The 110,434-nt window shown below is 65.3% G+C and carries 106 protein-coding genes, 1 tRNA gene and 9 pseudogenes (1 of these 116 only partly in view); 64 read left to right on the forward strand and 52 right to left on the reverse strand.

Features of this window, described 5'->3' with window-relative positions; genetic code table 11:
* From tilS to ACVWW1_RS36340, 3 genes are all read left to right on the forward strand, one after another.
* Positions 1-265: the final stretch of a tRNA lysidine(34) synthetase TilS gene (tilS, locus tag ACVWW1_RS36330; RefSeq protein WP_456659203.1), read on the forward strand. It extends 770 nt beyond the left edge of the window; the window shows 265 of its 1,035 coding nt (coding positions 771-1,035); the start codon falls outside the window, past its left edge; it ends in the stop codon at positions 263-265.
* A gap of 259 nt (positions 266-524) precedes the next feature.
* Positions 525-2,447, forward strand: a complete 1,923-nt coding sequence (gene ftsH / locus ACVWW1_RS36335; RefSeq protein ID WP_092123466.1) for an ATP-dependent zinc metalloprotease FtsH — start codon at positions 525-527, stop codon at positions 2,445-2,447.
* Between the two features lie 12 nt (positions 2,448-2,459).
* The gene (locus ACVWW1_RS36340; protein ID WP_456659204.1) at positions 2,460-2,945 is read left to right on the forward strand and encodes a DUF3052 domain-containing protein; all 486 of its coding nucleotides are present in this window, start codon (positions 2,460-2,462) and stop codon (positions 2,943-2,945) included.
* A gap of 405 nt (positions 2,946-3,350) precedes the next feature.
* On the opposite strand, the gene ACVWW1_RS36345 is transcribed toward ACVWW1_RS36340, so the two are convergent.
* On the reverse strand, positions 3,351-4,853 hold the full coding sequence (locus ACVWW1_RS36345) for a hypothetical protein (RefSeq protein WP_456659205.1): 1,503 nt from the start codon (positions 4,851-4,853) through the stop codon (positions 3,351-3,353).
* A 405-nt stretch (positions 4,854-5,258) separates the two neighbouring features.
* On the opposite strand from ACVWW1_RS36345, the gene ACVWW1_RS36350 reads away from it, so the two are divergent.
* The gene (locus ACVWW1_RS36350) at positions 5,259-5,933 is read left to right on the forward strand and encodes a TetR/AcrR family transcriptional regulator (RefSeq protein WP_176533690.1); all 675 of its coding nucleotides are present in this window, start codon (positions 5,259-5,261) and stop codon (positions 5,931-5,933) included.
* Positions 5,934-6,015: 82 nt separating this feature from the next.
* Entirely contained in the window at positions 6,016-6,444 is a 429-nt protein-coding gene (locus ACVWW1_RS36355; protein WP_176533689.1) for an OsmC family protein, read from the forward strand.
* Positions 6,445-6,560: 116 nt separating this feature from the next.
* On the opposite strand, the gene pyk is transcribed toward ACVWW1_RS36355, so the two are convergent.
* Together pyk and ACVWW1_RS36365 are read right to left on the reverse strand one after the other, a co-directional pair.
* Positions 6,561-7,997 (reverse strand): pyruvate kinase, encoded by a 1,437-nt coding sequence (pyk, locus tag ACVWW1_RS36360; RefSeq protein WP_176533688.1) that lies wholly within the window; start codon positions 7,995-7,997, stop codon positions 6,561-6,563.
* Positions 7,994-8,599 carry a DUF1036 domain-containing protein gene (locus ACVWW1_RS36365; RefSeq protein WP_456659206.1) on the reverse strand — a complete coding sequence of 202 codons (606 nt, stop codon included), beginning with the start codon at positions 8,597-8,599 and terminating at the stop codon, positions 7,994-7,996. The genes pyk and ACVWW1_RS36365 overlap by 4 nt, the downstream gene beginning before the upstream one ends.
* Before the next feature lie 188 nt (positions 8,600-8,787).
* On the opposite strand from ACVWW1_RS36365, the gene ACVWW1_RS36370 reads away from it, so the two are divergent.
* The 3 genes from ACVWW1_RS36370 (at position 8,788) to ACVWW1_RS36380 (ending at position 11,426) form a co-directional block, all read left to right on the forward strand.
* Positions 8,788-9,090 carry a DUF1244 domain-containing protein gene (locus ACVWW1_RS36370; protein ID WP_176533687.1) on the forward strand — a complete coding sequence of 101 codons (303 nt, stop codon included), beginning with the start codon at positions 8,788-8,790 and terminating at the stop codon, positions 9,088-9,090.
* Between the two features lie 174 nt (positions 9,091-9,264).
* Positions 9,265-9,537 carry a DUF2312 domain-containing protein gene (locus tag ACVWW1_RS36375; RefSeq protein ID WP_029085502.1) on the forward strand — a complete coding sequence of 91 codons (273 nt, stop codon included), beginning with the start codon at positions 9,265-9,267 and terminating at the stop codon, positions 9,535-9,537.
* A 125-nt stretch (positions 9,538-9,662) separates the two neighbouring features.
* Positions 9,663-11,426 carry an adenylate/guanylate cyclase domain-containing protein gene (locus ACVWW1_RS36380; RefSeq protein WP_420966869.1) on the forward strand — a complete coding sequence of 588 codons (1,764 nt, stop codon included), beginning with the start codon at positions 9,663-9,665 and terminating at the stop codon, positions 11,424-11,426.
* 26 nt (positions 11,427-11,452) lie between these two features.
* Here the strand turns inward: ACVWW1_RS36380 and ACVWW1_RS36385 are convergent, their stop codons facing one another.
* The 3 genes and pseudogenes from ACVWW1_RS36385 to ACVWW1_RS36395 all read right to left on the reverse strand — a co-directional run bounded on the left by ACVWW1_RS36385 (position 11,453) and on the right by ACVWW1_RS36395 (position 17,378).
* Complete coding sequence (locus ACVWW1_RS36385) at positions 11,453-13,051, reverse strand: DUF882 domain-containing protein (protein ID WP_456659207.1); 1,599 nt, start codon at positions 13,049-13,051, stop codon at positions 11,453-11,455.
* Positions 13,052-13,315: 264 nt separating this feature from the next.
* Positions 13,316-15,581, reverse strand: a pseudogene (locus tag ACVWW1_RS36390) (L,D-transpeptidase scaffold domain-containing protein).
* A 306-nt stretch (positions 15,582-15,887) separates the two neighbouring features.
* The gene (locus tag ACVWW1_RS36395) at positions 15,888-17,378 is read right to left on the reverse strand and encodes a sigma-54-dependent transcriptional regulator (RefSeq protein ID WP_456659208.1); all 1,491 of its coding nucleotides are present in this window, start codon (positions 17,376-17,378) and stop codon (positions 15,888-15,890) included.
* 161 nt (positions 17,379-17,539) lie between these two features.
* Here ACVWW1_RS36395 and ACVWW1_RS36400 point away from each other — a divergent pair, with 161 nt between their 5' ends.
* The 10 genes and pseudogenes from ACVWW1_RS36400 to ACVWW1_RS36445 all read left to right on the forward strand — a co-directional run bounded on the left by ACVWW1_RS36400 (position 17,540) and on the right by ACVWW1_RS36445 (position 26,506).
* Complete coding sequence (locus ACVWW1_RS36400) at positions 17,540-19,438, forward strand: M3 family oligoendopeptidase (protein WP_456660764.1); 1,899 nt, start codon at positions 17,540-17,542, stop codon at positions 19,436-19,438.
* Between the two features lie 250 nt (positions 19,439-19,688).
* Positions 19,689-19,841, forward strand: a complete 153-nt coding sequence (locus tag ACVWW1_RS36405) for an aa3-type cytochrome c oxidase subunit IV (protein ID WP_097676083.1) — start codon at positions 19,689-19,691, stop codon at positions 19,839-19,841.
* 142 nt (positions 19,842-19,983) lie between these two features.
* Positions 19,984-21,108 (forward strand): Re/Si-specific NAD(P)(+) transhydrogenase subunit alpha, encoded by a 1,125-nt coding sequence (locus ACVWW1_RS36410; protein WP_456659209.1) that lies wholly within the window; start codon positions 19,984-19,986, stop codon positions 21,106-21,108.
* A gap of 11 nt (positions 21,109-21,119) precedes the next feature.
* Entirely contained in the window at positions 21,120-21,437 is a 318-nt protein-coding gene (locus ACVWW1_RS36415) for a proton-translocating transhydrogenase family protein (protein ID WP_456656966.1), read from the forward strand.
* 43 nt (positions 21,438-21,480) lie between these two features.
* Positions 21,481-22,879, forward strand: a pseudogene (locus ACVWW1_RS36420) (NAD(P)(+) transhydrogenase (Re/Si-specific) subunit beta).
* Positions 22,880-22,927: 48 nt separating this feature from the next.
* A complete protein-coding gene (locus tag ACVWW1_RS36425) occupies positions 22,928-23,062 on the forward strand; it encodes a hypothetical protein (RefSeq protein WP_456659210.1) in 135 nt (44 codons plus the stop codon).
* A 16-nt stretch (positions 23,063-23,078) separates the two neighbouring features.
* On the forward strand, positions 23,079-23,897 hold the full coding sequence (locus ACVWW1_RS36430) for an alpha/beta hydrolase (RefSeq protein ID WP_176533680.1): 819 nt from the start codon (positions 23,079-23,081) through the stop codon (positions 23,895-23,897).
* A gap of 54 nt (positions 23,898-23,951) precedes the next feature.
* Positions 23,952-25,049: a calcium:proton antiporter gene (locus tag ACVWW1_RS36435; RefSeq protein ID WP_456659211.1), complete on the forward strand. Its 1,098-nt coding sequence runs from the start codon at positions 23,952-23,954 to the stop codon at positions 25,047-25,049.
* Between the two features lie 14 nt (positions 25,050-25,063).
* Positions 25,064-25,348 (forward strand): cupin domain-containing protein, encoded by a 285-nt coding sequence (locus tag ACVWW1_RS36440; protein ID WP_092123500.1) that lies wholly within the window; start codon positions 25,064-25,066, stop codon positions 25,346-25,348.
* A gap of 264 nt (positions 25,349-25,612) precedes the next feature.
* Positions 25,613-26,506, forward strand: a complete 894-nt coding sequence (locus ACVWW1_RS36445) for a hypothetical protein (RefSeq protein ID WP_456659212.1) — start codon at positions 25,613-25,615, stop codon at positions 26,504-26,506.
* Positions 26,507-26,595: 89 nt separating this feature from the next.
* Here the strand turns inward: ACVWW1_RS36445 and ACVWW1_RS36450 are convergent.
* The 5 genes and pseudogenes from ACVWW1_RS36450 to rpsU all read right to left on the reverse strand — a co-directional run bounded on the left by ACVWW1_RS36450 (position 26,596) and on the right by rpsU (position 31,270).
* Positions 26,596-27,540: pseudogene (locus ACVWW1_RS36450) on the reverse strand (IS630 family transposase).
* A 417-nt stretch (positions 27,541-27,957) separates the two neighbouring features.
* The gene (locus tag ACVWW1_RS36455) at positions 27,958-29,184 is read right to left on the reverse strand and encodes an IS91 family transposase (RefSeq protein ID WP_176396397.1); all 1,227 of its coding nucleotides are present in this window, start codon (positions 29,182-29,184) and stop codon (positions 27,958-27,960) included.
* A 20-nt stretch (positions 29,185-29,204) separates the two neighbouring features.
* Positions 29,205-30,066: pseudogene (locus tag ACVWW1_RS36460) on the reverse strand (tyrosine-type recombinase/integrase).
* A 134-nt stretch (positions 30,067-30,200) separates the two neighbouring features.
* Positions 30,201-30,860, reverse strand: coding sequence for a tetratricopeptide repeat protein (locus ACVWW1_RS36465; protein WP_456659213.1), 660 nt, complete (start codon positions 30,858-30,860; stop codon positions 30,201-30,203).
* A 113-nt stretch (positions 30,861-30,973) separates the two neighbouring features.
* Positions 30,974-31,270, reverse strand: a complete 297-nt coding sequence (gene rpsU, locus ACVWW1_RS36470) for a 30S ribosomal protein S21 (RefSeq protein WP_021078544.1) — start codon at positions 31,268-31,270, stop codon at positions 30,974-30,976.
* 264 nt (positions 31,271-31,534) lie between these two features.
* Between rpsU and aqpZ the strand changes: the two genes are divergently transcribed.
* The gene (gene aqpZ / locus ACVWW1_RS36475) at positions 31,535-32,257 is read left to right on the forward strand and encodes an aquaporin Z (protein WP_092123506.1); all 723 of its coding nucleotides are present in this window, start codon (positions 31,535-31,537) and stop codon (positions 32,255-32,257) included.
* Between the two features lie 78 nt (positions 32,258-32,335).
* Here the strand turns inward: aqpZ and ACVWW1_RS36480 are convergent, their stop codons facing one another.
* The 3 genes from ACVWW1_RS36480 to ACVWW1_RS36490 form a co-directional block, all read right to left on the reverse strand.
* On the reverse strand, positions 32,336-33,439 hold the full coding sequence (locus ACVWW1_RS36480) for a 5-(carboxyamino)imidazole ribonucleotide synthase (RefSeq protein WP_456659214.1): 1,104 nt from the start codon (positions 33,437-33,439) through the stop codon (positions 32,336-32,338).
* A complete protein-coding gene (purE, locus tag ACVWW1_RS36485) occupies positions 33,436-33,924 on the reverse strand; it encodes a 5-(carboxyamino)imidazole ribonucleotide mutase (protein ID WP_176533674.1) in 489 nt (162 codons plus the stop codon). Before purE ends, ACVWW1_RS36480 begins: the two co-directional genes overlap by 4 nt.
* A 123-nt stretch (positions 33,925-34,047) precedes the next feature.
* Entirely contained in the window at positions 34,048-34,212 is a 165-nt protein-coding gene (locus tag ACVWW1_RS36490; RefSeq protein WP_456659215.1) for a hypothetical protein, read from the reverse strand.
* Here ACVWW1_RS36490 and ACVWW1_RS36495 point away from each other — a divergent pair.
* On the forward strand, positions 34,211-34,786 hold the full coding sequence (locus tag ACVWW1_RS36495; protein WP_456659216.1) for a GGDEF domain-containing protein: 576 nt from the start codon (positions 34,211-34,213) through the stop codon (positions 34,784-34,786). The two genes, ACVWW1_RS36490 and ACVWW1_RS36495, sit on opposite strands and share 2 nt — an antisense overlap.
* A gap of 3 nt (positions 34,787-34,789) precedes the next feature.
* Here the strand turns inward: ACVWW1_RS36495 and ACVWW1_RS36500 are convergent, their stop codons facing one another.
* The 3 genes from ACVWW1_RS36500 to ACVWW1_RS36510 form a co-directional block, all read right to left on the reverse strand.
* Positions 34,790-35,041 (reverse strand): hypothetical protein, encoded by a 252-nt coding sequence (locus tag ACVWW1_RS36500; RefSeq protein ID WP_050422668.1) that lies wholly within the window; start codon positions 35,039-35,041, stop codon positions 34,790-34,792.
* Positions 35,042-35,059: 18 nt separating this feature from the next.
* A complete protein-coding gene (locus ACVWW1_RS36505; RefSeq protein ID WP_092123514.1) occupies positions 35,060-35,269 on the reverse strand; it encodes a hypothetical protein in 210 nt (69 codons plus the stop codon).
* A gap of 185 nt (positions 35,270-35,454) precedes the next feature.
* Complete coding sequence (locus ACVWW1_RS36510) at positions 35,455-35,661, reverse strand: YdcH family protein (protein ID WP_024583705.1); 207 nt, start codon at positions 35,659-35,661, stop codon at positions 35,455-35,457.
* 240 nt (positions 35,662-35,901) lie between these two features.
* Here ACVWW1_RS36510 and ACVWW1_RS36515 point away from each other — a divergent pair, with 240 nt between their 5' ends.
* Positions 35,902-36,087, forward strand: a complete 186-nt coding sequence (locus ACVWW1_RS36515; RefSeq protein WP_050422666.1) for a YdcH family protein — start codon at positions 35,902-35,904, stop codon at positions 36,085-36,087.
* Positions 36,088-36,181: 94 nt separating this feature from the next.
* Here ACVWW1_RS36515 and ACVWW1_RS36520 read toward each other — a convergent pair whose 3' ends face one another.
* Complete coding sequence (locus ACVWW1_RS36520; RefSeq protein WP_456659217.1) at positions 36,182-37,285, reverse strand: NAD(P)/FAD-dependent oxidoreductase; 1,104 nt, start codon at positions 37,283-37,285, stop codon at positions 36,182-36,184.
* 274 nt (positions 37,286-37,559) lie between these two features.
* On the opposite strand from ACVWW1_RS36520, the gene ACVWW1_RS36525 reads away from it, so the two are divergent.
* The 3 genes from ACVWW1_RS36525 (at position 37,560) to ACVWW1_RS36535 (ending at position 43,880) form a co-directional block, all read left to right on the forward strand.
* Positions 37,560-40,247 (forward strand): sensor domain-containing protein, encoded by a 2,688-nt coding sequence (locus ACVWW1_RS36525; protein WP_456659218.1) that lies wholly within the window; start codon positions 37,560-37,562, stop codon positions 40,245-40,247.
* A gap of 357 nt (positions 40,248-40,604) precedes the next feature.
* Entirely contained in the window at positions 40,605-42,128 is a 1,524-nt protein-coding gene (locus tag ACVWW1_RS36530) for an ABC-F family ATP-binding cassette domain-containing protein (RefSeq protein WP_456659219.1), read from the forward strand.
* Positions 42,129-42,413: 285 nt separating this feature from the next.
* The gene (locus ACVWW1_RS36535; RefSeq protein WP_456659220.1) at positions 42,414-43,880 is read left to right on the forward strand and encodes a glycerol-3-phosphate dehydrogenase; all 1,467 of its coding nucleotides are present in this window, start codon (positions 42,414-42,416) and stop codon (positions 43,878-43,880) included.
* Between the two features lie 7 nt (positions 43,881-43,887).
* On the opposite strand, the gene ACVWW1_RS36540 is transcribed toward ACVWW1_RS36535, so the two are convergent.
* Positions 43,888-45,117 (reverse strand): tetratricopeptide repeat protein, encoded by a 1,230-nt coding sequence (locus tag ACVWW1_RS36540; protein WP_456660765.1) that lies wholly within the window; start codon positions 45,115-45,117, stop codon positions 43,888-43,890.
* A 296-nt stretch (positions 45,118-45,413) separates the two neighbouring features.
* Here ACVWW1_RS36540 and ACVWW1_RS36545 point away from each other — a divergent pair, with 296 nt between their 5' ends.
* From ACVWW1_RS36545 to ACVWW1_RS36555, 3 genes and pseudogenes are all read left to right on the forward strand, one after another.
* Positions 45,414-46,514 (forward strand): ABC transporter ATP-binding protein, encoded by a 1,101-nt coding sequence (locus ACVWW1_RS36545; protein ID WP_456660766.1) that lies wholly within the window; start codon positions 45,414-45,416, stop codon positions 46,512-46,514.
* Positions 46,511-47,427, forward strand: a pseudogene (locus ACVWW1_RS36550) (ABC transporter permease). Before ACVWW1_RS36545 ends, ACVWW1_RS36550 begins: the two are co-directional and overlap by 4 nt.
* A complete protein-coding gene (locus tag ACVWW1_RS36555; protein WP_456659221.1) occupies positions 47,427-48,242 on the forward strand; it encodes an ABC transporter permease in 816 nt (271 codons plus the stop codon). Before ACVWW1_RS36550 ends, ACVWW1_RS36555 begins: the two are co-directional and overlap by 1 nt.
* A gap of 64 nt (positions 48,243-48,306) precedes the next feature.
* Here the strand turns inward: ACVWW1_RS36555 and ACVWW1_RS36560 are convergent, their stop codons facing one another.
* The 4 genes from ACVWW1_RS36560 to ACVWW1_RS36575 all read right to left on the reverse strand — a co-directional run bounded on the left by ACVWW1_RS36560 (position 48,307) and on the right by ACVWW1_RS36575 (position 53,776).
* Positions 48,307-49,158 carry a carbohydrate ABC transporter permease gene (locus ACVWW1_RS36560; RefSeq protein ID WP_176533664.1) on the reverse strand — a complete coding sequence of 284 codons (852 nt, stop codon included), beginning with the start codon at positions 49,156-49,158 and terminating at the stop codon, positions 48,307-48,309.
* Complete coding sequence (locus tag ACVWW1_RS36565; RefSeq protein ID WP_092123532.1) at positions 49,155-50,024, reverse strand: carbohydrate ABC transporter permease; 870 nt, start codon at positions 50,022-50,024, stop codon at positions 49,155-49,157. Before ACVWW1_RS36565 ends, ACVWW1_RS36560 begins: the two co-directional genes overlap by 4 nt.
* Before the next feature lie 197 nt (positions 50,025-50,221).
* A complete protein-coding gene (locus ACVWW1_RS36570) occupies positions 50,222-51,607 on the reverse strand; it encodes an ABC transporter substrate-binding protein (RefSeq protein ID WP_456659222.1) in 1,386 nt (461 codons plus the stop codon).
* A gap of 192 nt (positions 51,608-51,799) precedes the next feature.
* Positions 51,800-53,776 (reverse strand): AsmA family protein, encoded by a 1,977-nt coding sequence (locus tag ACVWW1_RS36575; protein ID WP_456659223.1) that lies wholly within the window; start codon positions 53,774-53,776, stop codon positions 51,800-51,802.
* Between the two features lie 231 nt (positions 53,777-54,007).
* Between ACVWW1_RS36575 and ACVWW1_RS36580 the strand changes: the two genes are divergently transcribed.
* The 8 genes and pseudogenes from ACVWW1_RS36580 (at position 54,008) to ACVWW1_RS36615 (ending at position 61,762) form a co-directional block, all read left to right on the forward strand.
* The gene (locus ACVWW1_RS36580) at positions 54,008-54,715 is read left to right on the forward strand and encodes a CoA transferase subunit A (protein WP_092123538.1); all 708 of its coding nucleotides are present in this window, start codon (positions 54,008-54,010) and stop codon (positions 54,713-54,715) included.
* Between the two features lie 24 nt (positions 54,716-54,739).
* Positions 54,740-55,391: pseudogene (locus ACVWW1_RS36585) on the forward strand (3-oxoacid CoA-transferase subunit B).
* A gap of 1 nt (position 55,392) precedes the next feature.
* Positions 55,393-56,037, forward strand: coding sequence for a GNAT family N-acetyltransferase (locus ACVWW1_RS36590; RefSeq protein WP_456659224.1), 645 nt, complete (start codon positions 55,393-55,395; stop codon positions 56,035-56,037).
* A gap of 277 nt (positions 56,038-56,314) precedes the next feature.
* Complete coding sequence (locus tag ACVWW1_RS36595) at positions 56,315-57,334, forward strand: GlxA family transcriptional regulator (RefSeq protein ID WP_456659225.1); 1,020 nt, start codon at positions 56,315-56,317, stop codon at positions 57,332-57,334.
* 102 nt (positions 57,335-57,436) lie between these two features.
* Positions 57,437-57,964, forward strand: a complete 528-nt coding sequence (locus ACVWW1_RS36600) for a tautomerase family protein (protein ID WP_456659226.1) — start codon at positions 57,437-57,439, stop codon at positions 57,962-57,964.
* A 14-nt stretch (positions 57,965-57,978) separates the two neighbouring features.
* Positions 57,979-58,962, forward strand: coding sequence for a carbon-nitrogen hydrolase family protein (locus ACVWW1_RS36605; protein WP_456659227.1), 984 nt, complete (start codon positions 57,979-57,981; stop codon positions 58,960-58,962).
* A gap of 354 nt (positions 58,963-59,316) precedes the next feature.
* Positions 59,317-61,017, forward strand: a complete 1,701-nt coding sequence (locus ACVWW1_RS36610; protein WP_456659228.1) for a vWA domain-containing protein — start codon at positions 59,317-59,319, stop codon at positions 61,015-61,017.
* 259 nt (positions 61,018-61,276) lie between these two features.
* The gene (locus ACVWW1_RS36615) at positions 61,277-61,762 is read left to right on the forward strand and encodes a cyclic nucleotide-binding domain-containing protein (protein ID WP_456659229.1); all 486 of its coding nucleotides are present in this window, start codon (positions 61,277-61,279) and stop codon (positions 61,760-61,762) included.
* Here the strand turns inward: ACVWW1_RS36615 and ACVWW1_RS36620 are convergent.
* Entirely contained in the window at positions 61,701-62,528 is an 828-nt protein-coding gene (locus tag ACVWW1_RS36620) for a metallophosphoesterase family protein (protein WP_456659230.1), read from the reverse strand. The two genes, ACVWW1_RS36615 and ACVWW1_RS36620, sit on opposite strands and share 62 nt — an antisense overlap.
* 128 nt (positions 62,529-62,656) lie before the next feature.
* A pseudogene (locus tag ACVWW1_RS36625) lies at positions 62,657-66,560 on the reverse strand (histidine kinase dimerization/phospho-acceptor domain-containing protein).
* A 360-nt stretch (positions 66,561-66,920) separates the two neighbouring features.
* On the opposite strand from ACVWW1_RS36625, the gene ACVWW1_RS36630 reads away from it, so the two are divergent.
* From ACVWW1_RS36630 to ACVWW1_RS36655, 6 genes are all read left to right on the forward strand, one after another.
* Positions 66,921-67,319 carry a phasin family protein gene (locus tag ACVWW1_RS36630; protein WP_456659231.1) on the forward strand — a complete coding sequence of 133 codons (399 nt, stop codon included), beginning with the start codon at positions 66,921-66,923 and terminating at the stop codon, positions 67,317-67,319.
* 258 nt (positions 67,320-67,577) lie between these two features.
* Positions 67,578-68,015 (forward strand): phasin, encoded by a 438-nt coding sequence (locus ACVWW1_RS36635; RefSeq protein ID WP_176533651.1) that lies wholly within the window; start codon positions 67,578-67,580, stop codon positions 68,013-68,015.
* 187 nt (positions 68,016-68,202) lie between these two features.
* A tRNA-His gene (locus ACVWW1_RS36640) sits at positions 68,203-68,279 on the forward strand.
* A 211-nt stretch (positions 68,280-68,490) separates the two neighbouring features.
* The gene (locus tag ACVWW1_RS36645; RefSeq protein WP_224924250.1) at positions 68,491-68,775 is read left to right on the forward strand and encodes a hypothetical protein; all 285 of its coding nucleotides are present in this window, start codon (positions 68,491-68,493) and stop codon (positions 68,773-68,775) included.
* Between the two features lie 206 nt (positions 68,776-68,981).
* Positions 68,982-69,308 carry a hypothetical protein gene (locus ACVWW1_RS36650; protein WP_456659232.1) on the forward strand — a complete coding sequence of 109 codons (327 nt, stop codon included), beginning with the start codon at positions 68,982-68,984 and terminating at the stop codon, positions 69,306-69,308.
* 181 nt (positions 69,309-69,489) lie between these two features.
* A complete protein-coding gene (locus tag ACVWW1_RS36655; protein WP_021081815.1) occupies positions 69,490-70,170 on the forward strand; it encodes a ParA family protein in 681 nt (226 codons plus the stop codon).
* A 121-nt stretch (positions 70,171-70,291) separates the two neighbouring features.
* Here the strand turns inward: ACVWW1_RS36655 and ACVWW1_RS36660 are convergent, their stop codons facing one another.
* Together ACVWW1_RS36660 and ACVWW1_RS36665 are read right to left on the reverse strand one after the other, a co-directional pair.
* Positions 70,292-70,435, reverse strand: a complete 144-nt coding sequence (locus ACVWW1_RS36660; RefSeq protein ID WP_173640864.1) for a hypothetical protein — start codon at positions 70,433-70,435, stop codon at positions 70,292-70,294.
* Positions 70,436-70,590: 155 nt separating this feature from the next.
* Positions 70,591-70,887: a DUF4282 domain-containing protein gene (locus tag ACVWW1_RS36665; protein ID WP_092126096.1), complete on the reverse strand. Its 297-nt coding sequence runs from the start codon at positions 70,885-70,887 to the stop codon at positions 70,591-70,593.
* A 322-nt stretch (positions 70,888-71,209) separates the two neighbouring features.
* On the opposite strand from ACVWW1_RS36665, the gene ACVWW1_RS36670 reads away from it, so the two are divergent.
* The 3 genes from ACVWW1_RS36670 to ACVWW1_RS36680 all read left to right on the forward strand — a co-directional run bounded on the left by ACVWW1_RS36670 (position 71,210) and on the right by ACVWW1_RS36680 (position 72,486).
* Positions 71,210-71,668, forward strand: coding sequence for a MaoC family dehydratase (locus ACVWW1_RS36670; RefSeq protein WP_456659233.1), 459 nt, complete (start codon positions 71,210-71,212; stop codon positions 71,666-71,668).
* Positions 71,669-71,676: 8 nt separating this feature from the next.
* Positions 71,677-72,159, forward strand: a complete 483-nt coding sequence (locus tag ACVWW1_RS36675; RefSeq protein WP_176533509.1) for a MaoC family dehydratase — start codon at positions 71,677-71,679, stop codon at positions 72,157-72,159.
* 183 nt (positions 72,160-72,342) lie between these two features.
* Positions 72,343-72,486, forward strand: coding sequence for a hypothetical protein (locus ACVWW1_RS36680; protein ID WP_016841369.1), 144 nt, complete (start codon positions 72,343-72,345; stop codon positions 72,484-72,486).
* A 107-nt stretch (positions 72,487-72,593) separates the two neighbouring features.
* On the opposite strand, the gene ACVWW1_RS36685 is transcribed toward ACVWW1_RS36680, so the two are convergent.
* The 6 genes and pseudogenes from ACVWW1_RS36685 to ACVWW1_RS36710 all read right to left on the reverse strand — a co-directional run bounded on the left by ACVWW1_RS36685 (position 72,594) and on the right by ACVWW1_RS36710 (position 76,318).
* Positions 72,594-72,734, reverse strand: coding sequence for a hypothetical protein (locus tag ACVWW1_RS36685; protein WP_171947762.1), 141 nt, complete (start codon positions 72,732-72,734; stop codon positions 72,594-72,596).
* A 228-nt stretch (positions 72,735-72,962) separates the two neighbouring features.
* Positions 72,963-73,382: a hypothetical protein gene (locus tag ACVWW1_RS36690; RefSeq protein WP_092117486.1), complete on the reverse strand. Its 420-nt coding sequence runs from the start codon at positions 73,380-73,382 to the stop codon at positions 72,963-72,965.
* 154 nt (positions 73,383-73,536) lie between these two features.
* A pseudogene (locus tag ACVWW1_RS36695) lies at positions 73,537-74,515 on the reverse strand (hypothetical protein).
* 244 nt (positions 74,516-74,759) lie between these two features.
* Positions 74,760-75,194, reverse strand: a complete 435-nt coding sequence (locus ACVWW1_RS36700) for a nuclear transport factor 2 family protein (RefSeq protein WP_456659234.1) — start codon at positions 75,192-75,194, stop codon at positions 74,760-74,762.
* A gap of 293 nt (positions 75,195-75,487) precedes the next feature.
* Positions 75,488-75,748 (reverse strand): hypothetical protein, encoded by a 261-nt coding sequence (locus ACVWW1_RS36705; RefSeq protein ID WP_456659235.1) that lies wholly within the window; start codon positions 75,746-75,748, stop codon positions 75,488-75,490.
* Positions 75,749-75,874: 126 nt separating this feature from the next.
* Positions 75,875-76,318: a nuclear transport factor 2 family protein gene (locus ACVWW1_RS36710; protein ID WP_456659236.1), complete on the reverse strand. Its 444-nt coding sequence runs from the start codon at positions 76,316-76,318 to the stop codon at positions 75,875-75,877.
* A gap of 351 nt (positions 76,319-76,669) precedes the next feature.
* Between ACVWW1_RS36710 and ACVWW1_RS36715 the strand changes: the two genes are divergently transcribed.
* The 5 genes from ACVWW1_RS36715 to ACVWW1_RS36735 all read left to right on the forward strand — a co-directional run bounded on the left by ACVWW1_RS36715 (position 76,670) and on the right by ACVWW1_RS36735 (position 78,562).
* A complete protein-coding gene (locus ACVWW1_RS36715) occupies positions 76,670-76,909 on the forward strand; it encodes a hypothetical protein (protein ID WP_456659237.1) in 240 nt (79 codons plus the stop codon).
* Positions 76,910-76,990: 81 nt separating this feature from the next.
* Complete coding sequence (locus ACVWW1_RS36720; protein ID WP_456659238.1) at positions 76,991-77,182, forward strand: hypothetical protein; 192 nt, start codon at positions 76,991-76,993, stop codon at positions 77,180-77,182.
* 144 nt (positions 77,183-77,326) lie between these two features.
* The gene (locus ACVWW1_RS36725; RefSeq protein WP_456659239.1) at positions 77,327-77,713 is read left to right on the forward strand and encodes a hypothetical protein; all 387 of its coding nucleotides are present in this window, start codon (positions 77,327-77,329) and stop codon (positions 77,711-77,713) included.
* 45 nt (positions 77,714-77,758) lie between these two features.
* On the forward strand, positions 77,759-78,259 hold the full coding sequence (locus tag ACVWW1_RS36730) for a GNAT family N-acetyltransferase (RefSeq protein WP_456659240.1): 501 nt from the start codon (positions 77,759-77,761) through the stop codon (positions 78,257-78,259).
* Positions 78,260-78,367: 108 nt separating this feature from the next.
* A complete protein-coding gene (locus ACVWW1_RS36735; RefSeq protein WP_456659241.1) occupies positions 78,368-78,562 on the forward strand; it encodes a hypothetical protein in 195 nt (64 codons plus the stop codon).
* A gap of 26 nt (positions 78,563-78,588) precedes the next feature.
* Here ACVWW1_RS36735 and ACVWW1_RS36740 read toward each other — a convergent pair whose 3' ends face one another.
* The 7 genes from ACVWW1_RS36740 to ACVWW1_RS36770 form a co-directional block, all read right to left on the reverse strand.
* On the reverse strand, positions 78,589-79,005 hold the full coding sequence (locus ACVWW1_RS36740; protein WP_456659242.1) for a pyridoxamine 5'-phosphate oxidase family protein: 417 nt from the start codon (positions 79,003-79,005) through the stop codon (positions 78,589-78,591).
* 3 nt (positions 79,006-79,008) lie between these two features.
* Positions 79,009-81,921: an excinuclease ABC subunit UvrB gene (uvrB, locus tag ACVWW1_RS36745; RefSeq protein WP_456659243.1), complete on the reverse strand. Its 2,913-nt coding sequence runs from the start codon at positions 81,919-81,921 to the stop codon at positions 79,009-79,011.
* A 112-nt stretch (positions 81,922-82,033) separates the two neighbouring features.
* A complete protein-coding gene (locus ACVWW1_RS36750; protein WP_456659244.1) occupies positions 82,034-82,240 on the reverse strand; it encodes a hypothetical protein in 207 nt (68 codons plus the stop codon).
* Positions 82,237-82,509 carry a hypothetical protein gene (locus tag ACVWW1_RS36755; RefSeq protein ID WP_456659245.1) on the reverse strand — a complete coding sequence of 91 codons (273 nt, stop codon included), beginning with the start codon at positions 82,507-82,509 and terminating at the stop codon, positions 82,237-82,239. Before ACVWW1_RS36755 ends, ACVWW1_RS36750 begins: the two co-directional genes overlap by 4 nt.
* A gap of 319 nt (positions 82,510-82,828) precedes the next feature.
* On the reverse strand, positions 82,829-83,044 hold the full coding sequence (locus ACVWW1_RS36760; protein WP_456659246.1) for a hypothetical protein: 216 nt from the start codon (positions 83,042-83,044) through the stop codon (positions 82,829-82,831).
* Positions 83,045-83,057: 13 nt separating this feature from the next.
* Complete coding sequence (locus ACVWW1_RS36765) at positions 83,058-84,050, reverse strand: NAD(P)-binding domain-containing protein (RefSeq protein WP_456659247.1); 993 nt, start codon at positions 84,048-84,050, stop codon at positions 83,058-83,060.
* On the reverse strand, positions 84,043-84,945 hold the full coding sequence (locus ACVWW1_RS36770; protein WP_456659248.1) for a LysR substrate-binding domain-containing protein: 903 nt from the start codon (positions 84,943-84,945) through the stop codon (positions 84,043-84,045). Before ACVWW1_RS36770 ends, ACVWW1_RS36765 begins: the two co-directional genes overlap by 8 nt.
* A 115-nt stretch (positions 84,946-85,060) precedes the next feature.
* Here ACVWW1_RS36770 and ACVWW1_RS36775 point away from each other — a divergent pair, with 115 nt between their 5' ends.
* A complete protein-coding gene (locus ACVWW1_RS36775; protein ID WP_456659249.1) occupies positions 85,061-85,294 on the forward strand; it encodes a hypothetical protein in 234 nt (77 codons plus the stop codon).
* A gap of 27 nt (positions 85,295-85,321) precedes the next feature.
* Here ACVWW1_RS36775 and ACVWW1_RS36780 read toward each other — a convergent pair whose 3' ends face one another.
* Together ACVWW1_RS36780 and ACVWW1_RS36785 are read right to left on the reverse strand one after the other, a co-directional pair.
* Positions 85,322-85,975, reverse strand: coding sequence for an SCO family protein (locus ACVWW1_RS36780; protein ID WP_456659250.1), 654 nt, complete (start codon positions 85,973-85,975; stop codon positions 85,322-85,324).
* Positions 85,972-87,087, reverse strand: coding sequence for an MBL fold metallo-hydrolase (locus ACVWW1_RS36785; RefSeq protein WP_456659251.1), 1,116 nt, complete (start codon positions 87,085-87,087; stop codon positions 85,972-85,974). The genes ACVWW1_RS36780 and ACVWW1_RS36785 overlap by 4 nt, the downstream gene beginning before the upstream one ends.
* Before the next feature lie 220 nt (positions 87,088-87,307).
* Here ACVWW1_RS36785 and ACVWW1_RS36790 point away from each other — a divergent pair, with 220 nt between their 5' ends.
* Positions 87,308-88,015, forward strand: coding sequence for a glutathione S-transferase N-terminal domain-containing protein (locus tag ACVWW1_RS36790; protein WP_207835148.1), 708 nt, complete (start codon positions 87,308-87,310; stop codon positions 88,013-88,015).
* Between the two features lie 114 nt (positions 88,016-88,129).
* Here ACVWW1_RS36790 and ACVWW1_RS36795 read toward each other — a convergent pair whose 3' ends face one another.
* Positions 88,130-88,921: a crotonase/enoyl-CoA hydratase family protein gene (locus tag ACVWW1_RS36795; RefSeq protein ID WP_456659252.1), complete on the reverse strand. Its 792-nt coding sequence runs from the start codon at positions 88,919-88,921 to the stop codon at positions 88,130-88,132.
* An 89-nt stretch (positions 88,922-89,010) separates the two neighbouring features.
* Between ACVWW1_RS36795 and ACVWW1_RS36800 the strand changes: the two genes are divergently transcribed.
* Positions 89,011-89,607 carry a TetR/AcrR family transcriptional regulator gene (locus ACVWW1_RS36800; RefSeq protein WP_456659253.1) on the forward strand — a complete coding sequence of 199 codons (597 nt, stop codon included), beginning with the start codon at positions 89,011-89,013 and terminating at the stop codon, positions 89,605-89,607.
* Positions 89,608-89,705: 98 nt separating this feature from the next.
* On the opposite strand, the gene ACVWW1_RS36805 is transcribed toward ACVWW1_RS36800, so the two are convergent.
* Positions 89,706-90,380, reverse strand: a complete 675-nt coding sequence (locus ACVWW1_RS36805; protein WP_456659254.1) for an HAD family hydrolase — start codon at positions 90,378-90,380, stop codon at positions 89,706-89,708.
* Positions 90,381-90,695: 315 nt separating this feature from the next.
* On the opposite strand from ACVWW1_RS36805, the gene ACVWW1_RS36810 reads away from it, so the two are divergent.
* A complete protein-coding gene (locus ACVWW1_RS36810; protein ID WP_456659255.1) occupies positions 90,696-92,276 on the forward strand; it encodes a DUF1800 family protein in 1,581 nt (526 codons plus the stop codon).
* Complete coding sequence (locus tag ACVWW1_RS36815; protein WP_456659256.1) at positions 92,273-93,502, forward strand: DUF1501 domain-containing protein; 1,230 nt, start codon at positions 92,273-92,275, stop codon at positions 93,500-93,502. Before ACVWW1_RS36810 ends, ACVWW1_RS36815 begins: the two co-directional genes overlap by 4 nt.
* Positions 93,503-93,805: 303 nt before the next feature.
* On the opposite strand, the gene ACVWW1_RS36820 is transcribed toward ACVWW1_RS36815, so the two are convergent.
* The 4 genes from ACVWW1_RS36820 to ACVWW1_RS36835 all read right to left on the reverse strand — a co-directional run bounded on the left by ACVWW1_RS36820 (position 93,806) and on the right by ACVWW1_RS36835 (position 97,618).
* Positions 93,806-94,846: an IS110 family RNA-guided transposase gene (locus ACVWW1_RS36820; protein ID WP_456659257.1), complete on the reverse strand. Its 1,041-nt coding sequence runs from the start codon at positions 94,844-94,846 to the stop codon at positions 93,806-93,808.
* A 175-nt stretch (positions 94,847-95,021) separates the two neighbouring features.
* Complete coding sequence (locus ACVWW1_RS36825) at positions 95,022-95,963, reverse strand: aldo/keto reductase (RefSeq protein ID WP_456659258.1); 942 nt, start codon at positions 95,961-95,963, stop codon at positions 95,022-95,024.
* 275 nt (positions 95,964-96,238) lie between these two features.
* Entirely contained in the window at positions 96,239-96,700 is a 462-nt protein-coding gene (locus tag ACVWW1_RS36830; RefSeq protein WP_176533488.1) for a GNAT family N-acetyltransferase, read from the reverse strand.
* 102 nt (positions 96,701-96,802) lie between these two features.
* Positions 96,803-97,618, reverse strand: coding sequence for a PAS domain-containing protein (locus ACVWW1_RS36835; RefSeq protein ID WP_456659259.1), 816 nt, complete (start codon positions 97,616-97,618; stop codon positions 96,803-96,805).
* 211 nt (positions 97,619-97,829) lie between these two features.
* On the opposite strand from ACVWW1_RS36835, the gene ACVWW1_RS36840 reads away from it, so the two are divergent.
* Positions 97,830-98,183 carry a DMT family protein gene (locus ACVWW1_RS36840; RefSeq protein ID WP_207835159.1) on the forward strand — a complete coding sequence of 118 codons (354 nt, stop codon included), beginning with the start codon at positions 97,830-97,832 and terminating at the stop codon, positions 98,181-98,183.
* Between the two features lie 15 nt (positions 98,184-98,198).
* On the opposite strand, the gene ACVWW1_RS36845 is transcribed toward ACVWW1_RS36840, so the two are convergent.
* The 3 genes from ACVWW1_RS36845 to ACVWW1_RS36855 all read right to left on the reverse strand — a co-directional run bounded on the left by ACVWW1_RS36845 (position 98,199) and on the right by ACVWW1_RS36855 (position 99,426).
* The gene (locus ACVWW1_RS36845) at positions 98,199-98,354 is read right to left on the reverse strand and encodes a hypothetical protein (RefSeq protein ID WP_176533486.1); all 156 of its coding nucleotides are present in this window, start codon (positions 98,352-98,354) and stop codon (positions 98,199-98,201) included.
* 61 nt (positions 98,355-98,415) lie between these two features.
* Complete coding sequence (locus ACVWW1_RS36850) at positions 98,416-98,592, reverse strand: hypothetical protein (protein WP_173640895.1); 177 nt, start codon at positions 98,590-98,592, stop codon at positions 98,416-98,418.
* Positions 98,593-98,772: 180 nt separating this feature from the next.
* Entirely contained in the window at positions 98,773-99,426 is a 654-nt protein-coding gene (locus ACVWW1_RS36855; RefSeq protein ID WP_207835163.1) for a glutathione S-transferase family protein, read from the reverse strand.
* A gap of 645 nt (positions 99,427-100,071) precedes the next feature.
* Between ACVWW1_RS36855 and ACVWW1_RS36860 the strand changes: the two genes are divergently transcribed.
* From ACVWW1_RS36860 to ACVWW1_RS36870, 3 genes and pseudogenes are all read left to right on the forward strand, one after another.
* A complete protein-coding gene (locus ACVWW1_RS36860; protein ID WP_207835164.1) occupies positions 100,072-101,274 on the forward strand; it encodes a pyridoxal phosphate-dependent aminotransferase in 1,203 nt (400 codons plus the stop codon).
* A gap of 253 nt (positions 101,275-101,527) precedes the next feature.
* Positions 101,528-102,052 carry a DUF992 domain-containing protein gene (locus tag ACVWW1_RS36865; protein ID WP_176533482.1) on the forward strand — a complete coding sequence of 175 codons (525 nt, stop codon included), beginning with the start codon at positions 101,528-101,530 and terminating at the stop codon, positions 102,050-102,052.
* A gap of 260 nt (positions 102,053-102,312) precedes the next feature.
* A pseudogene (locus ACVWW1_RS36870) lies at positions 102,313-102,796 on the forward strand (DUF992 domain-containing protein).
* Here the strand turns inward: ACVWW1_RS36870 and ACVWW1_RS36875 are convergent.
* Positions 102,793-103,725 (reverse strand): alpha/beta fold hydrolase, encoded by a 933-nt coding sequence (locus tag ACVWW1_RS36875; RefSeq protein WP_456659260.1) that lies wholly within the window; start codon positions 103,723-103,725, stop codon positions 102,793-102,795. The pseudogene ACVWW1_RS36870 and the gene ACVWW1_RS36875 overlap by 4 nt on opposite strands.
* A gap of 124 nt (positions 103,726-103,849) precedes the next feature.
* On the opposite strand from ACVWW1_RS36875, the gene ACVWW1_RS36880 reads away from it, so the two are divergent.
* The 6 genes from ACVWW1_RS36880 (at position 103,850) to ACVWW1_RS36905 (ending at position 110,274) form a co-directional block, all read left to right on the forward strand.
* Complete coding sequence (locus ACVWW1_RS36880) at positions 103,850-104,728, forward strand: LysR substrate-binding domain-containing protein (RefSeq protein ID WP_456659261.1); 879 nt, start codon at positions 103,850-103,852, stop codon at positions 104,726-104,728.
* Between the two features lie 197 nt (positions 104,729-104,925).
* Positions 104,926-106,974 (forward strand): elongation factor G, encoded by a 2,049-nt coding sequence (locus tag ACVWW1_RS36885; protein ID WP_456659262.1) that lies wholly within the window; start codon positions 104,926-104,928, stop codon positions 106,972-106,974.
* Positions 106,975-107,069: 95 nt separating this feature from the next.
* The gene (locus ACVWW1_RS36890; protein ID WP_456659263.1) at positions 107,070-107,711 is read left to right on the forward strand and encodes a YoaK family protein; all 642 of its coding nucleotides are present in this window, start codon (positions 107,070-107,072) and stop codon (positions 107,709-107,711) included.
* A 31-nt stretch (positions 107,712-107,742) separates the two neighbouring features.
* The gene (locus ACVWW1_RS36895) at positions 107,743-108,609 is read left to right on the forward strand and encodes a shikimate dehydrogenase (protein ID WP_456659264.1); all 867 of its coding nucleotides are present in this window, start codon (positions 107,743-107,745) and stop codon (positions 108,607-108,609) included.
* Between the two features lie 117 nt (positions 108,610-108,726).
* Complete coding sequence (locus tag ACVWW1_RS36900) at positions 108,727-109,305, forward strand: hypothetical protein (protein WP_456660767.1); 579 nt, start codon at positions 108,727-108,729, stop codon at positions 109,303-109,305.
* Between the two features lie 360 nt (positions 109,306-109,665).
* Complete coding sequence (locus ACVWW1_RS36905; protein ID WP_176533474.1) at positions 109,666-110,274, forward strand: single stranded DNA-binding domain-containing protein; 609 nt, start codon at positions 109,666-109,668, stop codon at positions 110,272-110,274.
* Positions 110,275-110,434 lie beyond the last annotated feature (160 nt).

Below are 110,434 nucleotides of genomic sequence, written 5' to 3' on the forward strand. Positions count from 1 at the left end.
CTTCGATGCGGCACAGTTCGCGGTGATGCCGGACGAAATCCGCCTCCGCCTGCTCAAGCGCGCCATCGATCGCACCGGACACGAGGGGCCAGCCGAACTCGGCAAGGTCGAAACCCTGCTCGCCGCGGTCGATGAGGCCGTCAATCAGCCCTTGCGACAACGCGAATCCAAGCTGAAACAGACGCTTGCCGGAGCGGTCATCAGTGTCGCCTCCGGCCGTATCAGGATCAGCCCGGCGCCGCCTCGCCGGGCCCGTTCCCGCTGAGCCGGGTTCGATTGTTTCAACCGCTGTCATAATCCGGCAAGGAGGCTTAACCACCCCGGAAAAACACCGGATTCCGCGTCATTTTTTGACCGGGAATCGGGCTAGGATGCGGTAAATAGTCGTGCGTGGTTCCCTTGGCATCGACCCCAGCGGCACCTAGATTGTAGGGCATCGACGGGATGGATTCCCTGGGGATTCCCACAGAGCCTGCCCAAGGATTAGAGAGAGGCCGCGATCCGCGCGACCACGAAGGAAGACCATGAACGCCAATCTGCGGAATTTCGCCCTCTGGGTCATCATTGTCCTGCTGTTGCTGGCGTTGTTCACGCTTTTCCAGAATCCCGGCCAGCGCTCGTCGTCCTCGGACATCTCGTTCTCGCAGCTTCTCACTGAGGTCGATCAGGGCCATGTCCGCGACGTCGTGATTCAGGGGCCCGAGATTCACGGCACCTTCAACAACGGCACCAGCTTCCAGACCTACGCGCCGAGCGATCCGTCGCTCGTGAAGCGCCTCTATGACGCCAAGGTGCAGATCACCGCGAAGGCGCCCGGCGACAACGTACCGTGGTTCGTCTCGCTGCTCGTCTCCTGGTTGCCGTTCATCGCGCTGATCGGCGTCTGGATATTCCTGTCGCGGCAGATGCAGGGCGGCGCCGGCAAGGCGATGGGCTTTGGCAAGTCGCGCGCCAAGATGCTGACCGAGGCGCATGGCCGCGTCACCTTCGAGGACGTCGCGGGCGTCGACGAGGCAAAGCAGGATCTGCAGGAGATCGTCGAATTCCTCCGCGACCCCGGCAAGTTCCAGCGGCTGGGCGGACGCATTCCGCGCGGCGTGCTGCTGGTCGGCCCTCCCGGCACCGGCAAGACGCTGATCGCGCGCGCGGTGGCGGGTGAAGCCAACGTGCCGTTCTTCACGATCTCCGGTTCTGACTTCGTCGAAATGTTCGTCGGCGTCGGCGCGAGTCGTGTCCGCGACATGTTCGAGCAGGCCAAGAAGAACGCGCCCTGCATCATCTTCATCGACGAAATCGACGCGGTCGGCCGTCATCGCGGCGCCGGCCTCGGCGGCGGCAATGACGAGCGCGAGCAGACCCTGAACCAGCTGCTGGTCGAGATGGACGGCTTCGAGGCCAATGAAGGCGTGATCCTGATCGCGGCGACCAACCGTCCCGACGTGCTCGATCCCGCGCTGCTGCGTCCGGGCCGCTTCGACCGTCAGGTCGTCGTGCCGAATCCGGATGTCGTCGGCCGCGAGCAGATCCTCAAGGTTCACGTCCGCAAGGTGCCGCTGGCGCCGGATATCAACCTCAAGACCATCGCGCGCGGCACCCCGGGCTTCTCGGGCGCCGACCTGATGAACCTCGTCAACGAGGCTGCGCTGACCGCCGCCCGCCGCAACAAGCGGATGGTGACGCAGGCCGAGTTCGAAGAGGCCAAGGACAAGGTGATGATGGGCGCCGAGCGCAAGTCGCTCGTCATGACCGAGGAAGAGAAGTTGCTGACGGCCTATCACGAGGGCGGCCACGCCATCGTCGGCCTCAATGTCGTCGCGACCGATCCGATCCACAAGGCGACCATCATTCCGCGCGGCCGTGCGCTGGGCATGGTGATGCAGTTGCCGGAGCGCGACAAGCTGTCGATGTCGCTGGAGCAGATGACCTCGCGCCTCGCCATCATGATGGGTGGCCGTGTCGCGGAAGAGCTGATCTTCGGCCGCGAGAAGGTGACCTCGGGTGCCGCCTCCGACATCGAGCAGGCGACCCGCCTGGCCCGCATGATGGTGACGCGCTGGGGCCTCTCGGAAGAGCTCGGCACCGTGTCCTATGGCGAGAACCAGGACGAGGTGTTCCTGGGAATGTCGGTCTCGCGCACCCAGAATGCGTCCGAGGCGACGGTCCAGAAGATCGACTCCGAGATCCGGCGTCTGGTCGAGGAAGGCTACAACGAGGCGACCAAGATCCTCACCGAGAAGCGCCAAGACCTCGAGGCGCTCGCCAAGGGCCTGCTCGAGTTCGAGACGCTGACCGGCGACGAGATCATCGACCTGCTGAAGGGCAAGAAGCCCAACCGCGAGTCGGTGCTGGAGCCGTCGACGCCGCGCGCCTCCGCCGTGCCGCCGGCCGGCAAGCCCCGCCCGCGTCCCGATCCGGACACCGGCATGGAGCCGCAGCCGCAGGCGTAAGCCTCGCCCGCCATGGCCGGCCCTTCCGGCAAACCGATTGTGCAAAAGCTCGGCCTCAAGCCGGGCTTTTGTATTTTTGTCGACGGATTGTCCGTTCCCTATGGCGACATCGTCGGCGGGCTGCCTGCCGATGTACGGATCGCGAAGACCGCACGGGCGCCACTCGATGCCGTGCATCTGTTCGCCGCGGAGGCCAGGGGGCTCGCCGCCAAGCTGCAGCGTTACCGGGAGGCGATCGCGCCCGACGGCATGATCTGGGTGTCGTGGCCGAAGAAGAGCTCAGGCGTCGCGACCGACCTTGATGACAGGGCGGTGCGCGAGATCGGGCTCGCGTCCGGCCTGGTCGACATCAAGGTCTGCGCCGTCGATGCGGGTGTGGTCGGGTCTGAAATTCGTGATCCCGGTCAAAGAGCGCGGCAAGCGCTAAGATCGCCCCGGCGTCGGCCTCCGAGGGCAAAGCGGACGTCGCTCGGCTCGGCCGCTATATGCCGGCTTTGACCCATTGCGGACCTATGAAAGGTTTGCTCCTGTGACTCTCTGTTGCTTTCGGAGATCAGCATGGCGGGTGAGCGAGACAAGTATGGCGATCTGGTCGATCCAGCCGAACGATACCAAGATTTCATGCTCCAGGTTTATGACCTTTGGTCCCAAGCCGAAGAATACGGCTATTCGAAAGAAGCTCGGGGTATCCTCAACCAAGCTCGCCTCATGTTTATGGACGAGTTTCAGGCTCGACATCCGGGTTTCGGGAGGGGCCGCGCGACATGGAGGTAAGGCCGCCGCAGTTGGCGGCTTTCTTCGTTCTTATGTCGCCTGTTGGGCCCAAAGCTGGCTTGAATCTATGTCGCCTCCGACGGCGGCCCTCAAGGCAAAAGCGGGCGTAACGCATTTAGGAGTACGCGCCTAATTCGAACCTTCTGCCGCCGCCGGCACGCCGGCCTTCGTCTCGTCCGACCGCACGTGGATGACGGCGATGTCGTCCTTGTAGAGCCGCTTCCAGCCCTTGAGATGGTCCAGCGCGTTTCCGGCCGGAGAGTCCGAGCTCAACAGTGTGGCGTCGATCCGGTATTTGTCGAGCAGGTCCAGCAGCTGGCCGACGTCGCGGGCATCGAGCGCGGCGTAATAATCGAGCACGAATTGCTCGCCATAAAGCTCGGCGCGGCCGTCGATGAACACCTTCATGTCGTGGCTTACCATGTAGCCGCCGAACGGCGCGGTGCTGAACACGCGCTGCGCCTTGTGTTGCTGGAGGACGTCGACGGCGGCAATGGGCGAGAACACCGGCAGGAACTTGAACTCGTGCTGTGCGACGAACATCGTCGTCGTCACCCACGCTCCGATCACCATCGCGATAGTAGCCAGGATCGTGACGACGGGGACGGCGTGTCCTTCCTCGAAGCGGGTGGCGCGGACGCCTGCCATTCCCCATTGTTCGGCGATCGGCTTGGCGAGCACCAGCGGCGCGATGAACGCGAACATCTCGATGTTGCGGATATGGCTCAGCGCCATCCAGATCAGCCCGAGCAGCAACAGGATCCGCGGCACCGACAGGGTCAGCCCGCGATAGCAGATGACGCCGATCAGGCCGAGCAGCGTGGCTTCGAAGAAGCTGGGCTTGCTGAAATCCGCGGGAAGCCATTCGCCGATCAGCGACAGCAGCTTGCCGAGGCTGAGGATCTTGGTCGCACCCAGCAGGCTATTCCAGCCATAGGGCGTCACGCAGCTCGCGGCCAGCGCGGCGACGCCGAACAATCCCCATCGCACGATGAGTTGACGGCGGCGGCTAGGCTCCGCGCTCCACACCGCCTCCAGTCCGATCGGCCCGATCAGCGCCAGGCCGAGCACGAAGCCGCCATGCAGATTGGCCCACAACGCCATCAGCGGCAGCAGCCACCATGACGGATGGGTGCGGCGATCCGCGGCTGACATCAGGCCGCCGATGAACGCCAGCAGCACCGGCAGTGCCAGCACATGCGGCCGCGCGAAGAAGTGGATCGTAGACAGCAGCAGCGCCAGCGCCGCGATCAGGAGTGCACGCGCCGGATCGAAATACGGACTCAACAGCTGCAGAAAGATCGCGACCGACGCGCCGATCGCGACCGACGTCAGGATCACCGGTCCGGCCCAATCGCCGCCGTACACGAGAGCGTACGCCACCTGCGACAGCCACGAGCTCGAGATCCAGGGCTCGCCGAAACGGGTGAACGAGAACACGTCTGATGTCGGCATCGCGCCGTGTTCGAGGATCCACTGTCCGACCTTGATCTGCCACTCCGTGTCGGAATCGCGCAGCAGGATTTCTCCGGCGGAGAGATAGAACAGATAGGCGCCCACGGCGGCGCACAGCGGCAGCAGTCCTCGCACCGCGCTACGGCTGCCCACGCTGCTGGTGATGGAGAGTGACATGCGCTTTCTTGGTCCGGCCGGGAACATCGAGGCAACGCCACACGTGGCGTTGGGCGCACTCGACCACGGCTTCCGATAAATTCGGGTAAATGCGACCGCGATGTCGTGGGTCCGCGCGAGATCGGATGTCTCGATTTCGAGCAATTATCTTGGCGCGCGATTTACCATCGGAAGCCCAATCCGGACCTGAGTGCTGTTGGCACCTTCCGTCGACCGGAGGGCCGCCGGTTCAATCGGAGGTGGCGTGCGGCCGTCGCAAAATCCTTACAATTCCAGCTTGTCATTCAGTCTGAATAGTTGTTCACTTCTTCAAACGGTTGCGGGATCAATCGTTCAAAACATTGAAGACGCGTGTGTTCTGCCGGTGGGCGCCGGCCGGGGCACACGGTGGGGGGACGGAATGCCATGGTCTACCGGCGAACTCATCAGGTTGTGAAACGGCTGGCTGCCCGGCGCAGCGCCATCCTGTCGGCTGCGCGCGACGCGGCGGCGGCGGGCGGCATGGCCGCGGTCCAGATCGCACCCGTCGCAGTGCGGGCCAATGTCGCGGCCGGCACCGTCTATCGCTATTTCCCGTCGAAGGCCGAGCTGATCTCGGAATTGATCACGGAGGTCTCGCGCGACGAGTTGTCCGCGATCCGGCGCGCCGCAGAGGCCGCGCCCGGACCGTCATCGGCGCTGGCGGCCGCGGTGACGACGATTGCGGTCCACGTGCTGTCGCAGCGCAAGCTGGCCTGGGGCATCCTGGCCGAGCCGGTCGATGTCGACGTCACCGCCTCGCGCCTCGCCAGCCGCCGCGATATTTCCGGCGAGCTGGCCATGCGCATCGACGCCGCCGTACGCGCCGGACATCTGCCGGCACAGGACACGGCGCTTGCCGCCACGGCGTTGCTCGGCGCGCTGCACGAAGCGCTGGTCGGCCCGCTGGCGCCGGCCAATCTCGACGATCCGATCAAGCTGCGCGATGCGGTGCAGACCGTGACGCTGCTCGCGCTGCGCGCGGTCGGCGTGATGGACGCGCGCGCCCGTGGCCTTGTGGTGCAGGCGACGACCCCGGCAAAGGCGCTGGTCGGGGCCTGAGATCGCGGCTGCGCGGCGAACACTTCCGTCGCATTGGCGTTGTAGGTTGAGGCTGGGTTCAACCAATCTCACGGAGCAACGCATGACGACGACCCATGGTTCGGCCAAATGGCAGGGTGGCATCAAGGACGGCAAGGGCGCGATCTCGACCAAGAGTGGCGCGCTCTCGGATTACCCCTATGGCTTCGCCAGTCGCTTCGAGGGCAAGCCCGGCTCGAACCCCGAAGAGCTGATCGGCGCGGCGCATGCCGCCTGCTTCACGATGGCGCTGTCGTTGATCCTGGGCGAGGCCAAGCTCACGGCCGAGCACATGGAGACCAAGGCCGACGTGACCCTGGAGAAGGTCGCCGACGGCTTTGCCATCACTGCCGTGCACCTGACGCTATCGGCGAAGATCCCGGGCGCCGATAACTCAACGTTCCAGGACTTGGCGGGCAAGGCCAAGGCCGGATGTCCGGTGTCGAAGCTGCTCAACACCAAGATCACGCTCGACGCGGCGTTGCAGGGCTGACGGTCTGGAGCGCAGCCTTGGGGCGGCGCTGATGCGTGGCCCGGCGCGGCGGGTTAGAGCGCTTTCGAGCGAAGCGGGCACCGGTTCGCGTGAAGAAAACGCGTCAAAACGAGAATCTACAGCTGCGCGTCGCCGTTCGGTCCGACCGAGGCGATGCGCAGCATGTTGGTGGTGCCGGGCGCGCGGAGCGGCACGCCGGCGACGATGATGACGCGCTGGCCGGCCTTGGCAAAGCCGTCCCGGAATGCAATCGAGCCGGCGCGTTCAACCATGTCGTCGAGATCATGCGCGTCCTCGGCGACCACGCAATGCACGCCCCACACCACCGACAGCTTGCGCCCGGTGGCGAGGTTCGGCGTGATCGCGACCACCGGCACCTTGGGCCGCTCGCGCGCCACGCGGATCGCGGTCGAGCCGGATGACGTCCAGCAGATGATCGCCGACAGATCGAGCGTCTCGGCGATCTGCCGCGCGGCGTCGGCAATGGCATCGCCCACCGTCGCCTCGGGATCGACGCGCTGTGCGTTGATCACGCTGCGATAGGTCGGATCGCGCTCCACCTCCTCGCCGATGCGGTTCATGGTCGAAACCGCTTCGACCGGGAATTTGCCGGCGGCGGATTCCGCCGACAGCATGATGGCGTCGGCGCCCTCATAGACGGCGGTGGCGACGTCGGAGACCTCGGCGCGCGTCGGCACCGGCGCCTGGATCATCGATTCCAGCATCTGGGTTGCGACCACCACCGGCCTGCCGGCGCCGCGCGCCATCCGGATCATCTGCTTCTGCAGGCTCGGCACCCGCTCCAGCGGCAGCTCGACGCCGAGATCGCCGCGCGCCACCATCAGTGCGTCCGCCACCTCGATGATGTCGGCGAGTCGGTCGATCGCCTGCGGCTTCTCGATCTTGGCCATCACCGCGGCGCGGCCGCGGATCATCTTCTTGGCCTCGATCACGTCCTCGGCACGCTGCACGAAGGACAGCGCGACCCAGTCGATCCCCTCCGGCAGCGCGGCTTCGAGGTCGGCGCGGTCCTTTGGGGTCATCGCGGAGACCGGCAGGTCGGTGTCGGGCAGGCTGACGCCCTTGCGGTCCGACATCTTGCCGCCGATCACGACGCGCGTAACCGCGCGGTCGGGCGAGGTTTCCTCGGCGATCAGCCGCACCTTGCCGTCGTCGAGCAACAGCGCGTGGCCGGGCCGGAGCGCGGCGAGGATCTCCGGATGCGGAAGCTGGACGCGGCTGTTGTCGCCGGGCGTCTTGTCAGAATCCAGAATGAAGCTCTGGCCGTTCTTGAGCTGGGTCGACCCTTCCGCAAAGGCGCCGACCCGCAGCTTCGGCCCCTGCAGGTCGACCAGGATGCCGATCGGCCGGCCGTAGCTCGATTCGACGTTGCGGATGGTCTTGACCAGCTCCCGCATCTTGTCGTGCGGGGTATGGCTCATGTTGATGCGGAACACGTCGGCGCCGGCCTCGAACAGCCTGCGGATCATCGCGCTGTCTGAGGAGGCCGGGCCGAGCGTTGCGAGGATCTTGATTCGGCGCAGTCGTCTCATTGTTTGTTTCCGGGTGGTGCGGCTGGCGGCAGACCCGACGCGCCCGGAGGCGCTGCGCCCGGCGGCGAGCTGGGCAGGCCCGGCATCGCCCCGGGGCTTCCCGGGGCCACGCCGCCCGGCATTCCCGGTACTTTCTGCGGCTGTTGTTCGTTGGCTTCGGTCAGCTGGACGGTCCATGCACGCTGCTCGCCGGTGTCGACCTCGAAGAAGCCGGTGCGGTCAAAGCCCCGCGCCAGGCAATTCTCGGTGCCCTTGATGGTGAATTCCTTGTCGCGCGAGCACATGAAGGCCTGACCGGACCATTCGCCGCCGCGATCGTAGTCGAGAGCGTAGATGTAGTAGTAGCGCGCCACAAGGTTGCCGCGCAGCAAGGTCTCGCAGGTTCGCGACGACACATTCCACCAGCCTTCGGTGGTCCAGCCCTCGGCGTCCTTGTAGCCGAGCGCGATCCCGACCCGGCTCGAGGTGTTGTTGCAGAGCCGGAAATCGGCGGCCGCAGGGCTCGTCCACAGGCAAGCCGCGACAAGCGCCAGCACCGGGATGCCGGCCGGGATCAGGCGGATGGTGCGGGGAGCTGAGGCGAGAGAATCTGTTGGGCTCATGCGGCGAAGCTATATCAAATCATTGTCGATTTCGCGTGCCCGGCAGGCACTGTCAACGGGCGGGCGCCCGTCTGCCATGCTGCGGCACCGTGGCCGGACAGCTCCGTATTGCGCGACGATATGGCAAAATCTGTGACAATTCCCACCTGATATCAATATGGTGAGCACATCACACCGGGATCACGATCATGAGCATTGACGACAAAACCAGAACAGAACTTGAGGCCGCGGTGTTCCGGCGCCTCGTCGATCATCTGCGCAACCGGACCGATGTGCAGAACATCGACCTGATGAACCTTGCCGGCTTCTGCCGCAATTGCCTGTCCAACTGGATGAAGGAAGAGGCCGACGCCAAGGGCCTTGCCGTGAGCAAAGACGAGAGCCGCGAGGCGGTCTACGGCATGCCCTATGAGGAGTGGAAGGCGAAGTATCAGGGTGGCGCGACGCCGGAGCAGCTCGCGGCGATGAAGAAGGCCCAAAGCGGGCACTAATTCCCGATTGATGTGACCCCAGTTCCGTGGCCGCCCGCATCTCCTGTGGGCGCGCTGTGGATGAGCGCGATGTTTCCTTGACGGGACGTGCTCCAAAATCGAGGGTCGCCCGCAACAAGCGGTGCGCGTGGCGCGTATTCGCGCGACATTTCATTGCCATTTCAGGAGTACGCGATGGCCACCACGTCTGCCGCCGTTCAGGATGAACCCGCAACGCGATTTGCCAAGGACCAGCTCAAATCCATCATCGAGCGCATCGAGCGGCTGGAAGAGGAAAAGAAGACCATCTCGGACGATATCCGCGACGTCTATGCCGAGGCCAAGGGCAACGGCTTCGACGTCAAGGCGCTGCGCACCATCGTGCGCCTGCGCAAGCAGGACGCCAACGAGCGCCAGGAGCAGGAAACCATCCTGGAGACCTATATGCAGGCGCTCGGGATGCTCTGAGGCGGCAGGCAGGGCCGTCGTCAAGGCGCCCACCCGAGGTAACTCGCCCAATCCTCTTGGCGAGGCTTGGGTGAAATCCCGGGATTTGCTACACTGCCGGTGAGGTAACCGGGCAGAGCGTTCAGATGGACGTGCCAGGACCAGAGCGTCGGCTCGCTGCGGTCCTCGCCGCCGACATGGTCGGCTTTAGCCGCCTGATGGAGGCTGACGAGACGGGGACCCTTGCGCGTCTCAAGACCCATCGGATCGAACTGATCGATCCGGCCATCACCAAAAATCGCGGCCGCATCATCAAGACCACCGGCGACGGCCTGCTGGTCGAATTCCACAGCGTCGTCGATGCGGTGTTGTGCGCGGCCGAGGTCCAGCGCCGGATGGCCAAGCGCAACACCGACGTCGCGCCGGCGCGGTGGATGCAGTTTCGCATAGGCATCAATCTCGGCGATGTGATCGTCGACGGTGCCGACATCTTCGGCGACGGCGTCAATGTCGCCTCGCGCCTCGAGGTGCTGGCCGAACCCGGTGGCATCTGCATTTCCGGCGCGGTCCGCGATCAGGTCGGCGATCGCCTGGAAGATCTGAGTTTCGAGGATCTCGGCGACCAGACCGTCAAGAACATTGCGCGCCCGATCCGGGTTTTCCGCGTCCATCTCGAATCGGGCGCCAGATCCGCAACCGACCATCCAAGCGCGGCGGCCGCCCCTGTCGTCGCCAAAAAGCCCTCCATCGCCGTGCTGCCGCTCGTCAATATGAGCGGCGATCCCGAGCAGGAATTCTTCGCCGACGGCCTGACCGAGGACATCATCACCGAGCTGTCGCGCTTCCACGATCTGCTCGTGATCTCGCGCAACTCGACCTTCGTGTACAAGGGCAAGGCGGTGAAGGTGCAGGACGTCGCGAAGGAATTCGCGGTCGACTATGTGCTGGAAGGCAGCGTGCGCAAGGCGGGCGGCCGGATTCGCGTCACCGTGCAGCTGATCGATGCCGAGGCCGACCGGCACGTCTGGGCCGAACGCTACGACCGCGAGCTCGCCGACATCTTCGCGATCCAGGACGAGATGACGCGCGCGATCGTGTCGACCTTGCCGGGCCGCGTCGAGGCCGCCGCCCATGACCGCGTCAAGCGCAAGCCGACCGACAACATGGCGGCCTATGAGTGCGTGCTGGCCGCCAAGGTGCTGCATCATCGCTCGGCCCGCGACGACAATGCGGAGGCGCAGCGTCTGCTCGAGCGGGCCATCGTGCTCGACCCCAATTACGCCCATGCGCACGCCTGGCGGGCCTGCGTGCTCGGCCAGACCTGGGTCTACAATTGGTGCGACGACCGCGACGCGACCTTCGCGCAGGTAGCGGCCGAACTCGAGATCGCGCTCAAGCTCGACGACAATGACAGCGACGTGCACCGGATCCTCGCGGCGCTGAACCTCAACCGCGACGACCACGACAAGGCGGCCTTCCACCAGGAGCGCGCGCTGGCGCTCAATCCCAACTACGATCTGGTCGTCGTGCAGCAGGGCGAGCTCCTGACCTGGCTTGGGCGGCCGGAGGAGGGCATCGACTGGATCAAGCGGGCGATGCGCCTCAATCCGTTCCATCCGGAACGATTCTGGAGTCATCTCGGCCGGGCCTGCTATTGCGCCGAGAAATACGCCGACGCGGCCGAGGCGTTCTCGCGGATCACGCGGCCCGACCACACCCATCACGCCTTCCTCGCCGCGACATTGGCGCAGATGGGCAACGCGGTGGCGGCCGCAGCCCATGCGACCGAGGTGCTGAAGCGTGAGCCGACCTTCTCGGTCGCCGCTCACCTGGCAACCCAGCACTACAAGCGCGCGCCCGACCGGGCGCGCTACGAGGCCGGCCTGCTCAAGGCAGGGCTGCCGGCTTGACCTGCTGGTAAATTGACTCGCGAGGCTCAGCGCAGTGAGGCGGTGCGCAGCACGAACGACTGGGTCGTCAGGAGGGCGGTCGCCGAGCCCGAGAAGCGATCGCAGGTCATGCCCATCATCGGATCTTCCGAGAAGGTCATGGCGACGGCGGCCTGCGGCTTCACGAAATGCTGCCGCATCATGTTCATGTCGGTGTCGCCGAGCACGGTGGTCAGCATGCCGCTGCTCGCGCTCGGCGCCAGCATCACGACGCGCATCCAGATATCGTTGCCCTTGGCGGCCGAGATCCGCGCCGATGTCGTGATGACGCCTTGGCTAGGCGCGCCCTTCGCAACGACGGTGTTGATCTCGGTGGCCGGCGCCGCCGCATTGCGCGCCGGGCGCACATTGCGCGGGATCGGCGCGGTCGCCGCGACGATGTTGGCGCGATCGACCGGCGAGGACGCAGCCGGCGCATAAGCGAGCGCCTTGTTGAAGTTCTCGGTCGTGCTGGCGGTGGTCTGCGGATCGGAGCCGCCGACCGCCTCACGCGCCTTCAGCGCGGCGATCTGCGCGGCCGATGCCTGCTTCGGCGCCGCGGACTCGTCACCCCAGAAACCGCGGGCATTGATGATATCGGCGGGCGATTGCGGCGCGGTGTTCTCGGCCGTCTGCACCACCTGCACCGCCGGCTTGGCCTTCGGCATCGGGACGAGCTGCGCGTCGGCGGCGGCGAGCTGGATCGCGGCGGCGAACTGCTGCGGCTTGGCGCGCGGCAGCGGAACGGGGTCGGCGGATCTTGCAGGGGCCGCGGTCGCAACCACGGTGGGGGCCGCGGGCTTGTCGTTCACGGCGGCCGCGCCTTCGTCTTCGTCGTCGCCCGACTTGCCGGTCCCGAACAGCTTCGCAAACAGGGTCGGCTTGCTGATGGTCGCAGCATCATCGCCATTGCCGCGGCGTTCGATGTCGGCCTTGGCGAGTTCATAGCCCTTCAGCGGTGTGCCGTCGGTCGGGACATGGACGGTGCGGCCGTCCGGGAACACCCGGACCAGCTGCTCACGGGTCATCCGCGGCCAGTGGCGAATGCCGCCGGTGTCGAGATGCACGAAGGGCGAGCCCGAGGTCGGATAGAAGCCGACGCCGCCGCGCTGCAGGCGCAGGCCGGCGAAGCGGATCTGCTCCAGCGGCACGCCCGGGATGAAGAAGTCCATCGCATGGCCCAGCATGTGCTGGCTGTGGCGCGCAACGCCCGAGGAGCGGCGGCGGAGCATGGCGTTGGTGGCAGGGGCGCGATAGGCGGAGATGATTTGGATCGGCTGCTTGCCGCCGACGTCGTTATAGACTTCCCACAGGATGTCGAAGAGGTGACGGTCCATCACCGTCTCATCCTGGGAGCGCCAGTCGCGCAGGAAGTGATTGAGCTGCTTCAGCGCGGCTTCGTCGTAGCGGCCATCGCGTTTGAAGGTGATGTTGAGGTCTTCGCCGGAATGGGTGTGGTGGAAGGTGAGGGTGCGGGTCTGGTTCAGCGCAGTCGCATCGTGCACCGAGCCGGCGCCCGCCAACAGCAATAGCGCAGTCAGGCCGACTTGGTATCCGGCCTTAGGCAGCGACAGCGGATTGTAGCGGCGTGCGAAAACAGCCAGCACTATGAGCCCACCCAGTCGACGAGCGTTCGGTCGGCATCCTCGCAGACCCCCTGCGGAAGACGGTGAACGCTTTCTTAAAGCGGGAGGGTTAACCGAGGTTTACCGACCCGCCCCCAAGTTGGGCTTAACTAACTGGGGGAGTGTGGCAAAAGATAGCCCTGTTCCCCGGACCCCATGGGAAATGGTTAACGTAAACGATCTCGCTTTTCGAGCGAGATCGTTGATTTTACTTCAAAATTTATCCCAATCGGGCGGAGGGGCAGATTAGCGGGTGATCACCCGGCGCTGCTGCTGGGCCTGGCCGCGGCGGACCGGCTGCGGCTCCGGCTGGCCGAATCCCCCGAACAGGCGCTCGAAGAAGTTCGGTCCGGAGGAGCCAAAGCCGCTGTTGTCGCCGGCGACGTTCACGCCAGGCGGCAGGCTGCTGCTCGGCGGCCGCGCGTAGCTCGGCTGGGCGTGCGCAACGACCGTTTCGAGGTCCTTGCCGCGGCTGTTCTTGAGCAGCGACAGCATGGCGGCGTCGCGGCCGTAGATGTCCCTGCGGATTTGCAGCTTGCCGGCGTCGTCCACGAACGCGGTCTGGTAGGTGATGTTGACCGGGATCGGCGTCGGGAATTTCAGATCGACTTCGCTCGAGCCGTACATGCTGCGGATCCGTTCCGGCGTGTAGTGCTGGTTCGGCTCGGTGATGTTGAGCAGCACGGACGCGTACTGATCCGGATTCTGCACGCGCATGCAGCCGTGGCTGAAGGCGCGCTCATCCTTCGCGAACAAATACTTGTCCGGCGTGTCGTGCTGATAGACCAGGAACTTGTTCGGGAAATTGAAGCGGATGCGGCCGAGCGCGTTGGCTTCACCGGGCGGCTGCGAGACGTGGATCGAGCCGTCGCGGTTGCGCTCAAGCTTGAGGCCCATGCGCTGCAGCACCGTCGGATCCTGCTGCAGGGCCGGCAGATACTCGTTGTAGATGATCGACGGCGGCACGTTCCAGGTCGGATTGACCGTGATGTACTTCATCGTCTCGGTCAGCAGCGGCGTGGCGTGCTGGCCGGGCTTGCCGGTGACGACGCGCGTGGTCCAGACCTGCGCGCCGTTCTGCATCACCTTCAGCGTATAGTCGGGGATGTTGAGGATCACATAGGCATTGCCGACATTGGCAGCGCCGAGCTGGCGCGGCAGCCAGCGCCAGCGCTCCATGTTGACGAGCACGGTGTCGATCTGACGGTCGCGCTTCGGATTGTTCAGCGCCTTCACCGTGCGCTCGTCGAGCACGCCGGTCGCCTTGAGGTCGACGCTGCTCTGGAATTTCTCCACGGCCCGCGCGACGGTCGCGTCATACTTGGTGCTGTCGGCATCCTCGGTGATGCCGAGCTTGTTGCGCAGGTCCGGCACGCGCGGATCGTCCATCTCGACCGCGGCCTGCTTCTTGCGCGCGGGGACGTATTTCAGCGCAGGGCCGTCGGCGATCGTGATCACCGGGCCGTCGCCCTGGCCACGCAGCTCGGCGAGCTTCTTCTTGAGCTCCTTGTAGAGCTTCTGCGGCGGGTTATAGCCGTCGAGCGCGGCGGGAGGCGTCCTTGGCCGAGGTCACATTCGCGAACACTTCGGCCGGATCGATCGGATGCTCCGGATAGAGGATGTCCGCCGACACCTGCGACCAGTGCATGCGGCCGCTCTGGGCCTGGCGCGCATAGTCCAGCATGCTGGCCGCGAGCTTCAGCTCGGCGTCGGCCAGCGTATCGGGCGTCGTTGCCGCAGTGAAATCCGGCACCGGATAGTCGGCGGCATCGAGGCCGTCGGCGGCCGCATCCTTCAGGCGGGCGATGACGCCCTTGCCGGCATCGGTCAGCTTGCCGGCCTTGGTGAAGACGGGTGCGTATTCGCGGGCCGAATAGAACTTCTCGGCCGCGGCGCGCTCGTTCTTGCGATCGAAGGTGCGCAGCGACTTGCCGGCGAGCAGCTCGCGCAGCTTGTCGGCGACCGGCTGATCCTCGGCGGCAACGTTGTTCGCGGCCTTCGCGGGTTCGGTCGCCGGAGCTGCCGCCGTCGCGGGAGCCGGAACTGCGGCAGGAGCCGTTGCGGTTGCAGGGGCGGGTGCGGCCGCAGCCGGCGCGACCGCGGTATCGGTCTTCGGTGCATCGGCGGGCTTCGGCGCCGGCGCGGTGACGACATCGGCGGGCTTCGGCTCGACGGCCTTGGCGGTTGCGCTCGGTTCTGCCGGCTTTGCATCGACAGGCTTTGCATCGACGGGCTTGGCTTCGGTGGCCTGCATCTCGGCGGGCTTCACGTCCGCCGGCTTGGCGGCGTCGGGCAGCGCGGCGGTGGTGTCGGCCTTGAAATCGCTTGCGGTGGGCGGCGGCACATTGGCCGGTTCGGGGCGCGGGATCGCGGCGTCGATCGCCAGTTCCGAGGCGCTGGAGCGAGGCGTGTCCTGCGCGAAGGCCGAGCTCGCGGACACCGTGAGGAAGGTCGCCGCGACGGCCATCAATACGCGGTCAAATCCTCGACGGTTGTTCGAACAGTCACGCATTTTCGCACCCCCTGGGTGGAACTGCCCCCCAGATTCTGGAACAGTTCAAATCGGTATTCGGTTTCATAGCTTGCGCGAAAGCGCCCGGCTTCTCAGACGACTCGTATGCCTGCACGCAATTAACGCAGACGATACATTTGCCCCTCTTATGCAGCCAGCGCCTTGCGGGGCAACTCACGACAAACTGACCTCGAAGCGGCTGATTTCGCTCGGGCCGTGCGTTTTTGCCACGCGGCACAGCCTTTGTCTGTCACCGACGGGACACGGTTCAAAAGGTTCCCTGGTATGGCCCTGTCGGCCTCAGGTTTAGGTAGCGTCGCTTGTGGGCGTGCCGGCCGCGGCTTCGTCGAGCTTGCGGTAGAGGGTCGAGCGGCCGATCTTGAGGCGACGCGCGACCTCCGACATCTGTCCGCGATAATGCGAAATCGCGAACCGGATGATCTCGTTCTCGAGATCTTCTAGCGGGCGCACCTCGCCCGCGGCATTGAGTATCGAGAGGCCGCCCGCTGTCGGCAGGGCAGTGGTTACCGGTATTTCGTTACCAGAGATCATGGCGGGCGCTGTGGACGGTGACACCACCAGCGGCTCGCCCTGGAGCATTTTGCCTTCCGGCACCGGATGCGCCGCTCCTTGCGGGAAGTCGGCGAGCCCGAGCTGGTCGCCATCGCTCATCACCACGGCGCGATACACCGTGTTCTCGAGCTGGCGGATGTTGCCCGGCCAATCGAGCTGCGCCAGATGCGCCATCGCATCGCCGCTGATGCCGGTGATGTTGCGGTTCTCCTCGGCGCAGAACCGCGCCAGGAAATGCCGCAGCAGATGCGGGATGTCTTCGCGCCGCTGCCGCAGCGCCGGAATGGTCAGCGGCAGCACGTGCAGGCGGTAGAACAGGTCCTCGCGGAACTGGCCGGCCTTCACGAGATCGAGCAGCTTGCGGTTGGTCGCCGAGATGATGCGGACATCGACCTTGACCGGCTTGCGGCCGCCGACCGCCTCGACGGTGCCTTCCTGCAGCGCGCGCAGCAGTTTCACCTGCGTGGCCAGCGGCAATTCGCCGACCTCGTCGAGGAACAGCGTGCCGCCATGGGCCTCGACGAACTTGCCCTGATGACGCTCGGTGGCGCCGGTGAAGGCGCCCTTCTCGTGGCCGAACAGGATCGATTCGACGAGATTGTCCGGGATCGCGCCGCAGTTCACCGCGACGAACGGCTTGGCCTTGCGCTCGCTGCTGCCGTGGATGGCGCGCGCGAACAGTTCCTTGCCGACGCCGGACTCGCCCTCGATCAGCACCGGGATGGTCGAGGATGCCGCTTTCTGCGCCGTGCGCAGCACGCCGGCCATCGCCTCGCTGCGGGTGATGATGTCGGAGAAGGTCAGCCGGCCCTCGCGGCTGTGGCGGATGCGCTGCAATTCGCCCTTGAGCGCCGATGCGTTGAGCGCGTTGCGCAGGCAGACCTGCAGCCGCTCGAAGCCGACCGGCTTGACGACGAAATCCTGGGCACCGGCCCGCATCGCCGACACCACATTTTCGATGCCGCCATGCGCGGTCTGCACGATGACCGGGACGTTCAAACCAGCTTCACGAATTTTTGCGAGGACTCCGAGACCGTCGAGGCCCGGCATCACAAGGTCGAGCACGACGGCATCGATCGCCTGCGTCTCGGATGCGGTCAGGGCCGCTATCGCCGCGTCGCCACTGTCCACGACGAGGGGCTCATAGCCGCACTTCTGCACCATGTTTTCAACCAAACGACGCTGTACGGCGTCATCATCGGCGATCAAAATGGTGGCAGCCATGGTTTTCCCCGCACGCTACGTTTATCTGTCTCGAATCGGGGCACTGTCGCCGATGCCGATTAACGCACTCTTAAACCTTGCAAACCCGCTTTCATTCCGCCGCCGCCGACATCTTTCCGACTGAAGTAAGGTTACGAACAAGATGACCTCGCGCTCCAAAACTGCTTCCAACAAGTCTGCTCTCAGCAAGGCCGCTCTCCGCAAGGAAGCCGCGCTGCGCAAGACGGCCGCGCAACGCAACACCGGCCGCAGCCAGCCCGGCGGCGAAACAGGCAGCCGGCAAGACCGGCAAGCTTCCGGAATGGAATCTGGCAGATCTCTACTCCGGTATCGACGCGCCGGAAGTCGCACTCGATTTGCAGAAAATGGATGCAGATTGCGTCGCGTTTGAGACCGACTACAAGGGCAAGCTTGCCGAAAATACCGGCAAGGAAGGTGGCGGAAAGTGGCTGGCCGGGGCGATCCGCCGCTATGAGGCGATCGACGATCTGGCTGGCCGTCTCGGCTCTTATGCCGGCCTGGTCCATGCCGGCGACAGCGTCGATCCCGCGATCTCGAAATTCTACGGCGACGTCTCCGAACGGCTCACGGCCGCATCGGTGCATCTCCTGTTCTTCTCGCTCGAGCTCAATCGGGTTGACGATGATGTGATCGAGCGCGCGATGGCCGAACCCACGCTCGGGCATTACCGGCCGTGGATCGAGGATCTGCGCAAGGACAAGCCGTACCAGCTCGAGGATCGCGTCGAGCAGCTCTTCCACGAAAAGGCGCAGAGCGGCTACGCGGCCTGGAACCGGTTGTTCGACCAGACCATCTCCGGCCTGCGCTTCAAGGTCGCGGGCAAGGAGCTCGCGATCGAGCCGACGCTGAACCTGTTGCAGGACAAGGCCGGCGACAAGCGCAGGTCGGCGGCGCAGGCGCTCGCCAAGACCTTCAAGGACAATGAGCGCACCTTCGCGCTGATCACCAACACGCTTGCCAAGGACAAGGAAATCTCCGACCGCTGGAGGGACTTCCAGGATATCGCGGATTCCCGGCATCTCAACAACCGGGTCGAGCGCGAGGTGGTCGATGCGCTGGTCGCCTCGGTGCGCGCGGCCTATCCGAAGCTGTCGCACCGCTACTACGCGTTGAAGGCCGGCTGGTTCAAAAAGAAGAAGCTGCCGCACTGGGACCGCAACGCGCCGCTGCCGTTCGCGGCGACCGGCACCATCGCCTGGCCCGAGGCGCGCAACATGGTGCTGTCGGCCTATAATGGCTTCTCGCCCAAGATGGCCGAGATCGCGGAGCGCTTCTTCAGCGATCGCTGGATCGATGCGCCGGTGCGTCCCGGCAAGGCGCCCGGTGCGTTCTCGCATCCGACCACGCCGTCGGCGCATCCCTATGTGCTGATGAACTATCAGGGCAAGCCGCGCGACGTGATGACGCTGGCGCATGAGCTCGGCCACGGCGTCCATCAGGTGCTGGCGGCGAAGAACGGCGCGCTGATGGCGCCGACGCCTTTGACGCTGGCGGAAACCGCGAGCGTGTTCGGTGAGATGCTGACCTTCAAGCGGCTGTTGTCCCAGACCAAGAACGCCAAGCAGCGCCAGGCGCTGCTCGCGGGCAAGGTCGAGGACATGATCAACACCGTGGTGCGGCAGATCGCGTTCTATTCATTCGAGCGTGCGGTTCATACCGAGCGCAAGAATGGCGAGCTCACCGCCGCGCGGATCGGCGAGCTGTGGCTCAGCGTGCAGGGCGAGAGCCTCGGGCCCGCGATCGAGATCAAGCCGGGCTACGAGACGTTCTGGATGTACATCCCGCACTTCATCCACTCGCCGTTCTACGTCTACGCCTATGCGTTCGGCGATTGCCTGGTGAACTCGCTCTATGCGGTCTACGAGCACGCATCCGAAGGTTTCGCCGAGCGCTATCTCGACATGCTCGCCGCCGGCGGCACCAAGCATTACTCCGAGCTGCTGCGGCCGTTCGGGCTCGACGCCAAGGACCCGAAATTCTGGGATGGCGGCCTGTCAGTTATCGCCGGCATGATCGACGAACTGGAGACGATGGGCTGACGACCATCGGCCTGCCGGCTGGCTCGGGTCAGATTCGCGCAGCGTTTTTTGCGCCTCACGACATGATCGTCCCGTGACGCCCGCGTTTGGGAGATCAATCCTGCTCCCGGGGCGGCCACAGGGCCGTCGCTCGAGGGGTGAATCGGGGACGATTTGCGGTTCAAATCGCCCGATCGGGACCACGCCGTTGCCCTGCCAACCTGTTTGCGGTAATGGCTCGCAGAACGCGAATTTTTGACTGGGGACAGCGATGGCAGACCATAGCGAAGTGGCCTATACGACCGCCGACGGCAACGATTACGTGGCGCATGAGCAGACCTATGAAGGGTTTCTCGTGCTGGTCAAATACGGCACCATCAGCGTCGCCATCCTCCTCGCTCTGATGGCCTATTTCCTGGTCTGATCCCTGATCGGCTAGCGGCATCGCCGTCCCGCGGCGGTGCCGGAATTCCTGTCGAAACCCGGATGGAAAAACCGGGTATCCAATCTGGCGAAAATAACGCTAGTTTGAAGACGCGTGCGCCGCTCGCGCCGCCGGAGGGCCCATGAAGATCGCCGTTGCCAAGGAAATCGATGCGTCCGAGCCGCGGGTTGCGGTTTCGCCCGATACCATCAAGAAGTTCAAGGCGCTGGGCGCCGAGGTCGCGGTCGAGCCGGGCGCGGGCGTCAAGTCGGGGCTGCCCGATTCGGAGCTTGTCGCGGCCGGCGCCACCGTCAGCGCCGACGCGCTCAAGGACGCCGACATCATCATCAAAGTGAAGCGGCCGGAGGCCTCCGAGCTGTCGAAGTACAAGCGCGGCGCGCTGGTCATCGCGATCATGGATCCCTATGGCAACGAGGCCGCGTTGAAGGCGATGGCCGATGCCGGCGTGTCCGCGTTTGCGATGGAGCTGATGCCGCGCATCACCCGCGCCCAGGTGATGGACGTGCTGTCCTCGCAGGCCAACCTCGCCGGCTACCGGGCGGTGATCGAGGGCGCCGAGGCCTTCGGCCGCGCCTTCCCGATGATGATGACCGCCGCCGGCACCATTCCGGCCGCCAAAGTGTTCGTGATGGGCGTCGGCGTCGCCGGCCTGCAGGCGATCGCGACCGCGCGGCGGCTCGGGGCCGTCGTCACCGCGACCGACGTGCGGCCCGCCACCAAGGAGCAGGTGGAGAGCTTGGGCGCAAAATTCCTCGCCGTCGAGGACGAGGAGTTCAAGAACGCGCAGACCGCCGGCGGCTACGCCAAGGAGATGTCGAAAGAGTATCAGGCCAAGCAGGCCGCGCTGACCGCCGAGCACATCAAGAAGCAGGACATCGTGATCACCACCGCGCTGATCCCCGGCCGTCCGGCGCCGAAGCTCGTCAGCGGCGAGATGGTCAAATCGATGAAGCCGGGCTCGGTGCTGGTCGATCTCGCGGTCGAGCGTGGCGGCAATGTCGAGGGCGCGAGGCCTGGCGAGGTGGTCGAGACCGACGGCATCAAGATCGTCGGCTACACCAATGTCGCCGGCCGGGTCGCCGCCTCGGCCTCGAGCCTGTATGCGCGCAACCTGTTCTCGTTCATCGAGACGATGGTCGACAAGGCCAGCAAGGCGCTCGCGGTCAATTGGGACGACGAGCTGGTGAAGGCCACCGCGCTGACCAAAGACGGCGCCGTCATCCATCCCAACTTCCAGCCGAAGTAAGGAGAGAAGCCATGGAGCATCTCGCGCAGGCCGTCGATCCGTTCGTGTTCCGGCTGTCGATCTTCGTTCTTGCCGTGTTCGTCGGCTACTTCGTGGTGTGGTCGGTGACCCCCGCGCTGCATACCCCGCTGATGAGCGTGACCAACGCGATCTCCTCGGTGATCGTGGTCGGCGCGCTGCTCGCGGTCGGCGTCGGCATGGTGTCGAGCGGCTCGCCCTGGGCCCGCGGCTTCGGCTTCGTGGCGCTGATCTTCGCCTGCGTGAACATCTTCGGCGGCTTCCTGGTCACCCAGCGCATGCTGGCGATGTACAAGAAGAAAGCCAAGTGAGCGGCGTGCACCTCGGGGTGACGAAGACAAAGGGGGACCTGAGATGAACGCCAATTTGGCTGCTGTTCTGTACCTCGTGGCGGGGGTGCTGTTCATCCTGTCGCTGCGCGGCCTGTCGAGCCCGGCATCGTCGCGCCAGGGCAATTTCTTCGGCATGATCGGCATGGCGATCGCGGTCGCCACCACGCTGGCGAGCCATCCGCCGGCCGACGGCGTGGCCTGGCTCCTGGTGATCGTCGCGATCGCGATCGGCGGCAGCATCGGCGCTGTCATCGCGCGCCGGGTGCCGATGACCTCGATGCCGGAGCTGGTCGCCGCGTTCCATTCGCTGGTCGGCATGGCCGCGGTGCTGGTCGCGGCCGGCGCGTTCTACGCGCCCGAGGCGTTCGACATCGGCACGCCCGGCAACATCCATCCGCAGAGCCTGGTCGAGATGTCGCTCGGCGTCGCGATCGGCGCCCTGACCTTCACCGGCTCGGTGATCGCGTTCCTGAAGCTGTCGGCCCGGATGAGCGGCGCGCCGATCATCCTGCCGTTCCGCCACGTCATCAACATCGTGCTCGCCTTGGCGCTGGTGTTCTTCATCGTCGGCCTGGTGATGTCGGGCAGCGCGCTCGACTTCTGGCTGATCACCATCATCGCGCTGGCGCTCGGCGTCTTGATGATCATCCCGATCGGCGGCCGCCGACATGCCGGTCGTGATCTCGATGCTGAACTCGTACTCGGGCTGGGCCGCGGCCGGCATCGGCTTCACGCTCGGCAACTCGGCGCTGATCATCACCGGCGCGCTGGTTGGCTCGTCGGGCGCGATCCTGTCCTACATCATGTGCCACGCGATGAACCGCTCGTTCATCTCGGTGATCCTCGGCGGCTTCGGCGGCGAGACCGCGGCGGCCGGCGGCGGCTCGGGCGAGCAGAAGCCGGCCAAGCTCGGCTCGGCGGATGATGCCGCCTTCATCATGAAGAACGCCTCCAAGGTCATCATCGTGCCCGGCTACGGCATGGCGGTGGCGCAGGCCCAGCACGCGCTGCGCGAGATGGCCGACCTCCTGAAGAAGGAAGGCGTCGAGGTGAAATACGCCATTCACCCGGTGGCGGGCCGCATGCCCGGCCACATGAACGTGCTGCTGGCCGAGGCCAACGTGCCCTATGACGAGGTGTTCGAGCTCGAGGACATCAACTCGGAGTTCGCCCAGGCCGACATCGCCTTTGTGATCGGCGCCAACGACGTCACCAACCCGGCCGCCGAAGAGGACAAGACCTCGCCGATCTACGGCATGCCGGTGCTGCAGGTCTGGAAGGCCGGCACCGTGATGTTCATCAAGCGTTCGCTGGCCTCAGGCTATGCCGGCATCGACAATCCGCTGTTCTACCGCGACAACACCATGATGCTGCTCGGCGACGCCAAGAAGGTTACCGAGAACATCGTCAAGGCGATGTAAGGCACGCGGCGAATGGCGCTGAACCGGGAGTGGCATCGAGACCATCGCATGCCGCCCCGGGCTACGCGCGAGCAGCGCATCGATTGGCATGTGACGCATGCGGTGGCGTGCGCGTGCCGGCTGATCCCCGACAGCATCAAGGTTGACGTCGAGAAGCTGCTCAAGCTCCGCGGCAAGACATAGCTGCGGCACCGGTGATATGGCGCTGGCACTCGCAATCCTGAAATGGCTCATGATCGCCGCGGCCGTCGTCTATCTCGGCGGACTCGCGGTGCTGTACGTCAAGCAGCGCGAATTGCTGTTTCCGATCCCGCCGGTCGGGCGGACGGCGCCCGCAGCCGCCGGCCTTCCCGAAGCGGAGGAGAATGTCCTGACCACGGCCGACGGCGAGAAGGTCATCGTCTGGCACGTGCCGGCGAAGCCCGGCCGGCCCGTCGTGCTGTTCTTTCCCGGCAATGGCGATTTCCTTGCCGGGCGGGTGGCGCGCTTCAGGGCCATCGCGGCCGACGGCACCGGGCTGGTGGCGCTGTCCTACCGCGGCTATGCCGGTTCGAGCGGCTCTCCGAGCGAGCAGGGCCTGTTGCAGGACGCAGCAGTGGCTTACGCGTTCACGACAGCGCGCTACCGTCCGGCGCAGATCGTGGTCTGGGGATTCTCGCTCGGCACCGGCGTTGCGGTCGCGCTCGCCGCCGAACATCCGGTCGGCAGACTGATCCTGGAGGCGCCCTATACCTCGACGGTTGACGTCGCCGGCGCGCACTTCTGGTATGTGCCGGTCAGCCTGCTGATGCGGGATCAATTCCATTCCGACCGGCGAATCAGCGACGTCACGGCGCCGCTCCTGATCATGCATGGGACCGACGATCCGGTGATCCCGATCCGTTTCGGCGAGCGCCTGTTCAGCCTCGCCCATGAGCCCAAGCAGTTTGTGCGACTGCCCGGTGGCGCGCACGACAATCTCGACGATTTCGGTGCGATGGGGACGGCGCGGCCGTTTATCGACGCCGCAAGAGGCTGACGGGGGCAATTGTCTATCGCATAATCGCATCACCGGAAGCGAGGGGATCCCACGATGAGCGCACACGGACCGATGCCACGGTCGGCCTGGCTGTATCCTGTTCTGGCGGTGCTGTTGTTTGCGGCGGTCACGGCCACCGGTTACAGCTTCGCGCCGTCGGCCCCCGGCTGGATCTTCGCAATTGTGCTGCTGGTGATCCTGTTCGGCACCGTGTTTGCAGCCGTCCACCATGCCGAGATGATTGCCGAGCGGATCGGCGAGCCGTTCGGCACGCTGCTCCTGACGCTTGCGGTGACCGTCATCGAGGTGGCGCTGATCTCGACCATCATGCTGGGCGACACGCCGGCGCCGACCCTGGCGCGCGATACCGTGTTTGCGGTGGTGATGATCGTCTGCAACGGCCTGGTCGGGCTCTGCATCTTCATCGGCGGCATCCGCTACCGCGAGCAGGATTTCCAGATCACTGGCGCCAATCTCTATCTCAGCGTGCTGTTCGTGCTCGCGACCATCACCCTGGACATGCCGAATTTCACCCTCACCGCGCCGGGCCCGATCTACTCTACGGCCCAGCTCGCTGTGATCAGCGTCGTGACCCTGCTGCTTTATGCGGTGTTCCTCTACACCCAGACCATCCGCCACCGCGATTATTTCGTCAGCGGCGCCAATGAGGCGGCGGCGCATGGCGAGGTGATGTCGGACCGCATGACGGCGATCAGCGTTGCCCTGCTGCTGGTTTCGCTGCTGGCGGTGGTGCTGCTGGCCAAGAAATTCTCGCTGGTGGTCGATGTCGTCACCGTCAAGATCGGCGCGCCGCCGGCCTTTGCAGGTCTGGTGGTGGCGGCCCTGATCCTGCTGCCGGAGAGCGTTGCCGCGGTGTCGGCGGCGCGCAAGAACGACCTGCAGAAGAGCATCAACCTCGCGCTCGGCTCCTCGATCGCAACCATCGGGCTCACGGTTCCCGCGGTGGCGGTTGCCGCCTATGCGCTGGACAAGCAGCTGGTGCTCGGGCTCAGCAACCAGGATATGCTGATCCTGCTGCTCACCTTTATGGTCAGCATGCTCACCTTCGGAACCGGCCGCACCAACATCCTGTTCGGGCTCGTTCACATGGTGGTGTTCGCCGTGTTCGTGTTCATGGTTTTCGTGCCCTAATTGGAGAAGTGACGATGCTCAGCGCCAAATCGGATGTTCAGGTGGACACGGCGGAGGTCCGCGTGACCGAATGGCGGCTCGCGCCGGGCAGCGCCACCGGCCATCACACCCATGAGATGGACTACGTCATCGTTCCGATCACGGCAGGCGAGATGACGATCGTGGCGCCGAACGGCGAGCGCTCGAAGGCGCAGCTCGGGGCCGGCAGGTCCTATTTCCGCAAGGCCGGGGTCCAGCACGACGTGCTTAACGAGACGGCCAGCGAGATCGTATTCCTCGAGGTCGAACTCAAGCCCTGACGCGGTGCAAAAAGCCCTGCAAGGAACCCTGCGCGGGCCGAATGGCAGGTCCGAGTCCGCGGGGCTGTGGAAATTCATAACCCGTTAACGGCTGCACGATGATCTAGAAGGCGGACGCGGCCTACGCAGGGGGCGCCTCCGCTGAAACCAAAGTGACACCAAAGGTGACGTCGGAACGGGGGTTTGCCACCGATCCGTCGCAGTTGATCCCTGAATGTGCCTCAAAGTTCCAGCATGAAATAACGGGGTGGGGAGTGGCAGGTCATGCTGAGTTACCTGAAGAAATTCGTGATGGACATCTTACCCTCGGTGGCAGCGACCATCATCGGGGCGTACATCGTCAATCATTACATCGTGGCCAAGCCGCAAGCGCCGGATGCCGCAGCCGTGACCGCCGCCGTGGATCCCAAGGCGGATCCGAAAGCCGCTGCCAAGCCCGCCGAAAAGTCCACCGTGGTCAGCAGCCTCCCGGAAGCCGGCGTGAAGGCCAAGGGCATGTCCGAGCGCACCCTGATCGAGCGGTCGGCGTCGGAGAAGGCCACCGTCACCGAGAAGCCCGCCGATCCCAAATCGGCTGATACCAAATCTGCCGACACGAAAGCTGATGCGCCGGCCGAGACGGCCAGCATCCCGGCCGACGCGCGCCATCATCCGGCAGCGCCGAAGGCGGTCGCGAAGGCTGCGCCCGCCGCGGCACCGGTCGAGTCCGCCGTCACGCCGGAGGAAGCCCGCGATGCCAACGATCTTGCGCGTGCCGCCATCGAGCGGCTGCGCAAGGAGCGTCCGCAGGACGCTGCGCGTTCCCAGGACGCCGTGCGCTCCCAGGACGCTCGCAGCACTGATCTCGCCCGCCTGCCTGACCAGCAGCGTCCGGCGGCAGCCCCGGCGATCCGGCCGTTGCCGCCGCCGATCATGGTGTCGAACCCGTCCAGCGACAATGCCGATCAAGCCGCGCAGCCGCGTCCGCCCTACGCCGCCAATGCCCAAGATGCGAATCGGCTGACGCCGCCGGCCGACATTCCGGTCCCGGTGCTGCAGGCTCCGCTCGACCTGCGCGCCGACGCTGCGATGCCGGCGCCGAAGAACGAGCGCACGTCGGTGACCGACGACATGTTCTCCGGCATGAAGTCGATGTTCCACGCCGTCCTGCCGAAGTAACCCGCAGCACGGATCTGTCGTTCTCGACGCATCCTGTTCGAACGAAGCGGTATCCGCTTCGTTCGAAAGCGCGCTAGAGCATGATGTGTTTATACGGAAACGTACCCTGAATTTTTTTGAGATAGTTGGCGCACTCCTCCTTGGAGAAGACGTCGAGGAGTTCGCCGACCTTGCGCCAAGTCGCTTCGACATCACGCGGCTGCGCGGCTCGCATCAGGTGTTTGAGCTTGGCGAAGACCTGCTCGATCGGATTGAGGTCGGGGCTATAGGGCGGCAGGAAGAGCAGATGGGCTCCTGTGGCGCGGATGGCGTTGCGCGCCGCCTTGCCCTTGTGACTGCCGAGATTGTCGAGAATGACGAGTTCACCCTTTGCGAGGGTCGGCGCCAGCACCTGCTCGACATAGAGGGTGAAGAGCTCGCCATTGATGGGGCCGTCGATGACCCATGGCGCGCTGATCCGGTCGTGGCGCAGCGCCGCGATGAAGGTCATGGTCTTCCAATGGCCGAAAGGCGCAGACGCCTGGAGACGTTGCCCACTCGGTCCCCAGCCTCGCAGCGGCGCCATGTTGGTTTTGATCCAGGTCTCGTCGATAAAGACCAGGCGCGAGGCGTCGATCCTGCCCTGATGGGTCTTCCAGCGCGTCCGTTTACGCGCGATATCGGGACGATCTTGTTCGGCCGGCAGGATCGTTTTTTTTGAAGCTCAGCCCTTCGGCATGGACGAACGTCCACACTGCCCGCACGTCGGTCTTGATCCCGCGCGCAGCCAGTTCCTGCGTCAGCTTCCGCAAAGTGAATGGGCCGGAGCGAATGCGTTTGCGCAGCCAGTCGGCATTGGTGCCGGACAGAACCGGCTTCTTGTGACCGCCGATCTTGCCGGGAGAAACGCCTCCGGTCTCCCGCCGCAGATTCTTCCACTTTGTCACACAGGAAGGACTGATCTGAAGCGCTTCTGCAATCGAACGCACGGTCTCGCCCGCGTCAGCCCGCGCCAGAGCGAGTTCACGAAGATCTTCCGAATAGGGTCGCGTCATCCATGCTGGCCCCCGTTCCAGCATGGAGTTTGAATCAGAAATTGTCCCTTCTGGGAATCTGGAGGGTTCTGTGAGGTCGCGCTCACGCGAGGGCGCGGCAGGCGCTTATGACGCGACCTCATTGAAGCCGGATTGAACGAAGGCGCGGGAGGCTATTCGCGGTTTTGCAGCTATGGGGATTGTTCGAGATCGCCATGCCCGATCTGCTGGCTCGGCGCGTGAGGCAGAGACACAGGAGTGCGCATCCTGGAAGAGTTGAGATCAGACGCGCTTCGCCTGAGATCGCGATAGGCCTTTTGCTGCATCGGACGGTTGTTGTCGCGCAGTGTGACAGCACGGATTCGACATCGTCCGCGATGATCGAGACGCTGGGAGCGAAATGACGAATGATGATCGTCGTGCACGACATGACTTGGCTCACGATGTGTCGCATCGGAACGGTGATGTTCGAGGGCTGGGGCGTCTGAAGCTATGTCGAAAGCGCTCAATGATGCGCATGACGCCACCACAATCGGGACAGGCAGGAACCTCGGCCCAGGTTTGAGCCTCCGAATCCACAGGCGACGGCTGGCCATCGTTTGGGGCTGTTCGCTCATGATCGAGAAGTTCGCGGCAAAGGGCGAGCTTGGCAGCGCGATGGCGGTTGGCCATGAAGCCGAAGTGGCGGATGCGGTGGAAGCCGTCAGGCAGCGTATGAAGCAGGAAACGGCGAATGAACTCATCGGGCTTGAGATTCATGATCTTTGTCGCGCTGTTTTGGCGATAGTCCTTCCATGAGAAGGCGACATGATCGTCGTCGAGTGCGACGAGCCGGCTGTTGGCGATCGCGACGCGATGGGTGTAGCGGCCGAGATAGGCCAGGACCTGTGCGGGTCCGCCGAAGGGCCGCTTGGCGTAAACAACCCAGTTGATGCGTCGCATGGCGTCGAGGTGGGCCGCAAAGGCAGCCGGCTCGGCCAGAGCTCCGAGATCGCCGAAGAAACGCAAGGCACCGGAGTTGAAGGCTGCCGACAGACGTTTGAGAAAAAGTGTGCGAAATAGTCTGGACAACGGTTTGACGGCCAGGAAGAAGTTCGGTCGGCAAGCGGTCCAGCGCGCGCCATCGGGCGAGAGGCCGCCACCCGGAACGACGCAATGGACGTGGGGATGATGCATCAGCGTCTGTCCCCAGGTGTGGAGGACGGCGACGCCGCCGATCGCACCGCCGAGCCGGCGTGGATTGGCGGCGAGCGTCGTCATCGCCTCGGCGGCAGCCTTGAACAGGATGGCATAGACGACGGCCTTGTTCTGGAAAGCGATCGCGGCGATCGGTGCGGGAAGTGTAAAGACGACGTGGAAATAGGGAACCGGAAGCAGGTCGGCTTGACGCGCGGCGAGCCACGCGGCTCGGGCTCTCCCCTGACACTTCGGACAGTGCCGATTGCGGCAGGAATTATAGGCAACGCGTGTCGTGCCGCAGTCGTCGCAAGCCTGCATGTGGCCGCCGAGCGCCTCGGTCCGGCACGCAACGATCGCGCTCATCACGCGCCGCTCGACCCGCCCCAGATGACCGGCATGTACACGGCGATAGGCGTCGCCATGCCGGCGCAGAATATCGGCAATCTCGATGGCGGGCCTGTTGGAGCGGATGTCGGAGCGGGTCATGACCCGCATCCCGCTGCGGGTCATCCAGGTGGCGTCACCTCCAGCGACAGGCGATCGAGCGGGCTCTGCGTCGCTCGGATCGTATCGGTGGCGACCTGCGTGTAGCGCGCTGTCGACGACAAATTATTGTGCCCGAGCAAGACCTGGATGATCCGGATATCGGTTCCGTTCTCGAGAAGATGTGTCGCGAAGCTGTGGCGCAGCGTGTGCAGCGTGACGCGCTTGGTCAGGCCCGCAGCCTTCACCGCCGACCGGCAGGCGGCATGCAGCACGGTCTGATCGATCGGATGATCTTCGTCACGACCAGGGAACAGATAAAGCCGCGGCCGGGCGAGCCGCCAGTAGGTGCGCAGGATGCCCAGCAGCTGGGGCGACAGCATCACGTTGCGATCCTTCGCGCCCTTGCCGTGGCGCACCTGGATGACGCCGCGGGCGCCTGTCGATGTCTTCGATCCGCAGTCCCGCAACCTCCGAGGCCCTGAGCCCGGCCGCATAGGCGGTGGTGAGCGCGGCGCGGCTCTTCAGGCTCGATACCGCTTCAAGAAACTGAACCACTTCGTCGGCGCTGAGAACGACCGGCAGCTTGCGCGGTTCTCGCGCATAGGGAATGCGCTCTGGGATGAGCGCCTCGCCGAGCGTGACGCCGTAGAAAAACCGTAGCGCACAGACGATCTGGTTCAGCGCCGGCCATGAGATGCCGGTCGAGACCAAATGCACCTGGAAGGCGCGGACGTCTTCCAGCTCTAACCGGTCAGGCGATCGGCCAAAATAGCGGCTGAACTTCGAAACCGCGCTGATGTAGGATCTTTGCGTCGCCGGCGACAGATTGCGGACGGTCATGTCTTCGATCATGCGGCGGCGAAGAGGGCTCAAATCGGCCATCTCGATACTCCTGTCTGAGGGGGTGGGCTCCAACACCCACATCCTCTCAGCCAGGAGGCGATCTATGCCACCTTGCCCCCTACGCCGCGGCAGCGGCTTCGTTCAATCCCGATTCCGGCAAAAAACAACATGCTCTAGCCGCCGGTGCGCGCCAGCCCGCTGCGCGCGCTTCCGTCATTTGGCCGCAGCGCGAGCGCGCGATTGTAGGACGCCGCTGCCTTGGCCCTATCGCCGAGCCGTTCATAGGCCTGGCCGCGCGCGCTCCACGCTGCAACATTGCTGGGATCGGCCTGCACGGCCTCGTCGAGGTCGGAGACGGCCTGCTTGGCCTTGTCGAGCGCGAGGTAGCTGGTGGCGCGGCCGACCAGCGGCTCGGCCTTCTGCGGCGACAGCCCGCTCGCCGCCGTGAAATCGTCGATCGCCTGCTGATGTTGGCCGCGGCCCTGATAGATCAGGCCACGGCCGTACAGCGCCTGGATGTTGTAAGGGTCGGCGGTCAGCGCCTGCTCGAATTCCGCCTGCGCCTCATCGACCTTGCCGGAATGCGCCAGCATCTGGCCGCGCGTGGCGTGATCCTTGGCGCTGTTGATGTCCTGTGGGGTGATGGTGTCAGCAGCAGGCTTGTCGGCAGCGGCAGCCTGTTTCGGCTTGTCGTCCGAGCCCCATGATCCCAGGTCGAAGGAACAGCCCCCGAGCGGCAGGCCGAGAACCACGGCCATGATGACGAGGTGCGCGGCACGACGGCGGTGCGCAGCTTCTGGGAGCGGGGAGCGGAGCGCCGGAACGGCCATCATGCAAAGTGCTCTTGCCGGTCGTTTTGCATGGGTACCCCGGAACACGGCTGGCTTCAAAACAACAGCGCGGGCCCGTGGCCCGCGCTGTTAGACTTCCATATCGGCAAAACGGTTCAGCGCGGTCCGCGACCGGCGCCTGCACCACCGGGACGGCCGCCACGGTCGCCACCGGGACCAGCGCCGAACACCGGCTTCGGCTTCATCGGCAGCAGGCCTTCGCGCTGCAGCTTCTTGCGCGCCAGCTTGCGTGCGCGGCGCACGGCTTCGGCCTTTTCGCGAGCCTTCTTCTCAGAGGGCTTTTCGTAGTGACCGCGGAGCTTCATCTCGCGGAAAATGCCCTCGCGCTGCATCTTCTTCTTCAGCGCCTTCAGGGCTTGGTCGACATTGTTATCGCGGACGAGAACCTGCACGCGGCATCCTCTTTTGAATTGATCGGTTCGGAATTCTGGCAAGGTAAAGGGGCGGCAAAAGGCCTGCCTCTTAACCCTAGGCGCGCGCATGTATCAGACAAACGCGCAGATGTCCACCGGTCGAGTGACTTTAGGGCCTAGTAAAGCCACGAAATGGGGCGAAAATGCCTTCGTGCGGCCCTGATTTGGGTGGTTTGGCGCCAAGACCGGGGCCGCTCCCGGAGTTTCAGATAACCCGGACATTGGAAATAGGGGAGATGCCACATGGACATGAAGAAATACGCGGCCGAGCTGATCGGTACGTTCTGGCTCACATTCGCTGGCTGCGGCAGCGCGGTGATCGCGGCCGGCTTTCCGCAAGTCGGGATCGGCCTGGTCGGCGTGTCATTGGCCTTCGGGCTCAGTGTGGTGACCATGGCCTATGCGATCGGCCATATCTCGGGTTGCCACCTCAACCCGGCCGTGACGGTCGGGCTCGCCGCGGGCGGCCGTTTCCCTGGCGGCCAGGTGCTGCCCTACATCATCGCGCAGGTCGCCGGCGCGATCATCGCGGCCTGGCTGCTCTATGTGATCGCCAGCGGCGCCCCCGGCTTCGACGTGACCAAGGGCTTCGCCTCCAACGGCTATGACGCGCACTCACCGGGCCACTACAGCATGGTGGTGTGCTTCATCACCGAAGTGGTGATGACCATGATGTTCCTGTTCATCATCATGGGATCGACCCACGGCAAGGCGCCCGCCGGCTTCGCGCCGCTCGCCATCGGCCTCGCGCTGGTGATGATCCATCTGGTCAGCATTCCCGTCACCAACACCTCGGTGAACCCGGCGCGCAGCACCGGGCCGGCTCTGTTCGTCGGCGGCTGGGCGCTGGGGCAGCTCTGGATGTTCTGGGTCGCGCCGCTGATCGGCGGCGCGCTCGGCGGCGTGATCTATCGCTGGCTCAGCGACGAGCCGACCGGCATCGTCGCCGGCGTCAAGACCGCGTGATCGGCTAATGGGATCGTGGTTGCCGCGATCCCATTTCCATCGATGGCGCGAAGGCGGCCAGCGGCTGCCGGTGTGGAATTACGGCTTGCGGGCCGGCGTCACTTCGGTGACGTGTCCCATCTTGCGGCCAGGGCGCGGCGTGCCCTTGCCGTACAGATGCACAGTGGCGCCGGGAACGGTGAGCCACTGCTCGTAGCTCAGGATGTCGTCGCCGATCAGGTTGGTCATGGTGACATCGCCGTGGCGCACCGGCTTGCCCAGCGGCCAGCCGGCGATCGCACGGATGTGCTGCTCGAACTGTGAGATCGAGGCACCGTCGAGCGTCCAGTGGCCGGAATTGTGCACGCGCGGCGCGATCTCGTTGACCAGCACCGTCGGTGTGTCCGTGCCTGTTACCACGAACATCTCCACCGCGAGCACGCCGACATAGTCGAGCGCCGCGGCGATCTTTTCGGCGATCGCCCGCGCCTGCGCCGCAAGCTCGTCGGGGATCGCGGCCGGCGCGCGGGAAGTTTTCAAGATGTGGTCGCGGTGCTCGTTCTCGGTGACGTCGAAGCACTCGACCTCGCCGGAAGCTGAGCGGGCCGCGATCACCGAGATCTCGCGCTCGAACGGCACGAAGGCCTCGAGGATGGCTGACTTGGTGCCGAGGTCCTGCCAGACCTGCTCGAGGTCGTCGCCGGCGCGGATGATGGCCTGGCCCTTGCCGTCATAGCCGAAGCGGCGGGTCTTGATCACGGCGGGCAGGCCGATCCGTTCGATCGCTGCGCGTAGCGTGGCGACCGAGGAGACGTCGGCGTAATCGGCGGTGCCGATCCCGAGCTTGCTGACGAAATCCTTCTCGATCAGCCGGTCCTGCGTGGTCTCAAGGATCTTCTGTGCGGGCAGCACCGGACGGCGCGCGGCGAGCACCATCGCGGTCGCAGCCGGGACATTCTCGAACTCATAGGTGACGACGTCGACGTCGTTGGCGAACAGTTCGAGCGCCTCGACGTCGGCATATTCCGCGCAGGTCGCGTTCTGCACCACGTCGAAGGCCGGCGAGTCCGGATCCGGCGAAAACACCTGGCAGCGGAGCCCGAGGCGCGCGGCGGCAAGCACCAGCATCCGGCCCAATTGTCCGCCGCCGAGGATTCCAATGGTGTCGCCCGGCTTCAGCTTCACGAGGTTCGAAGCCGTCACGCCGAGCCCTCCGGATGCTCCTTGACCGCATCGGTCTGCTGCGTGCGCCAGGCCGCAAGGCGGGCCGACAATGCAGGATCGTTGAGCGCGAGCACACTCGCCGCGAGCAACGCGGCATTGATCGCTCCGGCCTTGCCGATCGCCAGCGTCCCGACCGGGATGCCGGCCGGCATCTGCACGATCGAGTACAGCGAATCGACGCCGGACAGCGCCTTCGACTCGACGGGAACCCCGAACACCGGAAGCTCCGTCAGCGCGGCCGTCATGCCCGGCAAATGGGCGGCACCGCCGGCGCCGGCAATGATCACCTTGTGCCCGGCCGCCTTGGCGCCCTTGGCAAAGGCATAGAGCCGGTCGGGGGTGCGGTGCGCCGAAACGATGCGCGTTTCGCAGGCAACGCCCAGCGCGGCCAGGGTCTCGGCGGCATGGCGCATGGTCTCCCAGTCGGACTGGCTTCCCATGATGATGGCGATCGGAGCGGTCATCTCTTCAATTCTGTGCAGGAATCCAAAAGCATAGGCCGATTATAGGGGCGGCCCGGGCGTCATCCAAGGCGTGGCAAGGGAGTTAGAATGGACTATCCTGTCTTGGTGAATCCCGGCAAGCCTTCATAAGCAGGCCTCAACAAGGATGCGCATGAAGAAGAAGACGACGGCGGCGGCCTCCGGGGCGGCAAAACGACGAAAAGGCGCGCCCGCCGCGCGCAAATCCGCACCCGGCAGGACGGCAACAACGGGGACTGGAACCAAAGCGGCTGGAACCGAAGCTTCCATGCGAGGCGCGGTCGCGTCCGGCGACAAATCTACGATCCGCAGGTTGCGGGCGCAGCTGGCGCGGGCCCAGGCCCGGATCGAGGAGCTGCAGGCCTCCGCCGAGACCGACTTCCTGCTCGACATCCTGAACCGGCGCGGCTTCGAGCGCGAGCTCGTCCGTTCGCTCTCCTTCATCAAGCGCTATCAGGCCTCCGGCGCGCTGATCGTGCTCGACGTCGATCGCCTCAAGCCGATCAACGATGCGTTCGGGCACGCGGCAGGCGACGAGGTGCTGAAGACGATCGTCGCTGCGATATCGGACCAGGTGCGCGCCTCCGACGTGATCGGCCGTCTCGGTGGCGACGAGTTCGCGGTGCTGCTGTGGAATCTCAGCGAGACCGATGCCCGCGCCAAGGCGGCTGCGCTGGAAGAGGCGATCGACCGCCTGACCTTCGTGTTCCGCGGCAGCCGCGTCTCCGCGGGCGCTTCCGCTGGTGTTGCGATCCTCACCGCACATTCGGATGCCGATCGCGTGCTCGATGAGGCTGATCGTGCGATGTATGTGCGCAAGGCGCAGCGGCGCCACGAATCCTGAAAATTACAGCGCGCTCAGATCCTCCGGCACATTGCCGTAGGCCCGCAGCAGCTTGGCATCGCCGAATTCGCCGATCGCGGGATCGCCGGTGCGGCTGAACGCGACGGCGCCGATGCTGCCGGGCATCCGCGACATCGTCTCCGCCCGGCGCAGTGCGATCGCCGAGCTCTGGCATTCCTCGGCACTGCCGGCAACCGGCGTGCCGTCGTCGTCCTGCATGAAAGGCAGCGCCACGTAGTAGGTCACGTCAGCCATTGCTGTGCTCCCTGAAGATCAGGCGGCATCACTCGCCGCATGGGTTCGCGCCGGCACGCAGCCGGCCGCGATCGCGGCCTGCAATTCCTCGAGCTCGGCTTCCAGATATTCGTTGGCCATGATCAGCGCCTTGATGGTGCTGCGCAGGTTGCCGTCGCACATCGCGATCGCCTGATCGCACGCCTGCTCGTAGCGGCTGTTGTCGGGCAGGGAAGGCGGTGCGGACATGGTCAAACTCCCTCTGATGGCTGGCGGCTGGATCGGTATGTTCTTATTTTGTTCTTTTGGAGTCAAGCGCCGAAAGGCACGCCCGCGTCCGTTGCCGCGAACGTGAAGCCAATGAGGCGCTGTGGATGACGGGGAAAACCGCCGCTGGATCTGAACCAACGGGCCGCCGAACCGCAGAGACGGCGTCAGGCGATGATGTCGGGCGTGATCTGATCTTCGATGAAGGCGATGCGGTCGCGCAATTGCAGCTTCCGCTTCTTCAAGCGTTGCAGCATCAAGAGATCCGGCGCCGGCGATTGATGCAGCGCGTCGATCGCGGCATCGAGGTCGCGGTGCTCTTGTTGCAGACGCGCAAGCTCGGCGAGGAGTTCGCGCTCATCCTGATCGTTCATGGTTGTGTATTGACTGGTAAGCACGACGAGGTTGTTGCGGCCGAAGCAGCCGCTCGCCGGAATATCCTCCCTGAGCGCGCGCGGCGCAAGCCGAACCGGTTCCATAGTCACGATTAGTTACAGATAAACCGAAATGAGTGCGTGCGGCATTTCGCGTCCCCTATCGACAGCACCGCCCACTCGTGTAGACTTATTGGTCCGGATCGAACCTGAGGTTTAACGCACCGAGGAGTGTTCGCAATGGCAATACAGGCCCATCTCGTTGAGCTGGAGCGTAAGCACAAAATACTTGAGAACGAACTGCACGAAGCGCTCGTTCATCCCTCCGTAGACGATCTCCACATTTGCGAGCTCAAGCGCCGCAAGTTGATGGTCAAGGACCAAATCGAGCGGTTGAGACTTTCCGCCGATGACACGGTCCACTAAGCCGGTTCCTCCGCAAATTAGCAAATAATCTGGGCCTTTCACCGAGGGATGAACGCCGCGGCGCGCATCCCCCGGGAGGTCATGCTGCATTTGCTCAGAGCTCCGCCAGCTCGCCGACATGGTCGGCGACCGCGAGCGATGATGTCAGTCCGGGCGATTCGATCCCGAACAGGTTGATCAGACCCGCGACGCCGTGATCAGCCGGTCCCTGGATCAGGAAATCCTGGGTCGCGACCGCCGGCGGCACGATCTTGGGCCGGATTCCGGAATAGCTCGGCATCAGCGCCCCGTCCGGCAGGGTCGGCCAGTATTTCCGGATCGCCGGATAGAACCGCTTGGCCCGATCAGGGTCGACGGCATAATCGATGTGATCGATCCATTCGACGTCGGGGCCGAACCTCGCCTGTCCGGCCATGTCGAGCGTCAGGTGCACGCCGAGCCCGCCGGGCTCCGGCACCGGATAGATCAGGTGCGAGAACGGCGCCCTGGCGCTGCAGCTGAAGTAATTGCCCTTGGCCAGATAGGCCGTTGGAATCAACTCGATCGGCATGCCCTCGACGTTGCGCGCGACGGCCGTTGCGCCGAGGCCGGCGGCATTGACCAGGAGATCGCAGGCCAGCGTCATGGGCGCCGCGCCGCCGGCCTCGATCTCGAACCCGTTGGCCGTGGCCCTGGCGTGGAGCAGCGGCGTATGGAAGGCGAATGCCGCTCCGGCCGCCTCGGCGTCGCCGCGCAGCGCCAGCATGTAGGCATGGCTGTCGATGATCCCGGTGGAGGGCGACAGCAGCGCCGCGTCGCAGTTCAGCGCCGGCTCCAGTGCGCGTGCCGCCTCGCCGGATAATTGCTGCATGTCGTCGACGCCGTTGGCCTCGGCATGGGCCTGGATCGACCGCAGTTTTTCGGTCTCTTTGGCCGTGGTGGCAACGATCAGCTTGCCGCAATTCCTGTGTGCGATGCCGTGCTCGGCGCAGTAACGGTAAAGTGCCCGCTTGCCGCTGACGCACATCCGCGCCATCAGACTGCCGGCCCGGTAGTAGATGCCGGCGTGGATCACCTCGCTGTTCCGCGACGAGGTCACCGTGCCGATCCCTTCGGCCTCCTCGATCACAATCACTTCGCGGCCGGCCTGTGCCAGCCGGCGCGCCACCGCGAGGCCGATCACCCCCGCACCGACGACCACACAATCAACCCTGTCCATCTCGTCCTTCAGATCCGACCATTCCCGCGCGGCGATGCTCCCGCTGTTGCCGCTAACAATCGTTCAGCCGATCCGATCGTTTTGGGCAAGTGCTTATTAGGCAAGTGCTTGGGCTATCTCAAATAGTTGGGGAGCCATGCTCAGTTAGTGGCGCATTAATCATGTCAGGGCAATTGCCGTACATTAAGTGGCATTTTCCAGTTGCATCCCTACGCGTTTACCCGATCCAAACCGCCCGAGCCGGACACTCGCCCCGGAAATCCGCGGGTGATTGATGGCTGGCAGGAAGTGGCAGGCGGGCGGGAAGAATTCTATTCCGGCAAGGGCCGTCCTTTGCCTGATCGCGGCCGTCGTGCCGGTCGGTGCAGCCCGGGCCGCCTCCGCCGCCTTCGCCCCGTCGATCTATCTTGGTGACCTCGATCCCGGTGTGGTCTGGGAGCTGCTGATCGGCAGCGTGGTGGTTGCCTCCTTCCTCGGCGCGGTCGGGCTGTGGATCCTTTCGGCCCTGCGCAAGGCCAAGCGCGCGCAACTGCGGCGCAACGCCTTCGTGTCGTCCGCCCTCAACCATCTGAACCAGGGCGTGGTGATGACTGATGCGCGTGAGCGCATCGTGTTCTGCAACGACCGCTATCTCGACATCTACGGCCTGTCGCGCGCCGACATCAAGCGCAACATGACCGGCACCGAGCTGTTGGAGCTGCGCCGCGACCGCGGCGTGCTCGACATCAGCGCCGAGGATTTCTTCGCCAGGGCCGCAGCGCCCGATGGGCTGGTCACCGAACTGCCCGGCGGCCGATCGGTGCTGGTGAAATATTTTCCGCTGCCGAACGGCGGCTCGGTCGCGACCCATCTCGATTGCACCGACCAGCGCAAGCTGTCGCGCAAGCTCGCCTCGACCACGCAATTCCTCGAATCCGTGCTCGACAACGTCCCGGTCTGCGTCGCGGCCAAGAACATCGAGGACGGCCGCTACATCTTCGCCAATCGCGCGTTCGAGCGCTTCTCGCGCTTCTCGCGCGATCACATCGTGGGCAAGCGCGCCGACGAGATCTTCCGTCCCGAGACCGCCGTCAGTATCGACACCGCCGACCGCGCCGCGCTGGACGCGCCGGAAGGCTATCACCGCAGCGAATTCTTCGTCGAACGCGGCTCGGAGAGGCGCATCCTGGCATCGAACCGCGTGATCGCCCGCAACGAGGCCGGCGATCCGGAATTCCTGATCGCGCTGTTCGAGGACGTCACCGACCGCCGTTCGCTGTCGCGCGAGCTCGAGAACAACAAGAAATTCCTCGAGCTCGTGGTCGACAACATCCCGGTCTCGCTGATCGTGCAGCGCGTCAGCGACGGCCGCTATCTCCTGGCCAACCGCAGCGCCGAGACGATCCTCAACCGCCGCCGCGAAGACGCCGCCGGGCTCACCGCTTCCGACATCTTCAATGCGCGCGAAGCCAAGCTGATCGTCGCCCGCGACGAGGCTGCGATCAGGAAGCGCAGCATGATCGCCGAGGAGCACCCGATCTCGACCAAGGACGGCCTGCGGCTGTTCCTGACCCGCCGCATGACCGTGCTCGACGACCATGGCGAGCCGCAATATCTGATCAAGACCCATGAGGACGTCACCGACCGGCGCCAGACCGAGTCGCGCATGGCGCACATGGCCTATCACGACGGCCTGACCGATCTGCCGAATCGCGCCGCCTTCCTGCAGGCGCTGACCCAGATGATCGAGGCCTGCGACGGCACCGACGAGGAGTTCGCCGTACTCTGCGTCGATCTCGACGGGCTGAAGGAGATCAACGACGTCTACGGCCACGCGATGGGCGACAAGGTGCTGATCGAAGTCGCGCAGCGCTTGCAGACCGTGGCGCGCGGCGGCGTGGTTGCGCGGCTGTCCGGCGACGAATTCGGCCTCATCATCGACGGCCAGCAGCCGGCCGCGGGCATTGCGCTGGCCGAGCAGGCCGCCGAGGCGTTGGGTGAGGATTTCGCGATCGACGGCAAATCGGTGCGCACCGGCCTCACCACCGGCATTGCGGTGTTCCCGCACAACGGATCCGACGCCGCCTCGCTGCTGGCCAATTCGGGCGCGGCGCTGTTCCGCGCCAAGGCCAAGTCGCGCGGCACGATCTCCATCTTCGAGCCGGAGATGGACCAGCAGATCCGCGATCGCCGCGTGCTGCATCAGGAGCTGTCGGTCGCGATCAAGAACGGCGAATTGTCGCTCTACTATCAGCCGCAGGCGGCCACCGGCGCGAGCGTTGCGGGCAGCCAGATCATCGGTTTCGAGGCGCTGGCGCGCTGGCACCATCCGGTACGCGGCTTCGTGCCGCCCAGTGACTTCATTCCGCTCGCGGAAGAAAGCGGCCTGATCGTCGAAATGGGCGAATGGATTTTGCGCGAAGCCTGCCGTGAGGCCGCCTCCTGGGCGGTGCCGATGCAGGTCGCCGTGAACCTGTCGCCGGCGCAGTTCACCCATGGCGACCTCGTCGGGCTCGTGCATTCGATCCTGCTCGAGACCGGGCTGACGCCCGATCGCCTCGAGCTTGAAATCACCGAGGGCGTGCTGATCGAGGATTTCGACCGCGGCCTGTCGCTGCTGCGGCGGCTGAAGGCGCTCGGCGTGCGCATCTCGATGGATGATTTCGGCAGCGGCTATTCCTCGCTGAGCTATCTGCAGGCGTTTCCGTTCGACAAGATCAAGATCGACCGCGCTTTCGTCATCAATCTCGGCCGCAATCCGCAATCGGCCGCGATCGTCCGCGCGGTCATCGATCTCGGTCACGGCCTCGAAATGTCGATCGTCGCCGAAGGCGTCGAGACCGAAGCGCAGCTCAGCTTCCTCTCCGAGGAAGGTTGCGACGCGGTGCAGGGGTATCTGATCGGCCGGCCCGCCCCGATCGGTCAATTTGCCGCGCTGATCGGCGGCGACCGGCTCGCCGAAACCGTGCGCAGGGCCGGGTAAATTGGCCCGGTCCGCCGGACTCGCCCGGTCGGCGGCGCTTGCCATCCGTGGCGCGTCCGGCTAAATCTCGGCCCACCACAACATTCTTGCCGAGAAAGGAGGGCTGCGTCGTGGCGAGATTCACCGATCCCCACCTCAAGCGTGGCCCCGTCAACGCCCTGCAAATGCGTTTGCAGGGCTGACCGGAAACTCGGACAAAATCTCTTCCTGGTCTGCCCTTCGTGGCCGTGCGGCGTCGAACGTTTGAGCGTTCGCGCCTGCATTTGAATCCCTCGCCGCGCACCGACACGCACATCCGATGATGGCTGGACGCCTCTGGATGACGTCGTGATCGCCGGCAAGACCAGAGAATTGATCGTGACCCTCATCAATGTACGCAATCTCGGTGTGACGCTGAACGCGCCGCTGTTTTCCGAACTGAATTTTGTCGTCAATGCCGGCGACCGGATCGGGCTCGTCGCCGCCAACGGCCGGGGCAAATCCACGCTGCTGCGCTGTATCGCAGGCAGCATGGAGCCCAATGAAGGCGACATCACCCGTTCGCGTGGCCTGACCGTCGGCCATGTCGAGCAGGATGCGCCGCCGAGGCTGCTCGATACCCCGTTCCATGCCGCCGTGCTCGAGGCACTACCCGGCGAGCAGCGCGCTAGCGAGGGTTGGCGGGTTGACGTCGCCTTGCAATCGCTGGAGGTGCCGGAGGAGTTGTGGGCACGATCGCTCAAGCAATTGAGCGGCGGTTGGCTGCGGCTTGCGCTGCTCGCCCGCGTGCTGGTGACCGAGCCCGACGTGCTGCTGCTCGACGAGCCGACCAACCATCTCGACCTCGCCAAGATCGGCCGGCTTGAGGCCTGGCTGAATACGCTGCCGCGCGAGATGCCGGTGGTGATCGCAAGCCACGATCGCGCCTTCCTCGATGCGACCACCAACCGGACGCTGTTCCTGCGCCCGGAGCGGTCGCAGCTGTTCGCGTTGCACTACACCGCGGCGCGCGCGGCGCTCGACGAATTCGATGCCTCGGACGAGCGGCGCTTTCAGCGCGACATGAAGACCGTCCGGCAGCTCCGGCAGCAGGCCGCCAAGCTCAACAACCTCGGCATCAACTCCGGCAGCGACCTTCTGCTGTCGAAGACCAAGCAGCTGAAGCAACGTGCCGAGAGACTGGAGGAGACGGCGAAACCGGCGCATGTGGAACGCTCGGCCGGCACGATCCGCCTCGCGAATCGCGACACCCATGCCAAGGTTCTGATCAGGCTGAACAACGCCGCGATCGCGACCCCCGACGGCAGGCCGTTGTTCAGGACCGGCCAGCAGTTCATCTGCAAGGGCGACCGGATCGCGCTGCTCGGACCGAACGGCGCGGGCAAGACCCGGTTCGTCGCGGCGCTGCGGCTCGCGATCGAGGACGCGGAGGCCGCACCCGCCGAGATCAGGGCCACCGAGTCGCTGGTGCTTGGCTATTGCGATCAGGCGCTGGCCGATCTGGTGGACAGCGACACGCCGATGCGCATGCTGACGCGGCGTTTCGAGGTCGGCGATCAGCGAGCGCGCGGCCTGCTCGCCGGCGCCGGGCTCTCGATCGAGATGCAGGGCCGTCCGATCGGGCGGCTGTCGGGCGGGCAGAAGGCCCGGCTCGGCATGCTGGTGCTACGGCTTACCCAGCCGAACTTCTATCTGCTCGACGAGCCGACCAACCACCTCGACATCGAGGGCCAGGAGGCGCTGGAGGAGGAACTGATGGAGCAGCAGGCCAGCTGCCTCCTGGTGTCGCACGACCGCCAGCTCGTACGCACGGTGGCCAACCGGTTCTGGGTGATCGAAGGCAAGAGGCTGATCGAGGCCGACGGCCCCGAACACTTCTTTGCCTCGGTCACAGCAGTATGATGAAGGCAGGTTGAATCAGTCTTGCGGCACACTGGCTGCACCTCTCCCGCTTGCGGGGGAGGTCGCATCGCGTCGAAGATGCGATGCGGGTGGGGGCTCTCTCCACAATATGACTTGCGGAGAGAGCCCCCACCCCAGCCCTCCCCCGCAAGCGGGAGAGGGGGCGCACTGCCTTCGCGATTGCCATTCAATCTAATCTCGTCGTGCTTTAGAGCCGCGCCCTTGACGCACTTCTTTTCCGCGAACACGTATTTCGTTCGCATTGAAATGCGATAGGCGTTGGGCATGGCGGACTGTGACGTCGCGATCATCGGCGGTGGCCTGAACGGCACGAGCGTTGCGCGTGATGCGGCCGGCCGCGGCCTGCGCGTGATCCTGCTGGAGCAGGGCGATCTCGGCTCCGGCGCGTCGCAGGCCTCGCCGCGGCTGGTCCATGGCGATCTGGCCGGGCTGGAGCGGCGGGAGTTCTTCCGCGTCCGTCGGGCCCTCAGGGAACGCGATGTGTTGCTGCGCATCGCGCCGCATCTGCTGCGGCCGATGCGCTTTGCGATCCCGGCGCATGCCGAGGAGCGGCCGCCGTGGCAATTGCGGTCGTTGCTGCTGCTCTACGAGCGGTTGGCGTCGCGCAGCGGCCTGCCGCGCTCGACGACGCTGGATGTCACCCACCATCCGGTCGGCAATGCGTTGAAGCGGCCGTTCGGAACCGCGTTCGAATATTCCGACTGCGTTGTCGACGATTCGCGGCTCGTCGTGCTCAACGCGGTCGATGCCGCGGCGCGCGGCGCCGATATTCGCACCGGCGCGCGCGTGACCCGGGCCGAGCGCGGCGAGACCTGGCGGCTGGTCGCGATCGACCGCGGCTATCGGCGGGTGATCACGGCGCGGTCGCTGGTCAACGCGACCGGCGCGTGGACCGCCTCCGTCGCCGACACCGTGTTGCGCGTGCCGGCGCCACCGCTTGCGACCGTGCAGATCAGCCAGATCGTGGTGCGCCGCCTGTTCGACTGCGACAACGTCTATGCGTTCCAGAACTCCGACGGACAATTGATCTTCGCCAGCCCCTATGAGCGCGACTTCACCCTGATCGGCAGCATCAGTCATGCCTTCAAGGGCGATCCCGCCATTGTCGCGATGGGTGTGCGCGAAGTGGCCTATCTCTGCGACGCGGCCAATCGCTATTTTCGCGAGCAGATCACCCCGGCCGATGTGCTGCGAACGATTTCCGGCGCCAATTCCGTCGTCGCTCCCGCGCGCCGGCGCAGCAGCGATGGTGCCGCATCGCTCGACTTCAGGCGCGGCAAGGCGCCGCTGCTCACCATCTTCGGTGGCGACGTCACCACCTCGCGGCGCCGTGCCGAGCGGGCGGTCTCGGAGTTCACGCGGTTCTATCCGATGACGCCGCGCTGGACCGCAACCGTGCCGCTGCCGGGCGGCGAATTCGCGTGGCAGCGCTTCGAGACCGAGGTCGACATCGCGCGCGACCGCTGGCGCTTCCTCGGCGAGGACGAGGCGCGGCGGCTGGTGGCCGCCTACGGGCTGAACGTGAAGGATATCCTGGGCGAGGCGAAGCAGAAGGTCGATCTCGGCCCAGCCTTCGGCCCGGAACTGACTGGAGCTGAGGTGCGCTACCTCATGCACAAGGAATGGGCGCGCTTTCCCGACGATATCCTGTGGCGCCGCTCCAAGCTCGGCCTGACCATGCCGCAAGCCGATCAGGATGCGCTCGCGGCGTTCATGGCGAAGCTGGATTGAGTTTCGGCTATTGCCTTGCCGCCTCCTGTGACCAGGCGAGGTCACGCTTGGATGGACGGCGATGCAGCCGCTCCGAGATCAGGCCCGTTGCTTGCCGGCCTTGACCCGCGCGGAGGCACGCGACGATGAAGGTGTCCTCCCACAATTCGCGTTGCGCATGGCTGCCGCCGATCCGCACCAGTTCGGGCATCAGCGGCGCCAGGATGCGCACGGCGCGCTCATGGTCGCCGGCAGCGAAGGCGGCAACGCCCCGGCCGAGCCCGATCGCGGCAGGGCCGGGCGCCAGCTTGCCGTCGGCATCGCGCGCCGCCATCTCGGCCAATCGCGTCTCCAGCGCATCGTTGTTCGTCGTGGCTGCGACCAGCGCGTGGTGCACGTCGGCGAAATGCGCGCCGGCCTTCGGGAAGTAGCCGTCGCCATAGGCGGCGACATCCTTCCAGTGCGACTCGAGGCCGGTCTTGCCGGCGACCGACAGCCGCCACAGCAGCGAGGCCGTATCGGTATAGATATTGAGCGGCGGATAGGGCCGGTTCGCCGGCTTGATGTGCTGCTCGTAAATGCCGAGCGCGCCGTCGGCGTCGCCTTCCTCGATCGCGATCAAGGCGAGGTGCCAGGCGAGATGGCCCTGCAGGAAGCTGGTGCGATCATTCGCCGGCAGCCAAGCGGAGAGGAAGCTGCGGCCTTCCGCCGCGTCGCCTTGCTCGAACAGCGCATGCGCCACCGCGTGCGCGGCGCCGGCGTTCTCCGGCTTCAACGCATAGCCGCGCTCGGTGATGGCGCGGCCCGAGACGAGGTCGCCGGCTTCGGTCTTGGACCAGCCGAGGTAGGTGAGGAACCACCAATCGTCGCCATAGTCGCTGGCGTAACGTTCGGAGATCGCGAGCCGCGCGGTGTCATGGTCGGGCCGGCCGGAGAAGGCGTAGAGGCCGAAGGCGCCGAGCAACAGCGACAGCACCTGCGCATCGCGCGGATATTCGGCGAGATGCTGCTCGGCCGCGGTCATCGCCTTCTTGCCCTGGCCCTCGATCACGGACGCGATGATCTCGATGTGCTGGCGCTCGCGCGGACTCGCGGCCGCCGCCAGCCGCCGCGCATCGTTTGCCTTGGCGCGCGCCTTGGCGCCCTCCATGTTGAGCTGATGCACGCGGGCACGGCCGAGATGGGCCAACGCGAAATCGGGGTCCTCGGCGATCGCCGCCTCGAACGCTGAGTCAGCGCCGTGCAGCGCCGCGAGCATGCGATCGACGCCGTCGACATAGTACGCGGCGGCGCGGTCCGAGGTGGTGGTCAGTGGCAGGCCGTAGCGGTCGTGAATCATCGGTTGTCCTCCCGAATTTGGCTGCGAAGTCTAGCAGAGGCGCGAAAGCCGACAATATTGCGGGAGATGTCCGTGAGGCGGTTGAGCCGGTGGCGATCCGCCGCTAGCTTGCCGCCAGGATTCGACCTTGCGGGGAATCGGGGCTTGCGGACGTGACATCGGGCGAAGCGAGTGGGGAGGCGGCAAAGCCGTTGCCTGAACCGGCCGTCTCGGACATGCCGCTGCTGCGGATCGAGGGCGTCGCCAAGTCGTTCGGCAATTTCCGCGCGGTCGACCGGCTCTCGCTCGACGTCCGCGCCGGCGAGTTCTTCGCGCTGCTCGGCCCGAGCGGCTGCGGCAAGACCACGCTGCTCCGTATGCTCGCAGGCTTCGAGACCCCGGACGAGGGCCGCATCCTGCTCGGCGGCAGCGACATCGCCCAGGTGCTGCCGCATGAGCGGCCCGTCAACATGATGTTCCAGAACTATGCGCTGTTCCCGCATCTGTCGGTGCGCGACAACATCGCCTTCGGCCTCAGGCGCGCCGGCATGGCGCGTCGCGATATTGCGACCCGCGTTGCCGAGATGGTGGCGCTCGTCAAGCTCGAGGGGCTCGAGAAGCGCAAGCCCGATCAGCTCTCCGGCGGGCAGCGACAGCGCGTCGCGCTGGCGCGCTCGCTGGCGCGCCGCCCGCAGGTGTTGCTGCTCGACGAGCCGCTCGCCGCGCTCGACAAGAAACTGCGCGAGAGCACGCAAGGCGAGCTGATGGAGCTGCAACGCCGGCTCGGGATGACCTTCATCATCGTCACTCACGATCAGGAAGAGGCGATGACGATGGCCGGCCGGATCGGGGTGATGGATGCCGGCCGTCTGGTCCAGGTCGCCACCCCGCGCAATCTCTACGAGGCACCGGCCTCGCGCTGGATCGCCGAGTTCGTCGGCGATATCAATCTGTTCAACGGCCAGGTCGCGGCCCGTGAGAATGGACGGTTGACGGTCTCGACCGCAGAAGCAGGCACGCTCGCGGTCAGCGAGCTGTGGCCGCCGGTGACCAAGGAGGTGGTCAGTGTCGCGATCCGGCCCGAGAAGGTGAAGCTGTCGCGCCGCGCGCCGGCCTCGGACGCGGGTGCATCGCAGACGATCAACCGGCTGGAGGGCGTCGTCACTGATGTCAACTACCTCGGCGGCGTGACGAGCTACCGGGTGAAGCTGGAATCCGGCGCGGTGGTGCGCTCGTCGATGGCCAATACCGCGCGGCTCGATGTCGACGCCTATCTCGCCGGCCAGCGCGTGGTGGCGTGGTTCACCGCCGACGACTGCCTGGTACTCGAGCAATGAGCGCGCGCCGCATCTTCGCCCGGCCGGCGCGGCTCGCCGCGATCGCGCCCTACCTCTGGATGGTGCTGTTCTTCCTGGTGCCGTTCGGCTTCGTGCTGAAGATCAGAGCCTGTCGCAGACCGCGATCGCGCAGCCGCCCTATACGCCGGTGTTCGATATCACCGAGGGGGGCGCAGCGCTGGCCGCGGCGTTCGCGCAATTGTCGTTCGACAATTTCCGCCTGCTGCTGCAGGACAATCTCTACATCCTGTCCTATCTGCGCAGCCTCGTCGTCGCCGTGGCCTCGACGCTGATCCTGCTGCTGATCGGTTACCCGATCGCGTACGGCATGGCGCGGCTGCCGCAGCGCTGGCAGGGCGTGGCGATGATGCTGGTCATCGTGCCGTTCTGGACTTCATTTCTGATCCGCATCTATGCCTGGATCAACATCCTGCAGCATGACGGCCTGCTCAACCAGATCCTGCTGGCGCTGCACATCGTGTCCGCGCCGGTGGTCTGGCTGTCGACCGATAGCGCAATGTATCTCGGCATCGTCTACTCCTATCTGCCGTTCATGATCCTGCCGCTCTATGCGACGCTCTCGAAGATGGATGCGTCGCTCCTGGAAGCGGCGGGCGATCTCGGCGCCTCGCCGCTGCAGGCGTTCTGGCTGGTGACGTTCCCGCTGTCGCTGCCGGGCGTCGGCGCCGGCGCGCTGCTCTGTTTCATTCCGATCGTCGGCGAGTTCGTGATTCCCGATCTGCTCGCCGGTTCCAATTCGCTGATGATCGGGCAGACGCTGTGGCTCGAGTTCTTCACCAACAAGGACTGGCCGGTGGCGTCAGCCGCGGCGGTCGCGTTGTTGCTGCTGCTGGTGCCGCCGCTCGTGCTTTACGACCGCCTGCAACGCCGCCAACTCGAGAGTAATCGCTGATGGCTGGCACCGTCACCAGGTTGACGCGCTTCAACATGACGTCGCTGGCGCTGGGGCTGGCGTTCCTTTATCTGCCGATCGTCATCCTGGTGATCTATTCCTTCAACGCCTCGCGGCTGGTGACGGTGTGGGGCGGCTGGTCGCTGCGCTGGTACCACGAGTTCTTCAGCGATCGCGCCATGCTGGAGGCGGCGTGGATGAGCCTGTCGGTCGCCGCGGTGTCGGCGACGCTGGCGACATTGCTGGGCACGCTGGCGGCGGTCGGGCTGGCGCGCGGGGAGCGGTTCCGGGGGCGGGCGCTGTTCTCCGGCATGCTGTATTCGCCGCTGGTGATGCCCGAGGTGATCTCCGGCCTGTCGCTGCTGCTGCTGTTCGTGGCGCTGAATGCCGAACGCGGCTTCTGGACGGTGACGATCGCCCACACCACGCTGACGATGTGCTTCGTCACCGTCGTGGTGCAGTCGCGCCTCGCCACGCTCGACCGCAGCCTGGAGGAGGCCGCGATGGACCTCGGCTGCGATCCGGTGCGCGCGTTCCTCTTGGTGACGCTGCCGCTGATCGTGCCGGCGATCATAGCCGGCTGGATGCTCGCCTTCACGCTGTCGCTCGACGACGTCGTGATCGCGAGCTTCACCACCGGTCCCGGCTCGGCGACGCTGCCGATCCGGATCTATTCCGAGGTCCGGCTCGGCGTGAAGCCCGAGATCAACGCGATCTGCACGTTGGTGATCGCGCTGATCGCCGTGATCATCGTGGTCGCCTCGTTCGCCTCGAAACTGTCGAGCTCGCAGGGCGAGAGCGCCGCGCCGCTGTAGATTCTTGTTTGACGCGTTTTCTTCACGCGAACCGGTGTCCACTTCGCTCGAAAACGCTCTGGCCTCACGACTTGACGGCGCCGGCGGTCAGCCCGCCGACCATGTAACGCTTGAAGGCGTAGTACACCGCGGCCGGCGGCAGCGCGTAGATGAAGCCGGTGGTCATCAAGAGCTCCCACGGCGAGTCGTCGGCGGCGAGGAAGTTGCCGAGCGCGACCGGCAGCGTGATGTCGGTGTCCTTCGACAGCAGCAGGAACGCATAGAGATACTCGTTCCAGGCGAGCAGGATCGCGTAGGTGCCGACCGCGACCAGCGAGGGCATCATCAGCGGCACATAGACCAGGCGGAACAGCTGCAGCGTGGTGGCGCCGTCCATCGTCGCGGCCTCGTCGAGCTCGACCGGCAGCTTGTCGGAAGCCTGCTTCAGCACCCAGATCGCGTAGGGCGCGGCGATCGTCACCATCGCCAGGATCAGCGACCAGTGATTGTTGAGCAGGCCGTAGGTGCCCATGGTGCGGTACATCGGCACGGCGAGGAATGCCGCCGGGATGAAGTAGGTGAACAGCGCCAGGTTCATCACAGCCCGGCCGCCCGGCACGCGCAGCCGCGAGATCGAGAATGCCGCGGCGGTGGCGACGAACAGCGTCAGCGCGCCGACGGCGAGCGCGATCACGGCCGAATTCCAGAACTGGATCCAGAAGTCGCGCAGGAAGTAATGCTGCTGGTGGAACACGATCGAGAAATTATGCAGCGTCGGATGCGTCGGCCACAGCTTGCCGGTGAACGCGTCCTCCTTCGGCGAGATCGCGAATACGAACATGTGGTAGATCGGGATCATGGTCCAGATGAAGACCGGGATGCCGATCAGCAGCAGCTTGGCTTCGGTGCCGACTTCGCGGAGGGTGGGCAGCTTCATCGCGACAACCGTTTCATCATGTAATAGACCAGCGGCAGCACGAACGGCATCGCGCAGACGATCGAGGCCATCGCCAGCGACAGCTGGTCGAGCCTGAGATAGCGGATGCCGAGGGTCGACAGCACGTGGGTGAGGTCGGCGGGCCCGCCGCCGGTGAGCAGATAGACGCTGTTGAAATCGCCCAGCGTCCAGATCATCGAGAGCAGCGTGCAGGTGATGTAGAGCGTCTGCATCGACGGCCAGGTGATATAGCGGAATTTCTGCCACCAATTGGCGCCGTCGACGTCGGATGCCTCGTACAGATCGTGCGGGATGGCGAGCCGCCCGGTCAGCAGGATCAGCGTCCAGAACGGCAGCGACTTCCAGATGTGCACGCCGATCGCCATCGCGAGCGCGACCGCCGGATCGTTCAGCCAGTTCGGGCCGTCGTCGCCGGTGAACTTGAAGATCAGCTGGTTGACCACGCCCCATTCGGGATTGAGCATGAAGCGCACCGACAGGATGGTCGGGATCGACGGCACCGCCCAGGGCAGGATGAAGATGACAGACAGCCACCTGATCCAGGGTCGCTGCTGGGCGAAGAAGCCGGACAGGAACAGCGCGATCAGCATCTTGATGTTGATGCCGATGACCAGGAAGATCAGCGTGTTGACCGCCGCGCGCGCGAAGATCGGGTCATTATAGAGTGCGACATAGCTTGACGGATGGCGCGCCAGCCACAGGCCGTAGCCGACCGGATAGACCACGAAGGCGAGGAAGACGAGCAGATAGGGCACGAGCAGCACGATGCCCCAGACCTGCGGCGGCGACAGCCGCGCAGACAGTGGCGGCGAGGGGACATCGGATGCGGAGAGCGTGATCGCCATTCGTGAACTCTTTGAGCAAGCTGCCGCTTGCGCCTACGCCGTCGTCCCTGCGAAAGCAGGGACCCATAACCACCGGCCTGCGTTGTTGCACGAAAGCCGATGACCAGCATCATTCAAAACGACCGCCGCGGCGTATGGGTCCCTGCTTTCGCAGGGACGACAGATACGTATGTCCGCGGCGGTCAGCATCCTTTACGTTACCCCGCGACCTGCTTGATGCGGGCGATCAGTTCGTCGACGGCCTTGTCCACCGGCACCTTCTCGCTGACGACGCGGTTCATGGCCTTGGCCCAGACGTTCTCGTTGTTCAGGATGGTGAACTTCCAGTTCTTGGTGAAGTCGAACGGTGCGGTGCCGCCGGTGAACTGATTCCAGACCGCCTTGCGATGCCGGTCGGCCTGCCAGAACGGGCTCGCCTGGCTCGCCTTGGTCACCGGGAACCAGCGGCCGAGCGCACCTTCGATATAGGGCCGGACGTTGTCTTCCTGCAACAGGAAGCTGATGAACTGCTTGCCTTCCGCCTTGTTCTTGGCGTTGGCGAAGATCAGCCCGGTCTTGACGTCGGACCGGTACCGGATCGTCGAGCCGTCCGGTGCCTTCGGGAACGACGCCGTGATGATGTCGTGCTCGTAGGCCTGCTTGCCGGCGGCGCGCTGCGCGTCGGTCAGCGCCGGGTTGGTCGAATCCTCGAACCACTTCGCCGCGATCGAGATCGTGAAATTGTGGGTCATCACGATCGTCTTGTTGTGGAAGGCGACGTTGTTGTCCGGGTCCTTCCAGGTCGTCGAGGACGGCGGCGTGCAGCCCTTGATATAGGTGTCGGTATAGTCCTTCAGCGCGTGGATCAGGCCGTCGCGCACCTTGGGATCGTCGACCAGCAGCTTGCCGTCGTCGTCGACCAGCTTGACATGATAGGCGTCCATGAAGGTGTAGAACGACTGGAACGAGTCGGTGGATTCCACGCCCATCGGCTGGCCGACGCCGTAGGTGCGCTGGCCGGTCGCCTTGCGGATCCCCGGCTGTACCTTGTCGCACCAGAACGTCCAGTAATCCTCCCACTTGGTCGGGATGTCGGCGGCCTTGAAGCCGGCCTTCTCCAGCATGTCGCCCCAGATCTGGACGTGCATGCTCTGCTGCTTGAGCGGGAAGCCGTAATAGGACTTCTTCTTGGTGACGTCATTGTAGAGCAGGGCCGCTTCCAGCGTGTTCGGCGCGAAGGCGTCCTTCATCGGCAGCATGATGTCGGACAGGTCTTCGAGCTTGCCCTCGAAGGCCCACTTGCCCTGCGCCTGCACATCGTAGGTGTCGGAATAGGCGACGTCGGGTACGGTGCCGGAATCGAGCGCGGCAACCGTCTTCGGAATCATGTCCTGGATCGCGTATTGCGACAGTTCGACCTTGATGCCGGTCTTGGCTTCGAATTTCTTGATCGTATCGAGCAGCGCGTCGTCTTCGGACTTGTAGAATCCCTTGCCCCACCAGACGGTGATCGTCTTGCCCTGGGCCAGAGCGGGTGCAGTTGCGGCGAACAGGCCGACCGCAGCGACCGCAATTGATAGCGCACCGATAACCTTGGATCTCACGTTCTTCTCCCCTCATGAGGCCGGCTTTTTTAACCGGTTAGGGAAAACACTAGCGCATGCCCGTGACCCGATAAAGATGCCGCGTCGACGACTTCTGTAGGGGGCTCGCGGGAGAGTGTGGATCAGTCCCGCTGCATTGATGCGGAAAGTGAATGGATCGATCAGTTCGACCCTTGGTCAGTTCGACTTTGGTCAGTTCGATTTGGCATTCTCGACCGCTGTCGCCGGTGCGTTGGCGGGTGCGCCAGCCGCGGCATCGGGCGCGGCCGCGGGCCGCGCGGCTCCGCCGGTGATGCGCTCGATCACCGAGCGCACCGCGTCGCGGGTCTTGCGATCCTTCACCGCGTCGAGCAACGGGGCGGATGCCGGCGAGCGGCGGATCAGGCTCTCCGGATCGGGGAAGATCAACGGATCGTCCCACGGGCCTTGGATCACGAAGGGCAGATCGAACGCGGTGCCGCCGGCAGCCGCCGAGGTTAGGCTGGCGACGCCCTTGAGATCGTACTCGCGCGATGGCACCGAGGCGGTGCCGGTCAGCGTGATCTTCGCCGCGGGGCTCTCGACATGGATGTCGTCGGCGGTCGCGACGCCGTCGGCGAATTTCACCGAGACGCTGAGATTGTCATAGGGCGTCGAGCCGGAGCGGAAATTGCCGCCGCCGGACAGCGGCCGCTTCTCCAGCCGCCGCAGCAATTGCTCGACATTGAAGCCGGCGATCGCGCCGTCATGCCCGTTCAGCGTCGCGGTACCGTCCAGCGACGACGCGAGCCCGAACGGGCTCGAGCCGGAGGCCGTCAGCGAGACGTTGAGGTTGCCGCGGCCGGACAGCTTGTTGATGCCGAACAGTTCGCTGGCACAGGCCTGCAGATCGACATCGGTGAACTGGAATTGCGCCCTGACGTCGGCGACCGCATCGGAGCGCGCGATCGCGAACGAGCCTTTGGCGATGCCGCCATACATCTGCGCCTCGCCGACACTGAGCGCGAGCGCGCCGCCGCGCAGATTGGCGCCGAACGCGGTGCGGCCGAGCTTGGACGGGCCGACCGTCACCTTGGCTGCCGACAGGCGCATGTCGAGATCGGTCGACGACAGCGAGGAGAGGTCGAACAGCTGCCTGTTCCAGTCGCGCTGGCCGCTGGCCAGCAGGCGGAACGTCGAGATGTAGGGCGTGAAATCGAGATTGCCGGCGGCAAGCGTCGCCTGCAGCGTCTGCCGGCCGTTATTGGCGTAGGTCATCACGCCCTCGGCGACATTGCCGTCGAGCTCGACATTGACATTGGTCAGCGCGACCGAGCCGCCGACCACATTGGCGCGAGCCTTCAGTGCGAAGCGGCCGAAGCCGCCACCGCCGCCGGGCGGCGCCTGGCCCATCCAGCGCAACGCGTTGCGTAGCGACGGTGAGTCCATGGTGGCGGTGCCTTCCATCATCAGGCTGGTGCGGTTGGCGACGGTTCCGTCGAACGCAATCTTCAGCGGCGCGCTGGCAAGCCGCGCCTTGAGGCCGGAGCGGTCGCCGGACAGCAGCGCGACGAAATCGCTGGCGCTGATCGAGCCGTCGACGCGCTCGCCGCGCCAGTCGAACTGGCCGGTTGCGGCAAAGGAACGCGAGATGGAGGGCCAGGCCAGTGAAAGGTCGATATCGCCGAGCTGTTCGGAGATGTGGTTGGTGCCGTCCTCGTAATTCAGCTCGCCGTCCTGAATCCGGATTTCCGAGAATGACACCTGGTTCTCGGCGCCGGGCGTCATCGTCTTGGCGATGGTCTCGACGAACGGGGTCCAGTTGCTCTCGCCGGCGCTGTCGCGAACCACATGGATATGCGGACGGAGCATCATGACGTCGGCAATCTCGAACCGCCGCAGCAAGAGCGGCAGCAGGCGCAGGTTCGCGGTCAGCACGTCGACCTGCAAGGCCGGATCGGTGGTATCGGCGCCCTTCAGCCCGACATTGTGAAAGGAGACATAGCTGCCGGGAAACACCGAAACGTCGATCGGCCCGTTGACGACGAGCTCGAGCCCGGTCACGGCGCGAATCTGCGCTTCCACCGCGCTCCGCAGCGCGTCCCGGTTGAGGAACCAGGACGTTGCGACCAGCCCCACGAGCGCCAGGCCGAAAAGCGCCGCGATCGGCATCCCCAGGCGCTTAATTCCTTGGGCAATCGTCAATGACATATCCGGTCGGGTTGAGTTTTGTCGGGTCGTCGTCGAACACTGCCGGCTGCGCAATGGAAGCCGGTGCCAACCCACGCAACTTGAAGGGTTTTCTTGTCGCTTTCAAGGCCATGTTGATGTCGCAGGCCGCCGCCCGTCGCCGGACGGGGCCGTGATTGACGCATCGCGAAGATTTCGCCTAATAATCCGCTGGACAGAGCCGTTCCGCGCCCTCCATCAGGTATTCATTGCATGAACAAGGTTTATCCCGACGCCAAATCGGCACTCGATGGTCTCCTCAAGGACGGCATGATGATCATGTCGGGCGGCTTCGGCCTCTGCGGCATCGCCGAGACCCTGTCGGATGCGATCCGCGATTCCGGCGTCAAGGGCCTGACGGTCGTCTCCAACAATGCCGGCGTCGACGGCATCGGCCTCAGCCGGCTGCTGGAGACGCGCCAGATCAAGAAGATGATCTCGTCCTATGTCGGCGAGAACAAGCTGTTCGCCCAGCAATATCTCGCCGGCGAGCTCGAACTCGAGTTCAACCCGCAGGGCACGCTGGCCGAGCGCATCCGCGCCGGCGGCGCCGGAATCCCGGCCTTCTACACCAAGACCGGCGTCGGCACGCTGATCGCAGAAGGCAAGGAAGTGAAGGAATTCGACGGCGAGAAGTACATCATGGAACGCGGCTTGTTCGCCGACGTCGCCATCGTGCATGCCTGGAAGGGCGACACCGCCGGCAACCTGGTCTACCGCAAGACTGCGCGCAACTTTAACCCGATGATGGCGACCGCCGCGAAGGTCACCGTCGCCGAGGTCGAGCATCTGGTGCCGGCCGGCGAGATCGACCCGGACCACATCCACACCCCTGGCATTTTCGTCAAACGCATCATCGAGGTCGGGACCGGCAAGAAGCGGATCGAGTTCCGCAACACCCGCCCGCGGCCCGCCGCTTAAAACCCAGTTCTTCAGGAGAGCCTCATGGCCTGGACCCGTGAACAGATGGCCGCCCGCGCCGCCAAGGAGTTGCGCGACGGCTATTACGTCAATCTCGGCATCGGCATCCCGACGCTGGTCTCGAACTACATCCCCGACGGCGTCGACGTGAACCTGCAGAGCGAGAACGGCATGCTCGGCATGGGACCGTTCCCTTATGAGGACGAGGTGGACGCCGACCTCATCAATGCCGGCAAGCAGACCGTGAGCGAATTGCCGTCGACCAGCTATTTCTCGTCGGCCGATTCCTTCGGCATGGTGCGCGGCGGTCATATCGATCTGTCGATCCTCGGCGCCATGCAGGTGGCGCAGAATGGCGACCTCGCCAACTGGATGATCCCCGGCAAGATGGTGAAGGGCATGGGGCGGCGCCATGGACCTCGTCGCCGGCGTCAAGCGCGTCGTGGTCGTGATGGAGCATTCCGCCAAGGACGGCGCGAAGCTGCTCAAGCAATGCAACCTGCCGCTGACCGGCGAGCGCGTGGTCGACATGGTCGTGACCGACCTTGCGGTGTTCACCATCGACAAGCACGGTAAGGACGGCATGGCGCTGATCGAGCTCGCCGACGGCGTCACGCTCGACGAGGTCAAGGCCAAGACCGAGGCGGAATTCCGCGTCGCGCTGACGAACACCTGAGATGACCGGCGCGGGACGATCCACGATCCGTCCCGCACGATCCGACGACGCCGACTTCACTGCTCGCATCGTGCTGGCCGCGCAGCGCGGCCCGTTGCCGCGCGGCTGGTTCGACATCGCGCTCGACCGGCCGGAGGGGGAATGCCTCGCTTTCGTGGCGCGGCTCGCCGTGGCGCGGGTGCGGTCATGGTACCATGTCGCCCATTTCCTGATCGCTGAGGTCGACGGTGTGCCGGCTGCCGCGCTGTGCGCCATGCCTGCATCCGGAACGGTCGTCGCCGCACGCGCGGCGATCGAGGAGGTCGCGGCGGAGACCGGCACCGATGCCGACGCCATCGTTGCGCGCGGCGGCTATGCCCGCAATTGCTGGGTCCAGGGCGGCGAGGGCGACTGGCTGATCGAGCACGTCGCAGCCGCAGCGTCGCATCGCGGCGGCGGTCTGGCGCAGGCCCTGATCGCCCGCGCGCTCGCCGACGGCAAGGCCGCCGGCTATTCGCGGGCATCGATCTCGTTCGTGATCGGCAACGAGGCGGCCGAGCGCTGCTACACCATGGCCGGCTTTGCCTTCGCCGAGGAGAAGCGCGACGCGGCGTTCGAAGCCCTGACCGGCGCGCCGGGCTTTCGCCGATTTGCGCGGGGGATCTGAGGGGGTCCCGGCGAACGGTGCCGCATATGCACCTGTCGTCCCGGCGAAAGCCGGGACCCATACGCCGCGGCGGATGTTAAAGGGCGGGACTCGTCGTTGCGATCGCGCATAACAATTCGCATCGGTGGTCATGGGTCCCGGCCTTCGCCGGGACGACACCCAGTGTGTTGCTTGGCCGATGAGTCATACATCCGCGTCAAGGCGCGGCGCCCGTCGCTTGCCGGCTCGCGCGCACGATGGCAGAATTGCCTCATCTTGTGCAAGATCGGCCACAGCCATGCCACTCATCCGGATTTGGGTCTATGACGGAATCCTCGCTTCGGGCGTCGCGGGTATTGTCGACGTGTTCACTGCCGCCAATTCGGTCGCGGCGAAGCGGCCGCAGCGCCGTAACGGCAAGCCGTCCCAGTTGCGGTGGCGCGTCGAGTCACTCAATGGCCGGCCGGTGCAGACCGCGTCCGGCCAAATCATCGGCGTCGATGGACCGATCAGCGCGCGGTCTGCGGCGGACGCGGTGGTGATCCCCGGGCCGTTCGTCGGCGATATCGAGCGCTTCTTCGCCCGGCTCGAGACGGTCGAGCCGTTGCTCGCCGCGCTGCGGCGGCAACATGAGCGCGGCACCCTGCTCGCATCCTATTGCACCGGCAGCTTCATCCTCGCCGAAGCCGGCCTGCTCGACGGCCGGGTCGCGACCACCCATTGGGCGAAGGGGCGGACCTTCGCGATGCGTTACCCGGCGGTGGATCTGCGCGTCGCCGAGATTCTCACCGAGCAGAACCGTATCGTCTGCTCGGGCGCGGTGACGACCTCGCTCAATCTTGCACTGCGGCTGGTCGAGAAGTTCGCCGGCGCCGATCTGGCCGCCGAGACCGGCAAGCTGATGCTGATCGACGGCAATCGCGTCTCGCAGGCGTCCTATACCAGCCGCACGCACGACACCCAGCATTCCGACGCGCTGGTGGCGCAGGCGCAAAGCCTGATGGAGAAGTCGCTGCAGCGGGGCTTCAGCCTCGTCAGGCTGGCCCGCGACCTTTCGGTCAGCGAGCGCACCCTGAACCGCCGCTTCAAGCTCGCGGTCGGCGAGGCCCCGCTGCAATATCTGCAGGCGCTGCGCGTCGATGTGGCCAAGCGCCTGATCGAATCCAGGCGGCTGAAGCTCGACGCGGTCAGTGCGCGTGTCGGCTACAACGATCTGTCGACCTTTCGCCACCTGTTCAAGCGCGAAACCGGGCTTTCGCCGCGCGAATACCAGCGCCGGTTTGCGCGTGTCACCGCGCGCATGGCGCCTGCCGGCTGACGACGCCGTGTCCGAATTTGCCCTGAGAATGGCGATACTGCCACTGCTGCCGTAAGCACCTCGCGCATAGACCTCATGCTGCCAACAACAGGAGGTCTCTCAATGCCGATGATCGACGTCACAATTCCCGAAGGAGCCCTGAAGCCGGCAGCGGAAGCGCGGCTCATCAAGGAGCTCGGCGATATCCTGATCGGTCACGAGGGATTCGACCCGGCCAACAAGGTCGCGCAAAGCGTCACCGTCGTGTTCCTGCATCGGCCGGCCGCAGTCTACGTGGCGGGCGAGCCATCGCCGTCGCCACGCTATCGCATCGTGCCGACGGTGCCCGAGGGGCAGTACACCGAAGCCTCGCGCGCGGCTTTGGTGAAGGACGTGACCGCAGCCGTGGTGCGCGCCGACGGCGGTTCGTACGAGGATGTGGCGCCGCAAGTCTGGGTGTTTCCGACCGAGATACCGGATGGCCAGTGGGGCAGCCGCGGCGTCATTCGTCTGCTGCCGGACATCCAGGCCTTCATCGCCGGCGAGCATGAACGCAAGGTCGGCGAGGAACGTCTTGCACGGCGACGGCGCGCCAAGGCGCTCGAACTGCTTGCGGGCGCGCTCGATGCTGCCCGCAAGGGCGTCGCGTGATGCGGCACCCGCCGATGGCAATCGATACGCATTTCAGGCTCGCGGCGATCCAGGCCGCCGCGGTGCCATTCGATCGCGAGGCGTCGGTTGAGAAGGCCTGTCGCCTGATCCGCGAGGCCGGCGCCATGGGAGCCACGATCGCCGCGTTCGGCGAGACCTGGCTGCCGGGCTATCCGTTCTTCTGTCATGCACCGACCGGGCCGAGCACCTTTCGCGCCATGGCCGAATACCTCGATAGCGCCGTCGAGATTCCATCGCCGGCGACCGACCGGCTCTGCGATGCCGCAGAGGGCGCCGGGATCGATGTCGTGATCGGCGTTGCCGAACGCGACGCGACAACGAAGGGCACGGTCTACTGTACGCTTCTGTTCATTGGCCGCGAGGGGCGGATTCTCGGCCGTCACCGCAAGCTCAAGCCGACCTTCAACGAGCGTTCGGTGTGGGCCGATGGCGACGCGGTCGGCCTGCGCGTTCATGAGCGGCCCTATGGCAGGATCAGCGGGCTCAATTGCTGGGAGCACAATACCATGTTGCCCGGCTATGCGCTGGCCGCGCAGGGAACGCAGATCCATGTCGCCGCGTGGCCGGGACGAGAGCCCGCCGTGGCGCCGCCTTCACCCACGCCGCTGTGGCGGCGACAGCTTTTGCTGTCACGCGCGTTCGCGTCCCAGGCGGGTTGCTACGTCATCGCCGTGGGCGGCATGCGGTCGCATGAGGCGACGCCCGAACGCTATCGCGAGCTGGCGACGATCGAGTACAGCGGCGACAGCGTGATCATCGATCCACGCGGTGAGATCATCGCGGGGCCCGCGCAAGGTGAGACCATCCTGATCGCTGACGGATCGCGGGAGGTTGTTCTCGCCGCCAAGGCGCTATGCGATATCGGCGGCCACTACTCGCGCCCGGACTTGCTGCGACTGATCGTCGAACGTGATCGACAGGATCGGGTCATCGATTGCGCCTTCGCCGGACGCGTCGCGCCGGACATGTGGAAGTAGTGCGATCTAGTGCACGGCAGCGTGCAAGGCAGCGTCAACTGTGATGACGCTCACGCCGACGAGCGCGATGCGCGCAACTCTGGAAGCAATTTAGTCGTCATCCGCATGTCGCATCAGTCCAAATGCCTGTCGCAATAGTCCAAATGTTCGGACGCAAGTGACGCCAATCAAAGACATTTTGGCGTTTCGTTGCGCGCACGCCGTAAGTGTATCGCATCAGCAATCCGGCCAACAAAAAACAAAATCCGGATCGAAGGAGGGCGCGGCTGTGGCAAGGTGCGGGTGATCTCACGACATGCCCGCCGCCGCAGCCGTCTTTGCCCTCCGATTGTCTCCATCATCGAGGATCGATCCGTGATTAAGGTTTTTCGCCGCTCGTTCGTTGCCGGCCTGCTGTCGCTTGGCCTGGCGTTGCTGTCACTTCATGGCGCCCAGGCGCAGGCGCAAGCGCAGGGGACCGACACCATTCTCGTGCTCGATGCATCCGGCTCGATGTGGGGTCTGGTCGATGGGCAGAGCAAGATCTCCGCTGCACGACAGGCGGTCGATGCGATCCTGTCGAAATGGAATCCCGCTGATCGTCTCGGCGTGATGGTCTATGGCCACCGCTCGAAGGGTGACTGCAAGGACATCGAGCTGATGGTGCCGGTCAGCAAGTTCGATCCGGCGCGGATCAAGGCCGCGATCGACGGCATCAACCCGAAGGGCAAGACGCCGATCTCGGATTCGCTCCGTGCCGCCGCCGAGGCCCTGCACTCGACCGAGAACAAGGCCAATGTGATCCTGGTCTCTGACGGGATCGAGACCTGCGCGCCGGATCCGTGCGCGGCTGCGGCCGAGCTGAAGAAGGCCGGCATCGGCTTCACCGCCCATGTCATCGGCCTCGACGTCGCTGACCCCGCGGCGAAGAGCCAGCTGCAATGCATCGCGCGCGCGACCGGCGGCGTCTATCTCGATGCCGGCAACGCCGCGAGCCTGACCGGCGCACTGACCAAGGCGGTGGCGGCGACGCAAGGCACCAAGGTCGCAAGCGAGGCGCCGGCAAAGCCGGCGGCCGCCGATCCGTATCTCGGCAAGAACCTTCGCGGCGTGGCACGGCTCGCCGAAGGGCTCGATCCGATCAGCGACGAGGACGTCAACTGGGGCATCTACAAGCGCGCCGGAGGCGAGAAGGGCGAGCACGTCAACACCTTCTACGGTGCGCCGTTCGCCGACAACATCGCGCCCGGCGATTACATCGTGGAGGTGAGCTACCGGCAGCTCAAGCGCGAGTTTCCGCTCAAGGTCGAGAACGGCAAGCCCGCGATGCTCGACGTCATCCTCAATGCCGGCTACGTCACCAGCGAGGGCTCGGTGGCGGGCGGCGCGGGCAAGGTCGACGACGTGGTCTGGCAGGTCTCCGACAAGGGCGGCAGACTGATCGCGCAGGAATACGACGCGGTGCCGCGCTTCGTGCTCGCCGCGGGCACTTATACGCTGACCCTGACCAAGGGGCAGTCGAAGACCAGCAAGCCGTTCGTGGTCGCCGCGGGTGACTCCAGCAACGTCCAGCTTACCCTCGATGTCGGCAAGCTGATCGTCACCACCACCTATGCCGAGGGCGGCCCCAAGGTCGAGAAGGACCTCGTGGTTGCCGTGCACCAGCCGGCCAAGGCCGACGGTGACGAGGGCGAAAAGGTCGCGCAGGAATACGACGCCGAATCGAAGTTCGATCTGCCCGGCGGTAGCTACGAGGTGATGGTGACGGTCGGCGAGGCCAAGGGCACGGCGCGCGCGGAGGTGAAGTCCGGCGCGCCGACCCGGATCAATGTCAACCTCAACGCCGGCGTGGTCGGGATCAAGGCCGACGGCGCCCAGGAGATCGACATCTACGGCGCCGAGCGCGACATCAATGACGAGCGCAAGCGCGTCTCGGTGAGCTATGAGGCGACCACCAACGTCGCGCTCAGCGCCGGCGACTACGTCGCGGTCGCCACCTATGCCGACGGCCAGAAGGCGGAAAAGCCGTTCTCGATCGCCGCCGGCAAGCGCCAGACGCTGGAGATCAGGCAGTAGTCAGGACAACCTGGCCACGGACGACTGCACCTCTCCCGCTTGCGGGGGAGGTCGGCGCGTAGCGGCGGGTGGGGGCTCTCTCCACGATATGATTCGCGGAGAGAGCCCCACCCCAGCCCCCGCAAGCGGGAGAGTGAGCTTTTCGGCCGCTGCGTCCCTAACGCACGGCCTGCCGACAATTTGGGCAAACCGCCCGGCTAATCCCGTTCACCTTGACGACATCTCCGCCTAGTCTGACAGGAGACGGAGGCGAAACAGCATGCGAGCGATCCTTGATCACTGCACCGGCGGGAGCAGGCGCAACCTGCCGGCCGGCACGGATTTCATCGAGGAGGGCGGCCAGACAGGTCATCTGTTCGTGCTGCTCGAGGGCAAGGTCGAGGTCGTGAAGGGCGACAGTCTGGTCGCGGTGATCGACGAGCCCGGCGCGGTGTTCGGTGAGATGAGTGTTCTGCTCGACAGGCCGCACAGCGCAAAGGTGCGCACGGCGTCCGACTGCGTCCTGTACGAGTTCGACGATGCGGCGTCGTTCCTGCGGGAGCAGCCTGCGCTGGCGCTGCTGATCGCGCAGCTCCTGGCACAACGGCTGCATGTCGCCACGACCTATCTTGCCGATCTGATGCATCAATATGCCGATCACGGCACCCATCTGGCGATGGTCAGCGAAGTGCTGCAGAGCATGATCAACCTGCCGCCGATGCAGGTCGCGCCAGGCTCGGATCGGCAATCCGATCCAAGGATGTGAGCCAGTCGGGCGCCTCGCCGAGCGGCGTTGCCGGCCGATGCATGGGGGCGTTGAGATCGACGATCTGCGCGTCGCCGGCGGCGAGCCAGAAAACCTTCTCCTGGGTGAGATCGAGCACGATGTAGACCGGCGGCCGGCCGGGCTGCAGGCCGGTATTGAACACCCAGGTCGTCCCGATCCGGTCGAACCACGAGCCGTTCGGGATGAACGGCGATTGATGCACATGGCCCGAGATCACCATCGCCGGGTGGTGGCGTTCGATCCAGCCCAGCAGCTCGACGTCGCCGAAGAAGCGCTTGCCACCCCAGCTGATCGGGGAATCCGCCGGCGGGGCGTGATGCACCCAGACCCAGCGGCGGTGCGGGATGGCGGCTGCCTCGCGCAGCTGCTCGTCGATCCGCGCCTTGACCATCGGGCCGTCCCACCACGGGCACACCGTGAACAGCGTGTCGCCGATGGTCAGATTGTCGCCGTCGCAGGCCACGCCGAATTCCCTGACGGCGGCGACCCATCGCGCAACCTTCTCGCCCTCCGCGTTGCGCTCGTCGAGGTCATGATTGCCCGAGCAGAAGATCACGCGCGTGAGGCCGGCGAGCCGCGCGAGGTATTTCGTGACGACGACGATCTGGGCGCGGAAATCGACCGCCGAGCCGAGGTTGAGCGCATCGCCGGCGAAGATCACCAGATCGAATTGCGGCGCGGCCGCCAGCAGCCAGTCAAACTGCGGCAATGAATAATGCAGGTCGGCGACGACGAGACAGCGCATTGGTGTAAACCCGAATGCCCGGAAAACGGGCGGGACCGCACGGCAATGAATTCAAACAAGCTGAATTGCAGCAAGATTTATGCCGCGTCGCGCCGATCCGCCGCGACAGATTCCCGCACCGCGCCCGCTTACACCCTTGCTGCGGCGTGGGCGAATGTCACTTCGATCAGCGTGCCGGTGCGGCCGCCGGTGCGGATCTGGAATTTGGCGCGGTTGGCTTCGACCAGCGCCTTGGTCAGCGACAGGCTGACGCCGCCGGAGCCGGCCTGATCGGACGGCGTCGGTGCGCGGAACGGCTCCAGCGCGGCGGCGACCTCGTTGTCGTTGAGGCTCTGGCCGGTGTCGCGCACGCGCAGCATCACCTCGCCGAAATCCGACAGCGCGGTCGAGACGATCACCTGGCCGCCGGCATTGGCGAGATGGATCGAGTTGCCGATCAGGTTCAGCGTGATCTGGCGCAGCGCGCGGGCGTCGGCGACCACCGGCGGCAGCGTGTGCGCGAGCGAGGTGCGGATGATGATGCGCTCGCGATTGGCCTGCGGCTGCATCACCGCGACGCAGCTCTCCACCATCTCGTTGAGATTCTGGCTGGTGAAGGCGAGGTCGAGCTTGCCGGTCTCGATCCGCGACAGATCGAGCAGGTCATTGACGATCGCGATCACCCGCTCGCCGGAGGCGCGGATGTCCTTCATGTATTCGACATAGCGCTCGTTGCCGAGCGCGCCGAAGCGCTCGCCGATCATCACCTCGGCAAAGCCGATGATGGCGTTGAGCGGCGTGCGCAGCTCGTGGCTGATCCGCGCCAGCATGTCGGATTTGGCGTTCGCGGCGCGTTCGGCGAGCCGCCGCGCCTCGCGCAATTCGCCCTCACTCTTTTTGGTCTGCGAGAGATCGCGGAACACGGCGAAGAAATTCGGCCCGTCGGCGCGGGTGCGACCCATCGTCACCGACAGCGGGATGATGCCGCCCTGGCGCACGCGGCCGAGCGTCTCGCGGCCGTGGTCGAGCAGGCTGGCGACGCCGGCCGATTTCACGCTCGTGAGATAGTCGAAGATGCCGTGCTGGCTTTCCGGCGCGAACAGGTCGGCGAGATTATGCGTGACGAACTCGTCGCCGTCATAGCCGAACAGCGCCTCCGCGCTGCGGTTGCAGGAATGGATGTTGCCCTCGGCATCGAACATGATGATGCCTTCGGCCGCCGTGTCGAGGATCGCGCCGAGCTCCTCGGCGTCGGCGTGGCCGGCCTGCGGCGGTAGTGGCGCAAGCATCGGCTCGGCGGCAGCCACGGGCTCGGGATCGGGCTCCGGATCGGACAGAGCGGCCGCGATCGCGGCGTCTTCGTCCAGTGTGCGCGAGAAGATCAGCGCCAGCGCGGAATCGTCGTCCCAGGTGATGGTGTGCAGCCGTGCCTCTGCGGACACCGACCCAGCCGGGTTGTCGTCATTCTGGTTCGCGGAGATCGTCACCGGCGTGCCGGTGCCGGAGCTGCTGCTTGCCCGCGAGACGCCGGGCTCGACATAGAGCGCGTCGAGCCCGCCGCCGGCTTCCAGCGCGTGCAGGCTGTCATAGCCCATGCGGGCGAGGAAGGCGTGGGTTGGCATAGAGCAGGCGGTCAAGCCGGTAGATCAGGATGCCGACCGGCAGGAGATCGAGCAGCGCGCGGTCGCGGCGGGACTCTCCGCGCGGTGCAGGTTCCGTCGCGGCGAGCCAACCGGCCTTCGGCAGGTCGGCCGGCGCCTCCAGTTGCGCGACCGTCTCCTGCGGCCGCGGCGTATCCGCCTGCTGCGGCGGTTCGCTGGCGGGCGGCTCTTCGGCAACCGCCTCCGTGGTGGCGCGCTCGTTCGTCGTCGCGGTGAGGCCGGCCTCGCTCTCGAGCCGCGCCGACAATTGGCGGGCGAGCTCGTTGAAGGCGTTGTTCTCGACCGGCGTCAGCGACGGCGGCCGGTTGTCGCCGGCGGGGCGGAACTGCACCACGTTCTGCGGCGGGTCGTGACGCACGTCGTGCGTTCCTCCGTTCGCTTCTCCGGTCGTTTCTTGGGGCGTTTCCACGGCGTGATCCGGATCGGCTTGGTGTGAAGTCTCTGCTGCTGTCGGCTCCGTCAATTCCTCGGGCGGTGTTGCGGTCGGGTCGGGCGGCGGAGAAACATCATGCGGCGCGGTTGGCCCAGGCGGCGCGGCGGTGCGCGGCGCCGGCGCTACATCGGCCGACAGCGATCGCGGCGCGATCGAGCCGCTGAAGAACTCATAGCGGCGCAATGCGGCGAGTCGCGCAAGCCCGTCGAGGTCGCGACACACACCAAAGCCGCGGTAGCCGGCGAAATTCCTGGAACGATCGAACACCGGCAGGCCGGACAGTTCGACCGGCAGCCGGCCGCCGCCGTCGACCGGCCAGTGCAGCGTGATGCCGCTCCAGGTGTCGCGGCTGGCGACCGCCTTGAGGACGCGGCCCTCGGGATCGAGGCCAAAGCTCTCGGCGATGTCGCTCCAGAGACGGCCGAAGCCTGCCGCAGTGTGCAGGCCGATCAGGCGGGTGAATTCGTCGGAGCCGAGCGAGAAGCGGGCCTCATGGTCCATCTGCCACATGAAGCGCAGCGGATGCCGCCGCACCGGCGGCGGCTCGTCGAGCCAGGATGGCGACGTCATCGGCGCCAGCGTCGCAGGCGCCGGTTCGGCGGCAGGCGGAGGAAGTGGCGCATCCGCGATCACATAGGGCGAGGGCACGGGCTCGGCCGGTGGCGCCGATATTTCCGGAGTCGGTGCGTGTGCGGTCTCTTCGAGATCGAGCGTGGGCTCCGGCTTGGGCGCTTCGATCGGTGCCGCAGCGGGCACCTCGATCAGCGCTTCCGATAACGGCTCCTCGACGGCGGCAGTTCCGTTTGGCGTGGTGTCGAGAGGCGTGGTCTCGACCGGTGCTTGCTCTGCATGCGTCAGCTCTGCCGACGCGAGCGGTGGAACAGGCTGCGCAGGCACTTCGACCTGCGGCCAAGCGGGCACCTCGATCAGCGCTTCCGATAATGGCTCCTCGACGGCGGGAGTTTCGTCCGGCGTGGTGTCGAATGCCACGGTCGCGACGGGCGCGGTCTCGACGTGCATCTCTTCCGACGCGGGAGATGGAGCAATGCCCGCGGGTTCGGATTCAGTCACGCTGACGATCGGCTCGATCGCGACGCGCTCTTCCAACTGCGGGTCGAGCGCATCGAACAGCGTGAAGCTGGCCGGCGCTTCGCTTGTGGGCGCGGGGGCTTCTTCATGCGCTGTTGGCGGTTCGACGGCGGCAGGCGCTGGCGGCGGCTCCATGGCTGCGGCCTCTTGTGGCGCTGCTGCCGCTACCGGCGCGACCGGCTCGGGCACGATCGGTGCCGCCGGTTTGGCGGCGAGATGCGCCGCCGGCTTGATCAGCGCGATCAGCGCGCGATCGGCGCCGCGGCCGATCCGCTGCAGCACGACGCGGCCGATCGCAACGCTCGCCGCCGCGCGGCCCTGCGCCAGCGCTTCGTCGCGCGCGGCATCGAGGCCGGCTTCGGTGAGATCGTGCAGGCCGGGCAGCGAACGCGCCGCCTCGTTGGTTGCGACCAAAAGTCCGTCGCCGTTGAAGGCGGCCGCCGGACACGCCAGCCCCTGCACCAGCCGCAGCAAGCGCTCGGCGAGCGGCATGTTGCGACCAGAGGCATCGAGCGCGCTCATCAGGATGCCGTGGCTGCCGTCGGGCAGGTCGATCCGCTTGCAGCCGCAGGTCGCGAGCATGCCGGGCGCCGCGCCAAAGCCGCGCAGCCGCTCCAGCCGCACCGCGCCGCCTGCGTCGAGGCTGGGGCCGAGCCGCGCGACCTGGCGGCGATGCGGATCGGCCGGACCGAAGGCGCGCTTCGCCAGCTCGGCGCCATTGGCGGCACCGAATGCCTGCGCGCCGACCGCATTGGCCCACAGAATCCGTGCGCCGTCGGCCGACCACAGCCATGCCGGCAGGGCGCCGGACGCATGGTCCGCCAGCCTCACATCGCCGAGCGCCTGGATCTGGAATTCCGCGTCACTCATCACGCAAGATTTGACCGCATGGTTTGGCTTCTTCCTTAGCTTTGCCCGGGGGGCCGACGGCCGCAGGACGACAGCCTTAACAGAAGGTTAGTATCGCAATTGGGGGGCGGCAGGTCCATGTCCGCGGCCAGGGTGCCCCGGCTTAAGCCGGATAACGTTAACTTGGCTGAACGATCCACTGCCGTTTGGCGTTGTCGGGCAGAGAGAGGCGGCTGCGACAGCGTGTTGCGGAGCCAGGGCGCCGCGTCATACCTGCGATTGCAGTGCCGCGATATGTTCTGCCGTCCATTCTACCTTGTATTCTGCCTTGGGCCCGCAAGGCCAACCGGCGGGCCGACCATCAAGCGAGGGAGAGCGACCATGAGCGACAACGGGCGTGACCATTTCGAGATCCCCAAGTTCGAGATTCCGAAGGACATGCGGTCGATGGCGGAGGCGAGCTTCGATCAGGCGCGCAAGGCGTTCGAGCAGTTCGTGACCAACGCGCGGGACACCGCCGGCAAGATCGAGGAGCGTAACGCCACGATGCGCGCCGGCGCCAAGGATCTTTCCGCCAAGGCGCTCGGCTACGCGGAGAAGAACGTGCAGTCGTCGCTGGACTACGCCCAGTCGCTGCTCAAGGCCAAGGACCTCACCGAGGTGATGCGGCTGCACAGCGAATATGTGCAGGGCCAGATGCGCTCGCTCGCCGAGCAGGCCAGCGAAATGGGCCAGGCGGTCAGCCGCGCCGCGATGGATGCGGTCAAGCCCAAGAACTAAGAGCTAACGGACTGTGGCAGGCCCAACCCTGGTCGGGCGCGGTAACCCCATATTCCACCGCATAAAAAATGTGGCGTTGCACGCGATCATACGTTGCGTTGCACAAAATTGACATGATATGGGTGTTTATTAGGCGCGCCCGACGAAGGGCAATCCCGTGAATCAAGGCAGCGTGATCCATTTCAACGTTCCGGCCTTTGTGTCTCCGGGACGTCCGCAATGGTCACATCTACTCACCCGTTGCGAAGGATTACACGTATGACCAACCCGTCCGATCCGTTTTCCGCCTCGATCATCCCGTTCGAGGTTCCCGAGCAGATGCGCGCGTTCGCCGAAAAGGGCGTGCTGCAGGCCCGCGACAGCTACGCCAAGTTCAAGGACGCTGCCGAGACTCACAACTCGACGGTCGAGGCCGTGTTCACCTCGGTGAACAAGGGCGCCACCGCGTATTCGGCCAAGCTGATCGAGTTCTTCAAGGCCAACACCACCTCCTCGCTCGATTTCGCCCAGGAGCTGTTCAGCGTGAAGTCGCCGACCGAAGCGGTCGAGCTGTGGACCTCGCACGCCCGCAAGCAGTTCGAGACCTATACCGCGCAGGTCAAGGAACTGGCCGAGCTCGGCCAGAAGGTCGCCAGCGAGACCGCCGAGCCGATCAAGGCCAGCGCCTCGAAGTTCTACCAGCAGCCGGCCGCCTGATCGCAGCCTGCATGAGATAGCGGAAGGCCCGGGCCGATGCGGTCCGGGCCTTTTTGCTGGACGGGGGCCGTGGATTGGCCCGAGATAAGAGCGGAAATCAGCGCGTTACGGCCTTGCCAAAGGCGGGCGTTGCACCTAGTTTCCGCCGAAATCGCCGCCCCCTTTTTGCGGGGCCGTGCGTCAGGATGCAGTTGTAGCTCAGTTGGTTAGAGCGCCTGTCTGTGGAACAGGAGGTCGGTGGTTCGAGCCCACCCAACTGTACCATCCACACGATTACCCAACGCCACATCGCTGGATCGGACCATCGCAAGATCGATCGCCGTCGGCTCGATCGCCATTGGCGTGTCATCTCGCCCGCTTGCACTTCCTCGTGCCTTCACCCACACTCCCCGAAACGACGCCTTAACGACGCCTTAGTGACGCCTTTTGGGGGGGATGCATGGGGACCGCCGGTTCAAGGAGTTTTTCGTTTGCGTTGATATCAGCGCTCACCTTTACCGCGCTGCTGCTGCCGGGCCGGGGTGAGGCGTACACGCCCGACCAGCAGCAGGCCTGCACGCCGGACGCGTTCCGGCTCTGTGGCCCCGAGATTCCCGATGTCGATCGCATCACGGCCTGCATGATCAGGAACAGGGCGCAGCTGTCGCCGGCCTGCCGCGTGTTCTTCCGCGCAGATCCCGAGCCGCGCGAGGCGAGCGAGCGGCGGCCTGCGAAGCGGAAGGTCTCCAAGTCGCACAAGGCGAAGAAATCCACCCATTGATCTGTTCCCATCGCGCGCATGCGAGAGCCGCGAGCCCGGTGCGTTGTCTTGACGCGAACCGGTGTGCGCTTCGCGCGTGCTGATCGCTCGTCGGCTATTTCAAGACAGTCATGCGCGACAGACTGACGCCTTGTGACGCTGTCACGCAGCATCATCTCTGGGGCTGGTGCTGTCTGCAGAATCCGTTTCGCGACGGAACGGATGGAGTGAGGCGCGTGAGCGAATACAACAAGCAAGAGATCGATCGGCACTTCGCCTGGTTCGAAGCCAAGCTTTCGGAAAGGCCGGCGCGCTTCGTCGCGTGGCTGCGCAAGCCGTCGTCGCGCTATGTGCGGATTCCGCTCGCGATCCTCCTGATCATCGGCGGCATCTTCAGCTTCCTGCCGGTGCTCGGACTCTGGATGCTGCCGCTCGGACTCCTTTTGTTCGCGCAGGATGTGCCGTTCCTGCAGAAACCGACGGCGCAATTGCTCGGTTGGATCGAGCGCAAGTGGATCGCGCGCCAGCGCGCCAAGACTGCCGAAAAGCGCTAGGCGTGAGTCTTATCAAACGCTTAGCGCTTCCATTTTCGGTTGTGTCATAAGTTGAGTGTGACTCAAAAAGCAGAATGCACCGGTAATCTTGGCCACTTTGCGGATTGCAAGAAGTTTCTTCTTTCGCGAATCAGCATGCTGATTCATTTTCGCCTCCTGGGGTCAATCTGGAGGCCAACGTATGAACGTGATTGTTTTCGCTTCGCGTAAGGGGGGCTCGGGGAAAAGTACCCTGGCTGCTCACCTCGCCGCGCAAGTGCACAAGGCAACGAAGCCCTGTCTGCTGATCGACGCCGATCCGCAGGGCTCGCTGACGCTCTGGCATAAATTGCGCGGCACCAACGAGCCGGCGATCAAGACGGCGGTGAACTCGGTCAGCGGGATCATTGCTCAAGCCAAGCGCGACGGCATCGAGTGGGTGTTCATCGACACGCCGCCGAATTTGTCGGCTGTGGTCGACGACTCCATCAAGAACGCCACGATGGTGATCATTCCGGCGCGGCCCGGCGTGTTCGACGTCAACGCGGTGCAGGAAACGATTCAGACCTGCCGCTCGATGCGCAAGCCCTACGCCGTCGTGATCAACGGCGCGCCTGCGCAGCGTGATGGTGCCGAAAGCCGCATCGTCGCGATCGCGCGTGAGGCGCTGGCGAAATTCCGCGCACCGGTGTGGAGCGGCCAGATCACCAACCGCGCCGACCTTCTGATGGCGCTCGGCCAGGGTGAAGGCGCGCGCGAATATTATGCGGAAGGCCGCGCCGCAGCCGAGATCAATCGGCTGTGGGCCGCGATCGAACGCTCGATCAAGGCAATTCGCGGCACGGCGTCGGCGTCCGGCGCGATGCACAAGCAGGCGGCGTAACAACGCCGCTTTGGTTCGAACTGGAAAGAAACGCGCGGCACTCGCGCGTTTTTTACGTGCTGATGCGACGAGGCTATCGCAGATTGCCTCGCTGACTTTGACGATCACGCGATGGATGGCGTTACGCCACCATCAGCAGATAAAAAACGATCACCGGCGCCAGGGTCAGGATCACCGACCAGATGCCGACAGCCCATAGAATATCCTCGGTCGTAAAGCCCGGCTGACCCGGCCTCACGGCAATAAAACCATTCCTCGAATTCACGACGCCCCCGCGTTGGTCTCAAGCGCAATGCGGAGACTGATACGCGAGCGGTTTTAAGATCCCGCTCGGAATTTCGCTGGCATTTGCGCGCGGGTGCTACTTCGGATTAACCACAGCCCGGGCGGCAGGCCGCATCCGGCGGGAGGCCGAACGCCTCAGTGCATGCCGCCGTCGCGATCGCGGATCGCGCCGAGATGCTCGTTGATCCGGAACACGATCAGGATGAACTCGGCGGCGATGCGCGACAACACGATGCCGACGAAGATGCTGGCGATCGACGCGAGCAACTGGATGAAGCCGACGAACGGGCTGATCGCCATCGCGGTGAGGCTCCACAGGATGCCGGAGATCCCGAACAGCACGATGACCGCGATCACCAGCCAGTAGAACGTCTTGATGATCGTGGGCGTGATGAAGCGGTCCCACTGAAACAGATCCTGGAAATCGAACATCATGGTTCTCCCGGCCAGCCGAAATATGATTCGCGTCTCGTTCATCCTACTGCGTCACCCCCGGCGCGATCACTTCGTCCCGGCAGCCTGCGCAGCAGGCGTCCGTCAGGACGAGGCGTTTCGCTGGGCCCAATGGTTCGGGGCGGCGCCAAAGCGCCTCCGCACCCAAAGGGATCGCTGCCGCAGAAGCCCATTCAGTCTCGCCCAAGCCAGGCCCGGGACCGGGCGCCGGCAGTCCAGGGGCGAGCTATGCGAGTGGGCTGGTTGTGATTGCTGCAAATAACGGCCACAATCGGGCTTCCCTCCAGCATATCCTCACCCAATGACCACGCTGACCTTCGAAGACTTCAAGCCCGGCCGTTTCGGCACGTTCGGCCCGCGCCATGTTTCGCGCGAGGAAATCCTTGCCTTTGCCGCCGAATTCGACCCGCAGCCGATGCATCTCGACGAGGAGGCGGCGAAGAAATCCATGCTCCGCGGCCTGTCGGGCTCGGGCTGGCATCTCGGCTCGCTGATGATGCGGATGCTGTTCGACGGCTTCATCGGCCGCACCGCATCGCTGGGCGCGCCCGGGGTCAACGAGATGCGCTGGGTGGCGCCGCTGCGTCCGGGCGACGATTTGACGCTGGATGTCGATGTCATTGAAGCGCGCGTCTCGAAGAGCCGCCCCGGGACCGGCATCGTCACCTTCAAGAGCACGATCCGCAACGCACGCGGCGAGATGCTGTGCGAGATGGAGGCGCCGATCATGATCAGCCGCCGTGACGCTGCGAGCGCATAGGAGACATCATGCGCTTTTTTGAAGACATCGAGATCGGCGCACGGCGCGAGTTCGGCTCATTCACCTTTACCGCCGAGGACATCAAGCGGTTTGCCGCGCAGTTCGATCCGCAGCGCTTCCATCTCGACGAGGAGGCGGGGCGCAAGTCGCTGTTCGGCGGGCTCGCCGCATCGGGCTGGCACGTTGCGAGCGTCTGCATGAAGCTGCTCGTCGCCGACGGCAAGCGGCTCGCCGCGGAAGCCGCCGCCCGCGGCGAGACGGTCGCGGTCTGGGGACCCTCGCCGGGCTTCCGTGAGCTGCGCTGGATCCGCCCGGTGCTGGCCGGCGACACCATCAGCTTCACCAACCAGATCGAGACCAAGCGCACGTCCGAGAAGCGGCCGGAATGGGGCATCCTTCAGGCGCGCAACACCGGCGTCAATCAGCGCAATGAGGTGGTGTTCTCGTTCCTCGCGACCGCCTTCGTGCCGCGCCGGAATCCGGGTTCCTGATGTTGCTCCAGCGCCTCTGATGTTGCACGGACGCCATGGTCGGCAGCTACTTCTGCTGCCGACGTAGTTGTGCGTTGCGTGGAACTCATTTTTTGCTAACGCATTTTGAACCTTTGTCCCTGCCTTATGGCCGGGGGCACGAGCACTTGGGCCGAACACCTGGGCCAACACTTGGGGACGACTATGGCAGATCGCAGCGCGCTGAAACTCGTCGGCATTATCTTTGCGACGGTGACGGTTGTCGTGATGCTGGCCACGGGAATGGTCGTGAAGGGCTTTGCCGACGGCAATTATTCCTTCGAGACCACCGCGAGCATCGATCGCTGATCGACCGTCTGTAACCCTCGGCGCTCGAGCGAGCGCTGTAGCGCGCATCCGCTCTTTTCAATGTGACCCGTCAGCAGGCTGCGTCACACTTCTCCCGATCCCGATACTTAACGATTCCAGATCAGCACCATCACGACGGTCGCGGCTGCCAGGATGCCGAGGAACCGGATCATGATCGTGCCGATGCCCTGCTGCGGCCGGCGCAGCGGAATCGGATCAGCGGCGTTATCCGGCCGGACGCTCTGCATGAATTCTCTCCAAATGGACGTCCCACCAAGGCGCGGTCCGGACGCGAATTCCGGGTTGGACGCGGGCTCGGCATCTCAAGTTCAAATCGGCTTCTGCAGGAATTGACGCCGCGGAGTTTACACCGCGCTGAATAACGAATCGTTCTGCGCTGAATCGGCCCACGCAAAACCAAGCCGCCGCCCCCTGGTCGGGAGGCGGCGGCCATCAGTCTGGAAAACTGATCGGGATCAGCTGTTGCGCAGGCCGTCGGCGGCGCGCTTCCACTGCGAGACGTTGTCGGCGATCATACGCGTCGACTTCATCGCGGCCTGGCTGAGCTGGGCATAGCCGGAGATCTCGCGTTGGACGCGCTGGCCCTCGGCATGCAGCAGGTCGCGCAGGCTCTCGAGCTCGCCGATCAGCTTCTCGATCTCGGCGAGCGAGGTGCCGGCGACGCGCTGGATCAGCGAGTTGACGTTGCTGACGGTGGCATCGGTATTGGTGTCGGTCGGCGCAGTCTCCGGGCTCGCCACCGGCCGGCGCAGATAGGCGATGTCATTGCGCACGAAGTCGCGGATGCCGGCTTCGACTTCCGAGACCGCAGCAAGGTTGGAATCGACCTCGGAAGTCGTTTCAGCGGCTTCCTCGGTACGGTTGGTGGCGTTCATCGGCTTTCCCCTGGTTCGCAATAGCGAAGCGCGGCTTGTCCCCCGCACGACGAATTGATGAAGTTACGGACCTATCAGTGCCGCCGAATTTGACCGCATCTGGGCCAAGTTGGGGCAATGCCTGATCATTAGCGCGACAGGGCTAACAGATCGTTCACCATGAGCGCTTGTAGCCGGCGCCGATGCTCTTGTTGATCGTGCCCTGGGGGGTCTCGCCGACCGATCCGGAGACGGTGACCGCCGTCGAACAGCTTCTGCTCGGCGCCGACCCGGCGCAGCCATCTGTCCTCGGCGGTCGACAGCGTCTGGCCTGCGGTGATGCTGGTACCGGTGTCGGTAACGGACAGGCGTGCCGACTGATCGGTATCGTAGCTGCGCGACGGGTGGCCGTCGACGCCGGGCACCGGCACCACGCCCTGCTGGATCAAATTGTAGCCGCTCTGCAAGGTCAGCGAATACTGCTCCGACAGCGGCACGGATTTGCTGAGCGAGGTGCCGACCTTGCTCTGGTCGGCGCCCGGATCGACCCGCGCCTCGACCGAGGTCTTGTCCCAGATCGAAGCCACGCCACCCGTCGAGATCGAAGCCCAGGCCGAGCCGCCGGATTGCGGCAGGCTGCCGCCATTGGCGAGCCGCTCCGACAATTGCTCCGACGTCGTCATCGTGCCCTGTTTGGCGACCGTCATGTCGGCGCCGATGCGGGTGTCGAGGAACGGCGAGACCGACTGCTTGACCGACACCGCCGACGAGCCGTTGGTGTTGTTGTTGGTCGACCAGGACGGAACGTTGCCGGCGATGCTGCTGGGTTTGGCCGCACTCTTCGGCGCCAGCGTGGGCAGGCTGGTGGAATCGGTGTCGAGCTGGCTCCAGTCGAGCTTGCTCTGGTCGATGTCCTTCAGGATGTCGGCGTCATTGGCATCGGCCGCCGGCGCCGCCTGGTCGGCCGCAGCCTCTGCATCGTCAGCGGGGGTGCCTTTCACGCTGTCTTGCGCGCTGTCTTTCGCGATGTCCTGGGCGGCGGGAGCGATCGCCCAGGGTGAGGTCTGCCCCGTGGCCGAAAACGCTATCGCCACGCTGAAGCCGGCCGCCAGCACCGGCAGCCTCGTCCAGCCAAATCGTGATGTAGAAGTCATTCCCAGCCCGCAAATTCCAGCGCCGCAACATGCGTTTTTCTTGGCGCAAAATTGTGGCAACGGCGCTGCGAAGGCAACTGATCAACGCGTGATCGTCATGTCCGGGACAAACGCTGAGCGCGTTGGCGTATCGCGCCGCCCGGGCGCGGCCGTTCGGGGCTGGCAAAACAGGCCGCGGCGGCCGGGGCGCCTTGACGCGAAGGCGCGGCCCCGGACATGACGAAGGCGTGAAATCGTGGCGCTGTCAGACCGCGATGCGCGGCAGATGGATCGGGTAACCGACGGTCTGCTCGACCAGGTCGAAACTGTCGACCAGCACGCGGAAGCTCGTGAGCTTTCCGGCCTTGAACTGCGCGAAATGCGCGATCCTGAGCGAGATCGGCTTGTTGGAGCCCAATGCCGTCAGCGAATAGCGCAGCATCGAGGCCGCGGAATCCGCGCCCAGCATGATGGACTCCCGATCGAAGCGGTGAACCCTCAGGTTCTCGCCGATCTGCCTGATCACCTCGAGCACGGCGGCCTTGCCGCGGCGCGAGCCGAAGAAGGAAAACAGGTCGATCGGCCCGTAGATGGCCCATTCGACCTCGTCATCGAGCAGCGGCTCGATGTCTGCAAGCTGGCGTTCGTTGATCGCGCGATGCAATGCGCGCGAAAAACGCCAGAGGCTGTGCTCTGTCATTTTGGTCTCGTCCTGAAACTGGATTTTCAAAGCAAACGAATGGCAGGCGGTCTGCGCCGACGCCCTGCCAGGTTGCTGCACGTCACTATTACGGCCTCAAATAGGGCGGAACGGCGAAAACGCAAATGACTTTTTTGCAATGCACAATTGCGCCGCTTTTGACCGGAATGTGACCGCCCACCCGCAGAACCCGTTCCGATTGCATCGGAACGGGTTCTCGATTCTAGTTTTGACGCGTTTTCTTTACGCGAACCGGTGTCCACTTCGCTCGAAAACGCTCCGGCCACCGCAATTCAGCGGTCGCGCTGTCGCACCGGCTGCCGCTCGATCACGATCTCGGCGTCGCGGATCGCCACCACCGCGAACAGCAGCGCACCGCCGATGCCGCCGATCGCGGCGCCGAGCGGCATGAAGGTGAAAAACACCAGCGTTCCGCTGTCGAGACCTGAAGTTTTGGCCAGTCCGATCCAGGTGAGCCCGGCTCCGATGCCGAGCGCGGCGCCGCCAAGGGCGCCCAGTGCAAGGCCAAGCACAGCGAGCAATGCGACTTTCATGGTGATTTCAGCCCCGACCGCAACAAGCCCAGTGATAGGTCAGCGCCAGGCCTTCGAGGTTCAACGTCGCGGTTGCGAATTTGCGCGGCGGGGGCGCCGCCATGCGTTGTCCGGGTTTTCGGGGTGCTAGTCCGCGTTCTGCCAGGTCAGCGCCGCTGCGACATCACGCTCCAGCAGCTGCTGGACGAGGTCGAATGTGTCGATGATCTCGCGGATCTCGGTGATCTTGCCGTCGCGCAGCGTGTAGAACACCGCGACGTCGAACTGCACGACGCGGGCGTTGTTGCGCTTGCGGAAGAACACCCGGAGCTGCGCCGCGACCTTGTCGCCTTCGGCCACCACCAGCGGCGCCTCGTAGCGCATGTCGGAATAGCGCTCGTGGATCGTGGTCCACATCTGGCGCAGCGCGGCCTTGCCGCGGTGCTGGCCCATATGCGGAAGAATGTCGATCGGGGCGTTGGCGAGAAACGCGACGTCGTCGCTGCAGCGCTCGAGCGCGCCCTCGATGCCGCCGGCATAATAGACGTCGAGGAAGTTCAAGACGCGCTGCCGGTTCAAATCCTCGCCCATGTTCGACTCCGCCGGTTCAGTCCGACTCGCCTTCGACTGGCCCGCATTGTGAACCGAAGCGTTTCACTCTCAAACATATGTTTTGACGCACGAGACGCGATTTGGCTCGGCAACCGGAACGTGCATTGGGGCGCAACATTCATGCGGTTGCTCCGGGGTGCAATCCCGACATGGCAGGAAACTGAACTGATGAAACTGAACTGATCGCGTCTCGACGACGTGAAGCGCGCGGGGGCAGGTGGCCGCGAATTCATGAGAACTCCCCGGACGTTTCACGTTGGCCCTGAAGCGGCGGGAACTCGGCGGGGCGGCTCGGCCGTTGATCCCAGAGAATTCCATTGGAGCCGCATCATGAAATCCTTTCTTCTCGCGTCCGCCATTGCCGTCAGTGCGCTTGCCGCCACCTCGCCCGCCGACGCCAAGGGCTGCATCAAGGGCGCGGTCGTCGGCGGTGTCGCCGGTCATTATGCCGGCCATCACGGCATGCTCGGCGCCGCCGCCGGATGTCTCTACGGCCGCCATCACGCCAAGGAGCAGGAGCGTCAGCGCCAACAGCAGCAGGCGCAGCCCTCGCAGCAGGAAAAGCTGTAAGGCCCGACCAGTTGTGAAGTCTCATTTCCGGGAACGCCGCCCGCACGGGCGGCGTTGTCTCGTTGCGTACCGGAGACGATGATGACGAAGCCACTGAACAAGAACATCCAGCCCGTTCCCGAGGACAACAAGAGCCACAAGGGCCCCGGCAGCGCCCCCGACGTTCCCCTCGACACCACCAAGGGTCATCGTGACGACGAGAAGCACAACATCCGCGAGCAGGCCGCGCACGGCAATCTGATTCAGAACACCAGCAACAGGCGGTCGGGGTAGGGCGCGAGGCGGCGCGGCATATTCCGCGTCGTCCCGGCGAAAGCCGGGACGACGCGGGTCGGCGTGACCTGCGTCACGCCGCAGGCGCGGGCGCGCGGCTAGCGTGGCGGCATCGGATCACCCGATTGAGAAGGGATCGCCGCCATGAACGCCATCGCTGCACCGAAATCATCCGCGCAGAACTGGCTAGAAGGCTTTGCGCTCACCGCCATCCTCCAGGGGCTGCCGACCTTCGCCGCCGCCGTGCTGGTGCTGAAGATCCTCGGCGCTCATGAGATCGTCGGCGAACGTTATGGCGCCGCGATCTTTGTCGTGCTGGCCTCACTCTTCTCTGCCGCGATCTCGCCATTGCTTGCGGCAAAGTTTCCAAAGCGGTTCGCGCACGCCTACGCGCCGATGTTCTTCGACGCCAGCCTGTCGTTGTCCGAGAAGATCGCGCAATGGCGCGCGCAGCCCAGCGTCTCGCGGCAACTTGTGACGACGATGATCATGATGTCGCTGCTGGCGGTCGCGGTGGTCAGCGTGCGGTGAAGCGCCGCCTTGCGCCGCTCCGCCGATCAGCCTTAACCTGCCGGAATGCAGATCAGAGATGAACGTGACGAAGACGCCGCGGCGATCAGCCGCGTCACGGCCGCCGCATTCGCGAACGCACCTCACAGCAGCGGCACCGAAGCCCGCATCGTCGCGGCGCTGCGCCAGGCCGGCGCGCTGACAATCTCGCTGGTGGCAACGTCGGATGACGGACGCATCGTCGGCCACGTCGCCTTCTCGCCGGTGCAAATCGATCGCATGCCCGGTCGCTGGTGCGGCCTCGGCCCGATCTCGGTCACGCCGGAGATGCAACGCCAGGGCATCGGCGGCGCGCTGATCCGTGAGGGACTGGCGCGGCTTGCTGCACTGAATGCCGACGGCTGCGTCCTGCTCGGCGATCCCCTCTACTACAGCCGCTTCGGCTTCGTCACCGATCCCGCGCTGACCTATGGCGGCGAGCCGAGTGCGTATTTTCAGCGGCTGGTGCTGAAGGGGGCGCCGCCGAAGGGCGATGTCAGTTATCATCCGGCATTCGATGTCGCGTGATTTGGTGCCGTTGCGGCGGCCTCCGTTTCCATGACAATCCCTGTCGTGATAACAAGCTGTATCGGCAGGAGCCTGCGGCTTCAGCGAAAGCCATCGCCCGGGGCGAGGATGTCATTCGCGGATCTACACCTTCTGAAGCTGTTCTGGGGCAGGATCTTCGCAGCGATCTTTATTGGTCTTGTCCTGTTATTCGCGAAGAACGCAATTTTCGCGCGCGGCATCAAGTACAACTGGTTTGCCGTCGTGGCATCGTTTCTGGCGATCGGCCTCGCGCTCTATGTGGTGTTCTTTGTCCAGCCATAGCGCTCGCCTGCGATGCGACAGGCAGATTAACTGAGCTGCATCTCCCCAATCCGCGCCGGCACCGCGCCAAAATCACTGAACCTCACCCAGCGCGGCCTCATGCGGACATAGCCGATATTCGGCCAAGTCTCGCGCTCCGGCCCGTCGGGCCAGGTCGCGAAATAGACCTGCTTGCACACAGCCAACTCCGCGCCGGTCGGAAAGTCGGCGACGCCCTCGAGCTGCGCGGTCTGCTCGGCGTCCCAGCCGATCACCAATGCGGCGCGAGGATCGGTGCGGAGGTTCTGGTATTTGCGCGAGGTGGTCAGCGTATCGAAGATGATCTCGAGCTCGTCGCTGATCGCGATGCCGACGACGGCGGCCTGCGGCGCGCCGTCGTGGACCGTGCTGACCACAGCGAGCCGATGCATCCGCAGGAAGGCGAGAAGCTCGGCGCGCGTCATGATCTACCTTTTCTTCCACCCGCCGCGCTTGCCCGGCGCGCCGCCGCTCGACCGCGGCGACGGGCCGAACTCCGGCCCCGACTGCCGTGAGTCGGTCGGCTGGATGATGCGGCTCGTCGTGCCGAACGGCTTGGCCGGCAGCGCGCCGCCGGGGCGGAAGGGCAGCGATTCCGGGCCGTGCATCTCGTCGAGGTCGGGCTTGTGCACCCGTGAGCCGGACTTGCCGCCGCGGCTCGCCTTGAGCGAGGTCTGCGCGGTCTTGTTCTTCAGCGCGGCGACCGGCAGGTTGGCGGCGTCGCCGTATTTTCTGGTGCCGGCATAGGCGCCGGCCTGCTTCTGCACGTTGCGCTGCTTGGCGGTCGGATCGTCGACCACGGCCATCTCGGTGGCGCGCAGCCGTTTGACCTCGTCGCGCAGCCGCGCGGCTTCTTCGAAGTTCAGATCGGCAGCGGCCTCGCGCATCCGTGTTTCGAGGTCGCTCAGCACGGCCTCGAAATTGTGCCCGATCGAGATCACGTCGTCGGCCATGCCGCCGTCGCCGATCTCGACCAGCACATGGTCGCGCTCGTAGACGGAGTTGAGGATGTCGCCGATCGACTTCTTCACGCTCTCCGGCGTGATGCCGTGTTCAGTATTATACTCGACCTGCTTCTCGCGGCGGCGGTTGGTCTCGGCGATGGCGCGCTCCATCGAGCCGGTCATCTGATCGGCATAGAGAATCACCTTGCCGTCGACGTTGCGCGCGGCGCGGCCGATGGTCTGGATCAGCGAGGTCTCGCTGCGCAAAAAGCCTTCCTTGTCGGCGTCGAGGATCGCGACCAGCGCGCATTCGGGAATGTCGAGGCCCTCGCGCAGCAGGTTGATGCCGACCAGCGCGTCGAACGCGCCGAGCCTGAGATCCCGGATGATCTCGATGCGCTCGATGGTGTCGATATCAGAGTGCATGTAACGGACGCGAATGCCCTGCTCATGGAGATATTCCGTGAGGTCCTCCGCCATGCGCTTTGTCAGCACCGTGATCAGCGAGCGATAGCCGGCCTGCGCGGTGGCGCGGACCTCGCCGACGAGGTCGTCGACCTGGGTGCGGGCGGGGCGAATATTTACAGGAGGATCGATCAGCCCGGTCGGTCGGATCACCTGCTCGACGAACACGCCGCCGGACTCGTTGATCTCCCAGCCGCTCGGCGTCGCCGACACCGCGACGGTCTGCGGCCGCATCATGTCCCATTCCTCGAAGCGGAGCGGGCGGTTGTCCATGCAGGAGGGCAGGCGGAAGCCGTATTCGGCCAATGTCGCCTTGCGGCGGAAGTCGCCGCGGAACATGCCGCCGATCTGTGGCACGGTGACGTGGCTTTCGTCGGCGAAAACCAGCGCGTTGTCGGGTACATATTCGAACAGCGTCGGCGGCGGCTCGCCGGGGCGGCGCCCGGTGAGGTAGCGCGAATAATTCTCGATGCCGGCGCAGCTCCCGGTCGCTTCCATCATCTCGAGATCGAAGGTGGTGCGCTGCTCCAGCCGCTGCGCCTCCAGCAGCCGGCCCTGGTCGTTGAGCTGGTCGAGCCGCATCTTCAACTCGCTCTTGATCGACTTGATCGCCTGCACCAGCGTCGGGCGCGGCGTCACATAGTGCGAATTGGCGTACATCTTGATGAATTCGAGCTCGTCCTGCTTGTGGCCGGTGAGCGGATCGAACTCCTCGATGGTCTCGATGGTGTCGCCGAACAGGTTCACGCGCCAGGCGCGGTCCTCATAGTGCGCCGGGAAGATGTCGATGACGTCGCCGCGGACGCGGAAGGTGCCGCGGGTGAAGTCGGCCTGGGTGCGCTTGTATTGCAGCGCGACCAGGTCGGCGATCAGCTGCCGCTGGTCGATGCGCTCGCCCTTCTTCAGCGCGAAGGTCATCGCGGTGTAGGTCTCGACCGAGCCGATACCGTAGATGCAGGACACCGAGGCAACGATGATGACGTCGTCGCGCTCGAGCAGCGCGCGCGTCGCCGAGTGACGCATGCGGTCGATCTGCTCGTTGATCGAGGAATCCTTCTCGATGTAGGTGTCGGTGCGCGGGACGTAGGCTTCCGGCTGGTAGTAGTCGTAATAGCTGACGAAATACTCGACCGCGTTGTCGGGGAAGAAGCTCTTGAACTCGCCATAGAGCTGCGCGGCCAGCGTCTTGTTCGGCGCCAGGATCAGCGCCGGGCGCTGGGTCGCCTCGATCACCTTGGCCATGGTGTAGGTCTTGCCCGAGCCGGTGACGCCGAGCAGCACCTGGGTGCGGTCGTTGCGGTTGATGCCCTCGACCAGCTCCGCGATCGCGGTGGGCTGGTCGCCCTTTGGCTCGTAGGCGGACTTGATCTCGAACCGCACGCCGCCTTCGGATTTCTCCGGGCGCGGCGGCCGGTGCGGGGTCCACACCCGCATCGAGCCGTCATCCCTGCGGAATTCCGGGCGGCCGTCGCGGATCAGGTTCTCCAGCGCGTCGGCGGTCGCCTTGACGCCGAGCGCTTCCATCTTGCTGCGCGGCGGACGGGCGAGCGCTTCGTCGTCGTCCTCGGCGGTCGGCAGGCCGAGCTGCCGCGCCAGTTCCGGATCGAGCGTCGGGATGGTGGCCGAGGTGCCGTAATTGGCCTGCGGGGCTTCCTCGAGGCCGGACGCGTCGCGCCTGGCGACGTCCTCGCTGGTCTCGCGCGTCGACGCCCGCGCGCGATGCGCAGCGGCCTCGCCGCCGGCGCGGCGGTCCCAGGAATTGTCCGGCGGCGGCTGCAGGCCGGTGCCCGAACCCATGCCGGCATCGCCGCGGTTGATCGCGGGATTGAGCAGCTCGGCAAGCGCCGGTCCGATCGGTTGGACCTCGGGTCGGTGTGCCTTTGATTTGGGGGATTTGCCGGGCTTTTTCGGAGTGTTCGGTGTCTTCGCCATGCCGGGAATATGGGACGAGTTCGGCAGCGAGAAAAGGGCAATCGACCGCTGGATTGGGGCACAAGCGAGGCTGCTGACAGCAGGGTGTCAGCAGGCGGCGCATTCGCGGCCGTCAGGCGCGCGGCAGGTCGACGATGTCGAGATGGATCCCGCCGCAGCCGTCGCAGCGCATGGTCCAGTATTCGGCGGCGCGGCCGGGAATCACGCGCAGCAGCGAGAGCCGGGCGGCGCATTCCGGGCAGCTGGTTCTGACCTGCGCCGGCCAGACCGGATCCGGCTCGCATTGCGGGGCGATCGCGACCACGACGTTGCCGGTCACGCCGACGGCATTGTCATGCCATATCGTTGTGGGAACCGGTCGATAGTCCGCTTCGCGTCGTCGATCGCCGCATCCGGATCGGACCACGCAAAGCCGATGTCGAGCATCGGAAACGGCATGCCATCGATGACGACCGGCCTTTGATCGACCCGTTGAATCCTGGCGTGCCATTGCCCCTTCCCCATTTCGAACGACTTGATCTCAAAACCGCTGTAAATCATGGCGACCTCGGGATGCCCCTTCTCATAGGAAGCATGGGCGCGCGGCACCCAATGTGAACCAGATCACAAGTCGCGCGGTTTATTTCCGACGGGCCAAGGAGTTCCAGCTTTTTGTTTTGACACGGTTTCTTCAGGCGAACCGCATCAACGCCCTAACGCATGATGAGATTAGGTCAAGCACGAGCGGCATCGAATGTTCACCTCTCCCTTGGGAGAGGTCGATTTGCGCAGCAAATCGGGTGAGGGGTTACGGTTTATCGAGAGAGCAAGCGCCCTCACCCGGATTGCTTCGCAATCCGACCTCTCCCCGACGGGGAGAGGTGGCCTGAAATCGCGGCAAGCCGATTCAACCCAATCTCATCAAGCGCTAGCTGCGAGCCGCGATGTGATCGGCGAGCACGGCCGCGTCGTCGCCGACGCCCGACAGGAACGAGGATTTCATCTTCGACAGCCATTGCAGGCCGAGAAAATACAGGCCCGGCACGTCGGAGACGCCTTGGCGGTGTCGTGGTGCTCCATCGGCGTCCAGCACCGGTATGTCGATCCAGTTCAGATCGAGCCCATAGCCGGTGGCCCAGATCACGCTGCTGACCCGCTCAGTGCCCAGGTCGATCGTGCGCAGCGGTGCGGTAAGGCACGTCGGATCGGGCAGGCGGAGCGCGCGCCAAGGGATCGTCGGGATGATCGAGGCCGCGTGCCGCGACGAAGTCGTCGACGATCCCGAGAAATGTCGCGTAGTAGGCGTCGCCATTGGCGATGCTGGTGGCAAGATCGGGCGCGATCTCGAGGACGCCGTCGCGCGCCGTCGTCACGCGGCCGAGCAGCGTCACGCCGTCAGCGGCGAAGCGGCGGAAATCGATGGTGCGGCCGCCATGGGCGCCCGTAATCACCGGCAGCAGGCGTGACGGGCCGCGCTGCTCGACCGGCGTCTCGTCGACGCCCATCTCGGCCAGCCACCAGATCAGGTCGCGGCCGCGATAGCGGCGCGGCAGGCGGTTGTGACGCCCGACCGAGAGGAAGACATTGCGGCCGGCGCGCACCAGCTCGTCGCTGATCTGCGCGCCCGAGGCGCCGGCACCGATCACCAGCACCGCACCGTCAGGCAATTGTGTGGGATTTTTGTAATCGCTGGCGTGGACCTGAAACAGGCCGGGATGATCGCCCAGCACGTCGGGCCGCAGCGGCCGCTGATAGGGGCCGGTGGAGATGACGACGTTGCGAGCGGCGATGCGGCCGCCGGCAAATTCGGCGAGGAAGCCATCGGCGTTGCGGCGCAGCTTGGTGACCTCGACGCCGCAGCGGATCGGCGGCGCGACGAAGGCGGCGTAGTCCTCGATGAAGGCGATGATGGAGGCGGTGTCCGAGAAGCCGTCGGGATCGCTGTGCGGAAAGGCAAACTCCGGCAGCCGCACCGACCAGTTCGGAAACTGGAACATCAGGCCGTCCCAGCGTTCGCTGCGCCAGCGCTCGGCGATCCGCCGCCGCTCCAGCACCAGATGGGCGATGCCGCGCTGCTTCAGCCGGTGGCTCATGGTGAGCCCGGCCTGGCCGCCGCCGATCACCAGCGTGTCGATGGTCTCGTCAGGCATTGCGCGCTCCCTTGCGGCGCGCGGCGGGTTCCGCGGCGGCGCGGATGATCCAGCGCCGGAATGCGGCAAAATCGCGCTGCTCGGCGTGGAAGCCGCGATAGACGAGATACCAGCGCATCCCCTTCGGCACGCTGAGTGCAAACGGTGCCACCAGCCGGCCGGCGGCGAGATCGTCATCGATATAGGGCCGGATGCCCATCGCGATCCCGAGCCCGTCGCTCGCTGCCTGCAGCGCCTGGCCGTAGAACTGGAATTCCGGCCCGCGCGCCGTCAGGCGCGGCACGCCCGCGGCCTTCAGCCAGGATGGCCAGTCGTCGGGCGAATGTGCGACGCGTATCAGGCTCGGCCCTTTCAGGTCGGCGGGACGCTTGAGGGTGTTGGCGAGCCGCGCCGTGCACACCGGCATCAGGTCGGCGGCGAACAGCGGCTCGGCGACCAGGCCGGGCCACTGGCCGTCGCCGAGCTGGATGCCGCAGCTCCAATCCTCGGCAAACGGCACCGCCATGCCGCCGGTCGTGATCCGCACCTCGATGTCGGGCTCCACTTTGCGGAATTCGGCGAGGTGCGGGATCATCCATTTCATCGCAAATGTCGGGCCGACGCCGATCGTCAGCACGCGCGCGCTCGCGGACGCCGTGACCTGCGCGGTGAGGCTCGCCAGCGCGTCGAAGATCGGCGTCAGGCCACCCTGATAGGCGCGGCCGGCCTGTGTGGTGACCAGGCGATTGGCCTTGCGCTCGAACAGCGCGACGCCGAGCCGCTCTTCCAAGAGATGCACCATCCGGCTGATCGCTGCGGCCGAGACGTTGAGCTCGCTGCCTGCCGCGGCGAAGCTGCCGGTCCGCGCCGCGGCCTCGAATGCCTTGATGCCGTTGAGAAAGAGCAGCCGCCGCATGAACCCTCAGGAAAACTGATGCAAGGGCAAGATAACTCAGTTTGCCGACAGAGGCCAAGCAGCGCAGAAATACCCCAGACGATTTTGAATCCCTGCTGACCCCGGCGAGGACCAAATGACTGAGACCACCGACGCCCTGGTGCTCGATCTCGTGGAATGGATCGCGCGTGAGCCGCGGCCCTATGCCGAGGTGCTCGAGGTCTGGCGCACCTCATGCCCGCGGCTGACGATCTGGGAGGATGCTGTGGACCGCGGCTACGTCGCGCGCCGCCCCTCGGTCGAGGGCATGCGGGTGATGGTGACGGAAACCGGCGAGACGTTTTTGCGGGCGCATGGGCGGATGCATTGATGCAACGCCGAACTCATCGCCGCGCAACTAACGCGCTGGCTCGGCGAGCCGCGGCCGGATGATCTCGACCATGCGGTCGGCCGACGTGCCCGGCGGAAAGAAACCGAGATAGTTGCCGTCGCGGTCCATCAGATAAATGTAGGCGGTGTGATCGACGGTGTAGTCGCCGTCCTTGAGCGGCACCCGGGTATAGTAGACCTTGTAGGCATCCGCCACCTTGCGGATCGCATCATCGCTGCCGGTCAGCCCGATCAGCCGCGGGTGAAACAGCGGCACGTACTCCGCGAGATGGGCAGCGGTGTCGCGCTCGGGATCGACCGTGATGAAGATCGGTTGCACCTGGTCGCCGTCAGGGCCGAGCTTGTCGAGCGCGAGCGCGATCGCCTGCAGATCGGTCGGACAGACGTCGGGGCAGTAAGTGAAGCCGAAATAAACCAGCATCAGACTGCCGCGGAACTCCTTGTCGGTGCGCGCATGGCCGGCCTGATCGGTGAGCGCGAACGGACCGCCGACCGGCTCCCTGTTCCACATCAGGATGTCCATGATCTCGGCGGCCGAGCGCGCCGATTGTGGTGGCGCATCGCCGGCCAGCGCGGCCGCCAGCGTCAGCCACAGGCCGGCGCCGGCGCAAGCCAGGCCCGCGCCAGCGCACGCAATGACGCGCAGGAGCGGCGCGATCATATGCCGAAGGAGAGGCGGCTGCCGGTTGTCGTGACCAGCACCTTGTCGCCCATCTGCGCGGTCGCCTCCTGCACGAAGTTGAGCCCGGAGCAATGCATCGGGATCAGCACGTCGGGGTCGAGCTTCTTGATCTCGGCGACGACCTCGGTGAGGTAGTCCTTCGGCGCCGGCCCGAGATGGAAGCCGCCGACGATTGCGTGCACCTTCTGGATGCCGGAGACCTCCTGCGCCTGCTTCACCGAATTGACGATGCCGACATGGCCGCAGGACGAGATCACGACCAGGCCGAAGTCCCGCACGTTGAAGCAGGTGGCGTGCTCGTGGATGTGCTCGTCGGGCACGATCTTGCCGTCCAGCTCGGCCGGCAGATAGTGGCTGGCGTTGCAGCCGAGCCCGTCCTTCATGCCGAACTCGACCCAGGTCTGCGGCAGCACGCGCTCGATGCTGCGGCGGGTGATCTTGCCGGTCGTGAAGGCGTGGCCTGCGATCACGGTCGGGGTCTCGCACAGCACCGTGGTGACGCGTTGCGCCGCGAGCTGGCGGCGGTCCAGCGTGCCGAAATCAGTGAACTGGCCCTTGGTCGGCGTCGCGCTGACGCGGTGGCAGAAATTGTCCTCGCCGCCGGCATAGAGCTTCACGTCGGCCGGCAGTCTGTCGCGGAATTTGTCGAGGAAGCCGTTGAGGCCGCCGAAATGGTCGTAGTGCCCATGGCTCACGATCAACGCATCGAGCTTGGCAGGATCGACGCCGACGAGTTCCATGTTGTTGATCAGCACCTCGGGCGTGTAGCCGTAATCCAGCATCAAGGTGCGCTGCTTGCCGGCGGCTTCCGATTCCAGCCACAGCGACAGGCCCCATTCATTGTGCAGCGATTTGCGGAAGTCGGCGCCGCGCGCCGCCGGCGCGATCGAGACGCCGTTAGCCTGTTTTGGCTTGAAGAAGATGTCGAAGCTGGAATCGACCAGCACGCGGATCGACAGCTTGTCGACGGTCGGCACCTCGATCGGTGCGGCGCTCGCGATCTCGACGCAGGAGAATGCGCCCGCGGCGGCGGCGCCGGCGATCGCCGCCGAGCCTTTCAGGAAATCACGTCGTGCCAAATCCCGTGTCATCATTATCCCCCAAGTTTTGAAAATTCTTCAATGCGAACCGCGCGGAGCCTAGGTGCTATCGGGGCGCAGCTCAATCGCGCGCTTGCGTCGTTTGCAGATCACATTCGCGCGCGGTGCAATGCGCGCGCCATTGACTTGGGTGCGGTTATGCGCGCAACTTCATGCATTCGCATCTTTCTCGTGATGCGCCAGCAATCCCCGGAAATGCAGGATCACGCCCATGATCGATCTCCACTACTGGTCCACGCCGAACGGCCACAAGATCACGATGTTCCTCGAAGAGACCGGATTGGAATACAAGGTTTTCCCGGTGAACATCGGCAAGGGCGATCAGTTCAAGCCGGATTTCCTGCAGGTCGCGCCGAACAACCGCATCCCGGCGATCGTCGATCACGCGCCGAAGGGCGGCGGCAAGCCGATCTCTCTGTTCGAATCCGGCGCGATCCTGCTCTATCTCGCCGAGAAGACCGGAAAATTCCTGGCCGAAGATCTCTACGGCCGCTATGACGCGATCCAGTGGACCTTCTGGCAGATGGGCGGGCTCGGGCCGATGGCCGGGCAGAACCATCACTTCCGCAACTATGCTGTCGAGAAGCTGCCTTACGCGATCGACCGCTATGTCAACGAGACCAACCGGCTCTACGGTGTGCTCAACAAGCGGCTCGCCGACCGCGAATTCATCGCCGGCGACTATTCGATCGCCGACATGGCGAGCTATCCCTGGGTCGTGCCCTATAAGAACCAGGGCCAGGAGATCGACGACTTCCCGCATCTGAAGCGCTGGCTGGAGACGATCGGCAAGCGCCCGGCGACCGAGCGCGCCTATGCCAAGGCCAAGGAGGTCAATCCGAATTTCGGCCAGCCCGCGATCCGCACCGAGGAAGAGCGTAAGCTGCTGTTCGGGCAGACCGCGGCGGTCGTGCGGTAGGGCTATCCACCGTCATTGCGAGCGAAGCGAAGCAATCTATCTCTCCGGCCTAACGGATGGATGGATTGCTTCGTCGCTTCGCTCCTCGCAATGACGACGCGGAGCGAGCGAGGGCTACGCCCCGACATACTTCGCCGGCCGCCGCTCCTTCCACGCCGCGAGCCCCTCGGCGAGGTCGCAGCTCGGCACCAGCGCGGCGAACTGCTCGCTCTCGACCAGCAGGCCCTCGGCAGTCGACATGTTGAGCCCGCGCGTCACCGCGGTGATGGTGCCGGCGACGGCACCGGGCGAATGCCTGACGATGCGGCCGGCGAGCTCGCGCGCGGCTGCCAGCAATTGATCGTGCGGCACGATCCGGTTGATCAGCCCGATCTCGCGCGCGTGCTCGGGCGGGAACGGATCGCCGGCCAGCAGCAGCTCGAGGGCGCGCTTGCGTCCCGCCAGCCGCGGCAGCCGCTGGGTGCCGCCGAAGGTCGGGGGCATGCCGAGCCTGATCTCGGGTTTTGCAAACAGCGCGCGGTCGCTGGCAATGGCGAGATGCACGGCTTCGGTGATCTCGCAGCCGCCGCCGAAGGCGAGCCCGTTGACCGCGGCGATGACCGGCTTCTTGAACGCTTCGAGCCGTGCGGTCATGGCCTGGCCGCGGCGGACGAAGTCGCGCACTGCGACCGCTGCGCCTTGCTTGACGCTTTCCGAAAATTCCTTGATGTCGGCGCCCGCCGAGAAGGCGCGTTCGCCGGCGCCGGTCAGGATCACGGCGCGCACGCCGGCGTCGCCCTCGATGCGGTCGAGCGCCGCCATCAACTGATCGATCAGCTGGTAATTGAGCGCGTTGAGCTGCGCGGGGCGGTTCAGGGTGATCAGGGCGATCCCGTCGTCGATGGCGAGCAGGATGGGGTCGGGCATGGCGCAGTCTCCGGCATGGGTATTCGTGGGACCGAACCTAAAGGCTGCCCGAATTTGTGTATATTCACTGGTGCGTATACATACGACGGATGCCCAGACCCTCCGAGCCCACCCGCGAGCGCATTATCCAGGCGGCGAATTCGCTGTTCTACAGTGAAGGCATCCGCCGCGTCAGCGTCGACGAGGTGGCCGCCAAGGCCGGCCTCACCAAGCGCACGCTGTATTATCACTTCAAGAGCAAGGACGACCTGGTCGCCGCCTATCTCGCCGCGCGCGACCAGCCCAATCTCGCGCTGTTCCGAAAATGGTTCGCGGAGGCCGATGGCGCGCTGCCGGTGAAGGTCGAGGCGATCTTCAAGAACCTCGCACGCTCGGCGCGGCATCCGAAATGGAAGGGCTGCGGCTTCCTGCGCACCTCGGCCGAGCTCGCCAACATGCCCGGGCATCCCGCGATCCGGATCGGCGCCGCGCACAAGAAGAAGTTCGAGGACTGGCTGCGTGCGACCTTCGCGGAGCAGGGTATCGCTGATCCGCTGAAGCTGGCGCGCCAGATCCTGCTGCTGCTGGATGGATCATTCGCCGTCGTGCTGCTGCATCGCGACGCCAGCTACATGGAGACGGCCGGCGAGGCCGCGCGCACGCTGATCGAGATGGCGCTGGCGAAGCCGGGGCGGAGACGGGGGTAGTCGATTAGTCTGCGTCATTGCGAGCGAAGCGAAACAATCGATCTCGCCACATGTGGAGGCATGGATTGCTTCGTCGCTTCGCTCCTCGCAATGATGGCTTATAGCGCGCCGCGCTCCTGCAGCAGCGCCAGCACCGCGTTGAGGTCGGGCAGCACAGCCGCACATTTCGCGCGCGTCTCGTCGGTCGGCGGCGTCATGTCGGGTACCATCAGCGTGATCGCGCCGGCGGCGTGGGCGGCGGTTACGCCGTGGTTGGAGTCTTCCACGGCGATGCAGGCCGCCGGCGTCACGTCGAGGCGTGCGGCCGCCTTCAGATAGAGTTCCGGGTTCGGCTTGCCGTGGGTCACGTCGTCGAGCGTCAGCAGCGTGTCGAAGCGGTCGCGGATCCCGGCGAGCGTGAGATGGCGCTCGGCCGTGCGGCGGGATGACGAGGTCACGATCGCGGTCCGGCGGTCGGCGACGGCAAGACCGTCGAGCAGCGCGATCGTGCCGGGCTTCAGCGGCAGGCCGGCGTCAAACATGCGATCGCGGGTCACAACGAAGGCGCGATTGACCTCGGCGAGCGGAAACGCCGCGCCGTAATGATCGCGCAGCATCGCTTCGCAGACCGGGCCGGGAAGCCCGACCATGGAATGGCACAGCGCGACGACGCCGTCGGTGTAGCCGCATGCATTCAGCGCCGCGACCAGGCTGTCGAAATAGACCTTCTCGGTGTCGAGCAGCGTGCCGTCCATGTCGAGCAGGACGGCGTCGACGGTCCAGGGTGCGTTCACGTGGTGCTCGCTGCTGTCTGCTGTTCCGCCAGCTTCCGCAAGCATGCGGGGCAGAGGCAGTCGCTGCTGTCGGTCGGCATCGGCAGGCGAAAGCTTTCGTCGGAACACCAGCACGATCCCGTGAGCGAGCAGGAGAATTCGCTGCCGCATGCCGTGCAGGCAAGCCGGCGCGGAGCAGCTGGTTCGGAACGATCGTGCGACGTGAGGTCCATTCTAACCGCGATTTAATGCGCGAATTAATCTCGGGTTCATCCCGGACCGCGCTATGATGCCGGGCAACTGATATAGCCGGGATAGGCCGTTAAGGGAATTCTGATGGCCCGTGATTCGCAAGCCGCGCTGATTGCTCTCAACCGGTTTGGATTTGGCGCCCGCGGCGGGGCGGCCGGCGACTTCATCAACGCAGCCTCCGATCCGCGCGGTTTCGTGCTGGCGGAACTGGCGCGTCCGAACGGCGCGCTGCTCGAAGTGCCGGGCCTGCTCTCGACGCCGGAGCTCGGCAAGCAGGTGTTCGACTATCAGTTCGAGATCCAGCAGGCGCGCAATGCCGCGAAAGCCGCGCAGCAAGGCGCGAGCGAGACGCCGCAGGGGCCAGACGCGAAGCCGCAGCAGCGGCGCAATCTGTCGCTATCGACCGCCGCCAAGGAGATCGCAGGCAAGGATCTGGCGATGCAGCCGCAGGCCGCAGACAGCGCCAATGCGGCAATGACGCCGTCCGCGACGATGCAGCCTCCGACGATGCAGACGGTGGCCGGTCCGCCCAAGCCGCCGGCGCAACCGCTCAACATCATCCAGAAGACGTTCCGCGCCGAGGCGCTGGCGCGGTTGCAACGCGGCGTGGTCGCCGATTGTGGTTTCGTCGAGCGGCTCGTGGTGTTCTGGTCCAACCACTTCTGCATCTCCGCCAACAAGGGCGCGCTGGCGCGGATGTGGGCCGGCTCGTTCGAACGCGAGGCGATCCGCCCCCATGTGCTCGGCCGCTTCGGCGACATGCTGAAGACTGTCGAGCAGCATCCAGCGATGCTGTTCTTCCTCGACAACCAGCAATCGCTCGGGCCGGAGTCACATGCCGGCATCAATCGCAGCCGCGGCCTGAACGAGAATCTGGCGCGCGAGATCATGGAGCTGCATACGCTCGGCGTCGGCGGCGGCTACACCCAGGACGACGTGACGGCGCTGGCACGGGTCATCACCGGCTGGACCTTTGCCGGCCGCCGGGGCCAGCTAGGTGCGCCCGGCAGCTTCGTGTTCAATGCCAATGCGCACCAGCCCGGGCCGCAGCAGGTGCTGGGCAAGACCTACGCGCAGGCCGGCCTCGCACAGGGCGAGGCTGTGCTATCAGACATCGCGCGGCATCCCTCGACCGCGAAATTCATCGCGACCAAATTTGCCCGTCACTTCGCCGCCGACGATCCGCCGCCGGCGCTGGTGGCGAAGCTGCAGGACACCTTCACCAGGACCGACGGCGATCTCAGGGCGCTGGCCACCGCGCTCGTTCAGTCGAACGAGGCGTGGCAGGCGCCGCTGACGAAGATGCGCTCGCCTTATGAATTCCTGCTCGCCTCCGGCCGGCTGCTGGCACGCAATCCGGAGGATCCGGGCCGCTATCTCAACGGTCTCAACGTGCTCGGCCAACCGCTGTGGTCGCCGGCCGGGCCGAACGGCTTTCCGGATACCGCTGCGGCATGGGCCGCGCCTGAGGGCATCAAGCTCAGGCTCGACATCTCGGCGCAGCTTGCCTCGCAACTGGCCGACCGGTTCGACCCGCGCGACCTGCTCGAGCTGACTGCGGCGGATGCCGCTTCGGTCGAGACGCGGCGCACCATCGAGCGCGCTGAATCGCGGCAGCAGGCGCTGGCGCTGCTGCTGATGTCGCCGGAATTCCAGAGGAGATGACCATGGATTGCTCCGAGAGCTTGATGCTGCAGGCGACGTCGCGGCGCGCGCTGCTGCTCGGCGGCGCCTCCTTTGCCGCCTGGGCCTATCTGCCGAAATTCGCGCGCGCGGCCGATGGCCGCGATCCGCGCTTCGTCACCATCATCCTGCGCGGCGCGCTCGATGGCCTTGCCACCGTGGCGCCGGTCGGCGACCCGGATTATGCCGGCCTGCACGGCGCGATCGCGCTGAAAGCCGACGGACCGAACGCGGCCGTGATGCTCGATCCCTTCTTCGGCCTGCATCCGGCGATGCCGGAATTCGCGCGGATGTATCGCGCCAAGCAGGCCGCGGTGGTTCATGCGGTTGCGACCTCCTATCGCGATCGCTCGCATTTCGACGGCCAGGATGTGCTGGAGAGCGGCTTCCCCGGGCCCGGCCGGGTGCAGTCGGGCTGGCTCAACCGCGCGCTCGAAGCCTTGCCAAGGGGTGAGCGGGTGACGAGCGCGCTCGCCGTCGGTCCAACCACGCCGCTGGTGCTGCGCGGCGCAGCGCCGACCGTCGGCTGGGCGCCGACTGCGCTGCCGCAGGCCGCCGACGACACCGCAATGCGGCTGCTGGATCTCTACCAGCACGGCGATCCGACGCTGGCGAGCGCGCTGACGCAAGGCTTGCAGCTCGAGAAGCAGGCGCAGGGCGACGAGATGAAGCCGCAGCCCGGCGGTGGCGGCGTCGCGGCGATGCGGCTGGTGGCGCGCGGCGCCGCCAAATTGATGGCGGCGGATGACGGCCCGCGGATCGGTGCGCTGGCCTTCGACGGCTGGGACACCCATGCCAATGAAGGCGGACCGGTCGGCCGGCTTGCGCAGCTGCTCGGCGGTCTCGACGGCGCGCTGGCGGAATTTCAGAGCGGCTTAGGTGCGCGCTGGCGCGACACCGTGATCATGGTCGCCACCGAGTTCGGCCGCACCGCGCGCATCAACGGCACCGAGGGCACCGACCACGGCACCGGCACCATCGCGCTGCTCGCCGGCGGCGCGGTGGACGGCGGCCGCATGATCACCGACTGGCCGGGCCTGAAGCCCGCCAACCTCTACCAGGCCCGCGACCTCGCCCCGACCACTGACCTGCGCGCCGTGATCAAGGGCGTGCTGCACGACCAGTTCGGCCTCGGCGAGCGCGTGCTGGCCGACGCGGTGTTCCCGGACAGCGCCCCGGTGAAGCCGATGAAGGGGCTGGTGGCCTAGCGGCGATCACATACTCGGTGTCGTCCCGGCGAAGGCCGGGACCCATATGTGGACGGCCCCCGTGGCACAAGAGCTTTCTGGGATTGATCGGATCGCTTGCATCCATATGTCCGGCCTGTTGAGTGCGATCGAATGGATCGCTGGCCAAGATGGTTTGCGCGATGCGAGTTCCAAACAACCACGCGACCTGTTGACGGCCGATGGGTCCCACGGATTGTCTCGCATCGTTGCTCGATCGATCGCTCCATCTGCTCTTGCAGCTCCGGGTCGGCTGACGAGCGAGCCCGCCAGCCGGCCAATCTGTTAAGCGGTACCCGTCGTCGCGGCATTCAGCCGTGCGGCGTCATAACTCTCACCCGTCACCATCAGCTTCCAGACGATGCGCGCCACCTTGTTGGCGAGCGCTACGGCCGCAAGCTTCGGCGGCTTACGCTTGATCAGCGCCAGCAGCCAGCGCGAGTGATGACCGCGCCCCCGCCTGGCCTGCTGGATCACCGCCGTGGCCCCGACGACCAGCAGACGGCGCAGGTCCTCATCGCTCGCCCGGGTAATCTTGCCGAGCCTGGTCTTGCCTGCGGTGGAATGGTCCTTGGGTGTCAATCCCAGCCAAGCCGCAAAGTGACGACCGGAGCGGAACGCGCCCGGATCAGGTGTCTTCATCACCAGCATCGTTGCAATGATCGGACCGACCGAGGGGATCTGAGCCAGGCGCCGGCCCGTGGCATCGCCGCGGTGCCAGGCCATCAGCCTGGCCTCAACCACCTCCAACTCGCCCTCGAGCCTGACGCACTCCCGGCCCAGCACGACAAACAGCTCGCGCGCCAGAGCGGGAAGCGTCTCGTCCTGCGCGATCCGCGCCAGCAGTGGTTCGATCGCCTCCAGTCCCTTGGGCGCGATCAGGCCATACTCCGCCGCATGGCCGCGGATCGTGTTGGTCAATTGGGTGCGCCGGGCGATCAGTCCGTCGCGGACCCCCATCAGCATCAGCGCAGCCTGCTGCTCGGCCGTCTTCACCGGCACAAAGCGCATGCTCGGCCGGCTCATCGCCTCACACAGGCCTTCTGCATCACGCCCGTCATTCTTGTTCCGCATCACGTAGGGCTTCACCAATTGCGGCGCCATCAGCTTCACCTCGTGACCGAGCCTGGAAAGCTCGCGCGCCCAATATTGCGACGCCCCGCAGGCCTCCATCCCGATCACCGTCGGCGGCAATTTGGCGAAGAACTCCAGCACGAGTTTGCGCGAAAGCTTCTTGCGTAAGACCGGCTGCTCGGACGCATCAACCCCATGCAGCACAAAAATATGCTTCGACGTATCCATCCCAATGCGGATAATCTGGTTCACGGACGGCTCCCATGTCTGAGATTTGCAACAACCTCATTCTGGCACACTGATGCCGTAGGGGGCCGTCCACACCATCAACCACAGGCGAGCATTGTTGGAATACGCTGGAGCCACGCATGCCATAACCGCACACTTGTGGTTATGGGTCCGGCCTTCGCCGGGACGACGCAAGTAACTACCCCTTCGTAATCCGATCGATCTCCGCCATCTCCTCCGCACTCAGCTTCCAGCTGATCGCCTTGACGTTCTGCTCGACCTGTTCGACGCGCGTCGCGCCGGCGATGACGCTTGCGACTTGCGGGCTGGCGGCGAGCCAGGAGAAGGCGAGCTCGAGCATGGTGTGGCCGCGCTCCTGTGCAAAGGCCTGCAGCTTCTCGACGATGTCCTCGTTGCGCGGTGTGACGTAGCGGTCCTTTAAGGCCGGCGCCTTGGCGAAACGGGTGTCGGCGGGCGCGGCAGCGCCGCGCTGGTATTTTCCGGTCAGAAGACCGCTGGCGAGTGGGAAGAACGGCAGCAGGCCGAGATTGTATTGCTGTGCGGCAGGCAAGAGATCCTTCTCGATGCCGCGCACCACGAGGCTGTATTCGTCCTGGCAGGACACGAAGCGGTTCACGTTTAGCTCGCGCGCGACGTATTCGGCCTCCGTGATCCGCCACGCCGGGAAGTTCGAGTTGCCGATGTAGCGCACCTTGCCCTGGCGCACGAGATCGTCGAGTGCGCGCAGCGTCTCGTCGATCGGGGTCAGCGGATCATAATCGTGCTGCTGGTAGAGATCGATGTAGTCGGTCTTCAGGCGGGTGAGGCTCGCTTCGACCGCGGACATGATGTAGCGCCGCGAGGCGCCCTGCCTGGTGCCGTCGGTCGCCATTGGCTTGGAGAATTTCGTGGCGAGCACGATGTCCTTGCGGCGATCGCCCAGCACGGTGCCGAGCACGGTCTCCGAGCCGCCCATGCCCGCATAGATGTCGGCGGTATCGAACAGGGTGATGCCGAGATCGATCGCCTTGTGAATCACCTTGCGCGAGGTTTCCAGATCGGTGCGCTGGCCGAAATTGTTGCAGCCGATGCCGACCGCGGACACGCGCAGGCCGGAGCCGCCGAGATTACGAATTTCCATGAGACAATCCTGTGGGATAGGCGAGGGATGCCGTGCATTGTGACAAGCACGCCGAGGGGCGGCAAGGTGCCGCCCTACCGCCGATCACGCATGGCACCTATCACGGACGGCAATGTCACAAAAAAAGCGGTCCCGGTCAGACGCGGCGACTGACGGGGACCGCTCGGGGCGAAGATCTGAGACGGGGGGCCTGATCTTACGCAAGCGGAAGCCTAGCCGGGCTTTGTAACGCGCCGGTGACATCTCCATTCCATCCACAGGCCGCGCAGGCGCGCTCAGATGATCTTGCGATAGATGACGAAGCCGGGCTTGTCCGCGACCTTGTCATAAAGCTGCATCGCGGTGTGGTTGGTCTCGTGCGTCTGCCAGTAGACGCGCGGCGATCCGACGAGTTTCGCCTGCGCGTAGACGCCGTTGATCAAGGCGCGGCCGACGCCCTTGCCGCGCGCGGCCTCACTGGTGAAGAGATCCTGCAGATAGCAGGTGGGCGCGATCGCCGTGGTCGAGCGGTGAAACAGATAATGCGTCAGCCCGAGCAGCGTGCCGCCGGCGTCGGCGACCAGCGCATGCACCGGCTCGTAGGCATCGAAGAAGCGCTGCCACGTCATCGCGGTGATCTCGGGCGCGAGCGCGGTCGGTCCTGACCGTTCATAGAAGGCGTTGTAGCCGTCCCATAGAGGGAGCCACTGGGCGTAATCGTCGCGCGTGACGAAGCGGATGGTGACGTCGTCGGACATGAGCGAACCTTGGATGATCCCGCGTTGCACGATGTCTGCGCATCGCTCGCGAAAGTTCTACCGTCGCTATCTCGCGGGATCAATTGCGGAGGTGGTCGCGCCTCATTCGGCGGCGCGCAGCAGCCGCGCCAGATGGCGTTCGCGCCCGGCGCGCTGCGCGCGATATTCGTCGGCCTTCGCCGGATCGTCGGTGTGCCGCACAAGGTCGGTCACCGGCGTATAGCTCAGCATGCGACCGCCGTCGGGCAGCGCCGTGCAGCTGAAGCGCAGCACTTGGCCGTCGGCGAGATTGAGGTTGATCGGCGTGGAATCGCCTGATCGCATCATCGCGATGCGCTCGGCGATGAACGCGCTCAGCTCGTCTTCCGGCAATTCGTAGGCGCCGGTGTCGCGGCCATGATACATCAGTGCGACGAACGGCGGCTTGCTGTCGGCCTGCGCGTCTGAGAGCGCGAAATATTCGCGGAAAGCGCGGTTGATGAATTCGGCGCGGGTGTCGGCGTCGAGCAGCACGATGCCGATGTCGACCTGGTCGAGCGCGGCGGCGAGCCGCTCCGAGGTGGCGTGATGCTGCTGGTCCGCGGCAAAGGCGTCGATCCATTTCTGCCGCAGCATTCCGGTGATCAGGGCGGTGCCGGCCGCGGTCGCGGCCAGCATCAGCATCCGCGCGACGTCGGCGGCGTCGTAGCCGGGCAGCGCGCGATGATCGAGGAAGAACAGCGCCGAGGCGGCCACCGCGATTGCCGCGGAGATCAGCCCGGAGCTGATGCCGCTGATTGAACTGGCGAGCGCCACGATGCAGACGAACAGCGGCGCCGGATTGGGGACGGGGAAAAGGAGACGGTCGATCAGGAACGCGGCAAGCGCCGTGATCGCCGTCAGGGCCGGACCTGAAATTGCACGCCAATCAAACCGCATGCGCGTTCTCGCTATCTGTCAAACAAACGATAAAGCGGTAGTTTGACGACAGCTCCGCAACGGTGCCGGGATTTCCGCCCCGACCGTTAAGCCGGCCTTGCGCGAGCAGAACCAGCTTTCGCTGCTTTCAAATCAAATGATATGCAGATCGGCATGGAACCCGGTTCCGGGCCTGCGGGTTACCGCGTGCTTTGCTTGAAAGAGGACATCGATGCCCGCCATTTCGCCTTCGCTGCTGCCGATCCTGATGCTGTTTGCCTCGAACGTCTTCATGACCTTCGCCTGGTACGGCCATCTCAAGTACAAGGATCATTCGCTCCCCATCGTCATCATGGTGAGCTGGGGCATCGCCTTCTTCGAATACTGGCTGGCGGTGCCGGCCAATCGCTGGGGCAGCGAGGTCTATAGCGCGGCGCAGCTCAAGACCATGCAGGAGGTGATCACGCTGGTCGTGTTCGCCGGCTTCTCGGTGTTGTATCTGAAGGAGCCGCTGGGCTGGAATCACGCGCTCGGATTTGCCTTCATCGCCGCCGGCGCGTTCTTCATCTTCCACAAATGGAGCTAGCGCGCTTGCGCTAGTCTAGCGGTGCGGGGCCGGTTTGGCGGCAGGCGTCGTGACGTGCGCCGGGTGCGCGCGGTCTTCGCCCTGCGTGCCGGTCACGATCAGGAGCGAGGCCGCAAGCAGGATCGCCGCCGACAGCGTCACGGTCACAAGTCCGACGGGGGTCTTCATCATGTCGCGCCGCTGTCTCTCCCGCGCCTTGCCGCGGATCAGGTGCCAAATGGAAATTGCTGGATTACGCCGGGATCGATGTCGCCATACTGATGTTGCTCGCCAGCAGCGTCACCGCGACGACGAGGCACAGCGTCAGTGCGCCAAGCGCGAGCGACGCGGCGATCGCGTTGGTCAGGCGGGATGATGCCACTGGGGCAGGGCGGCCATGGAAGCCTGCCGTGCCGGACCACCGTTTCATGGTCTAAATCCCTCAGGCCGCGAGCGAATCACTCGCGACATCCGAGCGAATCTGCCCAGCGTCACCGGCAACATTGCGGCGGCGAGGTCCGTCGAAAACGGCGAAAATGCGGCCTCGGCGGGGGTCTTGCCCGTTATTTGGGCAGTTTCCCCGCTATTCCCGGAATTCAGACCCGGTCGTTCAAACGCCTGCCACAAGGCGGGCCTGGGGCTCGGCCCCGGCACCAGGCTGCCAATCCATCGAGACAAATCCGGGGGTCTGCTCAACCCGTTTCAGCCAGGCGCGGATCGACGGGAAGGTCGCCAGGTCGAAGTCGCAGCGGTCGGCGACGTGGGTGTAGCCGTAGAGGGCGATGTCGGCGACGGTGAACTGTTCGGCCGCGAAAAAGGCGTGCCCCTTGAGGTGATTTTCCATCACCTGCAGCGCCGCATAGCCGCGCTCCATCCAGTCCTCCAGTGCATGCGTCTGCAGGTCGCGCCCGCCCTTGACCAGCGACAGCCAGAAATAGGCGGCGCCGATATTCGGCTCCAGCGCGTGCTGTTCGAAGAACATCCATTGCAGCGCCTCGGCGCGCTCGATCCGCGACTCCGGCGCCAGCGGCGTGCCGATCGCGACGTACCAGAGGATGGCGTTGGACTCGGCGAGATGGCGGCCTTCGGCAACCTCGAGCAACGGCACCTGGCCGCTCGGATTCTTGGCCAGGAAGTCCGGGGTGCGGCTCTCGCCGCGCAGGATGTCGATTTCGATCGCCTCGTAGGGCGTGTTCAGCACCGCAAGCGCCAGCCGAACCTTGTAGCTGTTGCCGGAGCGCTGCATCGAATAGAGCTTGTACATTGCGTCGGGGTTCACTCGATCAGGAAGTCGGGCTGCAAGGAGACGGTACGCTTTGAGATTGCGCGGCCTGTCACACCGCAATGCCGCTAAACAATGATGCCGACAGGGGTGCGTCGCAAGCCCTGCAACGTGGAAAAAGTCGAAACGTCTACCGCACTGCACGCGTGCAGAACGATTCCATCAACACGGCAGAACAACTCGGATCACGGCTGCGCGACGCTGTGCACGGTGCCGGTCGGTGCCATCGATGCCGTGGTCGATACCTTGGCCGGCGCGCGGCAATTCACAAACGTTAACGCGCCATCCCTATCGCGCGATGTGCCCGTCGGCGGCTGCACGGGCCGTCTGCCGTCGGCACCATCAGGCAAGCGCCGCACGGCAATTGTCCTCGGAGCAATCCGCGCCGCCGCACGCGGCCGCAGGCCTTGCCGGCAAGGCTGGAGCTGCCATCAGCGGACTTGCCGGATATGAGTCATTCGGGGCCGGAACTTGCGGAATATTGCGCATGTTGCGAGCCATGCGGGAAAGTTTTCGTGCTTTACCGCCAAGCTTCTTGCGATGCAGCGGCGACAGGCCTAGGGTGCCGCGATCCCATTCAAATCAAGTCGTGGCCGAACGGCTCACGACGTTTGCCAGGAGATGATAATGGCCTTCCTGTCCGCTGCGCTCGACCGTGTGAAGCCGTCCGCGACGATCGCGGTCACGGACAAAGCACGCGCGCTGAAAGCCGCGGGCCGCAACGTCATCGGCCTCGGCGCCGGCGAGCCTGACTTCGACACGCCTGCCAACATCAAGCTGGCTGCGATCCACGCGATCGAGGCCGGCAAGACCAAGTACACCGATGTCGGCGGCATTCCGGAGCTCAAGGAAGCCATCATCAACAAGTTCTCGCGCGAGAACGGCCTGAGCTACAAGCCGAACCAGATCATCGTCGGCACCGGCGGCAAGCAGGTGCTCTACAATGCGCTGATGGCGACCATCAATCCGGGCGACGAGGTGATCATCCCGGCGCCGTATTGGGTCAGCTATCCCGAGATGGTCGCGCTCGCCGGCGGCGAGTCGGTGCCGGTGGTTTGCCCGGCCTCGACCGGCTTCAAGCTGCGCCCGGAAGATCTCGAGAAGGCGATCACGCCGAAGACCAAGTGGGTGATCCTCTGCTCGCCGTCGAACCCGACCGGCTCGGCCTATACTCGGAGCGAGCTCAAGGCGATCACCGACGTGCTGGTCAGGCATCCGCATGTCTGGGTGATGACCGACGACATGTACGAGCACCTCGTCTATGACGACTTCGTCTTCACCACCGCGGCGCAGGTCGAGCCGAGCCTGTACGATCGCACGCTGACCGTGAACGGCGTGTCGAAGGCCTACTGCATGACCGGCTGGCGCATCGGCTATGCCGGCGGCCCGGCGCAGCTGATCAAGGCGATGGCGACGATCCAGTCGCAGTCGACCTCGAACCCGTCGTCGATCGCGCAGTGGGCGTCGGTCGAGGCGCTCAACGGTCCGCAGGACTTCATCGCCGCGAACAACAAGGTGTTCAAGGAGCGTCGCGACCTCGTAGTGTCGATGCTGAACCAGGCGAACGGCATCGAGTGCCCGCGGCCGGAAGGCGCGTTCTATGTCTATCCGTCCTGCGCCGGCACGATCGGCAAGAAGGCGCCCTCGGGCAAGGTGATCGACAACGACGAGGCGTTCGTCACCGAGCTGCTCGAGAGCGAAGGCGTCGCGGTCGTGCAGGGATCGGCGTTCGGTCTCGGACCCGCGTTCCGCATCTCCTACGCCACCAAGACCTCGGATCTCGAGGATGCCTGCAAGCGCATCCAGCGCTTCTGCGGTAATCTGCGGTAATCGGTTCTGAACTGAGAAACCAAGAAACGCTCCCGCACCTGGTGCGGGAGCGTTTCTGTTTGTGCAGCGACGTCGCGTAGTCGGTCAAATCGCGGAGTCAAATCACAACGTGCTCATCTCACGCGTGTGTGCACGAACATCGATGCCACACGCTGGAAGTTTTTACGGCCTCTTTGCGAACTGCCTTGTTTTGGACACGACCCTTGCATTCTGTCCGCCGCACAAATTCAGTTCACCTTGCGGAGACAGATCAATGCGACTTTCGACTCTCACCCTTGCAGCGCTTGCGTTGCTGGCGCCGTTCGCCACCGCCAACGCGGCACCCGAGCAGGTTCAGGCCGGGGTTCTGCAATGCCAGGGCGGCGAGAACGTCGGCTTCGTCGTCGGCTCTGTTGCCCGCCTCGAGTGCGTGTTCCAGAGCGGCGGCCGCCGTCCCGAGCCTTATGTTGCGACCGTGAAGCGGATCGGCGTCGACCTCGGCGTCACCGCGACGACCCAGCTCGCCTGGGCCGTGAGCGCGCCGACAACGCAGCTTCCGCGCGGTGCGCTTGCCGGCAGCTACGGCGGCGTCGGCGTCAACGCTTCGGTCGGCCTCGGTGCCGGCGGTAACTTCCTGTTCGGGGGCCCGAACAACGCCTATGCGCTGCAGCCGATCAGCGTGCAGGGCCAGACCGGCCTCAACGTTGCGGCCGGCATCGCCGGGATCGATCTCGAGCCGGTCCGCACCGCTGGTCCGCGCCGGCATCATCGTCACCACCGCCATCATCACCACCACTAAGCCGGTCGGTGTTCGATCAAGGAGGCCCGCGAAAGCGGGCCTCTTTTTTTGCCGTCTGTCGTTTGTTGTCTGTTGCGCGACAGCTTCTGCAGGGCGCGCGGGGCAAGCATTAGCGCCACATCCTGCAACAATTGGTGGCCGGGCACCGCAAATTCTGGCTGCACAATCGATGTTGTGGCATAGGATGCGAAAGGCGCCGCAGACACGGCGCCGTTCTGTTCTCTGCTCGCGTCATGCCCCTCAGCCGGAGACTCTCCAACATGCGTCGCTTCACTCTCCTTGCCGGTGCCGCCATCGCCACGCTGACCGCAATCGTTGGCGCCAACGCCCAACAGCCGAGCCAGCGCGTTCAGGTCGGCGTCCTGGAATGCCGCGGTGGCGCGAGCGTCGGCTTCATCGTCGGCTCCGTGACCCATCTCGGTTGCGTGCTGCGCGCCAACGGCCTGCCTGAGGATCGCTACATCGCGACCATCCAGAAGGTCGGCATCGATCTCGGCATCACCCAGGAATCGGCGCTGGCCTGGGGCGTCTACGCACCGGTGGAGCGGCTCGGGCCGGGTGCCGCTCTCCGGCAATTACGCCGGCGCGCAGGGCAGCGCGACGCTCGGCGTCGGCGTCGGCGGCAATGTGCTGGTCGGCGGCTCCGACAATACGATCGCCCTGCAGCCGCTCAGCGTGCAGGGCCAGGTCGGCGTCAACATCGCCGCCGGCCTCGAGAGTCTGGAGCTGCGTCCCGGCCGCTAAAGCGCGCGTGCACCGGTCCGTAATCGGCCGAAGAAGCCGCGGGCTTCTTCGGCAACGATCCCGGGCGCCTCGGCGTGAACATAATGCCCGGTGTCGACGAACCTGATCGAAGGTTCGCTCCAGTAGTCCCCCAGCCGGTCCGACCATTCCGGCGAGATCAACGGATCACGCCGGCCCCAGAGAAAACGCGAAGGGATTTCGATGCGCGTCTGTGCCGGCAGTCTGCCTTCCAGCCAGAGCCGGCGATTGGGCGCGGACGAGAGATACCAGTCGAAGCCACCCTGGATGTTGCCCGGCTTCATGAAGTTATCGACATAGGCTTCGAGCAGGTCGCCGAATACGGCGGGATTGTCGCCCGACCAATGGTCGAGGAAATGGCGGAAGTAGAGCCGGCATGACTCGCGCGAGCTCTCGACCAGTTGCGCGGCCCATGGCAGCTGCTGGAAGTATTGATACCAGACCTCGATCAGGTGGCCGGGCTCGCCGTAGCGTTGGCCGACGCCCGGATAGGGCGTGCAGAGATAGAGCGTGCCGGTCAGCCGCCGCGGCTGACGATGCGACATCGCCTGCATGACATAGGCGCCGAGGTCGCCGCCGATCACACCGAAGCGGTCGTGACCGAGCGCGTCCATGAGCGCGAACATGTCCAGCGCGTGGCGCTCCGCCGTGGCGGACGCGTCAGGTCCCGGCACCGGCTTGCCGGTGTCGCCACAGCCGCGCAGGTCCGGCGCGATCAGCTCGAAACTGTCGCCTAGCCGCAGCATCAGCGGGCGCCACACCAGCCAGAACTCCGGCCAGCCATGGAGCAGGAGCAGCGGCGGCCCCTTGCCGAAACGCGCGACGTTGACGGACAGGCCGCCGATCTCGATCTTCTGCTGCGTGATGCCGGCCGAGGCCGCGTCCGCGAAAGCTTTTTCCAGTGCCGTCATGGCGACCTCCTGTGGTTTGCCGCAGGCTGTCCGCGTTCGCGCGTCCGGTCCAATACCCGTTCGATACGGTAGCAGAGCTATTGCGTATGGCTGCCGGCGCCGGCCGTCGTGCTATATCGCCGGCATGGAATTACGACACCTCAGATATTTCGTGGCGCTCGGCGAGGAATTGAATTTCACCCGTGCGGCCGAGCGGCTGCACATCGCACAACCGCCGCTGAGCCAGCAGATCCGCCAGCTCGAGGATGAGCTCGGCGTGACGCTGCTGCAGCGGAATAGCCGTCCTGTCAGGCTCACCGAGGCCGGCGAGCTGTTTCTTGCGCGTGCACGCGCGCTGCTCGCAAGTTTCGAGAGTGCGGTTGCCGACACGCGGCGCGTTGGGCGCGGCCAGGCCGGCAAGCTCGCAATCGGATTCGTTGGCTCCGCCATGTTTGCCGGCCTGCCCGATATCGTCGGCGCCTATCGCGATGCCTGTCCCGATGTCGAGCTCGCGCTCGACGAGATGCTGGCGGCGGAGATTGCCGAGGCGTTGCGGCGGCGCCGGATCGATGTCGGCTTCGCGCGCCCGGCGCTGTTGCCCGAAGCGGGGCTCGCCCAGCGCCTGATCCTCGATGAGCCCTATGTCGCGGCGCTACCGCGCGCGCATCCCCTCGCGGCGCGCGGCGACATTGCGCTCGCCGAACTGTCCGACGATGCCTTCGTGCTCTATCCGGCGCAGCCGGAGCCGTCGGTCACCGGCCTGATCGTCGCCGCCTGCCAGGCCGCCGGCTTCACGCCGCGGCTCGCACAGGAAGTTCTGCATCTGCAAACCGCGATCGGCCTGATCGCCGCCAGTGTCGGCGTGTCGCTCGTACCTGAAGGCGCGGCGCGCGCGCAAACCGGTCGCGGCGTGGCGTACGTTCGGCTTGCCGCGCCGATGGTGACGGCTCCGCTCACGATCGCGTGGCGCGAGGAAGATGTGTCGCCGGCCGTGCAGCGCCTGCTCGACATCGCGCAGCGCTGACGCGAGATTGCGCCGTTTAGGAACTGACGCATCGGACGCAATCGTCCGGCGAATGGTGGCGCGCAGCTCCGCTATCGCAAACTTCCGCGACGCCGCACCGCAGCGACGTTTTCCCGCTTGCCAAACGCCAAACGCAGGCAGACCATAAACGGTCGCCGACCCAATCATGGGCCGAGCTCCAACACGAGGAGGCGGCAATGGGACAAGACGTCAGAAGTCCCCGAGGTCCACGGTGCATCGCGCTGGTGGGCCCTTTCCAAAGCGGTAAAACCACACTTCTGGAAGCGATCCTGGCGCGTACTGGCGCCATCAAGACTGCCGGCAGCGTCGATGCCGGAACCTCCGTCGGCGATGCCAGCCCCGAGGCACGTCAACACAAGATGGGCGTAGGCCTGACCGCCGCGACCACCACCTTTATGGGGGACAGCTACACCTTTATCGATTGCCCCGGCTCGATCGAATTCGCGCACGACATGCGTGCCGCGTTGCCGGCGGTCGATGCCGCGGTCGTGGTCTGCGAGGCTGACGAGAAGAAGCTGCCGCAGCTGCAGATCATCCTGCGCGAGCTCGAGGAGCTCGGGATTCCCCGTTTCCTGTTCCTGAACAAGATCGACCGTGCCAACAAGCGCGTCCGCGAGACGCTTGCGACGCTGCAGCCGGCGTCGCGCGTGCCGCTGGTGCTACGCCAGATCCCGATCTGGAACGGCGATCTGATCGAAGGCTTCGTCGATCTCGCGCTGGAGCGCGCCTTCGTCTATCGCGAGCACAAGCCGTCGGAGGTGATGGCGCTGGAAGGCGGCAACCTCGATCGCGAGAAGGAAGCGCGCTTCTCGATGCTGGAAAAGCTCGCCGATCACGACGATGCGCTGATGGAGCAATTGCTGGAGGATATCCAGCCGCCGCGCGATGCGGTGTTCGACGATCTCGCGCGCGAATTGCGCGAAGGGCTGATCTGTCCGGTGCTGCTTGGTGCGGCGAGCCGCGAGAACGGCGTGCTCCGCCTGATGAAGGCGCTGCGCCACGAGGCGCCCGGCGTCACTGAGACCGCCAGCCGGCTCGGCATCAAGGACCAGAAGGACGCGCTGGCCTATGTGTTCAAGACCGTGCATCTGCAGCACGGCGGCAAGCTGTCGCTGGCGCGCGTGCTCGCAGGCCGGCTCGACGACGGCGCGACGCTGCAATCCTCGTCCGGCGAAGGCGGGCGCGTCTCCGGCATCCTCGCGGTGTCGGGTACGCATGACAGCAAGCGGCCGCAGGCGGAAGCCGGCGATGCGGTCGCGCTCGGCAAGCTCGATGCGATCAAGACCGGCGATACGGTCTCGAGCGGCAAGACGGCTCCGGCCTCGCTCGTCAAGGTCGAGCCCGTCGCGGCGGTGCTGTCGATCTCGATCGCCGCGACCGACCGCAAGGACGACGTCAAGCTCGGCCAGGCGCTGCTGCGGCTGAACGAGGAGGATCCGTCGCTGACGATGATCCAGAATCCGCGCACCCACGACACCGTGCTGTGGGGACAGGGCGAGATGCATCTGCGCGTCGCGCAGGAGCGACTGAAGGACCGCTACGGCGTCAACGTCAAATCGCATCCGCCGGCGATCGGCTATCAGGAGACCATCCGCAAGGCGGTCACCCAGCGCGGCCGGCACAAGAAGCAGTCCGGCGGCCACGGCCAGTTCGGCGACGTCGTGCTCGACATCAAGCCGAAGCCGCGCGGAAGCGGCTTCGAATTCCACGAGAAAGTGGTCGGCGGCGCGGTGCCGCGCAACTATATCGGCGCGGTGGAGGAGGGCGTCGTCGACGCGCTCGCGCGCGGCCCGCTCGGCTTCCCCGTGATCGACGTCGACGTGACGCTGACCGACGGCTCCTATCACAGCGTCGACTCGTCCGACCTTGCGTTCCGCACCGCGGCGCGGGTCGGCGTCAGCGAGGCATTGCCGCAGTGCCAGCCGGTGCTGCTGGAGCCGATCCATATGGTCGAGATCGTCTGTCCGACCGACGCGACCGCCAAGATCAACGCGATCCTGTCGGCGCGCCGCGGCCAGATCCTCGGCTTCGACACCCGCGAGGGCTGGAGCGGTTGGGACTGCGTCCGTGCCACGATGCCGGAATCCGAGATCGGCGACCTCATCGTCGAGCTGCGCTCGGCCACCGCCGGCGCCGGCACCTTCACCCGCCAGTTCGACCGCATGGCCGAAGTGACCGGCCGCGCCGCCGACCAGATCATCGCCGCGCATCGTGACGCGGCGTGAGACTGCTGCCGCGATCACGCCCCGCGTGGGCGTGATCGTTGGCAGGATGGCCGGAGGCCGCTAGCTTGTGTCCCTGATGGGGGCGCAACGACATCATGCTTGAATCCCGCCGTAACCTGGCGCTGGCCTGCGCGCTCAGCGCGCTGGCCGGCTATGTCGACGGCATCGGCTATCTGCATCTCGGCGGGCTGTTCGTGTCCTTCATGAGCGGCAACTCGACGCGGCTCGGCGTGACGCTGGCCGAGGGCCATTGGCAGCACGCTCTGGATGCGCTGGAACTGATCGTGCTGTTCGTCGCCGGCGCCGCGGCCGGCAGCCTGGTCGTGCTCGGCCGCTTCGCGTATCGCCAGCCGCTGATCCTGCTCGCCGAGGCGCTGCTGCTGGTGGCGGCGGCGTTGGCTTATGCGTATGGCTTGCCGAACACGGCGGTCGCCGCCATCGTGCTGGCGATGGGGCTCGAGAACGCCGTGTTCCAGCTTGAAGGCGGCGCCGGGCTTGGCCTCACCTATGTCACCGGGGCGCTGGTGAAGGCCGGCCAGCTGATCGCCGCCGCGCTGACCGGCGGTGCGCCCTGGGCTTGGCTGCCCAATTTGCTGCTATGGGCGGCTATGGTCGCCGGCGCGCTTGCCGGCGCACTCGCCTACCGCTGGATCAACCTCGCCGCGATCTGGTTTGCCGCGGGCACCGCGTTCGCCCTCAGCGCGCTGGTTGCCGCAATCGCGAAGCGGACGGATTGACAGCGCGCCTGCCTTGGCCGATGTCACGGCCATGACATCCCAAGGCAACACCCAAAGCAATACCCAAGGCAAAACCCGCGCCGCGTGCCTGATCGGCTGGCCGGCGGCGCATTCCCGCTCGCCGCTGATCCATCATTACTGGTTGCGCACGCTCGGCATCGAGGGCGGCTATGTGATCGAGGCGGTGCCGCCGGAGGATTTCAAGGATTTCCTGTTCCGCCTGTCGCTGCGCGGCTTCGTCGGCGCCAACGTCACCCTTCCGCACAAGGAGCGCGCGCTCGCGCTGTCGGCTCCGGATGAGCGCGCCCGCGCCGTCGGCGCCGCCAACACATTGTGGTTCGCCGATGGCGAGTTGCGCTCGACCAACACCGATGTCGAAGGCTTCATCAACAATCTCGACGCCCGCGCGCCCGGCTGGGACAACACGGAAGACGCGCTGGTGCTCGGCGCCGGCGGCGCGGCGCGTGCGGTGGTGTTCGGCCTGATCGAGCGCGGGATTGCGCGCGTGCATCTGGTCAACCGCACCATCGACCGCGCCCGCGCGTTGGCCGATCAGTTCGGCGCGCGCGTTCGTCCTGCGACGTGGGACACGGTCGGCGAGCTGCTGCCGCGCGCGGGCCTGCTCGTGAACACGACGTCCCTCGGCATGCATGGCCAGCCCGCGCTCGAGATCAATGTGGGGCTGTTGCCGCAGGGCGCGGTTGTTTCCGATCTTGTCTATGTGCCGCTGGTGACGCCGTTGCTTGCAGCGGCCGCGGCGCGGGGGCTGAAGACCGCCGACGGGCTCGGCATGCTGCTGCATCAGGCCGTGCGCGGTTTCGAGCTGTGGTTCGGCCAGCGCCCACACGTCACGCCGGAACTGCGTGCGCTTGTCGAAGCCGATCTCACAAAGACTTGAGGCGTGGAATAGCGTCTCCGGAACGGGGTCTCGTGTTAGTCCCCCCGCGTTCCCTCCCGGAGATCAATGATGCCTGCCAGCCGTTCCCATTTCATTCGTCCGTTCATTGCGCTCACGATGGTGACGGCATCCACGCTTTACGCGCTTGCGCAGCAGCCGCCGACGCCGACACGGGTGCGTGGAACCGTCGAGAGCGTCGATGGCGATACGCTGGCGGTGAAGTCGCGCAGCGGCGAGGACGTCAAGCTGCACATGGCAGGCCATATGGTGGTGCTCGGCCTCACCAAGGTCGCGCTGTCCGACATCAAGGTCGGTTCCTTCATCGGTACGACCACGGTGCCGGGGCCCAACGGCGTGCCGAAGGCGGTCGAGGTGCATGTCTTCCCCGAAAACATGCGCGGCACCGGGGAAGGCTCGCGGCCGTATGATCTGAAGCCGAACAGCAGCATGACCAACGCCACCGTCGCGGAATCCGTCGTCGGCAATGACGGTCATACATTGCTGGTCAAGTACAAGGACGGCGAGAAGAAGGTGCAGGTCACGCCCGACACGCCGGTCGTGACCTATGTTCCCGGCGACAAGGCGGACCTGAAGGCCGGCGCCAAGGTCATTGCCTTCATGAAGAAGCTGCCCGACGGCTCGCTCGAAACCGACCGCGTCAGCGTCGGCCGCGATGGCCTCACCCCGCCGATGTGACCCGAACGCCAGTCTCTCAACACGTCGTCCCGGCCTTGCGCAATTGCGCACGGGAGCCGGAACCCATAACCAGCGATGACAATTGTTGAGAAGAGCTGGGGCCACAGCGTGCAAAATCTCGCAGCGTCGTGGTTATGGATCCCGGGTCGCGCTTCGCTTGCCGGGGACGATGAAGACTGTCCGGCCACGGCGGTCGTGCACACGCACGCGCATCACCTGTCCGTTATCGCAGTAACAGCATCCTCATCCGGTCCGTAGTTGTCGTGCGCGCCACCTTCCCGCGAAGGGGAGGTGGCCGCACGGAATACCTTCAACTCCCCGGTGTTCCCTGATTCGCCAGCCAAACCCATGAGGGACACCATGCCGAAATCGACGCTGTTCGCCGCATTGCTTCTCGCTGCCTTCACCTCGGCCGCATCGGCGCAGCAGCCGCCGACGGTGCGCATCCGCGGCACCATCGAAGCCGTCGACGGCGCAATGCTGTCGATCAAGTCGCGCGACGGCGACGATATGAAGGTGCGCACGACCGACAACGTCGCGGTGTTCGGTGTCGCCAAGACCGATTTGTCGGAGATCAAGCCCGGTTCCTATATCGGCGTCACTGCGATGCCGGAGCCTGACGGAACGCAGAAGGCGATCGCGGTTCACATCTTCCCGGAAAACCAGCGCGGCGCCGCGGAAGGCTTCCGTCCCTGGGATCTGCGCGCCAACTCGACCATGACCAACGCCACCGTCGCCGAGACGGTGGAGGGCACCGACGGCCAGAACATCCTGGTGAAATACAAGGACGGTGAGAAGAAGGTCGTGGTGCCGCCGGGGACCCCGATCGTCACCTTCGTCTCGGGCGACAAGTCGGAGCTGAAGCCGGGCGCCAAGATCATCATCTTCGGTGCGGTGAAGAAAGACGACGGCACGCTGGAAGCCAACCGCGTCAACGTCGGCCGCGACGGCATCGCACCGCCGATGTGACGTGAGGCGAAGCTCTTTCAACACGTCGTCCCGGCGAAAGCCGGGACCCATAACCACCGATCATCATTGTTGAACAGTGTTGTAGCCACAGCCGTTCCAAATCTCGCAGGGCTGTGGTTACGGGTCCCGGGTCGCGCTTCGCTTGCCCGGGACGACGGGC

The organism is Bradyrhizobium sp. JR3.5 (assembly GCF_054057015.1).

Bases quoted from the DNA above. Each gene is read 5' to 3' on its own strand.
- ftsH (WP_092123466.1), top strand. From the start codon at position 525: ATGAACGCCAATCTGCGGAATTTCGCCCTCTGGGTCATCATTGTCCTG.
- ACVWW1_RS36340 (WP_456659204.1), top strand. From the start codon at position 2,460: ATGGCCGGCCCTTCCGGCAAACCGATTGTGCAAAAGCTCGGCCTCAAG.
- ACVWW1_RS36345 (WP_456659205.1), bottom strand. From the start codon at position 4,853: ATGTCACTCTCCATCACCAGCAGCGTGGGCAGCCGTAGCGCGGTGCGA.
- ACVWW1_RS36350 (WP_176533690.1), top strand. From the start codon at position 5,259: ATGGTCTACCGGCGAACTCATCAGGTTGTGAAACGGCTGGCTGCCCGG.
- ACVWW1_RS36355 (WP_176533689.1), top strand. From the start codon at position 6,016: ATGACGACGACCCATGGTTCGGCCAAATGGCAGGGTGGCATCAAGGAC.
- pyk (WP_176533688.1), bottom strand. From the start codon at position 7,997: ATGAGACGACTGCGCCGAATCAAGATCCTCGCAACGCTCGGCCCGGCC.
- ACVWW1_RS36365 (WP_456659206.1), bottom strand. From the start codon at position 8,599: ATGAGCCCAACAGATTCTCTCGCCTCAGCTCCCCGCACCATCCGCCTG.
- ACVWW1_RS36370 (WP_176533687.1), top strand. From the start codon at position 8,788: ATGAGCATTGACGACAAAACCAGAACAGAACTTGAGGCCGCGGTGTTC.
- ACVWW1_RS36375 (WP_029085502.1), top strand. From the start codon at position 9,265: ATGGCCACCACGTCTGCCGCCGTTCAGGATGAACCCGCAACGCGATTT.
- ACVWW1_RS36380 (WP_420966869.1), top strand. From the start codon at position 9,663: ATGGACGTGCCAGGACCAGAGCGTCGGCTCGCTGCGGTCCTCGCCGCC.
- ACVWW1_RS36395 (WP_456659208.1), bottom strand. From the start codon at position 17,378: ATGGCTGCCACCATTTTGATCGCCGATGATGACGCCGTACAGCGTCGT.
- ACVWW1_RS36405 (WP_097676083.1), top strand. From the start codon at position 19,689: ATGGCAGACCATAGCGAAGTGGCCTATACGACCGCCGACGGCAACGAT.
- ACVWW1_RS36410 (WP_456659209.1), top strand. From the start codon at position 19,984: ATGAAGATCGCCGTTGCCAAGGAAATCGATGCGTCCGAGCCGCGGGTT.
- ACVWW1_RS36415 (WP_456656966.1), top strand. From the start codon at position 21,120: ATGGAGCATCTCGCGCAGGCCGTCGATCCGTTCGTGTTCCGGCTGTCG.
- ACVWW1_RS36425 (WP_456659210.1), top strand. From the start codon at position 22,928: ATGCCGCCCCGGGCTACGCGCGAGCAGCGCATCGATTGGCATGTGACG.
- ACVWW1_RS36430 (WP_176533680.1), top strand. From the start codon at position 23,079: ATGGCGCTGGCACTCGCAATCCTGAAATGGCTCATGATCGCCGCGGCC.
- ACVWW1_RS36435 (WP_456659211.1), top strand. From the start codon at position 23,952: ATGAGCGCACACGGACCGATGCCACGGTCGGCCTGGCTGTATCCTGTT.
- ACVWW1_RS36440 (WP_092123500.1), top strand. From the start codon at position 25,064: ATGCTCAGCGCCAAATCGGATGTTCAGGTGGACACGGCGGAGGTCCGC.
- ACVWW1_RS36445 (WP_456659212.1), top strand. From the start codon at position 25,613: ATGCTGAGTTACCTGAAGAAATTCGTGATGGACATCTTACCCTCGGTG.
- ACVWW1_RS36455 (WP_176396397.1), bottom strand. From the start codon at position 29,184: ATGACCCGCTCCGACATCCGCTCCAACAGGCCCGCCATCGAGATTGCC.
- ACVWW1_RS36465 (WP_456659213.1), bottom strand. From the start codon at position 30,860: ATGATGGCCGTTCCGGCGCTCCGCTCCCCGCTCCCAGAAGCTGCGCAC.
- aqpZ (WP_092123506.1), top strand. From the start codon at position 31,535: ATGGACATGAAGAAATACGCGGCCGAGCTGATCGGTACGTTCTGGCTC.
- purE (WP_176533674.1), bottom strand. From the start codon at position 33,924: ATGACCGCTCCGATCGCCATCATCATGGGAAGCCAGTCCGACTGGGAG.
- ACVWW1_RS36495 (WP_456659216.1), top strand. From the start codon at position 34,211: ATGCGAGGCGCGGTCGCGTCCGGCGACAAATCTACGATCCGCAGGTTG.
- ACVWW1_RS36490 (WP_456659215.1), bottom strand. From the start codon at position 34,212: ATGGAAGCTTCGGTTCCAGCCGCTTTGGTTCCAGTCCCCGTTGTTGCC.
- ACVWW1_RS36500 (WP_050422668.1), bottom strand. From the start codon at position 35,041: ATGGCTGACGTGACCTACTACGTGGCGCTGCCTTTCATGCAGGACGAC.
- ACVWW1_RS36505 (WP_092123514.1), bottom strand. From the start codon at position 35,269: ATGTCCGCACCGCCTTCCCTGCCCGACAACAGCCGCTACGAGCAGGCG.
- ACVWW1_RS36510 (WP_024583705.1), bottom strand. From the start codon at position 35,661: ATGAACGATCAGGATGAGCGCGAACTCCTCGCCGAGCTTGCGCGTCTG.
- ACVWW1_RS36515 (WP_050422666.1), top strand. From the start codon at position 35,902: ATGGCAATACAGGCCCATCTCGTTGAGCTGGAGCGTAAGCACAAAATA.
- ACVWW1_RS36520 (WP_456659217.1), bottom strand. From the start codon at position 37,285: ATGGACAGGGTTGATTGTGTGGTCGTCGGTGCGGGGGTGATCGGCCTC.
- ACVWW1_RS36525 (WP_456659218.1), top strand. From the start codon at position 37,560: ATGGCTGGCAGGAAGTGGCAGGCGGGCGGGAAGAATTCTATTCCGGCA.
- ACVWW1_RS36535 (WP_456659220.1), top strand. From the start codon at position 42,414: ATGGCGGACTGTGACGTCGCGATCATCGGCGGTGGCCTGAACGGCACG.
- ACVWW1_RS36540 (WP_456660765.1), bottom strand. From the start codon at position 45,117: ATGCTCGCGGCGCTGCACGGCGCTGACTCAGCGTTCGAGGCGGCGATC.
- ACVWW1_RS36545 (WP_456660766.1), top strand. From the start codon at position 45,414: ATGCCGCTGCTGCGGATCGAGGGCGTCGCCAAGTCGTTCGGCAATTTC.
- ACVWW1_RS36555 (WP_456659221.1), top strand. From the start codon at position 47,427: ATGGCTGGCACCGTCACCAGGTTGACGCGCTTCAACATGACGTCGCTG.
- ACVWW1_RS36560 (WP_176533664.1), bottom strand. From the start codon at position 49,158: ATGAAGCTGCCCACCCTCCGCGAAGTCGGCACCGAAGCCAAGCTGCTG.
- ACVWW1_RS36565 (WP_092123532.1), bottom strand. From the start codon at position 50,024: ATGGCGATCACGCTCTCCGCATCCGATGTCCCCTCGCCGCCACTGTCT.
- ACVWW1_RS36575 (WP_456659223.1), bottom strand. From the start codon at position 53,776: ATGTCATTGACGATTGCCCAAGGAATTAAGCGCCTGGGGATGCCGATC.
- ACVWW1_RS36580 (WP_092123538.1), top strand. From the start codon at position 54,008: ATGAACAAGGTTTATCCCGACGCCAAATCGGCACTCGATGGTCTCCTC.
- ACVWW1_RS36590 (WP_456659224.1), top strand. From the start codon at position 55,393: ATGACCGGCGCGGGACGATCCACGATCCGTCCCGCACGATCCGACGAC.
- ACVWW1_RS36595 (WP_456659225.1), top strand. From the start codon at position 56,315: ATGCCACTCATCCGGATTTGGGTCTATGACGGAATCCTCGCTTCGGGC.
- ACVWW1_RS36600 (WP_456659226.1), top strand. From the start codon at position 57,437: ATGCCGATGATCGACGTCACAATTCCCGAAGGAGCCCTGAAGCCGGCA.
- ACVWW1_RS36605 (WP_456659227.1), top strand. From the start codon at position 57,979: ATGGCAATCGATACGCATTTCAGGCTCGCGGCGATCCAGGCCGCCGCG.
- ACVWW1_RS36615 (WP_456659229.1), top strand. From the start codon at position 61,277: ATGCGAGCGATCCTTGATCACTGCACCGGCGGGAGCAGGCGCAACCTG.
- ACVWW1_RS36620 (WP_456659230.1), bottom strand. From the start codon at position 62,528: ATGCGCTGTCTCGTCGTCGCCGACCTGCATTATTCATTGCCGCAGTTT.
- ACVWW1_RS36630 (WP_456659231.1), top strand. From the start codon at position 66,921: ATGAGCGACAACGGGCGTGACCATTTCGAGATCCCCAAGTTCGAGATT.
- ACVWW1_RS36635 (WP_176533651.1), top strand. From the start codon at position 67,578: ATGACCAACCCGTCCGATCCGTTTTCCGCCTCGATCATCCCGTTCGAG.
- ACVWW1_RS36655 (WP_021081815.1), top strand. From the start codon at position 69,490: ATGAACGTGATTGTTTTCGCTTCGCGTAAGGGGGGCTCGGGGAAAAGT.
- ACVWW1_RS36665 (WP_092126096.1), bottom strand. From the start codon at position 70,887: ATGTTCGATTTCCAGGATCTGTTTCAGTGGGACCGCTTCATCACGCCC.
- ACVWW1_RS36670 (WP_456659233.1), top strand. From the start codon at position 71,210: ATGACCACGCTGACCTTCGAAGACTTCAAGCCCGGCCGTTTCGGCACG.
- ACVWW1_RS36675 (WP_176533509.1), top strand. From the start codon at position 71,677: ATGCGCTTTTTTGAAGACATCGAGATCGGCGCACGGCGCGAGTTCGGC.
- ACVWW1_RS36680 (WP_016841369.1), top strand. From the start codon at position 72,343: ATGGCAGATCGCAGCGCGCTGAAACTCGTCGGCATTATCTTTGCGACG.
- ACVWW1_RS36685 (WP_171947762.1), bottom strand. From the start codon at position 72,734: ATGCAGAGCGTCCGGCCGGATAACGCCGCTGATCCGATTCCGCTGCGC.
- ACVWW1_RS36690 (WP_092117486.1), bottom strand. From the start codon at position 73,382: ATGAACGCCACCAACCGTACCGAGGAAGCCGCTGAAACGACTTCCGAG.
- ACVWW1_RS36700 (WP_456659234.1), bottom strand. From the start codon at position 75,194: ATGACAGAGCACAGCCTCTGGCGTTTTTCGCGCGCATTGCATCGCGCG.
- ACVWW1_RS36705 (WP_456659235.1), bottom strand. From the start codon at position 75,748: ATGAAAGTCGCATTGCTCGCTGTGCTTGGCCTTGCACTGGGCGCCCTT.
- ACVWW1_RS36710 (WP_456659236.1), bottom strand. From the start codon at position 76,318: ATGGGCGAGGATTTGAACCGGCAGCGCGTCTTGAACTTCCTCGACGTC.
- ACVWW1_RS36715 (WP_456659237.1), top strand. From the start codon at position 76,670: ATGAAATCCTTTCTTCTCGCGTCCGCCATTGCCGTCAGTGCGCTTGCC.
- ACVWW1_RS36720 (WP_456659238.1), top strand. From the start codon at position 76,991: ATGACGAAGCCACTGAACAAGAACATCCAGCCCGTTCCCGAGGACAAC.
- ACVWW1_RS36725 (WP_456659239.1), top strand. From the start codon at position 77,327: ATGAACGCCATCGCTGCACCGAAATCATCCGCGCAGAACTGGCTAGAA.
- ACVWW1_RS36730 (WP_456659240.1), top strand. From the start codon at position 77,759: ATGCAGATCAGAGATGAACGTGACGAAGACGCCGCGGCGATCAGCCGC.
- ACVWW1_RS36735 (WP_456659241.1), top strand. From the start codon at position 78,368: ATGTCATTCGCGGATCTACACCTTCTGAAGCTGTTCTGGGGCAGGATC.
- ACVWW1_RS36740 (WP_456659242.1), bottom strand. From the start codon at position 79,005: ATGACGCGCGCCGAGCTTCTCGCCTTCCTGCGGATGCATCGGCTCGCT.
- uvrB (WP_456659243.1), bottom strand. From the start codon at position 81,921: ATGGCGAAGACACCGAACACTCCGAAAAAGCCCGGCAAATCCCCCAAA.
- ACVWW1_RS36765 (WP_456659247.1), bottom strand. From the start codon at position 84,050: ATGCCTGACGAGACCATCGACACGCTGGTGATCGGCGGCGGCCAGGCC.
- ACVWW1_RS36770 (WP_456659248.1), bottom strand. From the start codon at position 84,945: ATGCGGCGGCTGCTCTTTCTCAACGGCATCAAGGCATTCGAGGCCGCG.
- ACVWW1_RS36775 (WP_456659249.1), top strand. From the start codon at position 85,061: ATGACTGAGACCACCGACGCCCTGGTGCTCGATCTCGTGGAATGGATC.
- ACVWW1_RS36780 (WP_456659250.1), bottom strand. From the start codon at position 85,975: ATGATCGCGCCGCTCCTGCGCGTCATTGCGTGCGCTGGCGCGGGCCTG.
- ACVWW1_RS36785 (WP_456659251.1), bottom strand. From the start codon at position 87,087: ATGACACGGGATTTGGCACGACGTGATTTCCTGAAAGGCTCGGCGGCG.
- ACVWW1_RS36790 (WP_207835148.1), top strand. From the start codon at position 87,308: ATGATCGATCTCCACTACTGGTCCACGCCGAACGGCCACAAGATCACG.
- ACVWW1_RS36795 (WP_456659252.1), bottom strand. From the start codon at position 88,921: ATGCCCGACCCCATCCTGCTCGCCATCGACGACGGGATCGCCCTGATC.
- ACVWW1_RS36800 (WP_456659253.1), top strand. From the start codon at position 89,011: ATGCCCAGACCCTCCGAGCCCACCCGCGAGCGCATTATCCAGGCGGCG.
- ACVWW1_RS36810 (WP_456659255.1), top strand. From the start codon at position 90,696: ATGGCCCGTGATTCGCAAGCCGCGCTGATTGCTCTCAACCGGTTTGGA.
- ACVWW1_RS36815 (WP_456659256.1), top strand. From the start codon at position 92,273: ATGACCATGGATTGCTCCGAGAGCTTGATGCTGCAGGCGACGTCGCGG.
- ACVWW1_RS36825 (WP_456659258.1), bottom strand. From the start codon at position 95,963: ATGGAAATTCGTAATCTCGGCGGCTCCGGCCTGCGCGTGTCCGCGGTC.
- ACVWW1_RS36830 (WP_176533488.1), bottom strand. From the start codon at position 96,700: ATGTCCGACGACGTCACCATCCGCTTCGTCACGCGCGACGATTACGCC.
- ACVWW1_RS36835 (WP_456659259.1), bottom strand. From the start codon at position 97,618: ATGCGGTTTGATTGGCGTGCAATTTCAGGTCCGGCCCTGACGGCGATC.
- ACVWW1_RS36840 (WP_207835159.1), top strand. From the start codon at position 97,830: ATGCCCGCCATTTCGCCTTCGCTGCTGCCGATCCTGATGCTGTTTGCC.
- ACVWW1_RS36845 (WP_176533486.1), bottom strand. From the start codon at position 98,354: ATGATGAAGACCCCCGTCGGACTTGTGACCGTGACGCTGTCGGCGGCG.
- ACVWW1_RS36850 (WP_173640895.1), bottom strand. From the start codon at position 98,592: ATGAAACGGTGGTCCGGCACGGCAGGCTTCCATGGCCGCCCTGCCCCA.
- ACVWW1_RS36855 (WP_207835163.1), bottom strand. From the start codon at position 99,426: ATGTACAAGCTCTATTCGATGCAGCGCTCCGGCAACAGCTACAAGGTT.
- ACVWW1_RS36860 (WP_207835164.1), top strand. From the start codon at position 100,072: ATGGCCTTCCTGTCCGCTGCGCTCGACCGTGTGAAGCCGTCCGCGACG.
- ACVWW1_RS36865 (WP_176533482.1), top strand. From the start codon at position 101,528: ATGCGACTTTCGACTCTCACCCTTGCAGCGCTTGCGTTGCTGGCGCCG.
- ACVWW1_RS36875 (WP_456659260.1), bottom strand. From the start codon at position 103,725: ATGACGGCACTGGAAAAAGCTTTCGCGGACGCGGCCTCGGCCGGCATC.
- ACVWW1_RS36880 (WP_456659261.1), top strand. From the start codon at position 103,850: ATGGAATTACGACACCTCAGATATTTCGTGGCGCTCGGCGAGGAATTG.
- ACVWW1_RS36885 (WP_456659262.1), top strand. From the start codon at position 104,926: ATGGGACAAGACGTCAGAAGTCCCCGAGGTCCACGGTGCATCGCGCTG.
- ACVWW1_RS36890 (WP_456659263.1), top strand. From the start codon at position 107,070: ATGCTTGAATCCCGCCGTAACCTGGCGCTGGCCTGCGCGCTCAGCGCG.
- ACVWW1_RS36895 (WP_456659264.1), top strand. From the start codon at position 107,743: ATGACATCCCAAGGCAACACCCAAAGCAATACCCAAGGCAAAACCCGC.
- ACVWW1_RS36900 (WP_456660767.1), top strand. From the start codon at position 108,727: ATGGTGACGGCATCCACGCTTTACGCGCTTGCGCAGCAGCCGCCGACG.
- ACVWW1_RS36905 (WP_176533474.1), top strand. From the start codon at position 109,666: ATGCCGAAATCGACGCTGTTCGCCGCATTGCTTCTCGCTGCCTTCACC.